Raw genomic sequence first — 92820 nt, 5'->3', positions numbered from 1 at the left:
GGTTATCGCGCCGCCAGCGACGCTCCTACGGATAGTGGGTCAGATCCAATTCGGTTTCCGTTTTTCCAGAAAGGCGCTGAGCCCTTCCTGACCTTCTTCGCCAGTGCGCAACCGGGCAATGAGGGCGGCAGTGTCATTCAGCATGGCGTCGTCGATAGCCCCATCACTGACGCGGGCAATCAAGGCGCGGGTTTCCACCTGTGCCAGCGGGCCGCCACTGAGCAGGGACTGCACCAGCGCATCAACGGCACTGTCGAGAGCGTCTTCGCTGACCACGTCATGGACGATGCCGATCTGCTGGGCGCGGTCAGCAGCAATCACTTCTGCGGTCATAAAATAGCGATTGGCCTGGCGAGGGCCCATGGCTCGCACCACGTAGGGGCTGATCACCGCCGGCACAATGCCCAGCTTCACTTCACTGAGACAGAAGCGTGCATTGTCTGCCGCTACGGCCATGTCTGCTGCGCAGATCAACCCCAGCGCCCCGCCAAAGGCAGCGCCCTGGACGCGCGCGATCACCGGCTTGGCACATTGATCAATGGCCTGCATCAGCGCAGCCAGACGCAGAGCGTCTTGCTGGTTCTGTTGCGCGTCCAGTTTGCCCATGGCACGCATCCAGTTGAGATCGGCACCAGCGGAAAAATGCTTGCCGGCAGCCTGTAACACCACAACGCGCACGCTGTCATCGTCGCCGACTTTTTCAAACGCCTCGGTCAGCGAGGCAATAATGATGTCATCGAAGGCATTGCGCTTATCCGGGTTATCCAGCGTAATTCGGGCAACGTGTCCTTCGATATCTGTCGTAACACTCATGTCTTTTTCTCTTTGGCCGTGTTGCGTGAAGCGTGCAAGCGTCTCTCAATCACATCCTGAACACGCCATAACGTGTCTCTTCAATGGGAGCGTTAAGGCTGGCGGAAATGGCCAGGCCCAGCACGTCACGGGTATCGGCGGGGTCGATGACACCGTCGTCCCAAAGGCGGGCGCTGGCATACCAGGGCTGTGCCATCTCTTCATAGCGTTCGGTCATGTCCGCCTGGAATTGTCCTGCCTCTTCATCGCTCCATGCCTGGCCTTTTTTCTTCAGTGAGGCCTGTTTCACCTGGGTAAGAACGCTGGCTGCCTGTTCGCCGCCCATTACCGAGATGCGGGCGTTGGGCCACATGAACATGAAGCGCGGATCATAGGCGCGGCCACACATCCCGTAGTTACCGGCCCCGAAGCTGCCGCCGGTGATCACGGTGAATTTCGGCACGGTGGCGCAGGCCACGGCGTTGACCATTTTGGCGCCATGCTTGGCGATGCCTTCGGCTTCGTATTTCTGACCGACCATGAAACCGGTGATGTTCTGCAGGAACAGCAGGGGAATCTTGCGCTGGTTGCACAGCTCGATGAAGTGCGCGCCTTTCTGGGCGGATTCCGAGTAGAGCACGCCATCGTTGGCGAGAATGCCCACCGGGTAGCCATGGATGCGGGCAAAGCCGCACACCAGGGTGGTGCCGTAGCGGGATTTGAATTCGTCCAGTTCCGAGCCATCCACTATGCGTGCAATCAACTCGCGGGCGGGCATGGGTTGGCGGGTGGTTGTAGGGATGACGCCGTACAGTTCCTGCGGGTCGTAGGCGGGGGCCTGCACGGGCAGGCGCTTGACCTGATCGGGCTTGTGCCAGTTCAGGTGGGCAATGCATTGGCGAGCCAGCTCAAAGGCATGGGGTTCATCTTCGGCAAGATGGTCAGCCACGCCGGACTGCTCGCAGTGCAGGTTGGCCCCGCCCAGGTCTTCCGCTGTCACCACTTCACCGGTGGCGGCTTTCACCAACGGCGGGCCCGCCAGAAAGATGGTGGCCTGTTCTTTCACCATGATCACTTCGTCGGCCATGGCGGGCACATAAGCACCGCCGGCGGTGCAGGAACCGAGCACTACACTGATCTGCGGAATGCCGCGGGCGGACATGTTGGCCATGTTGAAAAAGATGCGACCGAAGTGTTCGCGGTCCGGGAATACCTCGTCCTGACGGGGCAGGTTGGCGCCGCCGGAATCCACCAGGTAAATACAGGGCAGACGGTTTTCCGCCGCCATGGCCTGGGCGCGCAGGTGTTTTTTCACGGTGAGCGGGTAATAGCTGCCGCCTTTTACCGTGGGGTCGTTGGCGACGATCATGCATTCCACGCCTTGCACCTGACCGATACCGCCAACGCAGCCAGCGGCGGGCACGTCTTCACCGTAAACGCCTTCGGCGGCTAACGCGGAAATTTCCAGAAACGGGGAGCCGGGGTCGAGTAGCAAATTGATACGCTCGCGCACCGGCAACTTGCCGCGCTCACGCAGCCGCTGTTCCGCCGCTTCGCCACCGCCATGGGCAATGTGATCGAGTTTGTCCTGCAGTTGCTGACGCAGCTGCAGGTTATGTTCCCGGTTGGCCTGAAAGTCCGGGCTGTTGGGATTGATCTGGCTATTGATCTTGGGCATAAGATTCCTCGCTTACACGCTGCACGCCTGCGCGCACCATGCTGGAGGGCGCGTGCAGGCGTGGTGCGTGCGGCGTGTTAGCGTGTCTCGTTAAATAACTCGCGACCGATGAGCATGCGGCGGATTTCGCTGGTGCCGGCGCCGATTTCGTAGAGTTTGGCGTCACGCAGCAGGCGGCCGGTGGGGTACTCGTTGATGTAGCCGTTGCCGCCCAGGGTCTGGATCGCTTCCAGTGCCATTTTGGTGGCGTTCTCGGCGCAGTAGAGAATGACGCCGGCGGCGTCTTTACGGTTGGTCTCGCCGCGATCGCAGGCCTTGGCGACGTTGTAGAGGTAACTTCGGCTGGCGTTGAGCATCACGTACATGTCGGCGATCTTGCCTTGCATAAGCTGGAATTCGCCGATGGCCTTGCCGAACTGCTTACGTTCGTGGACATAGGGGACGACCACATCCATGCAGGCCTGCATGATGCCGGTGGCTCCACCGGACAGTACGGTGCGTTCGTAATCCAGTCCGCTCATCAGCACCTTGACGCCTTCACCTACGGTTCCCAACACGTTTTCTTCCGGGACCTGGCAATCTTCGAAGACCAGTTCACAGGTGTTGGAGCCACGCATGCCGAGCTTGTCGAGTTTCTGGGCCTGGGAAAAACCGGCAAAACCCCGTTCTACGATAAAGGCGGTGATGCCGCGGGGGCCGGCGCTGGTATCGGTTTTGGCGTAGATCACATAGGTGTGCGCGTCGGGCCCGTTAGTGATCCACATCTTGTTGCCGTTGAGTACATAGTGGTCACCTTGCTTGTCGGCCCGCAGCCCCATGCTGACCACATCGGAACCGGCACCGGGTTCACTCATGGCGAGGGCGCCGATATGGTCGCCACTGACCAGTTTGGGCAGGTATTTCTCGCGCTGGGCATCGGTACCGTTGAGGTAGATCTGGTTGACGCACAGGTTGGAGTGGGCGCCGTAGGACAGGCCAATGGACGCAGAGGCCCGGGAGATCTCTTCCATTACCAGGGTGTGGGCCAGGTAGCCCATGTTGGCGCCGCCATATTCTTCGCTGACGGTGACCCCGAGAACCCCCAAATCACCGAGCTTCTTCCACATCTCCAGCGGGAACTGGTTGCTCTGGTCCACCTCGGCGGCGATCGGCGCGATTTCTTTTTGGGCAAAGTGGCGCACGCTGTCACGCAGGGCAACCAGGGTTTCGTCCAGGTCGAAGTTAAAGCTGCTGTCAAACATGGTCGGGTTTCTCCAAAGCGGTAAGGGCGTCTTCGCAGCGCTGGTCGGCGTCGTCCAGCTCCTGCTGCAGTGCCTGAATATCTCTGAGTTGCTGGTTCAATTGTTCCCGGCGTTGCTGAATCTTGTCTTGCAGGGCCAGTAGCTGATTGCGGTTATCGCCGCTGGGTTGATACATCTGAATCAGTTCCCGGGACTCGGCCAGGGAAAAGCCCAGCCGTTTACCGCGCAGAATCAGCTTCAGGGTCACCCGGTCCGCAGGGGAGTAGACCCGTGTCTGCCCGCGCCGGGCCGGATTGACCAGATTCTGGTCTTCATAAAAGCGAATCGTACGGGTGGTCACGTCGAATTCCCGGGCCAGCTCGCCGATGCTGTAGGTCTGTTTTTTGCTCATGGCGAAATCCTAGGGGAAGTTTACGTTAACGTAAAGTATGCGTTTTGGCCTTTTTGGTGCGTGACACCATGTTTACCGGTGCCTAGACTCCGGACTCAATGTCAGGGGACGGTGGGAATAACAATGAAAGAGACGTGGAGTCGCTGGGTGGTGGCGCACCCGGTGTGGGTGCTGTTTATCTGTATTGCGCTGTGTGCCGCCATGGCCGCCGGCCTGCAGAATTTCCGCAACAATAATGATCCGCGTATTTTCTTCACTCAGGAAAACCCGGATTTCAAACGGTTCGTGGCGCTGGAAGACAGCTTTACCGCTAATGAGGTGGTGCTGTTCGTGGTGCACCCGAAAAGCGATCAGGTGTTTGAAGCGCAAACTCTGGAAGCGATCGAGTCTCTTACCGACGACGCCTGGACGCTGCCTAACTCCACCCGCGTGGATTCCCTGACCAATTTTCAGCATACCGAGGTCGAAGGCGACGAGCTGTATGTGGCACCGCTGGTGGAAGATGCTGAGCAAATGACTCCGGCCGCCATTGCTTACGCCCGTGATGTCGCCTTGAAAGAGCCGGCACTGGTCGGGCGGCTGGTCTCTGACCGGGGGCATGTGGCCGGTGTTGTCGCCACGGTGACCATGGATGAGGGCAATACCGAAGCCCCGGTGATTACCGCCGCCGCCCGCGATATGGCGCAGGCCTACCGGGAGCGGTATCCGGATATCGAGTTTATGGTCACAGGCACGGTGGTATTTTCCCAGGCCTCCGCTGACGCCACCGAGCAATCCATGGCCACCACCTTGCCGTTGGCCTTTGTGGTGATGCTGCTATGTCTGTGGCTGATTTTGCGCAGCGGCATGTTTGTGGTGGTGACGGTGATGGTGATCGGTTTTTCCATCGCCTCTGCCATGGGGGTGGCCATGTGGCTGGGGATCGAGTTTTCCCCCATCGTGGGCATGGCCCCGGCCATGATTCTGACTCTGGCCGTAGCGGATTCCGTACACATCCTCGCCAGTTATCGACACGAATGCCTGGAAGGCAAAGCACGGGCGGCGGCCATGCTGGAAAGCCTGCGCATCAACATGCAGCCGGTCTGGTTGACCAGTTTTACCACGGCCATTGGCTTCGCCATCCTCAATTTCTCCGAATCTCAACCGTTCCGTGCGCTGGGCAATGTGGTGCTGATCGGGGTGCTGCTGGCGTTTGTGTTCTCGGTGATTTTGTTGCCGGCGCTGGTGATGCTGTTGCCGCACCGTATCGAACCCGGCAAGCAGCGGGATTTTGCGCCCCTGATGGGCGCTCTGGCCGGGCACCTGAGCCGCCACTTCAAGCCTTGGCTGCTGGGCATGTCGGTGGTGGTCGTGGTGCTGACCGCCTGTATCGGGCTTAACCGCATCAATGATGTGTTCAACGAATACTTCGATGAGACGTTTGAAGTGCGGCGGGTTAATGATTTCGCCATGAACAATCTTACCGGCATGCACCGTATTGATTACGCCGTGCATTCCGGCGAGTCCGGCGGAGCCATGGAGCCTGCCTATCTCCAGCACATTGATGATTTGACCGTGTGGCTGGAGCAGCAGGATGAGGTGGTGTACGCCACCGCCTATACGGATGTGATCAAACGACTCAACCGGGACATGCACGGTGGTGACCCGACCTGGTACCGGATTCCTGAATCCCGGGAGCTGATTTCCCAGTACACCTTGCTGTATGAGCTGTCGCTGCCCCAGGGGCTGGGGTTGGAAGACCAGCTGGATATCGACAAGGAGCAGGCCAGGGTGATTGTGATGCTGGAGAATATCGGCTCGCGCCCGGTGCTGGAATTCAATGACCGGGTAGAAACCTGGATGCAGGATAACTGGCCGCAAGCCATGCAAACCAAAGGCACGGGCATGGATATCCTGTTCGGCCGGGTCACCATGCGCAATATCCAGAGCATGCTGAGCGGTGCATTGATTGCGCTGGTCAGTGTGTCGGTGCTGCTGATTATCGCGTTGCGCTCTGTGCGCTATGGCATCTTGTCCCTGTTGCCGAATCTGTTGCCCGCGGCCATGGCATTCGGCCTGTGGGGGCTGGTGAATGGGGAGATCGGCCTGGCGGTATCGGTGGTGGCCTGTATGACGTTGGGGATCGTGGTGGATGACACGGTGCACTTCCTGAGCAAGTACGTGCGGGCCAAACGCGAATTGGGGCTCAAAACCGAACAAGCGGTGGAGTACGCATTCCGTACTGTCGGTGTGGCGCTGGTGGCCACATCGGTGGTGCTGGTGGCGAACTTTGCGGTTATCGGGACCAGCCATTTTTACCCCAATTCCAGCATGGGGCAGTTGTCTGCGATCACCATCGCCATGGCACTGATTGTGGATTTCTTCTTTTTCGTGCCACTACTGGTCGCGCTGGACCGTCGCAAGCGGACTGGAGGCAGCGTGCAATAGGCTCTAGCCAGTCTGATGAGGCGGTGTTAACGTAGCGCGAAACCGGTGAAATCCAGTTTCTGCGGAACAAAATACAGTGCCATACAAGAAAGATCGAAAGGTTCTTAAACGCGTAGATTACGGGGCCGCCAAGAACTCCTTGATGGGAGTCCTGGCGGCCCTTCTGGTTTATGCGCTTGTCTTTGCCTGGGGTCAGGTCTATCAGAGCTTCGAGCTGGAAGCGCTGATAGGCGGTGGCGCCGTCCTGTTGGTTACCGCCTATCGGCTGTGGCTGGTGGCGCGTTTCGATGCCCTCTATGGGGCTGGCCCGGCGCGCTGGCGGCGTCTGTTCGGGGTGGGGTTGGCATTGCATGCCTTGTTATGGGGGCTGCTGCCAGCCTGGTTAATCTGGCGGCTGGGCACCGGCTTCAATTTCTTTGTGGTGATTCTTTATAACGTGGGCGTGACCACGGCCCTGGGCAGCTCCTGGATGGCCGGGCTGCGGGTTCGGCAGGCTTATATCGTGTTGATGTTCCTGCCGACGCTGGCGGTTTTATTGTTTGCTGGTAGCTTGCATGACTGGGTGCTGGCGGCCCTGATTGGCTCGTACGCGTTCTATTTGTTCCGGCTTTATCGAGGGCAATACGAAACGTTCTGGCATGCAATGACGCGCGAGCGTCGAGGACCGCTGGATCGTAAACAGCCGGTGCGCAGCAGTACCGAAGTCCAGCTCAGCCTGGTCTATCGTTTGGCCCATGAACTGCGCACGCCAATGAATTCCCTGATGGGGATGATGTCGTTGCTGGAAGACACCCGCCTTAACGATGAACAGAAAGACTACCTGCAGGTGGCAGGGCAGAGTGGCAAGTTGTTGCTCACCTTGATTGATGACGTGCTGGATTATTCCCGCATCCTTTCCCGACGCATTACCCTCAATTCGGATTATTTCGATTTCCGTGCGGCGATTGAGCAATCGCTGGAAGCTTTTGGCCCCATGGCGCAGTCATCCGGACTGGAGCTGAGCTGCGTGATCGACCGCATGCTGCCCAAGCGCATCCGCGGCGATCGCGAGCGCCTGATGCAGGTGCTCAATAATCTGTTCAGCAACGCTATCAAATTCAGTGAGCGGGGCGAAATTCGCCTGGACGTGGATTTCACCGTGGAAGGGGAAAGTGGTGGCGTGTTACGCGTGCGGGTGAGCGATCAGGGGGCGGGTATGGATCCGGAAACCCTGCGTCATCTGTTCCAGGATCGCTTTATCGAAGATGGTCAGGACGTGTACAGCAGCCACCACACCGGCTTCGGGCTGCTGGTCTGCAAGGGCCTGATTGACGCCATGGGCGGTGCCCTCGGGGCGGAAAGTGTCCCGGGTGAGGGCTCTACCTTCTGGTTCACGGTTCCGGTGCAGATGCAGCCGGACATGCGTGAAGCGCAGAGCCTGATACGGGCACTGGATGGTGCCCAGGCGGTGGTTGTCGGGGCTGCCTCAGGTACCGTTGCCAGCATTCAGGAAGAGCTGGAAGCGCTGGATTGCCAGGCATCGTCGGCCAAGGGCTACGATCACGCCTTGCAGGCACTACGCGCTGGCCATCGCGAGCAAAGTGATTTCGATGTGTTGTTTGTGGATACCTGGTCGCGGCCCGAGTTGGCATTGAATCTGTGTCGCAATGTGCTCGAAGACCCCTCGCTGCGACCGGTGCGCCTGGTGTTGCTGGCGACTATTGAAGAGCGCAGCCATGCGGCGGTGCAGCAGCTTATCGATAAACATGACCTGGTGGTGCTGGTACGCCCGGTTCACCGCACCGTGTTGCGCCAGGGGCTGGCGCGGCTGGTGGGTCTGCAACGGCAAATGCCGGTGGGGGATGCGCCACTGCAGACACCGGAAGAGCGCCAGCGGCGCAAACGTTTCCGGCTGATGCTGGTGGAAGACAACGAAGTGAACCAGCTGGTAACCCGGGGCATGCTAAGCAAGCTGGGATTTCAGGTGAAAACGGTCAGTAACGGGGAAACCGCGCTGGCGTTGCTGGAACAGGAACCGTTCGATCTGGTGTTGATGGATTGCATGATGCCGGAAATGGACGGTTTTGAAGTGACCCGGCGCTTGCGTGAAATTGAGCAGAACAAGGCGAGTCTGCGCACACCGGTTGTGGCAGTGACGGCCAATACGGCGGAAGGGGTTCAGGCCCGTTGTCTGGCTGCGGGCATGGATGATTTTCTTGCCAAGCCGGTGCATCTGGATGCGCTGGAAACGGTGTTACGACGCTGGCTGCCAGAGCAGCCAGCTAGAGACGAGGAAGAACAATGACAAGAAAAGCCTTGCTGCTGGGGGCAACCGGGCTGGTCGGTCGTGATTGCCTGGAAAACCTGTTGGCCAGTGATGATTACGAACGGGTATGCGTTTTGACACGCCGACCGTTATCCGTGGAGCACCCCAAGCTGGATGTGCATGAGGTGGATTTCGATAATATCGAAGCCTGTCAGTCGCAGTTTCAGGTGGACGATGTATTTTGCTGTTTAGGCAGCACCATGAAGAAGGCCGGTTCCCGGCAAGCGTTCCGTCATGTGGACCACGACCTGGTGGTACTGGCGGGTAACATGGCCCGTCGTGGTGGCGTGCAACGATTTCTAGTGGTGTCGGCAGTGAATGCCAAAGCCCGCTCGCCGTTTTTTTATTCGCGAGTAAAAGGGCAAATGGAGCGTGCGCTCATGAAGCTCGAATTGCCTTTGTTGGCCATTTTGCAGCCATCGTTGCTGCGCGGCGCACGTGAAGACAAGCGCCCGGCTGAAGACTTGGGCAACATCGTCAACCGCATTGTAGAGCCCCTGACACGCTGGACCGACGCCCACTGGTTGCCCGTGGATAGCCGCAAGGTAGCGGATGCCATGGTAGGCATGGCATTGGTCGGCCCGGATACAGGGTTGTACCGGTTGCGTTACCGGGATTTTTTGGTCTTCGCCGGTAAATTCCGCGAGAAAGTGACCCGAGCCGACTGAGCTCTGGTCGTAACCTGAAAGAAAACCGAAGGAGTCAGTATGACCTTTGTGACCTGCGATCTTTGTGATGATAATGCGGACAGTGTCTCCGTGGTAACCGGCCTCAACTGGCTCAGTTACGGTGGCCGCTCTGCCTTTGGCGGTGAAATCGTTACGGTGAAATGTTTTGAAGACAATAGCCGTGTCAAAGAACATCTGGGCACCGATGGCAAAGGCAAGGTGCTGGTGGTTGATGGTGGCGGTAGCCTGCGCAATGCGTTGATCGGCGACATGATCGCGGAAAACGCGGTGAAAAACGGCTGGGAAGGGGTCATCATTTACGGTGCCTGCCGCGACGTGGATGCGCTGGCGACACTGGACATCGGCGTTATCACTCAAGGCTGTGTACCGATTAAGTCCGTTCGCCGCGACGAAGGGCAGCTGAATATCGACATCACCTTTGGTGGTGTGACGTTCCGCCCGGGCGAATTTGTTTATGCCGATAACAACGGTATTATCACTGCGCCGAAGGCGTTGGTGTAGCCTCAGCCATTAGCGATTCATGTCACGAATCCTGCTATAAAGAACAGCACACCCCATAGCCGGCATGATGCCGGCTACCACCGCACAGGGAAGAATTATGCTCAAGTCCATGCACGTGGCGGAGTACATGAGCCGCCGTCTGGTCACCTTTTCCCCCGATATGTCCGTGAGTGAAGCCATTCGTGTATTGCTGGAAAATCAGATTTCCGGTGGCCCGGTGGTGGATGATGCGGGCCGTGTGGTGGGGGTCTTTTCCGAATCCGATTGCCTCAAGGGAGCGCTGGAAGCAAGCTACCACGGCACCGAAATCGGTTCGGTAAAAGAGTATATGAGTGTGGATCTGCAGACCGTGGAAGGCTCGGATTCCATTCTCGATGTGGCAGAAATTTTTCTTGCGGATCATCGTCGGCGGTTACCGGTGTTGGACAACGGAAAATTGGTCGGCCAGATCAGTCGCCGTGATTTGCTGCGCGCCATGGATGACTTTGGTCAACACCATACGCCGTAGAGGCGACGTATTAATCTTTGATTGTTTGTTTAATCTTGAACCCCAGGGGGAGTACCTATGAACCAACCGTATCAGGCACCCAATGCAGATGTTGCTGTTGCCGGTAACCAGGAAACCTATCAACCCAAATTCCTGTCGCTGTCAGGACGCATCGGCCGTATGCGTTATTTCGTCTATGCCGCTGGCCTGACCTTATTGTTCTATCTGGTGCTGGGTGTCGCAGCTGCTGTTGTGATCCCGGGCATCATGAGTGCCGGTGACAGCGCCATTGGCGCAGGGGCAATGATCATGGGGCTGATCGCCACCGTGGCTTTCATTGGTGTGATGGTGATGAGCTGGGGCTACATGGTGCGTCGTCTCAATGACATCAACGCCAGTGGCTGGTTGAGCCTGCTCATGTTGGTGCCGATTGCCAACCTGGTGCTGGGTCTGGTGATGTTGTTCAAGCGCGGTAGCGAAGGCAGCAACCAGTACGGCGCCGCTCCGGTCGGTAATTCTGGTGGCGTAAAAGCCGCCTTTGTGATTGTGCTGTTGTTGATGGTGGGCTACTTCGGTGTGCTGTTCCCGATCACCATGGCCAACTATGCACAGTATTCACAACAGGCCCAGATGCAGCAGATGGATTATTCCGAATACTGATCGCGTTTTGGAATTGAGAAAGGTTCATCGCGGTATTGAGACAGAAAGAGTCGGTTAACGTTAGGCACAAAGCCATGGCATAGAACCACTCTTTTCGCGTGTTGCATGCTGCGTAAACCGTGTTGCAGCCGCAGAGCGGCACAAAAAAAGGGGCTCCTGAGAGCCCCTTTTTTATTTCCCGACCTGAGCCTTACGGCAGCAGGTGAGAAACGGCGTCACGTTCTTCCGCCAGTTCCTGCTCGGTGGCTTGCATCTTGCCACGGGAGAAGTCGTTGACTTCCAGGCCCTGAACGATAGTCCAGTCGCCGTCTTTGCAGGTGCAGGGGAAGGAGTAGATCAGGCCTTCCTGAATGCCGTAGGAACCATCGCTGTAGATGCCCATGGAAACCCAGTCACCTTCGTCGGTGCCCAGTGCCCAGGAACGCATGTGGTCCACAGCGGCGTTGGCAGCAGAGGCGGCAGAGGACGCGCCACGGGCCTTGATGATGGCCGCACCACGCTGTTGAACAGTCGGGATGTAATTGCTTTCGTACCAGTCCTGCTCGACCTGGTCGATAGCCACTTTGCCGTCCACTTCACAGTGGTGCAGATCCGGGTATTGGGTGGAAGAGTGGTTGCCCCAGATGAGCATTTTCTTCACGTCATTGACAGTTTTGCCCAGCTTGTTGGCCAGCTGCGCCATGGCACGGTTGTGGTCCAGGCGGGTCATGGCAGTAAACTGACGGGGATCGATGTCCGGCGCGTTGCGCTGGGCAATCAGGGCGTTGGTGTTGGCCGGGTTACCGACAACGAGAACTTTGATGCCTTTGCTGGCATTGTCGTTGATGGCTTTACCCTGGGCGGAGAAGATGGCTGCGTTAGCTTCCAGCAGGTCTTTACGCTCCATGCCCGGACCACGCGGACGAGCACCAACCAGCAGCGCGTAATCGGCGTCTTTGAAGGCCACGTTGGCATCGTCGGTACCGGTGATGCCGGCAACCAGCGGGAATGCGCAATCTTCCAGCTCCATGATGACCCCGTTCAGGGCTTCCAGAGCAGGGGTGATTTCGAGCAGCTGCAGAATAACGGGCTGGTCTTTGCCGAGCATATCGCCGGAAGCGATGCGGAACAGCAGGGAATAGCTGATTTGGCCAGCGGCGCCGGTGACGGCTACGCGTACGGGTGCTTTCATGAACAATCTCCTAGCTTTAATTCGGGAGAACTTATGTGGCTGAAACCGAGGGGACCGCTGAACAAGGTCCGTGGGTCAGGGTCCCGGACGGCGCGCATTATAAAGGACCCGGCGGCTAATCGCACGGAATCGGGGGGAGATATATGACGAACTGGGATGTGTTGATTGTCGGCGCCGGTCAGGCGGGCTGTGCAGCGGCCTGGGATCTGGCAGCGGCTGGATTGCGAGTGGCCGTGATTTCCCGCCCCTTGTCGCGGGGAAAACCCTGTGCAGGCGGGGTTACCGAGAAAGCCGTGGCGCGCTACCGATTCAGTATTGCGCCGGTGGTGCGTGAAGCGGTTACCTCTCTGGCGGTGAGTCATCCGTCCTCTCCGGTACGCCACCTTAGTACCGCCACCCCGTTCTGTGTAATGACGGAGCGGGCGGAGCTGGATGCGTTTTGCTGTGGGCAGGCAGAACAACAGGGTGCTGTATTTCATGAGACGGGTGGCCTGAGAGGTATAGAGCAGCGGGCAGACTACGTGCGCATTGAGACCCGGGAGGGGGCCGTCTTCTCCGCCCCCTGGCTGATCGCAGCGGACGGAGCCAATAGTGCCGTGGCGCGGCTGCTGGGTGAGCGCCACCCGGCCGGTGCCATGGCCATCGAAGGCTGTGTGCCACGGGAAAACGTACGGGACTACCCGCCCATGACACTGGATTTTGGTGTGATCCGCGGTGGCTACGGCTGGCTGTTTCCCAAGGGCGATCATGTGAATGTGGGGCTTTATGTCTGGCGGCACGGGGTGGCGGCCCCGGAACGCTCGACCCTGCAGCGCTACTGCCGGGCACGCCTTGGGGCAGAGGCGGAGCAGGTGGCGGGCTACCCGCTGGGCACCTGGCTACCACACACCCGGCTGGCCAATGGGCGCGTGTTGTTTGTGGGCGATGCGGCGGGTTGCACGGAAGTGTTGCTGGGGGAAGGAATTTACGGGGCCGTGCTTAGTGGTCAGCTCGCTGCACAAGCGATACTGGGCGAAAGGCCGGATGTTTTATATCCCCGTGCATTGGCAGGCTGGCGGGAGGAGCTGCAACAGGTTTCCCGGCTTGGGGCGCTTTTTTACGGGGTGCTACCGGTCTCCTCACGGCTGTTACAGGGCCGGTTGGGCAGCACTCTGGTCAACGGCTTTTCACAGGGGCTGACGCTGGGGCAGTGCAAGCGCCAGTGGCGGGGGGCTCAATCGTTGAAGCTGTGATTGCCCTGGCTGTCACGGTACTGCACCGGGGTAATATCAAACCAGCGTTTAAAGGCGCGATTGAACGCGCTTTGTTCGGAATACCCCAAATCGAGGGCGATCTGGTTAACGGAGCGTTCACTGTGCAGCAGCCAGTCGCAGGCCAGCCGGCGACGCTCGTCTTCCAGCAGGCTGGAAAAGTCGGTGTTTTCGGCGCGTAGCTGGCGACGCAGAGTCCAGGGTTTGACGCCCAGCTGATCGGCAATGGGCTCCAGCTGCGGGATGCCCTGCTGCAGGCGTTTCTGGATTTCCAGGCGCACCTGTTCCAGCAGGTTGTCGCGGGCGTGGTACTGGGTAACCGCCCGCTGCATGCGTGAGCGGGCGACCTTGTGCACTTCCGGGTCGGCATCGCGCAGGGGCAGATCCAGCAGGTGGCCGGGTAACACAATGGCATTTTCCGGCTGGCCGAAGGTAACGTCGCAACGGAAAATGCGCTGGTACTCGGCTTCGTCGCCCTGTGGCGGGTGTTTGAAGAGAATGCGTGCCGGGTTCAGTTCCTGGCCAATTAACCAGCGACCGTAAACGATGGCCGCGGCGAAATTGGCGTCGACCCGGGCCGGGTAGGTGGGCAGGTCTTCCAGATCACTTGCCCAGATGAGCCACAGCGTTTTATCGCCATCCTGCTCGCGCCACTCGAAACGCAATTGGGCGTATTCGGTGGTGACTTTCATAAAGGGAATCATCAACTCGATGGCATCCCCCAGCGTGGCGCTGGACATGCTGGCGTAACCCAGCTCGCCCATGAAGCGCGGACGGATGCCTTCCCCCATGTGCAGTCCAAATAGCGGATCCGCACTGCCGGTAATGGCCTGTTTCAGCAACTGGTTCTCGATGGCCATGGAAATCCGTGACTGGGGATCTTCCAGGTCGTCGTTGCTGATACCGGACTCCACCAGCGCATAACTCAGGTCCACGCCGGCGCGAAGCGCGGCATCCAGCAGGTATTCCAGCCAGAAAGGCGCGACGGTTTTATGCTTTAGAGAGGCTGACAGATTAGCGGACGGCATGAGCTCGCAGTTGTTGTTATCCAGTACAGAATCCCTTAGATAACGAGACGCAGCACGGCAAGTCAACACTTGGTGTGGGGTTAAGCGCGTATTGCTGGTTTATTGACCGCGTTGGCGAGTTTATGGCCCAAATGGGTTGAAGGTTTGAGTGGAAACAGGAAAAGAGGGCGGGGTCAGTATTGTGCCGGGAGCGGCATAGCCGCTCCGGCAGATAGGGGCTTACTTGGACTCTTTGGCCAGTTTATTGACCTTGCGGGTCAGCGAAGCCAACTTCTTGTTCAGTGCTTCAACTTCGTCGCGGGTCGGCAAGCCCAGTGCTGCGGCAACTTTGCTGCGCACTTCGTCCAGCTGGGAAGGCTGGGCTTTAGTGGTTTTTTTCTGGGGTTTGCTCTGGGCTTTCTGGCGTTTTTCGCCAGCTTTGACCAGGTTCTGGAACAGTTCGTTACCGTTGTCTTCCAGGCGGGTGTAGGCACCTCGAACGGCGTTGTTCACTTTTTCCAGAGTGGCTTTGGCTTCGGTGGCCACTTGCTCGTAACGTTCGTTAAAGCGTTGCTCGATGGTTGCGGTCTTGCTCATGGGGGCTTCCCTCCTTAGAAAATGCAATGGATGTACAAAGCCCTCGATGTGCCTCGGTGAGGGCGTGAACAAGTGTAAGTCACTAATAAGACAAGATTGTTAATGTTGTCTAACAATTAAACAGGCGAATTGGCCTACTCGTTAGTATGTATTTTGTTAGGCTGGACGGCTTGTGTTGGTGCTTGGCGGTGCATGGACTGTAGCGTTCATCGTCCATGATGCATGTTAATTTTCAGGCCAGTGATGCTGGCAAACAGGAGGCGGGTAAATGACAGCAGTAACTCGGCAGGGGTGTTATCAGGGGCTTGGCAACAAAGGTGTAACCGAATACCGCGGTGTGCCGTTTGCGCGGGCTCCGCTGGGCGAGTTGCGGTTCAAGGCTCCGCAGCCTCTGCCTGACGGTGACGCAACGCAATTGGCCGATCGTTACCCGATGCCCTCGCTGCAAATGAAAAACCCTGTGATGGGCATCCAGGAATCCAGTGAAGATTGTCTCTACTTGAATATCTGGGTGCCGGATGGGGAGGGGCCTTTCCCGGTGATGGTGTGGTTCCACGGTGGCGGCTACCTGGCGGGATCAGTGTCGCAGGTTCTCTACAACGGAGCGGAACTGGCACGCAGCCAGAATGTGGTGGTGGTGAACGCCGCCTACCGATTGGGCGCCATGGGCTTTGCGGATTTCTCCGCTGTGGCACCGGAGCTGGATGCAGACACCAACCTGGGCATGCGCGACCAACTGGCAGCGCTGCAATGGGTGCAGGAAAACATCGGTGCCTTTGCCGGTGATTGCGGCCAGGTGACCCTTTTCGGTGAGTCTGCCGGGGGCTTCAGTGTGGGGGCTCTGCTGGCCTGCCCCCAGGCGAAAGACCTGTTTCATGGTGCGATTACCCAGTCCGGCGCGGCCGATGTTGTGCTCGCCCCGGATCAGGTGCGCAAGGTGACTGACGCTTTTGTGGATGCATTGCCGGGGGCCGGCAGTGCATCCGAGAAATTGGCCAGTGCCGATAACAAGAGCTGGATCAAGGCCCAGAACGCCGCCGTCAAGGTATTGGTTGATCGAGGGCTGCGCACCACCACGCCACAGTTCGCCATGAATTTTCTGCCCATGGTCGATGGTGACTTGCTGCCGGCACTGCCGATTGAGGCCATCGCCGCAGGTGCCGCTGCGGACAAACGCCTGTTGGCCGGCGTTTGCCGTGATGAGTGGCATTTCTTTCAGTACGCGGGGGTGCTTGCGGGCACCACCACCATGGATGCACTGAAACAGATCGACGACGATGAAATTCTGCGGCGCTTTGAGCGGGCGTTGCCTGGCAATGGCGCTCGGGCGCTGGATTATTACCAAAGCGTAGTGACGCCGGACAGTCGCCGTAGCCGTCTGGATTTTCTGTCTGCCATGGAGTCGGACCGCTTGTTCCGGGTACCTACGGTGCGATTGCTCGATGCCCAAAGTCAGCATAACGCGCAATGCTGGGGTTTCCAGTTCACCTGGCAGAGCGAGCCGTTCGGTATCCCGCTGGGGGCCTGCCATGTGGTGGATGTGCCCTTCGTGTTTGGCGTTACCGATACGCCGGCGGGCATGTATTTCACCGGAGGCACCGACGAAGCGCGGGTGCTGTCTCAGCAGGTGCAGGCTGTCTGGGGCGCGTTTGCCCGTGGAGAGGCGCCGGGTTGGGATGGTTGGCAGAGCGCTCGCCAGGTTCGCCAGCTGGGGCCGGGGGAGTCCATGGCCTCCTTGCTGGATGACGCCGGGGAGCAGCTCTGGAAGGACATTATCCCCTCCGTCTAATGGCTGGCCGGCACCTGTATTTTCTCTGCACCGGCAAACCCCGTAGAATACGCGCCCCGCGAGGGGCGTTTCCGCCCTGGTGAGGCTGGTATAATCAGCCCATTGGCCGTGTTTTTTTTGAACGGCTCCGGCCCGATTTTATCTGTGAGGTGGACCATGAGTGTAGCGACATTGATCGAGCGCAAGGTTTTCGAGGCGGTGCCTGTGGCACATTTCGCGCTGGAAAATGAAAGCCACAAGCACAGTGTGCCGCCGAACTCGGAAACACATTTCAAATTGGTGCTGGTGAGTGATGCCTTTGACGGCATGATGCCGGTACGCCGCCACCAGATGCTGTACAAAATTCTGGCTGACGAGCTGGATGGCCCGGTGCATGCACTGGCCTTGCATACCCATACCCCGGCGGAATGGGAGGCCAAGGGCGGCGAGATACTGTCGTCACCGGATTGCCTGGGTGGCAGTAAGCATGATCCGCAATTCAGCAAAGGAAAGACAACCGTGGGAGAAAAGCAGTGAGTACCCAGCATCGGGTGGAAACCCCGGACAGCATTGTCGTTGCAGCGTTGTACAAGTTCGTTCGGCTACACGGTTTCGAGCAACTGCAGCAACCCTTGCTGGACCTGATGCATGCCAACGATGTGCGTGGCACTTTATTGCTCGCGGATGAGGGCATCAACGGCACCATTTCGGGTCCCCGTGGTGGCGTCGATACCGTGCTTAATTGGCTCAAGGGCGACGAGCGGCTGGCGGCACTGGAGCACAAGGAGTCCTTCCACGACGAACACCCGTTCCTGCGCACGAAGGTGAAGCTGAAGAAAGAGATTGTCACCATGGGTGTGGAAGGTATCGACCCGACCCGCACAGTGGGTACCTACCTGTCGCCGGACGAGTGGAATGCGGTGATTTCTGACCCTGACACCGTGTTGATCGATACCCGCAATGACTATGAAGTGGAAGTGGGCACCTTCAAGGGCGCCATTAACCCGGAAACCCGTACTTTCCGCGAATTCCCGGACTACGTGAAAGAGACCCTGGATCCGGCCAAACACAAGAAAGTGGCCATGTTCTGCACCGGTGGCATCCGCTGCGAGAAGTCCACGGCGTATTTGAAAGAGCAGGGCTTTGAAGAGGTGTATCACCTGAAAGGTGGCATTCTTAAATACCTGGAAGAAATGCCCAAGGAAGACTCCCTGTGGGAAGGGGAGTGTTTTGTGTTTGATGAGCGGGTGACCGTGGACCACGATCTGAACCCCGGTGAATTTGATCAGTGCCACGCCTGCCGCCGGCCGATTAGCGATGAAGACAAACGCAGCGAACAATTCCAGCTTGGGGTGTCCTGCCCGAAGTGTTACGACGAATCTTCCCCGGAACAGAAGCAACGCTTCGCGGAACGGCAGAAACAGATTGAGCTGGCCCGGGCGCGCGGCCGCCAACATCGAGGGCAGAACCCGCGCAAATCCTCCTGACAGTCACTGTCTGCTGACATAGACTGGGCGATTGCCGGTTTTGGTCCCGGTATGGTCTCGGAGTGCTTGATGCGGATTCTGGCTTTTCTTTTTATGGGTGTGCTCAGCGTCCCGGTGCTCGCTGGTGACGCCCAGGTGGCGGTGGCCGCCAACTTCGCTCAAACGCTCAAACAACTGATTACGCTGTACATAAAGAGCCACCCGGATGACCGGATCGGCGTGACCGTGGCCTCGACTGGCACGCTGGCCGCCCAGATTCGCCAGGGTGCCCCTTACGATATCTTCCTCGCGGCGGATCAGCGCCGCCCCGCTGAACTGGCTCAAGAAGGCTTGTTGGTCCCGGCGTCGATCCGAACCTATGCGCAGGGCATTCTTGTACTGTGGACGCCGACCCGCGGTGTGTCGCTTGGCCCGGAGAGTTTGCGCCAGGGAAATGTGAATCCCCTGGCCCTGGCCAATGCGCGTACTGCCCCTTACGGCGTGGCGGCGGCATCGGCACTGGCGCGAGTCAATCTCCCTGCTGCGGTAAAGCGGGTCACCGCAGAGAATGTGGGGCAGAGCTATCACTTTGCCCACAGCGGGGCGGCCGCGGCGGCCTTTGTGGCCCTGAGCCAGGTACAGCAGCAGGGTGGAAGCCTGTGGCGTGTGCCGATGGACTGGTATGCACCGATTGTTCAGCAGGGTGGACTGCTTGGCGCCAATGCCACTGCGCAGCGTTTTTACGACTTCCTCTTCAGTCCCCAGGCACAGACGTTGATCGACCAGGCGGGTTACCGGGTGCCTGACGATGCTTTCTGAGGGGGACTGGCTTGCGCTGGGGGTCAGCATTCAGCTGGCGTTGCTCACCACAGTGATACTCATGGTGCTTTGTACGCCTTTGGCCTGGTGGCTGGCTCGTCGCCGACTACCCGGCCAGGCTCTGCTGGAGGCCATGTTGGCTTTACCGCTGGTGCTGCCTCCCTCGGTGCTGGGCTTTTACCTGTTGATCGGGCTGGGCCCGAACGGGCCGGGGGGCTGGCTGGCAGAGGTATTCGCGCAACGTTCACTGGCGTTTACCTTTACCGGGCTGGTGATCGGCTCTGTGCTGTATTCGCTACCCTTCGTTCTGCAACCGTTGAAAAATGCGTTCTCCGCCATTGATTCACAACAACTGGACATGGCCGCCGTTGCCGGAGCCAGGCCCCGTGACCGGTTTTTCTCTCTGGTGCTGCCCCAGTGCCGGGAGGGTTATGCCAGCGCAGCCATTTTGGGTTTTGCGCATACCCTTGGCGAGTTCGGCGTGGTGTTGATGATCGGCGGCAGCCTGTCCGGGGAAACCCGGGTGGCCTCTGTGGCCCTGTATGAGCATGTGGAAGCCGGCGATTATGTCAGTGCCCATCGGCTCGCGGCAGTGTTGTTGGGCCTGTCGCTGTTGCTGCTGTGGGGACTGTTCCGCTGGCAGCGTCGCCGGCCAAATCTGGGGGCCATGCCATGAGTCTGGAGCTGTCAGTGCAGGGCCAGCGGGGCAGTTTTCGATTGCAGGTGGAGGCGACGCTGCAGCCCCGGGGGGTCACGGTGTTGTTTGGGCCTTCCGGGGCGGGCAAGAGTTCGTTGCTGCGCATGGTGGCCGGACTGGACCATTGCGATGGCGTGATCAGCTTTGCCGATCAGACGTGGCTGTCGGCAGAGATGGAACTGGCGCCGTGGCAGCGGCCTATCGGCATGCTGTTTCAGCAGCCCACCCTGTTTCGTCATCTCACCGTGCAGGGCAATCTGGATTATGTGGCCCGGCGTCGCCAGAGCCCGGTGGGCCAGCAAGCGCAGGTGATCGAACAAACCGGCATTGGTCCGCTGCTGGCCCGGCGGGTGGAGGGCTTGTCTGGCGGGGAAAGCCAGCGTGTGGCTCTGGCGCGGGCCCTGCTGGGGGCGCCGCAACTGCTGCTTCTTGATGAGCCGTTGTCGGCCCTGGATGAGGCGCACAAGCGTGAGTTGCTGGATCTGATTGCCCTGGCCGCGCGCAGCGTGCCGGTGCTGTATGTGACCCACAACATGGATGAGCTGCTGCGCCTGGCGGATCAGGTCTGGTTGATGGAGCGCGGCCGCATTATTGCCCAAGGGCCGGCCAGCCAGGAGCTGTCGCGTCTGGATGGCTCCCTGGCTCAACGCGCAGACGCGACAGCGCTATTGGCTGGCCTGGTGGCGGACTACGCCCGCGAGGATCATTTGCAGGGCATCACCGTGGGGGATGCCACGCTGTGGCTGCCTGTTGAGCAGCAGCTGGTTGCCGGTGAGTCTGTACGGCTGCGCATTGCGGCCCGGGATGTGAGCCTTTGTCTGAGCGCCCCGGATGACAGCAGTATTCTCAATATTCTGCCGGCCCGGGTGGTCGGCTTGCGTGAGGTCGGGCCCGGGCAATGCCTGGTTCAACTTGCCCTGGCCGGGCAGTGCATTCTGGCCCGGATCTCCGGGCGTTCTGCTCGTCAGCTTTCCCTGTTTCCCGGTGCTGACGTCTATGCCCAGATCAAGGCCGTGGCGCTGGTGTAGAACTGCGCAGGGTGGCGCCGAGGGAAGCGGTGCCTGACGGCTGCCCTGTGTCCTTCTTGTCATGCTGGTGATGATCGCCGTCGCAGCCGGCCTGACTGCGCCAGTCGGCGGCCAACCCGAATCGCAGCTCACCGGTGGTGATGGTGCTGGTGCCCGAGAAGAAAAACATGACAACCGTAATCAACTGAAGGCACAGGATGACTCCCGGCGTCCACAGTGCACCTAGCCCTGCGTGGAGTAACGGTTGCAAATCACTATGGCCGGGCAGCGCGATACTGATAGCCACACCGTACAGGGCAGCGAGCAACGCCATCAGCTGATAGACCGAGAACAGCTTGCTGCCTCCACGGTAATCCGCTCGCAACGTTTCCGAATACACCCGCCAAAGTTGGCTGCCCACCAGGCTCAGGGCAAAGGCCAGCGCAAATAACTGGTGGAAGAACAGGGCGCTGCATAACAATGCCAGCGCCGTGTAGAGCACGCAGGTCACCGCCTGAATGGGGATGACCTTGACGGCTTCCATTTCCCCGGCAAAGGCGATTTTCTTGGTTTTCCCGATAAAGACATGGTTGAGCGTGGCAAACATGCGCCGGGCCCAGGTGGGAGCATCGTTGAGAGCCTTGCCGTAGCAGCAGCCGAAACTGATACAGGCCAGTCGACCGATGCCTTCCCCCATCACATAGGCGATGGACATGGCTGCCAGCATGGGCAAGGTGGGTAGTGGTGTGTCCCACCAGTGCTGGCTGGCCTTGTCCGCCAGCCACAGGAACAGCGGCGCAATGATAATGCCCACGAAACTGGCGCCGCCGACTGTAAACCCGTGGCGATTTTTTTCTACCACAGTGGCAATGATTTTGGCTGCCGGAAGGCAAATGGCCAACACTCCCAGCGTCAGGAGCACGGTGGTCATCAGTGAAACACCGACGGCGGCAGTAAGAAGAATGAACGTGGCAACGCCGAACCCACCGGCCAGCCCGGTAAATAAACCGTAGAAGGTCAGATTCAGGCCCTGCCAGGAACCGTCACCGTTTTTCTTCAAGGGCAGGGACGCGACAAATTGCCAACGCTCCTCGGGAAGATGGCGGAACAATTGACGAAATCCAAGCCCGAACAGCAGGGCACAGACGAGCAGAAACAGATCTGCAGCCATGAGCTAGCTCCTTCGACGGTTTCCGCCAAGGGTGTCGTGGCAAGGGTGCGAATGAATGACAGTGCAGTGACGCTTCAGTGACAGCGTGCAAGCGTTACGCGTGAAAAGGACGGATGGGACGAAAGAAATGCGGTGGGGAAATCAGTCGCGGTTACGCAGAAAACTCTCTGCCGCTTGCACGATCAACTCGGTGACAGAGCGGTCTTCCATCAGTGCCTGCATTTTCAGGCGCTTGTGTAAATCGGCGGGAATGTCCGCGGTGAGACGCCGGTAACCTTCACGAACCGCACCTTGCCGCGCTGTTGTCTGCCTGGACGTGCTGGCCACCTTTTTTTGGGCAGCAGCCCGCTTGCGAGGGCGTTTTTTCTCTTCAAGAGTAACGAAATCGATTTGTTCCATGGGTGCTGCTGTGGGCCGGCAAAGATGGTGGTCAGGTTACTGGAAAGCGGTGTAAATGGACAGGATTGGCGCTTAAATTTATAGTGCAAAAAATAGTGTAAGAAGAGAGTTGGACGCTCGGGGAGCCGACAACAAAAAGTAGAAAAACACTGGGGACGACATGGAAAAGGTGGATGTGCTGGTCATCGGCAGTGGCTTCGGGGGCGCTGTGATGGCATGCCGGTTGGCCGAGAAGGGAAGCAAGGTGGTGGTACTGGAGCGGGGCAGGCGCTGGTTGCCCGGTGATTACCCGTCCGTTTCCCAGACAGACTGGCTTTGGGATGAAGATGAGCCGGAAAAACAAAACGGCTGGATTGATTTCCGCAATTTCGGCGACATGAGTATTGCCATGGGTGCAGGGGTTGGCGGGGGCTCGTTGATTTACGCCAATGTCAGCATTGAAGCCAAGCCCGAAGCCTTCGAGCAGGGTTGGCCTGAGGCCATCGATTACGCCACCCTGAAGCCCTATTACGACATCACTGGCGAGATGCTCAATGTGCAGACGTTGCCGACGAGCCAGTGGACGCCACGCACTTACCTGATGAAAGAAGCGGCGGAGGCGGTTGGCGCCGGGGACCGTTTCACCGTGGTACCCCAGGCGATTACGTTTGACCCGGAGTGGCGTGCGGAAAACGACGATTCGTTCGATTACCGCCATAGTAAAAGCTGGGTCAACGCCCAGGGCAAAGAGCAGGGTACATGCACCCATTGCGGCAATTGCGATCTGGGTTGCCCGGTGAAAGCCAAGAATACCCTGGATCTGAATTATCTGGCGGCGGCGGAAAGTGCTGGCGCGCAGATTCGTCCGTTGCATCACGTTCGCACGATTCGTCCGCTGGCCTCGGGGGGCTATGAAGTGCAGGCCATGGATCTCGATGCGCGGGGCTGGCGCGGTTTCCGTGCTGACAAGGTAATCGTGGCTGCTGGCTCCATGGGGTCTACCGAACTGCTACTGCGCTGCCGGGATCAGTTCAAGACGCTGCCAAAACTCAGCCGTAAGCTCGGGCACAACTGGAGCAGTAACGGCGATTTTGCCACGGCGGCTTTCTATGAAGATCGTCAGATCTCACCCACGCGGGGCCCGACCATTACCAGCGCCATCGATTATCTGGATGGCTCGGACAATGGCGCCCGGTATTTTGTGGAAGACGGTGGCTTGCCGGATATTCTTGGCAGCTGGCTGGAGCGTTTGGGCAAGCAATCCCGGTTTGCCGGCACCCGGCTGGGGGCGGCCATGTTGAAATATGGCGACAGCAGTAACCCCTTTGGCAAAATGATGCCCTGGTTTGGCCAGGCCATGGATGATCCCGGTGGCACCTTTTCTCTGGGCCGTCGCTGGTACTGGCCATGGAAGCGTGATCGCCTGAAGCTCAAGTGGGATTATCGCAAGGCCGAAAAGGCCGTGCAGGGGCTGGCCGATCGGCATTTGTCACTGACGGCTGCCACCGGGGGCAACCCGATGACACCCGCTACCTGGACCTGGTTCAAGAATCTGGTCACACCTCACCCACTGGGTGGCTGCAATATGGCGGATTCTGTGGAACAGGGGGTGGTGAACCATGCCGGGGAAGTGTTCAACTATCCTGGTCTCTATGTAGTGGATGGCGCCATGGTGCCTCGGGCTTTGGGCCTGAACCCGTCACGGACTATTGCGGCGCTGGCGGAGTATTGTGCGGCGCAGATGGATTGAATCTGCCTGAAAACTGAATTGCCTGAAGGGAGAAACGCAACAGCATGAGTGATGCTCGTTTCCATATCGTGTTTTCCGGGAAGCTGGTCGGCGGTGCTGACCTGGCGACCGTGAAGAGCAATCTGGGGCGTTTGTTCAAGATGGACAGCGCCCGGGTTGAGAAACTGTTTTCCGGCCAGCCAGTGGTGATCAAGAAAGATGCCGATCAAGCCACGGCCATGAAGTTTCGGGCGCTGATGAAGCAGGCCGGGGCGGAATGTGAAATCCGCCCTGTGTCCGGTGGGGGGCAAGCGCGGGCGCCTGCGCAGCCGGCCGCTGCGCCATCTGCGGTACCGGCACCGGCGACAGAATCTTCCGCCTCAGCTGAATCCACTAGCCTTGGGGAGCAGAACAGCGGGGATCTGGAGACCGTGGGCACCATCCGCACCGGGGGCACTGGCTTCTCCGGTGCGTTCTCCGTGGCAGATGTGGGCGAAGACATGAATAACTCGGAACACGCACCCGCTCCGCCGGCCCCCGATGTGAGCCACTTGAGTATGGCTGCAGCCGGGGAGGACCTGGGCCAGCGCACCCAGGCGCCACCCCCGGCGCAACCGGATATCAGCTACCTTTCGCTGAAAGACGATTAACGTTTTTCTGCCTGCTAAGGCTTAAGGGGCGGCTGCGGCCTGGAGCGCGGCGCTGTCCCGGTTCATTTCATTGAGCTGATCGAGCAGCTTGTGACGCCCCTGAAGGGCAGGGTACACCGGGCTTTCCGGCGGTACGGAGACCATCAGGGCTTGCAGCTTCTGCCGGGCGGCCGGGATGTCGCGCTGACGGATCAGCTGGTTCAGTTCAGCAAATGCCTGGTTGTCCTTGTCCATTTGATCAAGCTCGGCAAGCTGCTGCGCATTGCCGGTCAGAGCCCGCGCCCGCTTGATGGCTGAACGGGCCCCTCGAGTGTCGCCCAGTGTCAGCAGCTCTTCGATGGCCATGAAATTTGCGCTCAGATCCACTGGCGCACTATCGGTTGGCGCGGCTTGCTGCGCACCGTCGGCGTTAGCGGGGCTTTGTGTTTGTGAAGGTGATGGTGGCGGTGGGGCGGTACGGTCGGGCGTGCCCTGCGTGGAAGTGTCAGGCGCTGCCGGGGCGTTGCCGGATTCGGTCAGCGTTACCTGCCAGTGGCCCAATTCGCAACCCGGGGCACCGGTGACCGAAACGCTCCAGGTGTCGCCCGCTTTCATGCCCAGCCCGGTCAGTGTTTTCGACGACCAGGTCCGCCAGAAATCCGAGCCAATCTCCAGGGTGACGTCCACAAAGGGCTCACCATTGAGCGACCAATGGTGGTAGAGCGTTTGATGGCTGCCGTCATGCACTTCGGTATAAAAGAACAGCTCTGCAGTGCTCACAGGCACCTGGCTGACGGTGTTGGTGGGTTCGCGGTTTTCCACCGCAGTGGTGAAGTCGGCCCGGGCCAGTGTCGGGCAGGCAGGCTGGGATTCGGTTTGAGCCATCGCCAGCACTGGCGTCAGCAAACTTGCCAAAAGAATGACGCGCACGCGTTCCCCCCTCGTAATGATGTTCTGGTGGCTACAGGTTTTTGTATCGGTAGCTCACCCTCAAGCCTAGAGGCTTGGCACGGGGACGGCGTGGAACTGGGTCACGTTACGTCTGACGGCAGTGATCAGTGGGGCAAGAGGCGGGGTCAGCGGAAAAGGGGGGCTAGTGTTAACAGGCCCTTAAGACTCGCCGCCTTCATCCGGTCCGTGAAAACATAAAAACAGTTCTTCAATCAGCTCGGGGATGCCCAGCGCCATCTGGCGGACCACCTGGGTGTTCTCCCACAGGGCGTCCAGCTCTTCGTCTTCATCAAGACCGGAAATAAGAATGAAGGGCAGCAGCAGATTGACGACGGTTTCCTCGTCGTGTTCGTACCAGAGGGATTCGTTCACGAAGACGCCGGTCATGAACCCTGCACACCAGCTGGCCAGGTCCTGACCATCTTCTTCCTGATAGGGGTCGAGCAGGCAGGGCAAGTTCACTGTTTCGCCGCTGAGCAGCTGGGTCACCAGACGTTGGTGCAGTTGGTTGAGAGCGGATGCCACCTCGTCCGGGACCGGCATTTCCAGCTCATGGGCGTAGTCGACCGGGGAATCGTCATCGCCCTGCGGGCCTGCGGCCAGGGCGCACAGCATGCCGTGAATTTCCGTCCAGGTTGGCGCGTCTTCCCCTTGGCTGGCGAAATGCTGGCGGACCGTATTTTTCAGACTTGGGTTGGTAATCTCAGACATGCTTTTCTCCCGGTGGCGAGCAAGCATACCGATAGACGGGCCGCGCCTCCACCGTGCTGTTGTACTGGTCTGGTTAGCCCGCTTGCTGGATACGGTTTCTGCCCAGGTGCTTGGCTTCATACAGGGCGTTATCCGCGCGCTTTATAAATTGCTCAGCGCTTTCCCCGGGATGGTAATGCGTTAACCCGGCGGAAAATGCGCTGCTTAATTCTTCGGCAAAGGCATAGCGCTGTTCAGAAAAACTGTGTCGCAACCGTTCCAGTGCGGCCAGGCAGGCCTGGCTGCTGGTGTGAGGGAACAGCACGACGAATTCTTCGCCGCCGTACCGGGCCAGCAGGTCGGACTTGCGTAAACCCATGGCCGCGACCTGGGCAAAGCGATGTAACACTTCGTCACCGGCGTGATGGCCATAGGTGTCGTTGACCCGTTTGAAATGGTCCAGGTCGATAATCGCCAGGTGCAGCGGGCTGCTCTCCCGATTGGCGCGGGACATCTCTTCTTCCAGCCGTTCCAGAAAGTGGCGCCGGTTATACAGGCCGGTCAGGTCGTCGCGCACGGCAATGGCGCTGAGCCGGTCGTGGGCTTCGCGCAGCCGTTCCCGCTGTTCGCGTACCCGTAATTGCAGGTTGTGAATATAGCCGCCCATGTAAATAAACCAGCCCAGGCCGAGCGTGAGAATGATCCAGTGGCCGATCAGGTAGGAAAAAATCGCTTGCTGGGGGGCATTGATCCACTCGTAAATCAGCAACCCGGTGAAGCAGAGCAGGGTGAAGGCCGCCATCAGCAGCATGCGTCGGCGGTCCAGTGCGAACACACCAAAGGTCATGACCATGAAATAGATGCTCAGCATGGCGCCGCGCAGTTCGCGGGAGTAATGCAGAATGGTGGTGGTCAGCAGGATGCCCACGGCCATTTGCAGGATGGTCAGGCTGGGGTCCCCGAAACGTTCGCTGAGGCCGCTGCGAATCAGCAGGTAGAACAGGCCGTTAACGGCAAAGACCACTGCGAAGAAGGTCAGGTGTGGTGTGTTGGGTTCAAACGCGGTGAGTTCCACACCAATGAAGGTGCCGGCCCACAATAAACAATAGGAATAGATCGCCATGATTTGGCGTTTTAGCCGGACCGCGCGCTCCGGGGGCTCTTTCGGTATCAGTGTAAACACGGACAAAAAACGCCTGACTGAAGGGTTGTTGTATTTTTGCTCAACTTTACCGTTTTTATCGTGGCAGGTCACAGACCTGTCATTGTCGGTGGTAGACAGCCAGTGACAAACTGTTGTTCAAACAACCGTTTGCTTGCCGGGATGAGGCCCTTGTATGTCCACACCGCTTTTTGACCTGACATTAACCGAAGAACAGCGCATGACCCGTGAAGGGATGCGCAAGATGGTGCGCGATTCCCTGTTCCCGCAATCCCGCGCCGCCGATGACGCGGCGAAGGCCAGTGCTGAACTGTTGAATAGTATCGCCGGCTTTGGCCTGGCGCTGATGCCCATGCCGGAAGCTCTGGGTGGTGTGGGGATGCCGAGATCGCCGCTCTCCAATGCGCTGGCAGTAGAAGATCTGGCCGAAGGGGACATCTCCCATACCCTGGCAGCCTTGCAGCCCATGGCCGCCGTCAACGCCCTGGTGGATTTCGGTAGCGAAGAGCAGCAGGAGCGCTGGTTGCCGGCCATGGCGACGGAAACTTTCACTGGCGCGGCCGTCGCACTGACAGAGCCTCGCGCCACGTTTGAGCCGTCGGCGCCGACCACTACGGCACAAAGCGCCGACGGGAAAGTGGTGCTCAACGGGGTCAAGAGCCTGGTGCCGATGGCCTCACGATGTGAGTGGTTTGTGGTGGTAGCGGCTGAGAAAGGGGCGGTATCTGCCTTTATTGTTCCGAAAGATGCGGCGGGGCTGACTATTAACGCTGAGCCCTATATGGGGCTGCGCAGTGCCGAGCTGGGCACGCTGACGCTGGAATCCGTCACCGTGCCCGAGGCCGACCGCCTGCCCGGGTTTGATCTGGATCGACTGTTGGGTCTGTCTCGCATCGGCCAGTGCGCGTTGGCGGTGGGCTGTTGCCAGGCGGTGATGGAATACGCTATCCCCTACGTGAATGAACGCAAGGCGTTTGGCGAACCCATTGCCTGGCGCCAGTCCGTGGCCTTTATGGTGGCGAATATGGCCATCGAAATTGAAGGGATGCGGCTGATGATGTTACGTGCCGCCAGCCGGGCGGAACAGGGGCTGGATTTCCACAAGGAAGCCTACCTTGCACAGCTGCAGTGCATGGAAAAGGCCATGGAGATTGGCACTAACGGTATTCAGCTCTTCGGTGGGGCGGGTTTTGTTCGCGATTACCCGCTGGAGATGTGGTACCGGAACTTGCGCAGCATTGCCGTGCTTCACGGCAGCCTGATGGTGTAGGGAGAACAACATGATTAATCTGGAATTACCCGAGAAGCTTACACAGACCCAGAAGATGGCCCAGCAACTGGCCAGCGGGATTTTTCGCCCGATCTCACGCAAATATGACGCCATCGAGCACTGCGATACCCCGGAAGAGCTGAAACCGGTGGCACAGATGATGGCGGCCATGCCTCGCGGTGAAGGAAAGCGTGGCGGAAACAAAGACGGGGCCAGCGACGCAATCAAGAATGGCAGCAACATGATGGGCATTATGGGCGTAGAAGCCATGTGCTGGGGTGATGTGGGCCTGATGTTGTCTATTCCCGGCTCTGGGCTAGGTAATGCGGCAGTGATGGCCGTGGGCACGCCGGAACAGAAAGAGAAGTACGGCAAGCTCTACTGCGCTATGGCAATCACCGAGCCTGGCGCGGGGTCCGATTCTGCTGCGGTTGCTACCACTGCGGTGGCGGATGGCGATGAATGGGTGCTTAACGGTGAGAAAATCTACTGCACCGCCGGTCAACGCTGTGATGCCATCGTGGTGTGGGCCACGTTGGATAAAGCGCTGGGAAAAGCGGCGATCAAGTCTTTTATTGTGCCCCGCGATAATCCCGGCGTACAACTGGTGCGCGTGGAAGACAAAATGGGTTTGCGAGTCTCGGATACGGCGGCACTGGCGTTCAACAACTGCCGAATTCCCAAGGACCATATTCTCGGTTCCGCAGAGGTGGGCGATACCGAAGAGGCACGCAAGAAAGCCTTTGGCGGGGTGATGCAGACATTTGATAACACCCGGCCCCAGGTGGCGGCCATGGCGTTGGGTGTGGCGCGTGCTGCGCTGGAAATCACCAGGGAAATTTTTGAAAAAGAAGGGGTTGGAGCTGATTTCTCGAAACAGCCTTACAATTCGAGCGCCCGCGAACTGGAGCTTTACCGGCTGGAAGCCGACCTGGAAGCGGCGCGGTTGATGACCCTCAAGGCTGCCTGGATGGCTGATAATGGCCAGCCCAATTCCCGCGAAGCGTCCATGTGTAAAGCCAAGGCTGGGCGCATGGGGAACGATGTCACACTCAAATGTGTGGCGCTCTGCGGTGAGCTGGGTTACTCCGAGCGAACCTTGCTGGAGAAGTTGGCCCGGGATTCGAAAATTATCGATATTTTTGAGGGCACCCAGCAAATTCAGCAGCTGATTGTGGCCAGACACCTGCTTGGGCTGTCGTCCAAAGAGCTGAAATAAATAATCAGCTACAAGCTACAAGCTACAAGCGAAGAGCGCGGTTTACCGCGCTTTTTGTTTTTGGGTTGGGGCATTAAGCTTGGCCATTGTCGTTGTTTGAGGGAGGTTCTATGTCTGAGTCGCTGGCTGGCAAGGTTGTCTGGATTACCGGGGCATCCTCCGGGATCGGTGAAGCCCTGGCGAAGGAATATGCTCGCCGCGGCGCCAGGCTGGTGCTGTCCGCTCGCCGACAAGAAGAGTTGGAGCGGGTGCGTGGCGGACTGGTGAACAGCGAAGAGCACGTGGTGCTGCCGCTGGACCTTGGCCAGAGTGAGGCGATGGCGGCAGCCGTGGAGCGTGTCAGGCAGGCCTGCGGACGGCTGGACCAGGTGGTGCACAATGGTGGGGTCTCCCAGCGCTCGCTGGTGGCAGACACCGCCTTGAGTGTCGATCGCCAGATCATGGAGGTGAATTTCTTCGGCACCGTTGCGCTGACCAAGGCCGTGCTTCCCTGGCTGAAACAGCAGGGCGGCGGGCGTTTCGTAGTGATTACCTCCCTGGTGGGGGAGCTGCCGACTCCGCTGCGCAGCGCCTACAGCGCCAGCAAACATGCCTTGCATGGCTTTTTCGAATCCCTGCGGGCGGAAGAGTATGAACATGGCATTCGTGTGACGCTGGTGATGCCCGGGTTTATTCGTACCCAGGTGTCGATCAATGCACTCACCGCCGATGGTAGCCGCCAAGGCACCATGGACGATGCCCAGAAGACCGCCATGCCGCCAGAAGAATGCGCCAAACGGCTGGTCGAAGCCGTGCAGCGTGGCCGCGATCAGGTTATCATCGCCGGCCGCGAAGGGGCGGGTATTTACCTGAAACGCTGGGCTCCTTCGCTGTACCGTAGACTGATCCGCAAAATGAAGGTCACATAAACGCTCTCACGCGGCACGCAACACGCTTCACGCACAATCCGGCTCTCGCGCCATTGATGTTGCATGAAGCGTGATGGCTGTTACACAGATATAGAAAGGGTTCCCATGGACACGCTGGACGCCAAACAACGGACTCGCCTTAACAAGCTGCAGAAGAAGCTGCGACGGGAAACGGGGCGCGCCATTGCTGATTTCAACATGATCAGTGAGGGCGACAAGGTGATGGTGTGTCTGTCTGGCGGCAAGGATTCCTACACCATGCTGGAGATCCTGCGTAATTTGCAGCATTCCGCGCCGGTGAATTTCGAGCTGGTGGCGGTGAATCTGGACCAGAAACAGCCGGGATTCCCGGAGCACATTCTCCCCGAGTATCTGGAAAAGGAAGGTGTGGCGTACCACATTCTGGAAAAAGACACCTATTCCATCGTCAAGGAGAAGGTGCCGGAAGGAAAGACCACCTGCGGCCTGTGCTCACGCCTGCGCCGGGGCAGCCTGTACGGGTTTGCCGAGGAAATCGGTGCCAACAAGATTGCCCTTGGCCACCACCGGGATGACATCGTCGAAACCCTGTTCCTGAACATGTTCTACGGCGGCAAGATGAAGGCCATGCCCCCCAAGCTGCGCAGCGATGACAACCGCAATGTGGTGATTCGCCCGCTGGCCTATTGCCGTGAGAAGGACATCATCGAGTTCTCTGCCCTGAAAGAATACCCGATCATTCCCTGCAACCTCTGCGGTTCCCAGAAGAACCTGCAGCGACAGGTGATCAAGGACATGTTGCAGCAGTGGGACAAGCAGCAGCCGGGGCGTATCGAGAACATTTTTGCTGCGGTGCAGAACATTGCGCCTTCGCAGCTGGCAGACACCCGCCTGTTCGACTTTGAAAACCTGGAGCAGGGTCAACAGCAGGGCGGTGAGCAAGCTCACCGTCTGGATGTGGTTAATTTGTTTGGCTGATCAAAAAACCGACAAGTCAGACTTTGTTTACCGCTAAACATGATTCACGGCGCCGTTTCCGGTAAAATGCCGTCGCCTTATTTCAGGGCGCCCGTCTTTACGCGCCTTGAACCGTTTTCCCGGGCTTTCGCGATAATCCACACGGTGGCGCGCTGACGCCGACCGGTTGCCGGGTTTTCCTCGAACGTCCCGATTAACCAAGATTCTCTCGACCAGAAGGGTAGGAGCACCATGACCGATCGTATTCAGAAGGGTGGCCTGGAAATCGCCGCCGAACTCCATGATCTGGTAGCCAATGAGATTGCGCCGGGTACCGGCGTTGACCCGGAGCACTTCTGGGCCGAGCTGGAAAGCATCCTCAATGACCTGGCCCCCAAGAACAAGGCGCTGCTCGCCAAGCGCGACGACCTGCAAAAGCAGATCGACGCCTGGCACAAGGCCCGTGCGGGGCAGGCCATCGACATGGCTGAGTACAAGCAGTTCCTGACCGAGATCGGTTATCTGCTGCCCGAAGGCGAAGACTTCAGCGTCACCACTGAAAACGTGGATGCCGAAATTGCCACCATCGCCGGTCCGCAGCTGGTAGTGCCGGTGAAGAACGCGCGCTTTGCCCTGAACGCTGCAAACGCCCGCTGGGGCAGCCTGTACGATGCTCTGTACGGCACTGACGTGATCTCCGACGAAGGCGGTGCCGAAAAAGGCGGCGCCTACAATCCGAAGCGTGGCGCCAAGGTGATTGCCTGGGCCCGTGACTTCCTGGACAGCTACTTCCCGCTCGCCAGCGGCTCCCACAAGGACAGCACCGGCTATGCCATCGAAGACGGCAAGCTGGTGGTCTCTCTGGGCGCGGAAAAAACCGGCCTGAAAGATGAATCCCAGCTGCAGGGTTACCTGGGTGATGCCGCAGCCCCCACCGGGGTGCTGGTGAAGCACAATAACCTGCATGCAGAAATCCAGTTCGACGCCAGCCACCCGATTGGTGCTGATGACGCGGCCAACATGAAAGACGTGCTACTGGAATCTGCCATCACCACCATTCAGGATTGCGAAGACTCCGTTGCCGCCGTGGATGCGGAAGACAAGGTCGAGGTGTACCGCAACTGGGCCGGTCTGATGAAAGGCGACCTGGAAGAAAGCTTCCAGAAAGGTGGCAAGACCATGACCCGCTCCATGAATGCGGATCGTGAATACACCGCGCTGGACGGCTCCTCCCTGACTTTGCATGGTCGTTCACTGCTGTTGGTCCGTAACGTGGGCCACCTGATGACCAACCCGGCGATCCTGCACAACGGTGAAGAAACGCCGGAAGGCATCATGGATGGCATGGTGACCGTGCTGGCCGCCATGCATGACCTGAAGAACATCAACAAGGTGAGCAACAGCCGCACCGGTTCTGTTTATATCGTGAAGCCGAAAATGCACGGCCCGGAAGAAGTGGCCTTTGCGGTTGAGCTTTTCGAGCGTGTAGAAAAAGCATTAGGTTTGGCTGCTAACACCTTGAAAATTGGCATTATGGATGAAGAGCGTCGCACCACTGTGAACCTGAAGGAGTGTATCCGTCAGGCCAAGGAGCGTGTCATCTTCATCAACACCGGCTTCCTGGATCGCACTGGTGACGAAATGCACACCTCCATGGAAGCGGGCCCCATGGCGCCCAAGGGTGAAATGAAAGCCCTGCCGTGGATCGGCGCCTACGAAGACTGGAACGTGGATATCGGCCTGGAATGCGGTCTGAAAGGTCACGCCCAGATCGGTAAAGGCATGTGGGCGATGCCCGACGAAATGGCGCAGATGATGGCCAACAAGGCCGGTCACCCGAAAGCCGGTGCCAACTGTGCCTGGGTACCATCTCCGACGGCAGCCACGCTGCACGTGACCCACTACCATGAAATCAACGTGGCAGAGGTTCAGGAAAAGCTGGCCAGCCGCACCCGTGCGTCCCTGGACGACATCCTCACCATTCCGTTACTGACCCGCGAGCTGACCGCCGAGGAAATCCAGCAGGAGCTGGATAACAACGCGCAGGGCATGCTGGGTTACGTGGTTCGCTGGATTGACAGCGGTGTGGGTTGCTCCAAGGTGCCGGACATCAAGGATGTGGGCCTGATGGAAGACCGCGCCACCCTGCGGATTTCCAGCCAGCACGTGGCCAACTGGCTGCACCACGGTATCTGCAGTAAAGAGCAGGTACTGGAAACCATGAAGCGCATGGCGGAAGTGGTGGATCGTCAGAACGCCAACGACCCAGACTACGTACCCATGGCCAAGGACTTCGACGGCTCCGTTGCCTTCCAGGCAGCCTGTGAGCTGGTATTCGAAGGCTGTGCACAGCCAAGCGGTTACACCGAGCCGGTTCTGCACCGTCGTCGCCGTGAGCTAAAAGCCAAGTAAGGCTTTCGAGCACACAGAAAAAGCCCCGCCAGTCGGGGCTTTTTTGTGCGTGGATTTTGACTCGACAGGAAGGGCGATCCCTAATCCCAGGGCTTTCTACGAACCCGCAGTGGTGGCGCGATAGCCAGAGTGTAGAGGTGCGAGAAACGAGTTTCGAAAGGCAAACCCCAAACCATGGGGAGCCCGACGATTTTCGCTGCTCGTCACTCGTTACTCGCAATCAGGTTTATCGCGCCGCCAGCGGCGCTCCTGCGGCAGGAATCGGGAATCGCGGCTGCGTCCCTGTGTGTAGCGTGTTGCGTGGCGCTACTCTTTCTCCACCATCACCTCCAGCGGCAAGGTCATGCTTCGCTGCCCACTTTGGTAGTCGCCAATGCCCTGGCGGCTTCCACTTTCTGTCACGCGAATGCTGCCCATGGGCTGCCAGCGGCCCGGCGTGACCCGTAAGGTGGTGGTGCTGTGTTGGGTACGGGCGGTGGTGTGGCTGGCCGGCTGATCAAAGCGCTGGCTGATCTGCAGTACCACGCTGCCGTCCGGGGTCAGTTGTGGCGTTACCTGAATCCCTTGATCCAGTTGCGCGAAGGTGGTGCCGTAATAGCCACCACTGAGCGCGACCAGGGTGCCCTGGCTCACATTGGCCGGGTAACCACTGAGGGTACGAATCTGGTAGTGGTCCTGGCGCTGTTGTTCCTGGTTCTGCTGGCCGATGCGCACTTCGCCCTGAATCACCGGTGCCCGGCCGGATTCGATTCGGCCCCGAACATTGGTATCGATGCCGCTTTGTTGGCTGCTGCTGCCTTGTTGGCGTCGCAGGTGCACGATCAGGGTTGAGGGTGTGGCTTCCAGGCCGCCGAGGACGCTTTGCAGCTCCTGCATGCTGGCTTCGGTGGTGCGCACAATCAGCTTGCCGCGGTAGGCGCGCACGGAACCGCCAGCCGGCAATAATGGTTCAATGACAGGCACCAGGGCGGGAGCGTCCGGGCGCTCCAGCACATGGATGCTCATATCGTCGGCCGCAGACAGGCCGGGAAGGGCAAGCATGATGACAAGCAGTGTCAGGCACAGGCGCATGGTGTCCTCGTTGAGTTGGCGTTCGGCGCAGGGCGTTCTTGCTTCCTACAGTAGCGCTGCCTGTGCTGGCTAGCCAGTGTCATGGGAACCGCCAATCCAGCCAAATTCCAACAAGGGGTGGCACTGGCGACCGCCATGCCTACAATGTGCCTCCCGTGAGTCGCTTCGCCAGTCAGGAATACCATGTTTGCCAACAGCCGTGCGGTCAGCTCGAACCAGTCGGGCGTTCATAATGATCTGGATAAGGTGGTGCGCAAACATCTGGCTTCGGTGTGGCAAGCTCCCATTGCCGATCATGACCGTGCCGCATTCGAACAGGCACGTGCCTGGCGTGGTGATAGTGGTCACGATCGTGCGCTGATGTTGGACTCCGGCTGTGGCACGGGCCGTTCTTCTGTTCTGTTGGCTCACGCGAATCCGGATGCCCTGGTGATCGGTGTGGATCAGTCGGCCAACCGGCTGGAGCGGGGTGGGCGCCGTTGGCTGCAGCCACTGGACAATCTGCTGTTTCTGCGCGCGGATTGCACCGGGTTATGGCGCCTTATGCAGCAGGCCGAGTGGCAACTTGCCCGGCATCAGATCCTTTATCCGAATCCCTGGCCGAAAAGCGCCCACCTGAAGCGGCGCTGGCAGGGACATCCAGTGTGGCCTTCTGTGCTGACGCTGGGCGGTGAGCTGGAGTTGCGCAGCAACTGGCCGGTGTATCTGGAGGAAGTGCAGGTGGCGCTGGCAATCAGTGGGATTGATGCGGTGCTGGCGCCGTTAGCGGTAGAGGGAGAGGCTGCTACGGATTTCGAGGAAAAGTATCTGGCCAGCGGCCAGGCGATCTGGCAGTTGACCGCAAGCTTGATCGTGGATTGAAAGATTATCGGATTACGCCCTTCGGGCTAATTCGACCTACTTGAAAGGTCAATTTTTGTAGATACCGTCTCTCCCTATGAAGCACAATCCCTCTCAAGTGGGCTGTAGGTCGTGTTTACCCAAGGGCACAGAGAGTTCGAAGGGCGTAATCCGACACCCAAGCTGTTCATTTATCGCAAAGCGCCCGATTTTGTGCCCGCCTTCAAAGCCTCAGCCAAGTAGGTCGAATTAGGCGTAGCCGTAATCCGACATTCAAAGCCTAAGCTCACGCAGCTCCGGTGATCCACCAGCCCGTTCCCAATGTTCCTGAAACTGCCTGCCTAGATGCGGCGCACGCGGTAGCCGGTGTCCGCACAGATCCAGTCGACCTGGGCGCGGCCAGCCGCTGGCTTCAAACAGGCCGGTGCCGTCGGCAATGGCAAAGCATTGCTCGGCATCGTTGTCGTCCTGCTGGGTCTGGCGCAGGGTGATCCGTGAGGGCAGGCGGCGGGACAGGTGAATCAGCCGGTGGCCGTTGCGCACGGCGCTTTCCAGACTGTCGAAAAGAATGCGGATGTCGGCCCGGGCGCTGCTCAGGGCAAGGCGCTTGATGGCGCTGCACACCTCGGCGTTGTCGGTGAGTGCATCCAGCGTGGGCACCCGCAGCCAGAGGCTGCGGCGGCTGGCCAGAATCAGCGTGGCCAGCGCGTGGCCGGCGTCGTTGCGTGCCGGGTGATGTAGCGTGTCGTCGCCGATGTCCAGTTGCACGGCTTAGAGCAAGGGTTTGAACATTTGCCGGTGAGGAATGTTGGCATCCATGAAGATCCCGCCGGATACGGAGAAACCGGCGGCCTCGTAGAAGCTGGTGGCATGGGTCTGTGCGTGAAGGAAAATCTCTTCCATGCCGTTGGCTCGGGCTGCTTCTTCGGCGGCAACCAGCAGGGAGCTGCCAACGCCGTTATTGCGCTGTTCGGAGAGCACACACAGCCGACTGATCTGCCCGCTGGGGAGCAGGCGAATGCAGCCTACCGGTTGCTGATCAGTGTCCAGGGCGAGAAAGTGAATGGCGGCGCTGTCTTCACCGTCCCATTCCAGCTCTTCCGGCACGTGCTGTTCGTTGATAAAAACGTTCTGGCGGAGACCACGCAGTGCGGCTTCGTGTTTATCCCAACGGGTTTCGATAATGCTGATAGCCATAGGGGTCTCGTTATAGTGGGGCGAAGTAGCCCTGTTCAATCCATTCATGAAGCAATTCTCTTGCGGCGGGCGTCATAACTGCGTCCAGCTCGCTTTCTTGGTAGCGTCTTTTGCTGGCCAATAGCTGCACCAGCGGGCGTTGTTGTTCTGTTAGCGTGTGGCTGTCGCCGTTGAGCCAGGCCAGTTTGCCCTGCATGAGCAGGCGCGCGCTGCCATGACGAACCAGAGCCACGTTACTATCGCGTTCGCGGATATGGTGATCATCTATCGCAAATTCAAGGCCATCCAGCCGGGGGGTGGAGAGCCAGCGATAAACCGCCCGTTCGATGGCGTCTGGCTGGAGCAGGTCCAGGGCGCCACGAATGAGCTGTTGACGGTCTGCATCGGCCAGTACGGTGGGGTCGGACGTGACATCCCGGTCCGGATCGGTGAACAGCTGACTGTTGGATTCGGCCAGGCATTCGCCGGCAATTTCGGCCATCAGCATCTGGTAGTCCGGGGCGCGAAAGCCCACCGACCAGGTGATGCAGTCGCTGTCCTCGGCAACGCCGTGGTGGGCCACGCCGGGGGGCAGATAGAGAACATCGCCGGGGCCGGCGACGAATTCTTCGCGCACAGGCATATCGGCCAGCAGTTTCAGCTCATCGGTGGGCTGGCGGGGCGTGTTCTCGTCACACACGTCGCCAATTTGCCAGCGGCGGTGACCGGCGGCCTGAATCAGGAAGACGTCATATCGGTCGAAGTGTGGGCCGACACTGCCACCTTTGGCGGCATAGCTGATCATGATGTCTTCCACCCGCCAGTTGGGCAGGAAGGCGAAGTCGTCCAGCAGCAGTGAGGTTTCCGTGAGGAAGTGGTCCACGGACTGGACCAGTAACGTCCAGTTTTCCTCGCCCAGGGTTTCGAAGACATCGTCGGCCAGGGGGCTTTGCAATACTGACCAGGGGCCGTTGCCGGCGCCGGTGATGATGCGCGCTTCGACGGACTCTTCCAGTGCCAGTCCGGCCAGGGTGTTGGCGTCGGGCTGGTCCAGGCCGCGGGCGGCACCGGGCATGAACAGGGGCTTTTTCTGCCAGTGCTCACGTAAAAACGCTGCCGGGGTAAGCGGCAGCGTAAAGGAGGGTGGTGTCGGTGTGGATGGCATCAGATGCTGCGAGCTTGCTGGGCAGCATTACCCACATAGCTGGCCGGGGTCATGGCCAGCAGGATTTCCTTGGCTTCATCGGGAATCGCCAGATCATTGATGAAGGCGGTCAGGGTTTCCTGATTGATGCCGTCCTTGCCGCGTGTCAGCGCCTTGAGTTTCTCGTAAGGCTTTTCGATGCCATAGCGGCGCATCACGGTCTGGATCGGTTCGGCCAGGACTTCCCAGGCGGCATCCAGGTCTTCGTCCAGGCGTGCCGGGTTCACTTCCAGCTTGCCGATGCCTTTCAGGCTGGCCTCGAAGGCAATGATGCTGTGTGCCAGGCCGACGCCCACGTTGCGCAGTACGGTGGAGTCGGTCAGGTCGCGCTGCCAGCGGGACATGGGCAGCTTGGAGGCCAGGTGGTCCATGATGGCGTTGGCCAACCCCAGGTTGCCTTCGGAGTTCTCGAAGTCGATAGGGTTGACCTTGTGCGGCATGGTTGAGGAGCCCACTTCGCCTTCCACGGTGCGCTGCTTGAAGTAACCCAGGGAAATATAGCCCCAGACGTCACGGTCGAAGTCCAGCAGGATGGTGTTGAAACGCATCAGTGCATGGAAGAACTCAGCGATGCAGTCGTGGGGTTCAATCTGAGTGGTGAAGGGGTTGAAAGTGAGCCCCAGGCCTTCTACAAAACGGCGGGCGAAGGCTTCCCAGTCGACGTCCGGGTAGGCCGACAGGTGGGCGTTGTAGTTGCCCACGGCGCCGTTGATCTTGCCCAGCAGCTCCACGGCGGCGAACTGATCACGCTGACGTTGCAGGCGCGCGACCACGTTGGCCATTTCCTTGCCCACGGTGGTGGGGGAGGCAGATTGACCATGGGTGCGCGAGAGCATGGGTTGATCGGCCTGGGCGTGGGCCTGCTTGCGAATCGCACTGATCACCTGGTCCATTTTCGGCAGCAGGATTTCCCGGGCTTCCTTGAGCATCAGGGAATAGGACAGGTTGTTGATGTCTTCGCTGGTGCAGGCGAAATGCACGAACTCGCTCATGTTGGCCAGTTCGTCGTGTTCTGCCATCTGTTCCTTGATGAAATATTCCACGGCTTTGACGTCGTGGTTGGTGGTGGCTTCGATGGCCTTGATGCGCTCGGCATGCTGGGGTTCGAAGTCACGGGTGATGCCACGGAGGTTCCAGGCCGCCTGGCCGCTCATCAGGGGGACTTCGGGGATGTTCTTGTCGTGGGCCAGCTGTTCCAGCCAGCTGACTTCCACATGGACGCGGAAGCGGATCAGGCCGTATTCACTGGTGGTGTTGCGCAGTGCATCGACTTTGCTGGCGTAACGACCGTCTACCGGTGAAATGGCAGTCAAAGAGGTAAGGCTGGACATGTCAGGCTCCCGAATATCGTCCAAGTAGGTACGTACACGTACATTCCAAAGGCGGCGCAATCATACAGCAAAATTCCGCAAACTGCGCCGCTGCTGGCGACAACTAAAAGTTAAGCTATTTGTAGCTTTAACTGTCGCCTATAAGATTTTGATATCAATGGACTCAATAAGAGAAAGAAGGCGCTTGCGGTGGAACAGGAGGTGCCAGCGCCGCCCGCCCAGTTGGTGCCAAAGGAAGGCGGCACGCACCCCGGCGAGGAACAGGGCGCGGATGCGGGCGGCCTTGTCGTCGTCTTGCAGGTGGGCAGGATCGCCCTTGACCTGAATGCGGAATCGAAAGGTGCCCAGGGTGTCCACATAAATGCCGGCAATGCGATGGCAAAAGGCATCGTCAGAGAATTTGTCAAAGTGCGCTTGCTGGCCGCTCAGTGCCAGCAGGCGATTGCGCAGAATGCTGACGGTGTCCTCATTCTTGCGCAGCTTGCCGGCCAGGTGGAGCAGCGCCAGGCCGTAGTTCAGTGGGCGCAGGTTGGCGCCGCGGGACTCCTTGTTCAGGCTACGATTGAGCAGGCTGACGCCTTCGCGGAGCAGGGCGGGCTGGGCGTAGATGCTGTCGAAATCGTCGGCATCCAGTGCCATGACGCCGGCAATCAGTCCCTCGAAGGCTTTCGGGTCGCAGTCGCCACGCTGGGCCACATCATCGGCCAGCTGAGCTGCTTCAAACACGGCGGCCAGCGCCAGCAGTTGCTGTTGTTCCGGCGAGAAACGTTCGCTCATGCGGTTTCCTCAATGACGGCGCCGCCCAGGCAGACCGGCCCATCGTAGAACACCACGGACTGTCCGGGTGTGACGGCGCGTTGCGGTTGATCAAATATGACATGTCCCCGGCCGTCGCCGGCATCGCTGACGGTGCAGGTCTGGTCGGGCTGGCGGTAGCGGGTCTTGGCGGTGAGCCGGGCCGGCAAGGCCGGAGCTTCCAGTGCGACCCACTGCATGGGCGCGCTGGTCAGTTCCCGGCTGTAGAGCAGTGGGTGGTCGGTGCCCTGCACGGCAAGCAGTACATTGCGGTCCAGATCCTTGCCGGCCACGTACCAGGGGGCTTCACTGGCGCTGGCCAGGCCACCGATACCCAGCCCCTGGCGCTGGCCCAGGGTGTAGTACATGAGGCCGTCGTGTTTGCCGATAACGTTACCGTGGTCATCTTCAATGGTGCCGGGCTGCGCAGGCAGGTACTGCTCCAGGAAATCCTTGAAGCGGCGCTCACCGATAAAGCAGATGCCGGTGGAGTCTTTTTTCTTGTGGTTGTCGAAGCCTTTTTCTTCGGCAATACGGCGCACTTCCGGCTTTTCCAGATCGCCCAGTGGAAACAGGGTGCGATCAAATTTTTGGTAGTCCACCGCATGCAGGAAATAGGTTTGGTCCTTGTTGGTGTCCACCGCGCGCAGCAGCTGTGCCTTGTCGCCATGGCTGACCTGTGAGTAATGGCCGGTGGCAATAAAATCAGCGCCCAGGGTAATGGCGTGATCGAGGAACGCCTGAAACTTGATTTCCTTGTTACAGAGAATGTCCGGGTTGGGGGTCCGACCGGCCTTGTATTCGGCCAAAAAGTGCTCGAAGACCCGGTCCCAGTACTGCTCGGCAAAATTGGCGGTGTGTAACTCGATACCCAGCACGCCGGCCACTTGCATGGCGTCGAGCAGGTCTTCCCGGGCGGTACAGTAATCGGTGCCGTCGTCCTCGTTCCAGTTCTTCATGAACAGGCCTTCGACCTGATAACCGGCGTCGATCAGGCGGGCCGCGGCCACGGAGGAGTCTACGCCGCCGGACATGCCGACGATGACACGGGTGTCTTTGGGGGCCTTACTCATGGCAAATCATCCTCTCTGCAGAGGCCAGGGGTGCTGATAAATGCTGTCCAGGGGAAGTCGGCGGCCGGACAGATAATCCTCCAGGCATTTTTCCACCAGGGCGCTACGGTGTTGGTGCCGCCGGGCGCGGAACTCGTCCGGGGTCAGCCATTCGGCTTCGAGAATGCCGGTGTCCAGTTTCTGTTTCGGATCATGGCTGACCGGCCTGGCCACAAAACAGGTGCGGTAATAGACGCCCGCGCCCTTGTGGGGCTGGAAAATATACCAGCCGAGCAGGTCGGTGATTTCTACCTGCCAGGCGCTCTCTTCCAGGGTTTCGCGGTAGGCTGCCTGCATCAGGTTCTCACCGAATTCCACGTGGCCCGCGGGCTGGTTCAGCACTTCCTCGCCCTTGCTCATTTCACGGACAAACAGGAAGCGGCCGTCTTGTTCGACTACGCAGGCCACAGTAATGTGCGGCTCAAAGCTGTTCATAGCGTATCCTACCGGACAGGAAGCACTGGGGCCGTCATCGGCTGCTGGCGGTGCTTCATTCAATTCTGGAAAGGCGGGAATGGTAGCGCAGCGGCGCCACAGACAACAGAGCGGAGACACCTCTGAGCATGACAGAGCAACGATTTACTCACCTGGACGATAGCGGCCGGGCCCAGATGGTGGACGTCACTGACAAGGGCACCACTCAGCGTACCGCCACGGCGCAGGCGCGAGTGCGTATGCAGCCGGCTACGCTACAAATGATATTGGGCGGCGAGCATCCCAAGGGGGATGTGCTTGCCACGGCCCGGATCGCCGGGATCCAGGCGGCCAAGAAGACCTGGGATCTGATCCCCTTGTGCCACCCGTTGCTGCTGACAGGAGTAACCGTGACCATCGAGCCGGAGGGGGGCGATGTGTTGAGCGTGCAGGCAACCTGCAAGCTCAAGGGCACCACTGGCGTGGAGATGGAGGCCTTGACCGCCGCATCGGTGGCCAGTCTGACCCTCTATGACATGTGCAAGGCGGTGGATCGGGGCATGGTGATTGAAAACGTATGCCTGCTGGAAAAGTCCGGTGGGCGCAGTGGCCAGTTTCGGCGGGAGGGTTGAGGTGATCGAGATACGTTTTTTTGCCGCTTTGCGTGAGCGAGTAGGCAGTGACAGCCTGATGGTCACGCCGCCGGATGGTGTTGAGACGGTGGCGGCTCTGGTCGCATGGCTGGCCGACGATAATGTGTCGGTGGCCCGTGCGCTGGAGGCGACCCCCCGCTATATGGTGGCGGTGAACGAGGTGCTCAGCCAGGAGCAGGCGGCGGTCCGTGATGGCGATGTGGTTGCCCTGTTCCCACCGGTGACTGGCGGATGAAGATTCATGTGGCCGTCACGGACACGGCGCTGGTGCCGGCGCAGCCGTCCGACTGGCTTCGCGACGCAGGCCTCAGTGGCGCCATGGTGCAGTTCAGTGGCCAGGTGCGCGATGAGCAGGGCAGGGTAGAGGCGCTGCATCTGGAGCATTACCCGGGCATGACGGAGGGAGTGTTGCGCACCATCGTCGATCAGGCTGGCGAGAAATGGCACCTCAATGGTGCCTGGGTGGTGCACAGAATCGGCACCATGGTGGTGGCTGATGACATCGTGCAGGTGGCCGTCAGTGCCCCGCATCGCCAGGATGCGTTTGCTGCCTGTGCGTTTATCATGGATCTGCTGAAAACCCGCGCGCCATTCTGGAAGAAAGAGCTTATCGAGGGCCGCTGGATTTGGGTCGAGGCCCGCCAGAGCGATGACGAGGCCGCCGCTGCCTGGCTGCAGGCGGCTTCGGCGCGTGAACCGTCATAGCGCGCCACTCCCCGGGGGCAAGGGCGTCAATGCGCCACTCGCCAATCTGCCAGCGAACCAGCCGCAGGGTAGGGTGGCCGATGGCTGCGGTCATTCGCCGCACCTGCCGGTTTCGACCTTCGTCTATAGTGAGCCTGAGCCAGCTATCCGGTACGGTTTTACGCGAACGCACGGGCGGATTGCGCGGCCACAACGCGGGAGGCTCGATCAGTTCGACCTTGGCCGGGCGCGTGGGGCCATCCTTCAGGGTGATGCCTTGGCGTAATTTTTGCAGTTCCTGCCCCCCGGGCTTGCCTTCCACTTGAACCAGATAGGTTTTGGGAAGCTTGAACCGCGGATCGCTGATGCGTGCCTGCAGGGCACCGTCATCGGTCAGCAACAACAGGCCTTCAGAATCCCAGTCCAGTCGACCGGCAGGGTATACGCCAGGCACTGGCACGCACTCGCGCAAGGTTCGCCGGCCCTGGTCGTCGCTGAACTGGGAGAGGACCTGAAACGGTTTGTTAAGTAAGATCAATTGCGCCATGGGGTGAGTATCGATGACTGTTGTTGGTCTGCGGTTGCTACCGCTTGTCCTAACAAGGCTAAACGGTCAGTGCTATACTCGCCAGCCTATGCAGAATACAGTTTTATTCGGAGGGAGCACTCCTGTTGGGTGCCCGCTGATCTGACGGCCAAAAGCCGACTGATATCAGGCGGAAAGCTCTACCAATACAATTGGGACCTTGTAATTCTATGACCACGCCTAAAATTATTTACACCATGACTGACGAGGCGCCCGCGCTGGCGACTTATTCCTTTTTACCCATCATTGAAAAGTTCACTTCGATCGCTGGCATTGAAGTTGAGAGCAGTGATATTTCCCTCGCTACACGCATTCTCGCCAGCTTTCCTGAATATTTGTCCGACCAGCAGAAGGTCAATGACACCCTTGGCGAGCTTGGGGAGCTGACCCAAAACCCCGAAGCCAACATTATCAAGCTTCCCAATATCAGTGCCTCCATTCACCAGCTCAGAGCGGCCATCGCCGAACTCAACGAACATGGCTACCCGGTGCCGGAATACCCGGATGAGCCGCAAAGCGAGGAAGAAGAGGACATCCTGGCCCGTTACACCAAGATCCTGGGTTCAGCGGTGAATCCGGTGCTTCGTGAAGGTAACTCCGACCGTCGTGCTCCCATTGCGGTTAAAAATTATGCGCGTAAGAACCCGCATAGCATGGGGGAGTGGAGTCAGGCTTCGCGTACCCATGTGGCACACATGCGTGGCGGCGACTTCTTTTCCCATGAGACTTCCTCGACGATAGCGAAGGCCTGCAAGGTGCGTATCGAGTTCGAGGACGAAAACGGCAATGTGACGGTCAAGAAGCCGGAACTTCCGCTTCTTGACGGCGAAGTCATTGATGCCATGTATATGAGCAAGAATGCGCTCAGTGAGTTCTTTGACAAGCAAATTGAAGATGCCAAAAACACCGGCATGCTGTTCTCTCTGCACGTAAAAGCCACCATGATGAAGGTGTCTCACCCGATCGTTTTCGGGCATGCGGTTCGACGCTTTTACAAGGAGCTGTTCGACAAGCATGGCGATGTTCTGGAAGAAATTGGTGCCAACCCGAATAACGGCTTGAGCCACATTTACCAGAAAATCGAAGAATTGCCGATTTCCCAGCGCCTGGAGATCGAAACAACGATCCGTGCCTGTTACCTGCACCGCCCAGAGCTGGCCATGGTTGACTCCGATCGCGGGATTTCCAACTTGCATGTGCCTTCGGACGTAATCGTTGATGCGTCCATGCCTGCGATGATTCGCCAAGGCGGCAAGATGTATGGCGCCGATGGCAAGCTGAAGGATACCAAGGCGGTGATTCCGGAAAGCACCTACGCCACCATCTACCAGGAAGTCATCAACTTCTGTAAAACCCACGGCGCCTTTGACCCTGTGACCTGTGGCTCCGTGCCTAACGTCGGGCTGATGGCGCAAAAGGCAGAGGAGTATGGCTCCCACGACAAGACCTTTGAAGCCAGTGAAAACGGCACCATGCGCATTGTGCGTGAAGACGGTGAGGTGTTGCTGACTCACGATGTGGAGAAAGGCGATATCTGGCGCATGTGCCAGGCAAAAGACTTGCCGATTCGTGACTGGGTGAAATTGGCCGTGGTTCGTGCCCGGCAAAGCAACACCCCGGCTATCTTCTGGCTGGACAAGGAGCGCGCCCACGATCAACAGATGATCCGGAAGGTTCGCAAATATCTCAAGGACCACGATACCGAAGGCCTTGATATCCGCATCATGTCTCCGGTTCAGGCGATCCGCTACACCATGGAGCGCATGATCCGCGGCAAAGACACCATCTCCGTCACGGGGAACGTGCTGCGGGATTACCTGACCGACCTGTTCCCGATTCTGGAACTCGGCACCAGCGCCAAGATGCTGTCCATCGTTCCCTTGATGGCTGGCGGCGGACTCTACGAAACCGGTGCTGGCGGTTCAGCCCCCAAGCACGTGCAGCAATTCCTGGAAGAGAATCACCTCCGCTGGGACTCGCTCGGCGAATTCCTGGCGCTGTCGGTTTCCATTCAGGAGCTGGGTGAGAAGTACGGGAACAACAAGGCCAAGGTGATTGCGGCCGCTCTGGACAGGGCCAATGAGCAGTATCTGGAGCAGAACAAGTCACCGTCACGGAAAGTCGGCCAGCCGGATAACCGGGTTAGCCATTTCTATGTGGCCATGTACTGGGCGCAAGCCCTTGCGGCACAAGACGACGATGCTGAGTTGAAAGATAAATTCACTCACATTGCTGCGGCGTTGACCGAAAACGAAGAGCAGATCGTTAAGGAAATGGTGGCTGTGCAAGGTTCGCCCATTGATATCGGCGGGTACTACAACCCCGACTTCAGCAAGGCCTCGGCCGCCATGCGGCCCAGTGCGACCTTTAATGGCATTCTGGAGAAGCTCTAACGGGCTATTGCCTGATTGATGAAGTGTGCAGCTGTTGAGTTTTGTGGCATCGGGCGTGCTATTCGCCTGGCTACAAAGCACAGCAGATGTGTGCTTCAGGGCTTGCCCTGTAAGGCGTTTCAACAATTCCTCTGATGCCGGCTATTGAGTTCAATCGCCGGATTCCCTCCGTTACGACACGCCCCTTGTCGCAGATCACTTAAGTGCCAAACCGGTGCTCCACCCAACCTTTAGCTCGATGCTATACTCGCGAGCAGAGGCCGAATTCGCTTTTATTCAGAGGGAGAAGTGTAGATGGGATACCAAAAGATCACGGTTCCTGCAGACGGTGACAAAATCACGGTTAATGCGGACCTGTCCCTGAATGTCCCCAATCATCCGATTATTCCTTATATCGAAGGGGATGGCATTGGTGTCGATATTTCACCAGTGATGATCAAAGTCGTTAATGCCGCTGTGGAAAAAGCCTACGGCACCAAGCGTGGCATTACCTGGATGGAAGTGTTTGCCGGGGAAAAAGCCACGGTTGTATACGGACCCGATGAGTGGCTGCCGGAAGAAACCCTGGAAGCCCTGCGAGAGTTCACGGTGGGCATCAAGGGCCCGTTGACCACACCGGTGGGCGGTGGCATCCGCTCTCTGAACGTGTCTCTGCGCCAAGAGCTGGACCTGTACACCTGTATGCGTCCGGTGCGCTATTTTGAAGGTGTTCCCAGCCCCGTTGTACATCCTGAACTTACCGACATGATTATCTTCCGTGAGAACTCCGAAGATATCTATGCGGGTATTGAGTGGGCGGCGGACAGCCCGGAAGCCACCAAACTGATCCGTTTCCTGCGTGAAGAAATGGGCGTAACCCAGATTCGCTTCCCGGAAGGCTGTGGGATCGGCGTCAAGCCGGTGTCCCGCGAAGGGACGCAGCGCCTGGTGCGCAAGGCGATCCAGTACGCCATCGACAATGACAAGGATTCGGTCACCCTGGTGCACAAGGGCAACATCATGAAATACACCGAGGGGGCTTTTAAGGATTGGGGTTACCAGCTTGCCGGGGAACGTTTCGGGGCTGAATTGCTGGATGGCGGGCCCTGGATGACCATGAAAAACCCCAGTACCGGTAAGGAAATCATCATCAAGGATGTGATTGCCGATGCGTTCCTGCAGCAGATCCTGATGCGCCCGGCGGACTACAGCGTGATCGCCACGCTGAACCTGAACGGGGACTACATTTCTGATGCGCTGGCAGCGGAAGTAGGGGGGATTGGGATTGCACCGGGGGCCAACATCGGCGGCTCTGTATCCCTGTTCGAGGCCACCCACGGCACGGCGCCCAAGTACGCCGGCCAGGACAAGGTCAACCCGGGTTCGTTGATTCTGTCTGCGGAAATGATGTTGCGCCACATGGGGTGGAACGATGCGGCGGACCGTATCATCAACGGCGTGGAAGGCGCGATTGCGGCGAAGACGGTGACCTACGACTTCGAGCGGCTGATGCCCGACGCAACGCTGTTAACGTGTTCAGAGTTTGGTAATGCGGTGATTGAGCATATGGGCGCCTGAGGCGCCCGGATGAATCAATGAGACCCGCCAGCAGGCAGGGCGGGTCAGGAAGGCGTCGACTGATCTTCAGTGGCGCCTTCTTCGTTACTGGCTTCTTCGTTGGCACGCAGGTTGATGGCGTGGAAACCCTTGTTGGCCGGTTGCACCTCGTATTCCACGGGCTGCCCGGCTTTCAGGCTTTTGTAGCCGTCCATCTGTATGTAGGAATAATGGACGAACAGGTCTTCGCCCCCTTCGTCCGGGCGTACAAAACCGTAGCCCTTGGCGTTGTTAAACCACTTTACTCGTCCCGTTGCCATGGTCCTTCCCTCTGCCTATCCAATGGCGAATATGTTTATTTTTATCCTCGGGCTGCCTGCTGCGGTAAACTGGCACCTGAGTCTATTGTGCAACTTTTAAACATGCACAGCAGGGTGTCAACCCCGTGAAATCATCCATTGGAATTGATTTGCAGCGGGGGGATTGAAAAAACACCGACCACCCATCATTTCTTCATTGCCTGCTGACGCCAGCAGGGTTACAACGGTTTTGAGGCTTTATGAATTGGCATCAGCAAGATTGGCATCCGGTAATGATTGACGAAACAGGCACGCTACGCGGCGGGCCGGCAGATTCCCCCTCAGACCCGGATCGGCACGGTGACATGGCCGTGGAAGAGGCCAAGCCAAAGCTTAAGCCGCCATCCATGTATAAGGTGTTGATGTTGAACGACGACTACACCCCGATGGATTTTGTGGTAGAGATACTGGAAGACTTCTTCAATCTGGGCCGTGAGCAGGCCACGCGGGTCATGCTCACGGTGCACACTGAAGGAAAGGCGGTGTGCGGGGTGTATCCCCAGGACATCGCCGAAACAAAAGCCACGCAAGTGGTGGAATACGCCCGGGAGAATCAGCATCCGCTGATGTGTCAGGTAGAACAGGCCTGATGCCCTTGCGGGCCCATGCAGTGAGGTAGCCTTATGCTCAGCAAAGAACTTGAAATGACGCTTAACGAGGCGTTTCGCCACGCACGTGGCCACCGTCATGAGTTTATGACCGTGGAGCATTTGCTGCTGGCGCTGCTGGATAACGAGGCGGCCGTCGAGGTCCTGCGTGCTTGCGCCGCAGACCTGGATGAATTGCGTGATGCGTTATCCCAGTTTATCGAGGATTCAACACCGCTGCTGCCGGACACGGATCCGGAGCGCGATACCCAGCCGACACTGGGCTTTCAGCGGGTGCTGCAGCGTGCTGTGTTCAGCGTGCAGTCCTCGGGCAAGAAAGAGGTCAGCGGAGCAAACGTGCTGGTGGCCATCTTTAACGAACAGGAGAGTCAGGCGGTTTATTTCCTTAACTGTCAGGACATTCATCGCCTGGATATCGTCAATTTCATTGCCCATGGCATTTCCCAGATCGAAGACGACGCGCCTTCCATTGAAACTGAGCAGGAAATGGAGGCGGGTGCAGAAGGCGCGCCAGCCAGCGCGCTGGATAATTACGCCACCAACCTGAACGAGATGGCCCGCGAAGATCGCATCGATCCGCTGGTGGGGCGTGCGTTCGAGATTGAGCGGGCAGCGCAGATTCTCTGCCGTCGCCGCAAGAACAACCCTTTGCTGGTTGGCGAGCCGGGTGTCGGCAAAACCGCCATTGCCGAGGGGCTGGCGCGGATGATCGTGGAAAAGCAGGTGCCCGAGCCCTTGCTGGACGCGGTGGTGTATTCACTGGATCTGGGCGCACTGCTGGCCGGTACCAAGTACCGTGGCGACTTCGAAAAACGCTTGAAAACCCTGCTGGCGGAGCTGAAGAAAGAGCCCAACTCGATTCTCTTTATCGATGAAATCCACACGATCATCGGCGCCGGTGCGGCCTCTGGCGGAGTGATGGATGCTTCCAATCTGCTCAAGCCGTTGCTGGCATCCGGTGAGCTTAAATGCATGGGCTCGACCACGTTCCAGGAATACCGGGGCGTGTTCGAGAAGGACCGGGCGCTGTCGCGTCGGTTCCAGAAGATCGATGTGGTTGAGCCGTCCGTGGAAGACACGGTGGGCATTCTCAAAGGCTTGAAAAGCCGTTTTGAGGCCCATCACGACGTGAGCTACACGGATGCGGCGCTGAAAGCGGCGGCCGAGCTGAGTGCCCGTTACATCAACGACCGCTATCTGCCGGACAAGGCCATCGACGTCATTGACGAGGTGGGCGCCTGGCAGCGGCTGCGCCCGGAAGACTTGCGCAAGCACACTATTGAGGAAACCGATGTGGAGGATATGGTGGCCAAGATCGCCCGTATTCCCCCCAAACAGGTGTCTTCTTCCGACAAGGAGCTGCTGCGTAACCTCGAGCGTGACCTGAAGATGACCGTGTTTGGCCAGGATGAGGCCATCGACACCATCTCGGCGGCGATCAAGTTGTCCCGCGCGGGCCTCAAGGGTGAAAATAAGCCCATTGGCAGCTTCATGTTTGCCGGCCCAACCGGGGTGGGTAAAACCGAAGTGAGCCGTCAGTTGGCCCGCGCATTGGGCGTAGAGCTGGTGCGCTTCGATATGTCCGAGTATATGGAGCGCCATACTGTAAGCCGTCTGATTGGCGCGCCTCCCGGCTATGTGGGCTTTGATCAGGGCGGCTTGCTCACCGAAGCGATCACCAAGACGCCGCACTGTGTGCTGTTGCTGGATGAAATCGAGAAGGCGCACCCGGAAGTGTTCAATATCCTGCTGCAGGTTATGGACAATGCCACGCTGACCGACAATAACGGTCGTAAGGCGGACTTCCGTAATGTGATCCTGATCATGACCACCAATGCGGGCGCGGAGGTACTGAACAAGCGTTCTATCGGCTTTACCGAACAGGACAACAGTACCGATGGCATGGAAATGCTCAAGAAGGTGTTCACGCCGGAATTCCGCAACCGTCTGGATGGCACCATCCAGTTCCTGCCGCTCACCAGCAAGGTGATTCTGGGTGTGGTCGACAAGTTCCTGGTGGAACTGCAGGCCCAGCTTGATGAGCGTGGTGTGGTGCTGAACGTGGATGACGCCGCCCGCGCATGGTTGGCTGAGAAGGGCTACGACAAAGACATGGGGGCACGCCCCATGGCGCGTCTGCTCCAGGAAAAAATCAAGAAACCGTTGGCAGAGAAACTGCTGTTCGGCGAGTTGGCCAGTGCCGGAGGGCAGGTCAATATCACCGAAAAAGACGGGGAACTGGTGCTTTCCGTAGAAGCGGCCACAGCGGAACCCGCGTAGACCAAAGACAGCAGGGCACCTTTCCCTTATAGCAAGGTGCTCGTCTGTCTTGTCCTGGCCACGCAGAACCAACAAAAAAACCCGGCAATGCCGGGTTTTTTTGTTGGTGTATCCGGCCGGAGCCGTTCCGGGTTATTTCATCCGGAAAGTGATGCGTCCCTTGGTGAGATCGTAGGGAGACATTTCCACTTTTACACGATCCCCTGTGAGGATGCGGATATAAAACTTACGCATCTTCCCGGAGATATGGGCCGTAATTACATGACCGTTGTCCAGCTTCACACGAAACATCGTGTTGGGCAGGGTATCAACGATGACACCTTCGAGTTCGATTTGCTCTTCTTTCGCCATCCAACAAATACCTTGGGTTACCGGCTATTAGCGACGCGCAATTGTGCCGTAAAAGGGCCTTGGCTGCAAAAGAAGTTGGAAAAAGGGTGCAGAGAAAGCCTTAACCCCCGGAATCACTGGGCTCGGCGTGTTCTTTCCAGCTTCCGCTAGCGAGAATTTCCAGTGGACGGTACTGGCTCTTGTAGCTCATTTTCTGGCATTGGCGAATCCAATAGCCCAGATACAGGTAAGGAAGCTGCAATCGCTGGCACTGTTCGATCTGCCACAGCAGCGCCATGACCCCAAGGCTGCGCTCGGGCAAGGCAGGATCAAAGAAGGTGTACACCGCAGAGAGCCCATCGTCGAGCTGGTCGGTGACGGCCACGGCTAGCAGTTTGCCTTTCTGGCGAAATCCGTAGAAATGGGTGTCGGCCCATTCGCAGGTCAGAAAATTGGTGAACTGTTCTTCCGAGGGCGGGTACATGTCGCCATCGCCATGGCGGTCATTGATGTAGCTGGCATAAAGGTTGTACAGCTCGCGACTGAAGCGGGCCGGCTCCCGGTTCACCGCCAGGTCGGCGTTATTCTTGAGGATGCGACGATGGCGCCGGCGCGGCCGGAAGTCATCCACGCGGACCCGGGCAGGAATGCAGGCATTGCAGCTATCGCAATGCGGGCGATACAGATAATCACCGCTGCGGCGAAACCCCAGCAGGCTCAATTCGCTATAGAGCTCCGGTGATAGCTGGGCCTGCGGGTCCACAAACAGTGTGGAGGCCTGGCGGTCTTCCAGGTAGCTGCAGCTATGGGCGGGTGTGCGGAAAAAGCGCAGCGTGGACAAGTCAGTCATGGTGCAAGTGTAGCTCAGGGCAGGAGGGCTAAAAAGCCTGACATGCGGATTACAGGGCTTGCAGAGTGGCCCAGTCGAACCGGCCATCTGGCCAGGGAACAGGAGCGGGCTGGGCCGGAATCCAGTCCCGAAGGCATCGCTCAAAGGCGTCGCGGGGGATCATCTCGGCCCCCATGGAGATGAGATGAGGGTTCTCGATCTGGGCATCAAGCAGGCGGATATCCAGTGTGCGGGCCAGGTTGCGCAGCACCACCAGTGCTACTTTGGAGCCATTGCGCTGGGGCGAGGCCATGGATTCACCAAAAAATACCTGGCCCAGCTGAATGCCGTACAAGCAGCCCGCCAGGGTGCCGTTTTGCCAGATTTCCACGCTGTGGGCGTAGCCAAGTTGGTGTAATCGGCAGTAGGCCTCTATTACTTCCTCGCTGATCCAGGTACCGGGTTCGCCCTGGCGCGGGGCGGCGCAGGTGCGCATCACTGTTTCAAAGTCGCGATCAACGGTGACGGTGAAATCCGCCTGACGTAGATGCCGGGACAGGCTGCGGCTGACATGCAGCTGCTCCAGCCAGATCACACAGCGGGGCGCCGGACTCCACCACAGAATGGGTTGGGTTTCCGCGTTGTACCAGGGGAAGATGCCGGCGGAATACGCCTGCAGCAGGGTTTGCGGGTGGAGATCCGACCCGGCAGCCAGCAGGCCGTCCGGGTCGGTGAGGGCGAGGCGGGTATCAGGGAAAGGCTCCCCAGCTTCCAGCCATGGCACCATGCGGTGGCCCTCCGGGTCTATTAATCGTTGAGGTTGTCCAGGAAGCGCTCGGCGTCCAGCGCTGCCATGCAGCCAGCACCAGCAGAAGTCACCGCCTGACGGTAGATATGGTCCGCCACGTCGCCGGCCGCAAACACGCCTTCCACGCTGGTGGCGGTGGCGTTGCCTTCGGTGCCGCTGGCGATCTTGATGTAGCCGTCTTTCATGTCCAGCTGGCCGGCAAAGATATCCGTATTTGGCTTGTGACCGATGGCAATGAAGACACCTTGCAGTTCCAGGTCCTTGCTGCCATCCCCCTTGGTGGACTTGATGCGCATGCCGGTAACACCGCTGTCATCGCCCAGTACTTCTTCCAGGGTGTGGTCCCATTCGACAGAGATATTGTCCTTGGCGAGCAGCTTGTCCTGCAGAATTTTCTCCGCGCGCAGGCTGTCACGACGGTGAACCAGGGTCACGTGCTCGGCAATGTGGGACAGATACAGCGCTTCTTCCACGGCGGTGTTGCCGCCGCCGATGACCGCCACTTTCTGGCCCTTGTAGAAAAAGCCGTCACAGGTGGCGCAGGCAGACACGCCCTTGCCCATGAAAGCTTCCTCGGATTCCAGGCCCAGGTACATGGCAGTGGCGCCGGTGGCGATGATCAGGGCGTCGCAGGTGTAGGTACCATTGTCGCCCTTGAGAGTGATCGGCCGGCTGCTCAGGTCCACGTCGTTAATATGGTCGTAAACCATTTCCGTATCGAAACGCTCGGCGTGCTGCTGCATGCGCACCATCAGGTCCGGACCCTGGAGGCCTTCCACATCACCGGGCCAGTTATCCACTTCCGTAGTGGTGGTGAGCTGGCCACCCGGCTGGATACCGGTAATCACAACCGGCTTGAGGTTGGCACGGGCGGCGTAGACGGCCGCAGTGTAACCCGCCGGGCCGGAACCCAGAATAATCAGCCGATGGTGCTGCACGTCGCTCATGTGTTACTCCAGTAAATATATAGGTTGGGCAGGTGGGTGGGCACGTAATGCCGCGTCCGTCCTTACGTGTCCAACTGTGGGGGCAAAGCCTGCACATTCAAGGCAGTGAAAACTACCGTAAAACCGGGTCGTCGTGAAGCCTGATCATGGGCTATTAGTGCGATAGGAAGAGGTGACTGCCCGGGGGGCGAGCCGCAGATTGCCGCTATTTTGTGCGATAATGCCGTGCGCCCGGGAACACCGGGAGGGGCAAAGCTGGCCGCCCTCACTGTGATTGACTACAATCGCAATAATTTCAATCCGTTATCAGCTATTCTTTATCCAATAGTTTGACTTTATTGAGGGGCAAGGCGTGAGTAAAACGGTTGCCGGGCAAGGACAGTCCGGGTTTTCCCGCCATCTCAAACGCGGTTTGGTGGAAGGCATGGTGATTGCTCTGATTGCCTTTTCCCTTTACCTGCTGCTGGCGTTAATCAGTTTCGATAGCCGTGATCCCGGCTGGTCCTATGTGGGCAACGTGGATGCGGTCCGCAATGCCATGGGGCGGGTAGGGGCGTTCAGCGCCGACCTGCTGCTGGGTCTGTTTGGCTATATGGCCTACCTGTTTCCGGTGCTGTTGGGCTTTTGGGCCGGTAAGGTGTTGCGTGAGCGTCATGCCGGGTTGCCGGGGAGCTGGCCGCTGTTCAGCCTGCGTTTGGTGGGCTTTATCCTGACTATGCTGGCGGGCACCGCGCTGTCATACATGCATTTCACCGTGGGCGATACGCTGCCGGAAGGCGCCGGGGGCATTCTCGGTCATGAGGTCGGTGATGCCTCCCTGGCCGGGTTCAACCCGCTGGGCGGTACCTTGATGATGGTAGCGCTGTTTCTCATTGGCGTGACCATCTTTACCGATTTGTCCTGGATCGCTTTGGCTGAAGGGCTGGGCGCGCTGGTGCTCGGTGCTATCGAGAAAGTGCCGGCCTGGTGGCAGGCACGAAAACGCCAGCGCGAAGAGCAGCGACAGAAGAAAGAAGCCCACGAGAAGCGCGCCAAGGTCATTACCGAGGCGAAGAAAAAGGCAGAAACGCGAACCCCGCCGAAAATTGCCAAACCCGCCAAGCCGGTGGAAAAAAGCGCGCGGGTTCAGAAAGAAAAACAGCAGAAATTGTTTACCACGGAAGTGTCCGGTGAGCTGCCTCCTGTAGGCCTGCTGGATGCGGTGGAAGAATCCACGGGCGGTTACTCTGAAGAGGCCCTGGAGGGCATGTCTCGCCTGCTGGAAATCAAGCTCAAGGATTTCAATATCGAGGCGGAAGTGGTGGCGGTGCAGCCTGGCCCGGTGATTACCCGCTTCGAGATTCAGCCGGCAGCAGGCATTAAAGTCTCCAAGATCACCAATTTGGCCAAGGATCTGGCCCGTTCCCTGGCAGTGATCAGCGTGCGTGTGGTGGAAGTCATTCCCGGCAAGACCACCGTGGGGATCGAGATTCCCAACGAACAACGGGAAATGATCCGCTTCACGGAAGTGGTCGGCACACAGATGTTTGACCAGGCACCGTCGCCGTTGACCATGGCGCTGGGCAAGGACATTTCCGGCGGCCCGGTGATGGCCGATCTGGCCAAAATGCCCCATTTGCTGGTGGCCGGTACCACCGGTTCCGGTAAGTCCGTGGGCGTAAACGCCATGCTGCTGTCCATGCTGTTCAAATCCAGCCCGGATGATGTTCGCCTGATTTTGATCGATCCCAAAATGCTGGAACTGGCGGTCTACGATGGCATTCCGCACTTGCTCACCCCGGTGGTCACCGACATGAAGGAAGCGGCCGGTGCGCTGCGTTGGGGTGTGGGCGAAATGGAGCGTCGTTACCGTCTGATGGCCTCCATGGGGGTGCGGAATATCTCCGGTTATAACCGCAAGGTGGACGACGCCAAGAAGAAAGGCGAGCCCCTGAAGGACCCGCTGTGGAAGCCGGATGACCCAATGAATCTGGATGAGGAGGCGCCGCTGGCCGAGCACCTGCCTTATATCGTGATCGTCATAGATGAATTTGCTGACATGATGATGATCGTGGGCAAGAAGGTGGAAGAGCTGATCGCCCGTATCGCCCAGAAAGCACGGGCAGCCGGGATCCATCTGATTCTGGCCACCCAGCGTCCGTCAGTGGATGTGATCACTGGCCTGATCAAGGCCAACGTGCCGTCGCGCATCGGCTTCCAGGTATCGTCCAAAATTGACTCCCGTACCGTGCTGGATCAGGGCGGGGCAGAGCAGCTGCTGGGCCACGGTGACATGCTTTATTTGCCCGGCGGCACCAGTGTTCCGGAACGTGTTCACGGCGCCTTTGTCTCAGATGAAGAGGTGCACCGGGTTTGTGACGATTGGCGCAAGCGCGGCGAGCCCAATTATCTGGAAGAAATTCTCGATGGTGGCAGCGACCTCAATGCACCGATGCCTGGCATGGAAAGCGCCGGCGACGGCAGCGATGACGAGAATGACCCGCTTTACGATGAAGCAGTGGCGATCGTCACCGAGTCTCGCCGTGCGTCCATTTCGTCCGTGCAGCGGAAACTGAAAATTGGCTATAACCGTGCCGCCCGCCTGGTGGAAGCCATGGAAATGGCAGGGGTGGTCACCGAGGCCGGTAACAATGGCCAGCGCGAAGTGATCGCGCCGCCGCCGGTCAAATAAGGAGATTGAATGAAGAAGTTGCTGTTGAGTCTGACGTTGGTGCCTGCTGTCTTGTTTGCGTCTACCGCATGGGCTGACGCCACGGATGATCTGCTGGATCGCCTGCAGGCACTCAAGTCCATGAAAGGGGAGTTTGAGCAGGTGGTGCTGGATCAAGGCGGCACGCACATGCAGGAAGCCACAGGCCGTTTTCAGGTGGCCCGCGGGAACCAGTTTTACTGGCTCACGGAGTCTCCCTTCGAGCAGATGGCGGCCTCTGACGGCAAAACCGTCTGGGTTTACGACAAGGACCTAGAACAGGTAGTGGTGCGTCCCCTGAGCCAGGATCTGGGCCAAACTCCGGCTCTGCTGTTTGGTGGCAAGCCTGCCGATGTGGCCAAGGCATTCAGTATTTCTGAACGTGATAATCAGGGTGGCGAAGTCACGTATCGGCTTACGCCGAAAGGCCAGGACCCGCTGTTCGACCAGCTGGATGTGACCTTCAAGGGCGGCGAGCCGGCATCCATGCGCCTGCAGGATGCACTGGGCCAGCAGACGGTCATCGACTTCAAGAGTCTGACCGTGAACGGTGGCATCGACAGCAACCTGTTCCACTTCGAGCCGCCTGAAGGCACGGATGTCATTCAGCAACAACAGTAATTGAGGCTGTGGCCGGAGTTCCCGGCCGCGGCCCGGTCACCAGTAGGCATTTTCCATGAGCGATCTTTTTGCCGCCGATGCCGCCCAGCAGGCTCAGCCCCTGGCGGCGCGCCTGCGCCCCACCCATCTGGATGACTATGTAGGCCAGCAGCATCTGGTAGGCGAGGGCAAGCCGCTACGCCAGGCCCTGGATCGCGGCCAATTGCACTCCATGATTCTGTGGGGGCCGCCCGGTACCGGCAAAACCACCCTGGCGTTGATCATGGCGCAAACCGTGGATGCTGCGTTTATCACGCTGTCCGCTGTGCTTTCCGGGGTAAAGGATATCCGCGCCGCGGTTGAGCAGGCCCAGATTCGCCTGGGCCAGGGGCGACGCACTGTCCTGTTTGTGGATGAGGTGCACCGCTTCAACAAGGCCCAACAGGATGCATTCCTTCCCCACGTGGAGGAAGGGACCATCACCTTCATTGGCGCGACCACTGAAAACCCGTCTTTTGAGCTGAACAATGCGTTGTTGTCGCGAGCACGGGTATACCGGTTGCGTGCGCTGGCGCCGGAAGATCTGACCGGGTTGCTGGCTCGGGCGCTGCATGACCCAAGCCTTAACGGCATGGAACTGGATGCCGAGGCGCAGGAGTTGCTACTCAATTACGCCGACGGGGATGCCCGGCGGCTACTGAACATGCTCGAAGTCGCTGCGGACCTGGCCGACATGGATACGCCGCAAATTGATGCGGAGCTGATGCGCGAGGTATTGCGTGACGCGGTACGCCGTTTCGACAAGGGTGGCGACCTGTTCTATGACCAGATCAGCGCCATGCACAAGTCTGTGCGTGGTTCGGATCCGGATGCTTCCCTGTACTGGTTCGCGCGCATGCTGGACGGCGGTTGCGACCCGCTCTACATTGCCCGGCGCGTCGTGCGCATGGCCAGTGAAGACATAGGTAACGCAGATCCGAGGGCACTGACTCTCTGCCTGCAGGCCTGGGATGTACAGGAACGTCTGGGGAGCCCGGAAGGGGAGCTGGCGATCGCTCAGGCCATTGCCTATCTGGCGGTAGCGCCGAAAAGTAACGCGGTCTACAACGCCTATAACCAGGCGCGCGCGCTGGTTCGCCAGCAGCCCACCGACGAAGTGCCTCTGCACCTGCGTAATGCGCCCTCCCAGCTTATGAAAGACGAAGGCTTCGGTGCCGAGTATCATTATGCCCATGATTTTCCCGAGGCCTTTGTGGCCGGGGAAAACTACTTTCCGGTGAGCCTGCAAAATACCCGTCTTTACGAGCCGGTAAATCGCGGGCTTGAAATCAAGGTAGGGGAAAAGTTGGCACGCCTGCGTGAGCTGAACGCTAGCAGCGACTGGACCCGTTACGGGAAGGGAAAATAATGTCGGTATCAGCAATTACGGAAGGCGGCATGCTGCCCTGGATTGCGGTGGCCTGCGGCGGCGCTATTGGCGCCTGTCTGCGTTTTGGTACCAGCCTGTGGGTTGGGGTTCCGGCGATGCCGGCCTGGCCCTGGGCTACTTTCGGGGTGAATCTGGCTGGCAGTTTTCTGTTTGGACTACTGGCGGTCATGCTGGCCAGTCTGCCGGTGGGAGACGTGTGGCGACTGGCCTTGATGACCGGCATGCTCGGTGCCCTGACGACTTTTTCCACCTTTTCGTTTGAGTTGGTGCGCATGGTGGAAGCCAGGGCCTTTTCGCTGGCTGCGGGCTATGCAGTGGCGTCGGTGACGGTTTGTCTGATGCTCGGCATAGCGGGATTGGCGCTGGGCCGACTGATTTTTGAATAACGTGGGGAAGTTGGAAGTTTAAACTTCCAACTCTGCCTTTTTTTGATTTTGGAGTAAAAGAAGCATGCTGGATATTCGTGCCCTGCGGCAGGACGGCGAAGCGATCAAGACGGCGCTGAGCAAACGCGGTTACACCCTGGACCTGGACGCGTTTGCGTCGCTGGATGCCAAGCGCAAGCAGGCCGACATCCGTTCCCAGGAGTTGCAGGCTGACCGCAAAAAAGCCTCCAAGCAGGTGGGCGAACTGATCAAGTCCGGTATGGCTGTGGAAGAGGCGAAGGCACAGGTGGCCGACACCCTGCAAACCATTGATGCTGAGCTCGACCGGGAAGTGGCCAGCGCCAAGGCGATTCAGGAAGACATTCGTGAATTTCTGATGGGCATTCCCAATGTGCCGCAAGATGCGGTGCCGGCGGGTAATGACGAAGACGACAACGTTGAAGTGCGCCAGTGGGGCACTCCGAAGGTGCTGCCGTTTGAACCCAAAGATCACGTGGATGTGGGTGAAGCCCTGGACGGCGGGCTGGACTTCGAGCGCGCGGCCAAACTGTCCGGCGCCCGGTTCTCTGTGATGAGTGGCGGGTTGGCTCGCATGCATCGGGCGCTGATCGATTTCATGCTCGACATGCACAGCGATGAACACGGTTATCAGGAAGTGTATGTGCCGTTTCTGGTCGGGCCGGAAGCCCTGCGCGGCACAGGGCAGCTGCCTAAATTCGCGGAAGACCTGTTCAAGATGGAAGGAGAGCGAGAGCTATACCTGATCCCTACCGCGGAAGTGCCGGTGACCAATCTGGCGGCGGACGAGATTCTTGAAGCGGACACCATGCCGCGTCGCTACACCTGCCACACGCCGTGCTTTCGTTCCGAGGCAGGGAGTCACGGCAGGGATACCCGCGGCATGATCCGCCAGCACCAGTTCGAAAAGGTCGAACTGGTGCAGATGGTACGCCCGGAGGAATCCGATGCGGCGTTGGAGGCGCTCACTGGGCATGCGGAAGCCGTACTACAGAAGCTGGATTTGCCGTACCGAGTGGTGATCCTGTGTGGCGGTGATCTGGGCTTTTCCTCGTCCAAAACCTATGACATCGAAGTCTGGCTCCCCAGTCAGCAGTGTTACCGGGAAATTTCGTCCTGCTCCAACTTCCAGGACTACCAGTCACGCCGCATGCAGGCTCGCTGGCGTAACCCGGAAACCGGCAAGCCGGAATTGGTACACACTTTGAATGGGTCTGCCCTGGCAGTAGGGCGTACGCTGGTGGCAATTCTGGAGAACTATCAAAACGAAGATGGTTCCGTGACCGTGCCTGAGGCATTGCGTCCCTACATGAGAGGTCTGGAACGCCTGAAGTAAGGCTGTTCTGGCGCAACGACGGCGGCTGCGACAATGCGTGTCGCCGTATGGCAAACCTGTAACGCCGGGTTTATGCTGTTTGCGTCAGGCGTCATGCATCTAGCGTCCGGCGTTTACCGGGAGCAAGCATGGATTTTTTACCGATCAGTTGGCGTTTGCAGGGCAAAGTGGCTCTGCTGGCTGGCGGCGGCGAAGTGGCGCTGCGTAAAGGGCGCCTTCTGCATCGTTCGGGTGCGGTTGTGAATGTTGCTGCCCCGAATGTGTGCGATGAGCTGCGCGATATTGTGGTGCAAAGTGGCGGCTCCTGTGTGGATCGTGCGTTTGCGAGTGCGGATCTGGACGGAGTAGCACTGGTCATCTGTGCCACGGATGATCGCGACACTAATGCCCAGATTGCCGGCTTGGCGCAGCAACGTGGCCTGCCGGTGAATGTGGTGGATGATCCGTCGCTGGGTGATTTCATCTTCCCTGCCATTGTTGACCGTTCCCCGGTGCTGATCAGTATCAGTTCCTCCGGCGCGTCACCGGTGCTGGCGCGTAAGCTACGTGCCCAGCTGGAATCGTCCTTGCCGGCTCGCTGGGGGCGACTGGCCGACCTGATGGCCCGCTTCCGTCAGCCGCTGAAAGAAAAACTCGACAATATCGGCGCGCGGCGCCTGTTCTGGGAACAGACCCTGGATAGCCCGGTGGTGGAGAAAGTGCTGGCGGGCAAGGACAGCGAAGCGGAAGCCATGCTGGCTGCCGCCATCGAATCCGCTGATGCGGCCACCCTGAGTCGAGGCGAAGTGTACCTGGTGGGCGCCGGGCCGGGGGATCCGGACTTGCTGACCTTCCGGGCACTGCGGTTGCTGCAAAAAGCCGACGTGGTGCTGTACGACCGCCTGGTGGGCAAGGGGATCGTGGATCTGGCCCGCCGGGATGCGGAGCTGGTGTACGTGGGCAAGGCCCGCGATAAACACGCGCTGCCCCAGGACAACATCAATGAATTGCTGGTCCATTACGCTAAACAGGGGAAGAAGGTGTGCCGCCTGAAGGGCGGGGACCCGTTCATCTTCGGCCGGGGTGGTGAAGAAATTGACCTGATTGTGGCTGAGGGCATCGACTTCCAGGTGGTGCCGGGGATTACTGCCGCCAGTGGCTGTGCTTCCTACGCCGGTATTCCACTGACACACCGTGATCATGCCCAGTCTGTGCGCTTTGTGACCGGGCACCGCAAGGATGGCTCGGTGGATCTGGATTGGGAGCATTTGGTCAGCGAAACCGAGACGGTGGTGTTCTACATGGGGCTGGTGGGCTTGCGGCAAATCTGCAGCCAGCTGATCGCCCATGGCCGTGCGGGTGATACGCCGATCGCGCTGGTGTCACGGGGTACCACCAACCTGCAAGAGGTGATTACCGGCACCCTGAATCAGCTTCCGGACGATATAGAAGGCCGGGAAATCCACGCGCCGACATTGATTATCGTGGGCAGCGTGGTCAGCCTGCATCCCAGGTTCGGCTGGTTTAAACCCTGAAAAGATCCATGTCGGTTTACGGTTACGCCTCTCTGCGCCCTTGGGTAAACCCGATCTACAGAGCACGGTTTTGTAGGTCAGATTTACCCAAGGGTACAGAGAGCCTGAAAGGCGTAATCCGACAGCGGTCCTTAAAGCCGTGTCTTATCGCGGTTTTCCCACAGTGCTGCGGCATCTTTGCGCGCACCCTCCAGGGAGTCCGCCTTGTCGAGCCCCCACAGCGCCACGGCCACGGTATGAATAACCGCTTGTTCACCGTACTCATCACGGGTTTCGCCGCGCCATACCTTTAAAACTGTGTCTGCACTGGGGTCGCCCGGTGGTGTTTGTCGAGGCATGGCGCTATCAATCACTGCGCTTTGCAGTGCCTCGCCATGGCGAATGCCTTGAATGGCGGTACGTGCATCCGGGCGGATTTCCAGCTCGCCGCCTTCGCCCTTGAACAGGAGCAGGTCCCGATCACCGGCCAGCGTGGCCGCCCCTTGATGTAGCTCGATGTAAGCCGGGTGGAAAACACTCTGCATGGACAGTGGTGCCTGGGCAGGGTTGAGGCTGCGGGCCAGGGTGTTGATTGGCGAGCGCAGGCCCAGGAAGTAACGCAGCGTGAGCATCCGTGCCAGTGCCGGGCAGAACTGTTCCAGGGGCAGGTACGCCAGCCCGTGTTCTTCAAGGTGTGCGTGCGCTTCAGCGACGGTTTGCGCAACGGGCAGGCCCAGTTGCGGCAGGAGCTGATCGGTATACACGCGATTGGGAGTGTGCGCCGGTCCGCCATGGAGAAAAGTGCGGATGCCGTTGCTGGCCAGTAGCACTGTTGCCAGCAGGTACCAAGGGTGGTGCTTTTTCTTGCCGGCATAGCTGGGCCAGTCCAGTTCCACATGGGGCAGCTCGGCAAGGGCCTGGTAGCAGGCGGGTCGGCAGGCATCAAGAAACCCGGCCAGCTCATCCGGTGTTTCTTCTTTTACCCGCAACAGCATCAGGAAAGCGCCCAGCTGAATATCTTCCACGTTTCCGTCGAGGATGGCCTGCATGGCCTCACGGGCTTCTTCGCGGGTGAGGCTGCGGCGGGCGCGTTTGCCGCGGCCCAGGGTGCGAACGAAAGGCGCAAAAGCATGTTCAGTCATGATTCCATCTCATCGGGTTTAAGGCGTGTTGCGTGAAGCATGGTACGTGGAAGCGTTTCAATACCAGCTGGTGCACGGGCCGTGTTCGGCTATCAGTGTGATCAGACCAGCATGATCTATCACTGGCAGGGCGCTGTCCGGGAGTTGTAAGGAGGCATGCGCCAGCAGGTAGCCATCTCCTTTCAGTTCCAGCCGTGTTGCAAGTAACAGGCCCGCATCGGTGAAGACGCAAATGTCGCCAGGGGTATAAAGCGCCGAGAAGCGCTGGCGCGTGTTGTCATCGTCGGGGGAAAAGCCAAGCAGGTGCAACATTCAGAACACCAGAATCTGATCGCATTGGGTGCGTAATGATAGCAGCTCATCATACCCGAGCGGGTCGGCGCTCACCGGGCAGGGTGTGTTTTCCTCGCGTCCCGGTTTTTCGGTCACGCAGCGCACACCGAAGTCAGTGAGTTGCATCAGGGTGTCGTTAGGGCACAGTTTTAGCGTGGCAAGGGCAGGGGGCGTAAGCCACAAGGTTGTGGCCTGTCCGAATGCTGCACCGGTGAGCAGCATGTCCAGCATCTCCTGGAACTGGCTGGAGAAGGGTTGGCTGCCGGTGGCGATGTAGAGGGTATGGTTAGCCAAACTGGATCACCCGGTCGCTGTTGATGAGTGCCTCTGCCCATTGTCCCAGCCCTGCCAGAGAGAAGCCGTCCGCCAGTGTGTTGTCCGCGTCGGTGGCGACAATACCCCGGCGCTGGGCGGCACCCACACAAACCACGGCATTCACATCATGACGGGCAAGCCATTGCTGCCACTGCTGGGCGGTGCTGGCCTGGGTGCCATCACCGGTCCAGGCATGACGGTTCGCCAGATGCACGGCATCCCGGTAGAAGAACAGGCAGTGGAGTTGATGATCGGGGGTGTCGAGAAGGGCTTGGGCGGTATGCAGGGCGGTCAACGCGGCGGCGGAATCCGCCGCCGCGTTGACCAGTAGCGAGAAACGCATTAATCGTTGCCGCTGAGTGCTGTCAGCAGGTGCAACAAGGACATGAACAGGTTGTAGATGGAAACGAACAGGGTCACGGTTGCCATGATGTAGTTGGTTTCACCGCCATGGATGATGGCGCTGGTCTGCCACATGATCAGCAGGGAAGACAGCAGCACAAAGGCAGCAGATACCGCCAGGCTCAGCGCCGGGATGGCGAAGAAGATGTTGGCGATGCTCGCCCCGAACGCCACCAGAATACCGATCATGATGAAGTTGGTAAGGAAGCTGAAGTCTTTGCGGGTCACAAGGGCAATGGCCGACATGGCTACGAAAATACCGGCAGTGCCAGCCAGAGCGGTGGTTACAATCTCCATGCCGCCGGGGATCTGGGCGTACATGTTAATGATTGGGCCGGTGGTGAAGCCCAGCCAGCCGGTCAGGCCGAAGACAGCCAGAATGCCCCAGGCGCTGTTGCGCAGCGCGTTGGTGGCGAACAGCAGACCAAAATAGACACCAATGGTCAGCCAGACGTTAACGAAGCCGATGTTGCTGGCCATGGCAAACCAGGACGCGCCGGTTGCCACAACGAGTGACAGCCCCAGCAGCATATAGGTGTTTTTCAGTACCTGGGCCGCGCGCTCCCCGGAAACGGCAACGCCGTGCTGGTGGGGGGCGGAGTAGGGGTTGGTCGGGTTATTCATGATATCACTCATCCTTGCCAATTGTTCCTGTGATCATAAGGGCGAGGGGGGCAAAATCAAGCGTTAAACCGGCTTTTCGCCATGAGAAAGTGCCGGGTGAGTCGCCAAGGATCGCCGGTGACGACAGATGTGCACTTTTGTGACCCTTATCTCGGGATGGCATGGCAAGTACGTAATACTATTTTCGTACTTAAAATGCCTGAGTCTGAGCTGAGGGGGCCTTATGAGCGCATTATCGCTGGCTGCCACTGAAAGTGAGCAAATCGAGCTGGCAGCGGTACAGAATCGGCATTCGTTGTACAACGATTTGCTTCAAGTGCCGGACTTGGCATCGCGTCGCCATGAGCTGGTTTTCGAACAGAAAAACCGGCTGTTGGGGCGACACCGCCGGATCATCCTTTTCAATGGTCGCTATCTTGAATGGACGGAGCAGCGTGGCCGGCGCGAGGTAACGCGGATCATCAATCTGGCGTTTCTGGCAGACTCTCCAAGTGCTTATCGTGAAATTGCCTGGCGGTCCCTGAGTGTTGCAGTGCTGGCACTCATCGTTGCCGGGCTCCTGTTGGCTGTGGGGCAGGCCGTTGCCGCGCTGGCTGCGCTGGGGGTGTCCTTGCTGTGTGTGGGGTTTTGCCTGCGGGGCTCGTCCCGGCGCCTGCTGTTCTATACCCGTAACGGGCGGGTGGTGATGTTCGACCTGTTTGATCAGCGCGGAGACAGAAAGCGTTTCGCAAAGGTGGTTGGCGCGCTGCAGCTACGGGGAGAGCGAGCCTGGAGCCTGTTGCCCGACAGGAAAGAACGGCTGGCGGCAGAAGTGGCAGAGCACCGCCGGCTGATGCAGGAAGGGGCTATCAACCAGGCGCAATACGAGCGCGCCAAGCAGCGAATTTTCCGTCGTTATTCCGATTGAGCTGAACGGATCCGCTCAGCGATCAAAACTCAACCAGTCGTGCGCGGTATTGTGGCTTCGACGTTGACTGGCCTCATTGCTCATGTATTATTGCTGCCACCTTGGAGGGGTGGCAGAGTGGCCGAATGCACCGGTCTTGAAAACCGGCGACGGGAGACCGTCCGTGGGTTCAAATCCCACCCCCTCCGCCAAACAGAGAGCCCGCACTCGATGAGTGCGGGCTTTTTTTTGTGCCGCTCTGCGGCCGTGGCTCGGTTCACGCAACACGCTAGTGGCTGAAGCTTAGTGATCCGCGTTGCCGAGCAATCCAGCAAATGCCCGGATTGCCTCCAGTCCCTGAATGTCATCTTCCTGTAGTGCCAAGTCCTTGCGAGGTAGCGCGCCCAAAGCGTGCGCCAGCTCTTCCATGTGCCGTTGCTGGCGTGCATGGCGGGCTGCGAAAAACGCGCTGTCTGCTGTTTCCGGGAGCACCCGGTTAACCACGGCGCCTGCCACTGGAATACCATTGTCTGTCAGAGAGGCGACGGCGCGTTGCGTCTCGAGAATGGGCAGCCGCTCGGGGGTCAGCACAAAAATAAAAGCGGTTTGGGCGGCATCGGACAGTTGCCGGCGAGCGCGGTGGAACAATCGTTGGCGAGTCATCAGCGTATCGGCGACTTCCTGGCTGCGTGGGTCCAGGCCTGCGGTGGCGTGATCGGTGGGGTCCTGCAGGGGGCTGTCGACACTCTTGTCCGGTGTCAGGTGGCCTAACACCTGGCCCAGTTTGCGGGCTTTGTCACTGTGACGCAGCAGGCCCTGGGTCCAGGCGGCCATGACTTCGGGCAAGCTTAGCAGTCGCAATGTGTGGCCGGTGGGAGCGGTGTCGAAGATCAACAGGTCGTAGTCACGGCTGTCGACATCAATTAACCGCGAGATGCGCTCTAGCAACGCGGCTTCCTGCGCGCCGGGCGATTGGCGGCTGAGGCGTAACTGCTTGTCCAGCTCGCGGAATTGGTCAGGAGTGGCAAAGCGACGCATCTGGGCGCTAACCCGCTCCAGGTAGGCCTCGACTTCGTCATCCGGGTCCAGCTCCAGGGCGGTCAGTCCCGGCGCCAGACAGGTGGGTGAATTGCCGATGGGGCGGTTAAAGGCGTCTGCCAGGCTGTGGGCCGGGTCGGTTGAGACCAGCAACACCTTGCGACCCTGGTCGGCAGCGCGGATGGCCAGGGCGGAGGCGGTGGTGGTTTTACCCACGCCTCCCTTGCCGCCCACCATGAGCAGGGTGCGGGAGGCGAGTAGGGCATCCAGATCAAGGACAGGCTGTGCGGCGGTGTCGGTGTCAGCCATCAGCAGCAGCGAAAGTGATCAAGCGGTGAGCGCTCCATGCCCATGCGGGTGTGCCAGTCATGAAAGCGCTCCATCAGCAGTGGCTGCAATTCCAGGGTGCTCCAGGCGGCCGGGTTGGGAACACCCATCATTTCCGAGAACACCAGCAGCATGAACAAGTCCTCTTCATCCCGTTTGGCACGGGCAATGGCGGCTCGATAGGGCGCATTGTAATACTGCGCCCCGAGATCGCTGATGCGTTTGAGCCATTGTGTCGGTGTCGTCATTACAGAGGCTCCGGTGGCGCTTTGAAGGCTCGCTTGAGAGCGGCGGTGCACTCCAGCGTAACCAGCAGCGCTGCCACCAAGACAACCAGATCCAGCCCGAGCAGGAACCAGTCCTGTTTTTCATAGAAGCTTTTCAACTGTATCAACAGGGCAAACAGGGTCATGACCAGCAGGAAGACCAGTGGCGCCAGGGTGTAAATGGCCGGACGACCCCGTTTCACCAACATGATGGTAATGACCAGCAGTGTCAGCCCGGCGAGCAATTGATTGGTGGTACCGAACAAGGGCCAGATAAGCAGGCCACCAGAACCATCGGCACCGCCTGCCCCAAACGCCAGCAGCAGGCAGCTGAGCACTGCCAGGAGTGTGGCGGGCAGGGGGCGGGTCATCCATTTCTGTTGATAGATTTCGCCCCATTCCTGGAAAATATAACGTTGCAGCCGCAGGCCGGTGTCCATGGTGGTGCCAGCAAACAGGGCCGCCATCACGGTGAGCAGGGTAGCGGCAACGCCCACATCCATGCCCATGCCATTGGCAAGAATATTGGCGCCACCATCCACAAAGGCGGTCAGGCTGCCTTGGCCAAAGGCCGTGTATACCGCTTGCCAGTCCGCCAGAGAGGCAAAACCGGCGGTGGCGGCAATGATGGCTGCCAGTGCCAGTGCGCCTTCGCCCACAGCACCGAAATACCCAACGAAGCGGGCGTCGGTTTCCTTGTCCAGCTGCTTGGAGCTGGTGCCGGAGGCGACCAGACCATGGAAGCCGGAGATGGCGCCACAAGCGATGGTGACAAACAGAAGCGGTAACAAGGAAGGCGTGCCGGCAGGAACGTCGCTGTTGATCATCGGCGCGACAACCTGGGGGTTGCCGAGCAGTACAGCACCATAAAGCAGGATCAGGCCGACGAACAATTGCAGGCCGTTGATGTAGTCGCGGGGCTGCAAGAGCATCCAGACGGGAAGCAGTGAGGCCACGGCAGCATACGCAAACAGCATCAGTATCCAGCTGGCGTTTGCCGACAGCCCCATGACCTGATCGGGCAGGGTAACGGGAACCATGGGGCCCACGTAAATCAGGCTATACAGGGCTGCGACACCGAGTATGGAAACCAGGCCAAGGCCAATTATCCTGCGGTAAATGAGTTGCCCGATGACTAACGCCACGGCGATAGCGCCCCACACGGGCACGACCGCGCCAGGGTTATTGATCAACAGCTTGGCGATCACGACGCCAAATACCGCGTTGACCATCAATAACACCAGGAAGATAACAATCATGAAGACGGTGCGTGCACGGCCGCCAACGACCTCGCCGGTGAGTGCGCCGACAGACTTCGCCCGGTTGCGGACACTGGCCCACAGGGCGCCACTGTCGTGCACACCGGCAAAGAAGATGGTGCCGAAGACCACCCAGAGAAAAGCGGGTAGCCAGCCCCAGATAACGGCAATGGCCGGGCCGACAATCGGTGCCGCACCCGCCACGGAGGTGAAATGGTGGCCCCACAACACATAACGGTTGGTGGGTACGAAATCCACGCCGTCTTCATACTCGTGGGCAGGGGTGCGGAAATTTGGGTCCAGCTTGTAGATGCGCGATGCAATAAAACGAGAGTAGACGAAGTAGCCGGCGGCCATGCCACCCAGCCCCAGCAGGAGCAAAATGATTGCGCTCATGGGTTGCCTTTTGTCATTGTTGGCGATGTCGTTAGCAGCGTCGATCAGCGGCCAGCTGAATACTGGCGATGGTGTCTATATGGTTCGCTTTTTTGACTGACCGGTCAACGCGACTAAAGGCTAATGGCGCAAGCGTAATGGGCAGACAGGGGCGTGCACAATATGCCATCGTTTGTTAACGGCGCCCTATGCATGCCTGTGGACAAGCGGTATTCTTGGGCCTACAAATCAACAGAAAAACAGAACATTAACGGGTAAAGGAACTACCCGGGGGACGCAGTAATGATCAAAGTATTGGTAGTGGACGACCATGATCTGGTCCGTACCGGCATTGCTCGCATGTTGGGCGAAGTGGAGGGCCTGCGAGTTGTCGGCGAGGCGAATTCAGGCGAGCTGGCCGTGCAAATGGCCAGGGAGCTGGCGCCGGAAGTGGTGCTGATGGACCTGAAAATGCCAGGCATCGGTGGCCTGGAAGCCACCCGTAAATTGTTACGCGTTGACGAGGGTATCCGCGTTATCGCGGTGACCATGTGTGAAGAAGAACCGTTTCCGTCCCGCCTGATGAAAGCCGGTGCCGCAGGTTACATGACCAAGGGTGCTGATCTGGAGGAAATGGTGCGCGCCATCAAGGTAGTCGCCACCGGGCAGCGCTATATCAGCCCGGAAATCGCCCAGGCCATGGCGCTCAAGCCCTATACCGGCGATGAGGGTTCGCTGCTGGATATGCTTTCCGAGCGTGAACTGCAAATCATGATGATGATCGTGAACTGCCACAAGGTGCAGGATGTGGCAGACAAGCTTTGCCTGTCGCCGAAAACCGTCAACACCTACCGGTACCGTATTTTCGACAAGCTGGGTGTGACCAGCGATGTGGAAATGGCGTTACTGGCCGTGCGTCACGGTATGCTTGATGCGGTAGAAAACACGGCTTCCTGATTGCCGGTTTGCTAGAAGGGGAAATCATCAGGGCAGGACTGATACACTTTCTGTTTAACCTGTTTTGAGATGTTCCCCTTGCCAGATTTCGACGCTAAACACTTCCTTGCTCACTGTGCTCGCAAACCCGGCGTTTATCGCATGCTGGACGGGGATGGAGGTGTTTTGTATGTGGGCAAGGCGCGCAACCTTCAGGCCCGCCTGAACAGTTACTTCCAGAAAAATGTGTCCAGTGCGAAAACCCGGGCACTGGTCGGACGAATTTGTAACATCCAGACAACGGTGACCGGCAGTGAGGCGGAAGCGCTGCTGCTGGAACAGTCGCTGATCAAGGAATTGAAACCGCCTTACAACATTCTTCTGCGCGACGACAAATCCTACCCGTATATCCGTATCACCAGTGCCGACCGTTTTCCCCGCGTCACCTTTCATCGCGGCACACGCCGGGCTGGCAGTCAGTACTTTGGCCCGTACCCCAGTGGTGGTGCGGTGCGCGAAGCCCTGTCCCTGATCGAGAAGGTGTTCCAGGTCCGCAACTGCAGTGACAGCTACTTCCGCAACCGTACCCGCCCGTGTCTCCAGCACCAGATCAATCGTTGTACGGCACCGTGCGTGGGGCTGGTGAGTGAAGCCGATTATGCGCGCCAGGTGAAGATGGCGGCGGACTTTCTTGATGGACGCAGCCGGGAAGTGGTGGAACAGCTGAGCGCCGACATGGAGGCGGCCTCGCTGGCGCTGGAATTCGAAAAAGCGGCGATCTTGCGGGATCAGCTGGCAGCCATTCAATCCGTACAACAAAAGCAATACGCGGAAACCGGGCAGGGGGATCTGGACGTGGTCGCCATTGAAACCCGGCATGGCCTGGCCGTGATCGAAGTGTTGATGATTCGTGATGGGCGTATTCTGGGTCACCGCACCTTTCGGCCGGATACCCGGGGCGAGGAAGACCGCAGCGAAATCCTCGAGGCCTTTCTTTCCCAATATTATCTGGGCGACCGGGAAGATCCGGTCAAACCGCAGGAAATTTTGCTGAGCATGGACATTCCCGGCGCTGATGCGCTGCAGCAGGCACTGGAAAGTCAGTGGGGCAAGAAAGTTCGGTTGGCCTGGCGGGTGCGCAGTGATCGTGCCGCCTGGATCACCATGGCACAAACCAATGCCCAGCAGTCCATGGCGGCCGAGCTTGCTGCCCGCGAGCATATGGAAGCCCGTTTTCTTGCTCTGGAAACGCTGTTGGAAAGTAGCGAACCGGTGCGGCGCATTGAGTGTTTCGACATCAGCCATACGCAAGGCGAGAAAGCCGTGGCCTCCTGCGTGGTGTTTGACCAGCAAGGTGCCCGCAAGCAGGACTACCGGCATTTCAATGTGAACCCGGCGGCGGGCGGTGATGATTATGAAGCGCTGGAAGAAGCCATTCGGCGTCGCTATCAGCGGGTATTGAAAGAGCAGGGCAGGTTACCCGATCTTCTTTTGATTGATGGCGGCAAAGGGCAAATGCAGCGGGGCTGGAAAGTGATTCAGGAGCTGGAACTGCAAGCTGCGGTGCGCGTCATGGGGATTGGTAAAGGCCCGAGCCGCCGGCCGGGCTTCGAAGCTCTTTATCTGCCTTGCGGAAAAGAAATGGTCCCCGGCCCGGCGGACTCCGCGCTCCATCTGTTGCAGCAGGTCCGCGATGAAGCGCACCGGTTTGCCTTGACCGGTCATCGAGCCAGACGAGGCAAGGCGCGCAAGCAGTCCACGCTGGATGAAATTCCCGGTATCGGGCCCAAGCGTCGCAAGGCATTGCTGACCCACTTTGGCGGCCTGAAGCAGATGCGCAATGCCTCCGCCAGCGAGCTGGCCCGGGTGCCGGGAATCAATGCCCAGATGGCGCAGACCCTGTACGACTGGTTTCATCAATAGCGTGTTCAGTTTTTAATCTGAAAATCGGAAATGAGTCATGGCCGGCTTTCCGCTATACTGGTGGCTTATTTTCATGGCCGGTAGTTCCTCCCTATGCAGAAAGTGCACCCCATCCTGAATTTGCCGAATATCCTCACCCTGATTCGGGTGCTGGCAATTCCCGTGCTGGTGCTGGTGTTCTACCTGCCGTTTCAGTGGAGTGATGTCTGCGCGGCCCTGTTATTTCTGGCGGCGGGTCTTACGGACTGGCTGGACGGTTATCTGGCGCGCAAACTCAATCAGACCAGCCCCTTTGGCGCCTTTCTGGACCCGGTGGCAGACAAGCTGATAGTGGGGGTGGCCCTGGTGATGTTGGTGCAGGTTCATGCCACCGCCTGGTTGGCGGTGCCGGCCATGGTGATTGTGTCCCGTGAGATTACCGTCTCGGCACTGCGTGAGTGGATGGCGGAGCTCGGTGAGCGGGCAAAAGTGGCGGTCAGCCAGCTGGGCAAGATCAAGACAGTGACCCAGATGACGGCGATTACCTTGCTGTTGGCGCAGAAACCGGATTTTACTGTGGACGGCGACATCATCATGAACCCGTGGCTGTGGCTCAGCTATGGTTTGCTGTACTTGGCCACCGCATTCACTCTGTGGTCCATGGGCTCGTATCTTCGTGCTGCAGCACCGCAATTGCTCAAAAGTCAGTCAAAGTCCTGAAAAGTCAGAAAAAACAGCCGGTGCCGGGTTGACACCCCGGGGGTGATGGGTAGAATTCTTTCCCGCAACGGAGCAGTGTCTTCGCTGCGGAAAAAGCGGGAATAGCTCAGCTGGTAGAGCACAACCTTGCCAAGGTTGGGGTCGCGAGTTCGAATCTCGTTTCCCGCTCCAAGATTTTGAAAGCCTCGGTTATGCCGAGGTTTTTTCTTGGTAAAACAGTTAAATGGCGCGGTGGCAGAGTGGTCATGCAGCGGACTGCAACTCCGTTAACGCCGGTTCGATTCCGACCCGCGCCTCCAATTACCGACCCACACGGGCGATGAAGTGACAGGCTCAGTTCGATATCGTCATTTCAACAGAAAGATAAATAGAAACAGTCGCTTAACCTATCCCTGTTTTTATTTCACGCTTAACGCGCACGATGATCTTCCTGCGGGTATGGTGAAATTGGTAGACACAACAGACTTAAAATCTGTCGACCATTAGGTCATGCCGGTTCAAGTCCGGCTACCCGCACCAACTTCCTCTTTTTCTCGTCCTTATCGCAGCATGCTGGCATTTTCGCCTGTGAGTCCGTGCGCTCGTCCGTCGCGGATAGCCCTGTTTAAGTAACTGACCGCAATAAGCTTTGTTCTTCCGCTGTTGCATTTTATTGCGCTTGGTTTATCGATTTAGCCTGTTTTATCCCTGAAAAATCAACTTTCTAGCCTGCGCTATTCATGTGATTTATTGCCGCTTTCTGTCAGTTTCTGGTAGCCTCACACTTTAGTCTTAGCCCTGCAAAGGGGCCTGGATAACAACAAGCCGGAAAAGGCATGAGGGCTATCTGAATGAACTGGTTCCAGAACCTGTCCGTGCGGCTGAAGATTTTGTCTGTAGCCGGGCTGGGGATCGTGCTGTTTGTGGTCTACGCGGCCTACAGCTTCTACATCGCCGAAACCAATATTGATCATCTCAAGCGGATTGAAAGTCAGGACTTTCCGGTTCTGGAATTGATCAACGCCAACAATGTGGATTTCATCGCCATCAGCGAGTCTTATATCGCGGCGATTACCCAGGCTGATCCGGATCTGCTTGAAGAGGCGCAGTCCAGAGCCTCGGCGTTTGAGCAACGGCTGGCAGACATCCGCCGGACCGACCCAACGCTTTCCGCTGGCGTGGAAGAATTGCGCCGCAATTTTACCGCCTATATCAACGAGGCCACTGCGCTGGCCCGTAGCCTGATCACCAATAACGGCACCTCGGATGATCTGTACCAGCGCATTGCACACGTACGAGAGTTGCAGGACACCTACGAGGGCAATCAGAAGGCGTTCGAGAAGCAGCGCTACGAAGCGTTTCGCGAAACCCTGAACAAGAGCCGTTCGGATAACCTGGGCACCCAAAAAATCGGGCTATTTCTGGGGCTGGTGGCCTTTACCTTGCTGGCATTGATTGCTTTGCGTGTTACCCGGGCCATTACGCTGCCTCTGGAAGGCGCCGTTGATGCCGCGGATAACATTGCCAATGGCAAATGGGATACCCGTATTGAAAAGGGTGGCCGGGATGAAACCGGTCACTTGCTGCATGCTATTCGTAAAATGCGTGATGCGCTGGTGGCTCGGCATACGGAAGACCGGCGCCAGGAAACGGTGAAGAACCATCTGGCTGAACTGAATAACCGCATGCGCGGGGAGATGGGATTCGAGCAGCTCGGTAACAACATGCTGAGTTTCTTGGTGCCGGTGGTCGAGGCGCAGGTGGGCGCATTTTACAGCTATGACCCTGACACGGAGCTGCTCAGTCTGAGCAGCTCCTATGCCATGCAGCGGCGTAAGCATCTGGCCAATGAATTTCGTCTGGGGGAATCCCTGGTGGGGCAGTGCGCCCTGGAGCGCAAGAGCATTCTGCTGGAGCAAGTGCCGGATGATTACATCAGCATTGCTTCCGGCACCGGTGCCGGCCAGCCACGCAATGTCATGGTGATGCCCATTGTCCATGAAGACGAAGTGAAAGGGGTGCTGGAAATTGGTGCATTCCGTGACTTCAGCAATGACGATCTGGCCTTTATGGAGCAGTGCGTGGCGGTCATTTCTGTGTCGTTGCATAGTGCACAAAGCCGTTTCCGCCTGGCCCTGATGCTGGAGCAAACGCAGTCCCAGGCCGATGCTCTGGAACGGCAAAAAACGGAAATGGCCCAGGCCAATGAAGATCTTGAAGAGCAGGCCATGGAGCTGTCTGCGTCTGAATCTCGCCTGCAACAACAACAGGAAGAACTAAAAGCAATCAACGAAGAGCTGGAGTCACAGACCCAGGCGTTGCGGGCGTCTGAAGAAAGCCTGCAAGCCCAACAGGAAGAGCTGCGCGTTACCAATGAAGAGCTCGAAGCCCAGGCGCGCATGCTCACCGAGCAAAAATCTGAAATGGCCCAGAAGAATGACGAGCTCGAGCTATTACGTCATGAGCTGGAAGACAAGATTCGCGAGCTGGAGATGTCTTCACGCTATAAATCCGAATTCCTGTCCACCATGAGCCACGAGTTGCGCACACCGCTCAACTCGATTCTGATTCTGTCCAATGCCCTGGGGCAGAACAAACGCGGCAACCTGGAAGAAAAGCAGGTCGAGCACGCCCAGGTTATTCATTCTGCAGGGGCTGACCTGCTTAGCCTGATCAATGACATCCTTGATATTTCCAAGATCGAGGAAGGCAAAATGGATGTCATTATCGACGACTTGTCGCCGCCGGAAATTGTCGAACATTTCCGCCGCAATTTTGCCCACGTGGCCGAAAGCCGCAACCTGGACTTCAAGGTCGAGCTTGGCGATACGCTGCCTGAACACTTCTACACGGACCGCCAGCGCCTTGAACAGATCATCAAGAACCTGCTTTCCAACGCACTGAAATTCACCGAGCAGGGCTCGGTGACGTTGAGTATTACACAACCTGACGTTGGCGAAACCCTGCCTTCACGCCATCTTGTTCCGGGGCAGACGCTGAAATTTGCGGTGATTGATACCGGCACCGGGATCGCGGATGAAAAACAGAAGCTGATTTTCGAGGCTTTCCAGCAAGCGGACGGTACCACCAGTCGCAAATACGGCGGTACCGGCCTGGGCCTGACCATTTCCCGCGAACTGGCACGGTTGCTGGGCGGGGAAATTGGCCTGCACAGTGACGGTGAAGGTCAGGGATCCACCTTTATGCTCTATCTGCCCGTGGGCAGTGCTGATGCGCTGGAAATCAACAATGCCGCTGCCAGCCACGCCGATGAAGGTATCGGCAGCAATGCGGAAGCCCACACTGCGTCAATGACCCCGTTGGATACCGGAAACGATGACTTCGTGGTCCGCGAGAAAACCGTACTGATCGTCGAAGATGATGAAGAATTTGCCCGGGTACTGGTGGAACTGGCATCGGATTACGGTCTGGAAGGGCATATCTGCCACGATGGCGAGGATGGCCTGGAATACGCCAGTCATTACCGTCCCAGCGCGATTATTCTGGATATCGGTTTACCGGGTATCGACGGTTGGGAAGTCATGGAAAGGCTCAAGGCTGATCCGCGTACCAAGGACATCCCGGTGCATTTCCTGTCCGGGCGTGATGAGCGCAAGAAGGCGCTGGAACTGGGTGCGCTGGACTTCATGACCAAGCCGGCGAATCAGGACGACATTCTCTCTGCGTTCGCCAAGATTGAAGGGGCGATTGAAACCAATGTGCGCCGCCTTCTGGTGGTGGAAGACAGTGAAATCCAGCACGAAAGCATTCGTGAACTGTTTGACCAGAAAGGTGTGGAAATCACAGCGGCCACCAGTGGTCAACAAGCCCTGGATGCCCTGCAGAATACCGTGTTCGACTGCATGATCCTGGATTTGACGTTGCCGGACATGAGCGGTTTCGAACTGCTGGAAAAACTCCATGCCAGCGACGACTACGACAGTGTTCCTGTGGTGGTCTATACCGGCAAGGACATGACCCGCGAAGAAGAAGCGAAACTGCGCAAGTATGCGGACCGCATCATCCTCAAGACGGAGCGCTCTCACGAGCGGTTGCTCAATGAAGCGTCCCTGTTCCTGCACTGGCTTGAGTCCACCTTGCCGGCCAATCGTCGCCCGACAGCGGAATCCATCGAGCATCGCGACGATATTTTCGAAGGCAAGCAATTGCTTCTGGTGGATGATGACATGCGCAATATCTATGCATTGTCTGCGCAGCTGGAGGAGTTGGGCTTTGCCATCAGCATTGCCAACAATGGCCGCGAGGCGTTGGAGTCGCTGGATGATAATCCGTCCATCGACATTGTGCTGATGGATATCATGATGCCGGAAATGGATGGCTATGAAGCCATGGGCCGGATTCGTGAACAGGCTCGTTTCAGCAAGCTGCCGATGTTGGCGCTGACCGCCAAGGCGATGAAGGACGACCGCGCCAAGTGCATCGAAGCCGGGGCCAATGATTACTGCTCCAAGCCCATCGATATGGCAAAGCTTACCTCGTTGCTACGGGTCTGGCTGCACAAGTAGTGGGCGCAAAACGTGCCCGCAGTCACTTTATAAAGACGAGAACCGTGGCGGAATAGCGTTATGGCTGAAACATACCCGATCGACGATGACGAAGTCAGTGTCGAGGACATCGAAATTCGCCTGTTGCTTGAGGCGATCTACCAGATGTACGGCTACGACTTCCGGTCCTATAGCCGCGCTTCCATGCGGCGTCGAATCATGCATCGCCTGACCATGTCAGGTTTTGCATCGATCATGGAAATGACCGACAAGGTTCTGCGCGACCGGCCCTTCTTCGTGACGCTGCTCAACGACCTGACCGTGAATGTGACGGAAATGTACCGGGACCCGGATTTTTACCGTGCCTTTCGGGAAGACGTTGTACCGGTTCTGAAGACGTTTCCGTTTATCAAGATCTGGCATGCCGGCTGCTCTACCGGCGAAGAAATCTATTCCATGGCTATTTTGCTGGAAGAGGAGGGGCTCTACGATCGGGCCATGATCTATGCCACCGACATCGACAAGAACGTGTTGGCGTCAGCCAAGAAAGGCATTTACTCCATCGAAGCGGTTAAACAGTATGGAGATAACTACCGGCGTGCCGGTGGCAAACACTCTCTGTCTGATTATTTCACTGCACGTTATGACAGCGTGATCATGGAGCAGCGGCTGAAACGCAATATCGTTTTTGCCGATCACGACTTGGCAACGGATCAGGTCTTTGGGGAAATGCACGTTATCCTGTGCCGCAATGTATTGATCTACTTTGATCGGCCTTTGCAGGAAAGAGTGATCAGGCTTTTCAGCGAGAGCCTGGATATGGGCGGCTACCTGTGCCTGGGAACCAAGGAAAGCCTGCGGTTCAGCGGCCAGGAAGACACGTTCGATGTTATCAACAAGTCGTTGCGAATCTTTCGCAAGCGGCAGTTTCCACACCACGCATGACTAGAGACAACCGATGATTGAGCAGAAACTGCTATTGGTGGATGATCAGCCGGCCAACTTGGTGTCGCTTGAGGCCGTCCTCGAAGGGGAGGGGCGAACCCTCCTGAAAGCGCACTCCGGGCAGGAGGCGCTGAAAATTCTGCTTAAGGAAGATATTTCCCTGGTGCTGCTGGACGTGCAGATGCCGGGCATGGACGGTTTCGAAGTGGCCGAGCTGATGCGCCAGCGCAAGGACACCCAGACCATTCCCATTATCTTCGTGACGGCGATTAGCAAGGAAAAGAAATACGTTTTTAAAGGGTATCAGGCCGGGGCGGTGGATTATCTGTTCAAACCCCTGGATCCGTTGATCCTCAAGAGCAAGGTGGATTTTTTCCTGGGGCTGGACAAGCAGCGCCGTGAACTCCAGGCCAAGCTCAAAGAAGCACAGGCGCACCGTGCTGCCTATGAAGCTGGCAAGACCCGAGGCGAGGAGGGCAGCGGCCACTCATCGTGAGCACTCGCAAGGGAGCAGTCAGGGCAATCGTAATGGGCGCGTCGTGGGGCGGGCTGAATGCCTACACGCGCATCCTGTCGGCGCTTCCCGAAAATTTTCCGTTGCCGATCATGCTGGTTCAACACCAGCATGCCAGCGCGGATAATCGCATGCCGTGGCTGTTGGCCCGGTATTGCGCACTGCCGGTGGTGGCCCCGGAAGACAAGGAGCCCATCCTCGGCGGGCATGTTTATGTGGCGCCACCGGGCTACCATATGTTGGTGGAAGAGGACCAGACACTGGCTTTCTCTACAGGAAGGCCTGTACTCTTTTCCCGGCCAGCAATAGATGAACTGTTTTACTCTGCCGGCGCGGTTTATGGCCGCCACTTGTTGGGAGTGATCCTAACGGGGGCCAATGAAGACGGCGCTGCAGGCATGGAATACATACACCGTAGAGGCGGATATACCATCGCCCAGTCACCGGTGAGCTCGGAAGCACCCGCAATGCCCGAAGCGGCAATAACAACAGGTGCGATTTCCAGGGTACTCGATCTTGAGGCAATCGGGCCCTTTTTGGCGGAACAGGTTGCAGGGTAGTAAGCCTATGAAACAAAATATTTTGGTTGTGGACGATCACAGGGAAAACCTGATCGCGTTGGAAGCGATTCTGGATGCTGACGGCCGCAATCTGGTCATGGCCCAGTCAGGTAACGAGGCCTTGTCTCTCGCCCTGAAACACGATTTCGCGCTGGTACTGCTGGATGTGCAGATGCCAGAGATGGATGGGTTCGAAGTGGCCGAACTCATGCGCAAGAACAAGAAAACCCGCCATATTCCGATTATTTTCGTTACGGCGATTTCCAAAGAACAGAAGTATGTCTTCAAGGGCTACGAATGTGGCGCGGTGGACTATCTGTTCAAGCCCATTGATCAGAAAATACTCGAAGCCAAGGTTAGCGTTTTCCTGGAACTTGATCGTCAGCGCCGCAAGCTTCAACAGGCGGTGGTGCAGATGAAGCGGCTCAAGGATGAGAACGAGCGCTTGCTGCATGCCTTGGGCGAAGCCCTGATTGGTGCCAATGCCCAGGGCAGGGTCACCTTTTGCAATGAGGCCGCTTGCGCCCTGTTGCGACAGAGCCGCGACGCCCTGGTGGGCAGGGATATCGCGGACCTGTTGTTCAATGATGATGCCGGCAAGCAGCGCTGGGGCTGGGATGACTCCCCACTGCGGGAGGCCTGTATGCAGAGTGAAAGCTGGAAAAACGAGCACAGCCTGTATACAGCGGACGAAAACGGGCTGCTGGCCTTGTCGGTGCGTGCCAATGCCATTACCGATGACGCCGGCACCGTTACGGGCGTGGTGGTGGTGCTGCGTCCCGCCGATGACGAAAACGGCGTCAAGGACAGCGCCCGCGACCACCGCCGCAACCCCCGCAAGAAACTGTTCCGCGAGATGGTAGTGTTTGATCGCAGCACCGGTGGTAACGTGGGGCGCTTGATGAACCTGAGCGTGGATGGCTTCAAGCTGTTTTCCCGCCGGGAACTGCCCCATGGCGAAGAATTGCAGTTGGGTATGGTATTGCCGGACCAGATCGCCGGGGTCAATACGGTCAGTTTCGATGCCCGGGTGGTCTGGGCTGAAACCCTGGATGCCCCCGGCGAGTACCAGGTGGGCTTTCAGTTCCTGACGCTGAATGCGGTCACTCGCGATGTGGTCGAGAACCTAATGGAAAAATACTGAGCTATGACTGAGCATCTGGAGACGCCGGAAAATATGGAACTTCCTCCGTCGCTGCTGCCTTATGGCTTCGCGCGGCGCTATGGTGTCCTGTTGCGCGAGCGTGATGGTCACAAAGAGCTGTGCCACCGGCAGGATGTTTCCGTGGCCGCCTTGGGTGAAGTGCAGCGCCACATCGGGCGCCTGCCGCGCCTGGTGCCCATGGACGATACCGCCTTCACTGCCGCCATGGCGATCACCTATGAACAGCAGCGCGGCGCGGCGGCAGAAGCGGCGGATGATCTGGAAGGGCTCGACCTGGCCAGCCTGGCGGATTCCCTGCCTGAAACCTCGGATTTGCTGGAGCAGGAGGACGACGCGCCCATCATCCGGTTGATTAATGCCTTGCTGCAGGAAGCCATTCGCGAAGATGCGTCGGATATCCATGTGGAAACCTTCGAGCGCCGCCTGGTAGTGCGCATGCGGGTAGATGGTGTGCTCCGTGAAGTACTGACCCCGAAACGGGAGTTGGCGCCGTTGCTGGTCTCGCGGATCAAGGTGATGGCGCGTATGGACATCGCTGAAAAGCGGATTCCCCAGGATGGCCGGATTTCCCTGCGCATTGGTGGCCGGGACGTGGATGTACGGGTATCCACCATGCCCGCCAGTAACGGTGAGCGGGTGGTGCTGCGGCTGCTGGACAAGCAGGCGGGGCGCCTGCAGGTGTCCCACCTGGGCATGGGCGAGACCTGTGATGCCCACATGCGCGAGCTGATCCATAAGCCCCACGGCATTATTCTGGTCACCGGCCCGACTGGCTCCGGTAAAACCACCACGCTTTATGCTTCGCTGACCGAACTCAACGACAGCTCCCGCAATATCCTGACGGTGGAAGACCCCATTGAGTATCAGCTGGAAGGGATCGGTCAGACCCAGGTCAACACCAAGGTCGATATGACCTTTGCCCGTGGCCTGCGCGCCATTCTTCGCCAGGATCCGGATGTGGTCATGGTGGGTGAGATCCGGGATCTGGAAACCGCTGAAATTGCGGTGCAGGCCTCTCTCACCGGTCACCTTGTTCTGTCTACCCTGCACACCAATACGGCGGTGGGGGCGGTCACTCGTTTGCAGGATATGGGCATTGAGCCGTTTCTGCTCTCCAGCTCCCTGCTGGGCTCGTTGGCCCAGCGGCTGGTGCGAGTCCTCTGTGATGATTGCAAAACCCCGTACCAGGCCAGTGCCAGCGAGTTGGAAATGCTGGGCCTTCCGGCCAATGAAAGTTGTACGCTGTATCACCCTAATGGCTGTGAAGCCTGTAATAATCAGGGATACCGGGGCCGTACCGGGATTTACGAACTGGTGCTGGTGGATGACACCCTGCGCCAGTTGATCCACGACCGCGCCGGCGAGCTGGAACTTAACCGCCATGCCCGGACACTGACCAGTGGCATTCGTGAGGATGGCTGGCGCAAAGTGCTCGGCGGACATACCAGTGTAGAAGAGGTCCTGCGGGTGACCCGCGAGGACTGACGGGACAGCAGCCGCATGCCAGCATTCGAATACCGATCCCTGGATCACAGGGGCAAAATCAACAAAGGCACTCTGGAAGCAGACAGTGCCCGCCAGGTTCGTCAGCAACTCCGTGACAAGGGCTGGGTCCCGCTGGAGGTTAACGAAGCCAGCGATACCAACAGCCAGGGAATGGGCCGTTTTGCCGGCTCCGGCAAGATCAATGGCGCCGAACAGGCGCTGATTACCCGCCAGCTGGCCACGCTGTTGAAATCCGGCCTGCCTGTGGAGCAGGCCCTGTCTGCGGTTTCCAAGCAGGCCGCCAATGACCGCATTGAGCGCATCATGCTCGCCGTGCGTGCCAAAGTGCGTGAAGGCTACAGCCTGGCGCGCAGTTTCGAGTCCTTTCCCCGCGCCTTCCCTGAAATGTACCGTGCCACTGTGGCTGCCGGTGAACAGAGTGGCCACCTGGAACAGGTACTCGAACAGCTCGCGGATTATCTGGAAACCCGCCATGATACCGGGCGATCCGTGGCCCAGGCGATGATTTATCCCGCCTTCATCATGGTGTTTGCTTCCATCGTGATCATGCTGATGATGACCTTCGTGGTACCCAAGTTGGTGGCCGTGTTCGAAGGGCGGGACCAGGCGTTGCCATTGCTCACACGCATTGTCATGGCCATGAGTGATTTTGCCCGTGGCTGGGGCTGGTTGGTGGTGCTGTTGATCGTGGTGGCTGTGGTGGTCTTCATGCGCGCCATGCGTGACCCGCGTTTCCGCTTGCGGGTACATCAGCGGTTAGTGAATATGCCACTGGTGGGCACGATGCTGCGCGCTGGCGACAGTGCCCGGCTGGCCAGCACATTGGGCATCTTGGGACGCTCCGGTGTGCCGCTGGTGGATGCCCTGTTTATCGCCGCCCAGGTGGTAGGCAATCTGGCGGTCCGCAACGCGGTGAAAAATGCCGCCGCCAAGGTTCGCGAGGGCGGCAGCCTCAGCCGCGCCCTGGATGCCAGCGGCTACTTTCCGCCCATGCTGGTGCAGATGATTGCCAGCGGTGAGGCCAGCGGTGAACTGGACAATATGTTGACCCGGGCTGCGGATTATCAGGAACGGGAACTGAGTAGCACGATCAATACCATGGTGGGGCTGCTTGGCCCGATCATGCTGCTGGTGATGGCAGGGGTGGTTGTAATGATCGTCCTGTCGGTCATGCTGCCGATCATGCAAATGAATAACTTACTAGCCGGTTAAGGTGAAGGAATGAAAGCAAAGCGTGCCATGTCGGGGTTTACCCTGCTGGAAATTATGGTGGTGGTGGCCATTATTGGTCTGTTGGCTGCGGTGATTGTGCCCAACGTGATCGGGCAGGGTGAAGCCGCCAAGGTGGATCTGACCAAGGCCAATATGGGCAAGATCGTCCAGCAGCTGGACCTCTACAAGTTCAACAATGGCAGTTACCCCACCAGTGAAGAGGGTCTCAACGGCTTGGTGGAACGTCCCAATTCAGCCCGCAAATGGCCTGATGGCGGCTACCTGCCGAAAGTCCCCCTGGATGCCTGGAACAACGATTACGTTTACATCAGCCCCGGGGTTGAAGGGCCGTTCGATCTGCTGTCCATGGGCGCCGATGGTGTTGAGGGCGGTGAAGGCTCCGACGCGGACATCAATTGGCGCGACGTTCAGTAAGATGCGCTTGCCCCGCACGCTGCAGTCCGGCTTCACCCTGCTGGAAATCATGGTGGTGGTGGGGCTGATTGCACTGCTCAGCGCCGTGGTGATTAGCCAGGGGAACTGGACTTCTGACGACCGGCAGCTGGAACAAGAATCCGCCCGTCTGAAGGATACCTTGGCCCTGCTCAACGAGCGCAGCCTGTTCTCGGGGCAACTGCTGGCGCTGCGTCTGCGTCATGATGGCTGGGAGCCCCTGGCCTACGACATCGCCGCTGCCGATTTTCTGCCTATCGAGGATACCGCTCTCAAGCCTCGCCAGATCCCGCCATCCCTGGAGTTGGTGTGGCAGCTGGACGAACTCGCTGATGAAGAACAGGCGAGTCTCAGTCAGGTTGCCGAGACCTTGGTCAAGAAAGATACTTCGCTGGATTTGGGTGAAGGCACAGTGGGCGAGGGTGACGAGCAAGAGGCGCGCCAGCAGGACGGCACCAGCGTGTCCGAGGGAGGGGAAGAGGGAGAGGACGAAAAGGCGTTTCCACAGATTTTCTTTTTCCCCAGCGGTGAAGTGTCTCCTGTGACCCTCGCCATGCAGAGCATGAACGATCTGGAGCAGGTGCAGCGCTGGCAAATTTCGGCTCTCGGGCAGATTGCCGATCCGGACCGCGAGCAGGACAATGACGACCAGCAGGCCAAGCAGGATTGGCTGGAGCGGCGTTCAAGAATGATAGAGGACGTGCAGGAATGAAGCGGCAGCAGGGTTTTACTCTGGTGGAAGTGCTGATTGCTGTTTCGATTCTGGCCCTGGTTATGGTGGTGCTTGGTCAGACCATGGGCTCCACCGCGCGCGCCTATACCAATATCAATGAAACCCATCTGGGCTTTCTTGTGGCCTCCGACAAGCTGGTAGAAATGCAGGTGTATCAACAGTGGCCCTCCACTGGCGAATCGGATTCCACGGTGACCCGCAACGGACGTGAATGGTGGATCAATACCCGTGTCAGCGAGGGCCCTTACCCGGATACCCGGCGTGTGGATATCGAGGTGGGCATGATGCAGGACGATGACGAGGGACAAATGGCGTATCACCTGGCGAGCCTGATCGGCAAACCGGCGTCCGGATGATGGAAGCTCTCCATTCGTTTTCTTCCAGGCGCCTGGCACAGCGGGGCTTTACCCTGCTGGAGATGGTTATCACCATCGCTATCTTTGCGTTTATCTATGTGTGGGTGGCCAGTTTTCTCGGTAGCGCCTTGCAGGGGCGTGAACAGCTAAAAGACAGTGCCGATGAAATGGAGCGCACCCAGCGCGCTGTCACCTTCCTCACCCTGGATTTCGAGCAACTGATCAATCGCCCGGTTCGTGATCCCTACGGCGACCCGCAGCCGGCCATTCTGGGCCGTGATAATTATGTGGAATTCACCCGCCTTGGCTGGTCCAACCCCTTTGGGCTGCGTAAACGCAGTGAAATGCAGCGGGTGGTCTATACCCTGGAAGATGGCACTTTATTCCGTCGTTACTGGCCGGTGCTCGACACCAACGTGGCCACGGAATATCAGCAAGATGTGCTGATCGATCACGTGGAGCGTTTTACCGTCCGTTATCTGGATTTGACGCCCCAGGGGGAATGGCAGTGGCTGGAGTTATGGCCGGATGTGGCCATGGCCGCCGTTCCCGTGTGGCAGCAGCGCCTGCCAAAGAGTATTGAGCTGGAGATTGAACTGGAAAACGGTGACATCGTGCACCGCTTCTACCGGACCGTGGTGAACCCATGGAGCTGATTTCATTAAAGCATCATCCTGGTAAGCCCAGCCAGCGAGGCATGGCGCTGGTGATTGTGTTGCTGCTGCTGGCCCTGTTGACCACCATTACCGTGGAGGTGCTGTTTCGCCAGGACCGCTTTCTCACCCGTGCGGACAACCTGCTGCAATGGGACAAGCGTTACCAATATGCCATGGCGGCAGAAGTGGTTGCGCAGCAGGGATTGGTGGATGACCTGCAGGATGACCAGAACAATAACGCGCTGGTTGATGACTGCGTGGAAGAGCAGTGGGCAGTGCAATTACCGCCCACTCCCTATGAAGATGCCATGCTCAGCGCCAGCGTTCAGGATCTGCAGGGCCGATTTAACCTGAATTGGTTGATTACCGCTCAAGGCGATACCTTTGTTCGCGATCCGGAGGCCATTGACCGGCTTACCCGATTGATCGAACTGACCTTTCCCCAGGAAACAGATGCCTCACGGCTGGCCAACGAAATGGCGGACTGGCTGGATTCCAATAATATCGTGGACGGCGTCGAGGGGGCCGAAGACGCGGATTACCGTAACCGCCGGACACCCAACATGCCGGCCGCCCATGAATCGGAAATGCGTGCCTTGCTCAGCTTCCAGGTGGCCAATCAGCCCGAGGACAGCATGGTCTGGGGGCTGTTTACCGCTCTACCGCTGGGTACTACATTGAATGTGAATACGGCGCCGCCCCAGGTGCTGGATGCGGTACTGGGCGGGGTAGCAGGTACCGGCGTGGCAGAGGCGATTGTCAAAGCCCGAGAAGAAGAACCGATTACAAACGTGAGTGACCTGATGCAGCTCGCCCCTTTGAGCACTCTGGGTGCCGATGAAAAGCAGGCAGTTAGCGACCTTCTGGGGGTAAGCAGTGAATATTTCCAGGTGATGGTGGACGTGGAAGTAGACGGCCAATTAAGCCGATTGGTGAGTCGTTTGCGCCGGCGTACCGGTAATGATGCGTCTACCGATGTCTTCAGCCGGCAGGTAAGCCCGCTGCTGACCCCGCTCGAACCGGCCTGCAATCCCTTCTACAATACCCAGTAAGATGCTCAGCAGGCGCCATGGGCGGTAACGACACTGTGGAATGATGCTCGCCTTGGTACACTGGCTGGCGCACATGCAGAGATAACAACGCAGAAAACAACGAAAGGACACAGCAGCGTGGCAGATGCTCCACTGATTTATTTAAGCGGTGCAGGGGGAACAGACCCGGATCTTGAGATCCCGGTGCTGTTGCAGCGCAGTGCAACTGAGGATGTGCAAGCCGTTAGCCTGGGCGATGCGCTGGAACAGTGTGCCGGGCAGACCCTCCATGTCATTATCAGCGTGGCCTTTGCCCGGTTGACCCATGTCTCCCTGACCCGCAAGCAGGCTCGCCATTTGCAGCGTGTTCTGCCTTATCTGCTGGAAGAGCAGATGCTGGACAGCCCCGAGTCGCTCTGGTTCGTCTCCCGCAAAGGCGCAGGGGATGACTATGAAGTGACCGCCATCGCCCGTGAATTGATTGTGCAGCTTAAGCAATGGGCGGCGGAACAGGGGGCTGTGCTCGGCTCGCTTCAGGTGGATGCCGAGCGGCTTCAGGGCCAGGCGCCACTGATTGCCGAACTGGATGGCGGTCAGGCGCTATTGATGGCCGATCGTGACCGCTGCCTGGTGGTGGATGCGGACCAGCGTGACGGCATGCAGGCGTTATTTGGTGACAGCCTTGCCGGCGCGACCGTTCTGTCCGGCACGGCGGCGTTTCTGGATGCGCTGCGCGGCGGTGCTGGGCAAGAGTTGCTTGCTGGCCCGTATGCACCGAAACAAAAGAAAGGAAAGAACACGGCATTTGCGCCCTGGAAGCCGGTCAGTATTCTGGCTGCGTCCGTGTTTGTGCTGGCGCTGGTGGCAATCTGGGTGCAGCAATGGCGCTATGACCTGGCGTCGGAAGCAGCCTTTGCCGATGCTAAAAACCTTTACGAACAGCTATTCCCTGGTGATAAGGCCACCACGGCTCTGAGCCGTCAGTTCCAGGGGCGTCTTGCCCGCCTTGGTGGCGGCAGCGAGGGCGGGCAGGCTCATTTCTTCCCGCTTCTGGGGCCGGTGGCGAAAGTGTTGAAAGAAATCAAGGTTGAACCCAAACGACTGCAGTATGACCAGCGTGACAATGCGTTGCTGCTGGACGTGGGGGCCAAGGACTACGCCCAGCTGGAACAGCTTCAAAATGCGTTGAAACAGCAAGGAGCAAAAGCCTCGATCGCCAACTATCGCAATGGGGCTCAGGGTGTCAGCGCCCGTATCAAGGTGGAGCAGCCAGGATGAGTAATACGGCAGAATTGAAAAAGCTGGCAGCACACCGGCGCGATCAGGCGGTTAACTGGTACCAAAGCCGCGAGCCCCGTGAGCAACGTGTTCTTCAGGTATTGGCGGCGGTGGCGTTTCTGGTCGTGCTGTACTGGTTGATTTGGGCGCCTTCGGTGGCCGCGCGGGATCAGGCGAAGAAACGCTTTGTCTCCAACCAACAAACGCTGCAGTGGATCCAGGATAACCGCAGCGCCGTTATTGCCGCCCGGCGTGGCGATACCGCCGCCGCACGGCCAACGGGTAACTGGACCGGTAATGTGAGCCGCAGCGCGGACCAGTTTGGCCTGACCTTGAAAGGGTTTTCCCCCGATGGCAATCGCGCGGTGCGAATCCAGCTGGAAAATCAGGTGGCCTCGCAAACGGTGCTCTGGCTGCAATCTCTCCAGCAAGAGGGCGTGCAATTGACCAATCTGGAAATGACGCCGGGTGAGAAACCGGGTACTGCCACGGTGCGGGCGACGCTGCAAAAATAGCCGCCGCCACACAAGAATAAACAATCAGGTAGCAGCCATTACTATGACCCTACGCCTGCTTTTGGCGCTTGGCCTTTTTATTCCGGCACTGACCGTTCATGGGCAATGCCGATTTGATCCTCTGGATCGCGGCCGCGTGGTTAAACTCTCCGGGCAGGATTTTCCCGTTGTTGAAGGCAAGGCGCTGGATACACTCTCCGTCATGCGGGTTGAACAGGGGCGCTTTGTGCCTGTGGCTTACCAGTTCGATGAGCTGGATGAGCATGGCATGGTGTGGTTTGAAGGGAGTGAATTCGCCATGGCCGGCGATGCTGGGCAGCTGGATAAGGCGGACCAGTTGTTGATGATGCTCACCGATGCAGGCCCGCAGGCGCCTGCCACGCTCCGCCCAGCCCAGGGAGCCATCGTTGCCGATATCGCGGTGGCAAGAAATTGCCATTTCTATCTGGTGGAAGGCAACCGCCAGCGTAGCCAGAATTATTACGTTGCTCACGATATCGATAACGGCATGACACGCACGGCGCTGTATGAGTTGAACGTGGAGCCGGAAAACGAATTGAACTGGTTGTATCTCGGGTATCAGGGCTATCAGGGGGATGGCTCGATCATCGACACCCTGAAAATGCGCATGAGCGCAGGGGTGCTTTCGCGTTTTACCCGCATGTCACTGGACAACCATAACCTGCGTCCTAAGCAAGTGGGGCATTTGTTGGGGCCTATCCGTTCGGTCATGCATTTGCGTACCAAGGTGGTGCTGGCTGGTATCCCGGTGATGACAATCCAGGTACAAGCGATGCGCTATGCAGCCCATTACGAGGCGCACACCTTTGCCCGCATCCCGGATCTGTACCGCGCCACCCTCAAGGATCCGGAAGTGGCGGTGACCGTGGATGGCAATGCGCAGATCGGCGCACGGGTTTATACCGCGCGTTTTGCGGACAAGCCGGTGACCGTGGATGGCCAAATAGACGATGCTGACGAGCGCTTTGCCAATCAATCGCTGAGCATGCATGAAAACTGGATTCTGTTTGACAGCCGCAAGCAATTCTCCCTGTTGACCGCCATGACTGTGCCGGATGAACTACTGGAGACACCGGTAAAATTGATCTATGAAGATGACCGGGCCCTGCAGGTAGAGCCTGAACAGTTCACCGGCCAGCTGCCTAACCTGGGGTATTCACTGCAAGGCTGGCCGGAGCCACAGGAATTGCGGTTTACCGTCAGCCTGTATTTCGACGAAGGACTGCATGGCATGGAGGCGGGGGCGTTTGCACAGCAGCGAAGTGCCGCCGTGCCTTACGCAGTCAGTGAGCCGTTATCGGAATGATCGATCCGGCTTTAGCGAGAGAACCTCTTCACGAGTGAGCGGCAGCCAGACATCCCCTTTTACGCTGGCGTTACGCGCGAGAAACGCAGAGTTAAGCGGGAATTGCGTGGTAAACCCGTAGATCACCAGTCCGACGCGATCCCCGGCTTTCAGTGGCTGGCTAACCGCTGGTAACTCCAACTCATAAATGCCTTTCTCCGGCAGAGGCGTGAGCTGTTCGCTGGCCACATGGACCCGACGGCGGTTGGCGTGCTGAATGCCGAGTCCCACAAAAACGGGCATGCTGTCCCCACCGGAAGTGCCACCTAGGTTCAGATCAATACGCGGCTTGCCGAGCAGGACTTCGTCATCCCCGCGGGCAATATACATGGGCACGAATTTTGGCCGCCCAAAGCCACCGTTGGGTTTCATGTCACGCAGATCGGCCCCCGGCCACATGGCACGGAACAAGTCTGTGCCGGTATCCACGCCCACCATCAACCACTCGAACGCACCGGCCAGCGGCACGGTGACTTTGGTGCGGGGCAATACATATTGCGTGTTGTTAATCGGTAGCCCTTCTTCCAGGGCGACGCCTCTGTCTTCGGTGACATTGATGCAGTACTGCGGCACCTGGCGTTCGCCACCCTGCAGTTTCTCGTCCCACCAGTTGATAATGGTATCCACCGTGGTTTCGCTGTAATCCCCACAGTGCACCATGTCGTCGGTTTGGTAGAAGGGCAGCCAACCGCGCCATTGCTGCATGGGCCAGGGCATCACGTGGCCTGCCTGCATGCCGATAAGACGTGCATCTCGCCCCTGTTCCTGCCAGCAATCGTAATTACGTTCGGCCTGCTGGAACGGAAACATGGTGTCAGTGAATCCCTGAATGAACAGGGCATCGGCGTGGGGCGTTTTGCCCTGATCACAAAAAGCGGCAGGGCTGCGTTGGTACATCAGGTCTTTGAGGTCCTGATTGACGGTGCCATCGAAGGCACTGCGCCACGGGTCCGAGAACATCACGCCCACATCAAAGCCGCTGTTAATGCCACCTACGCCCAGCAACACCGCTCCCCAGGCGCTGCGAAATTCGCCATTTGGCGCGATGCTGTTCATATCGTGCCAACCGGTAAGGGGTACCAGAGCCTGCAGGCGAGGCTCGGTGAATGCGGCCAGTGTCTGCAAGCCGGCACCGTAGGATTCACCAATCATGCCGATGGCCGGCTGGCCTTCGGGCATGCGTTTGACGCCAGGAAGGTGGCCCAGTGACCAGTCGATCACGTTGCTCAGATCCGCGACCTCATAGTCCGGATCCATCATGTGTACGTGGCCATCGGATTGCCCCCAGCCTCGCTGATCGTAGAAGACCACCCAGTAACCGGCCTTCCATGCGGCGATGGCCGCTTCACCGGTAAGGATGGACTTGCCGTAAATCGACATGGGACGCTTGGCACGGAAGCCACCAAAGCCGTGAGTGGCAATAATCAGTGGGGCATTTTCTCCGGCCTGGAGTTCAGGCTGGTAGACAGTGGCGGCCAGTTTTTTGCCATCCCGGGTCGGGATGCGCACCTGGTAATAATCCTGTTTCTGCGCCTGGCTCGTGCGGGAAGCATTGGTTTGCGGCAGGGTGGTGGTACAACCCGATAACACAAAAAAGCTCGCCAACAGGGCGATGGACATGAAGAGCGGTCGCATGTGGCTACGTCCTCTGTTTATTATTCTGTTATTACTGTGAGGGTGTTATGAAAAATACGGCTCAACCAAGCCAGGTCGCTGCCACTTTAGTGTGGTTCTTTTATGCTGTCATTGTGGTGTCGTTGGCAGTGACATTGAGTTGGGCGTTGTACAGCCAATCGAACTATGGCTACCGCTTCTGGTATCAACAGCTGGATATTGCCCAACATATACAAACTTACGGATCTCAGAATCGCTTTAAATCCGGATTTGAACAATTGCCCCCCGAGCAGCATTGGCAGGCGTTTGAGCAAATCCGTGATGCGGTGCATAACAGCGGCACAGGATTGGCGGATATTGAATACCAGCCGCCGGGGAAAAACGCCCGCCCGTTACTGCGCAACGCGGAGGTTCTGCACCTTCAGGATGTGGCCGATTTCATCGATGCGGGGCATGTGCTTTTCTGGGTGCTGTTGATACTTTGGCTGCCGCTCGCCTTGCTTTGCGTCTGGCTCAAACCACCACCCATGCGGTGGCGGGTTGGCATTACTGTTTTCACTGTGGGGGCTGTGTTAGCGTGGTTGCTGATTGCCGGCCCGACCCAGGTTTTCTATCAGTTTCATCTATGGATTTTCCCCGCTGACCACCAATGGTTTTTCTATTGGCAGGACTCGCTGATGAGTACGCTAATGAAAGCACCGGTGTTGTTTGGCGGAATCGCGGCGGTAATCGTTCTGGGGGCATTTCTGCTCACGCCAGCCATTTACTGGCTGGGCCTGTGGGGTGTGCGACGGTTTGCGCCGGGTTTGCGGCTGTAACATTTTCGGATGAATACCGTGCGCATACATAACAGACCATTTCGACCAATAAGAAACGGCTCATGAGCATTGAAGTACTGACTGCCGATGTTGAGGGTGGCGAGAATCTGCAACGTTGGGCTGCCATGGGGTTGCCAATCCCGCCCAGCTGGCGCATTGACCGCAGCGTGGTGGCAGACAGCTCTGCCGCATCGTTGACGCAACAGTTGCGCGCCTTGCCGCGCATGTTTACCGATAACCGCTATTGGGTCCTCCAGCAGGGGCCTATGAACCCGGATTCACGCCGGGAAAGTCTGTTGAATCTGGATTCTGACGAATCCCTGGCTGCGGCACTGCAAAGCATTTTTGATCGTGAGCCCGGCCCGGATCATGTGGTGATTCAGGCACTGCCGCGGCAACAGGCAGCGGGTGTTCTGTTCACTCGCCATCCGTTACGCCAGGACCTGCCACACATGGTGGTAGAGGGCGTGGTGGATGGCAGCAATGAGCGTCAGCGGCTGATTTTTGATGATAGCGGCCGACTGGTGCATGCGTCTCAGGCCGCGGTGCCCCTGAGCCAGCAGGTTGATGAAGCCCTTCTGCGCCAGCTGCACAGCAAACTCAAACAGAATTTTGACCGGCCCCAGGCCGGAGAATGGGTATTTGATGGCGAGCAGCTGTGGTTGCTTCAGACGTTGCCGGTGGGCTCGCTCCCGGAGCCCAAGGAGGCCTGGACACGGCGTGCAGGGGTGGGGCTATTCAATCAGGTGGAAACGCCGTTGTGGTACACCCTGG

General features: G+C 58.5%; 89 protein-coding genes, 4 tRNA genes and 1 pseudogene. 59 read left to right on the top strand and 35 right to left on the bottom strand.

What is annotated here, in order from left to right; genetic code table 11:
• Window positions 1-39: 39 nt before the first annotated feature.
• The 4 genes from CL546_RS11220 to CL546_RS11205 form a co-directional block, all read right to left on the bottom strand.
• Complete coding sequence (locus CL546_RS11220; RefSeq protein ID WP_290494994.1) at window positions 40-813, bottom strand: enoyl-CoA hydratase/isomerase family protein; 774 nt, start codon at window positions 811-813, stop codon at window positions 40-42.
• Between the two features lie 49 nt (window positions 814-862).
• On the bottom strand, window positions 863-2470 hold the full coding sequence (locus CL546_RS11215; protein ID WP_290494992.1) for a carboxyl transferase domain-containing protein: 1608 nt from the start codon (window positions 2468-2470) through the stop codon (window positions 863-865).
• 77 nt (window positions 2471-2547) lie between these two features.
• Window positions 2548-3711 (bottom strand): isovaleryl-CoA dehydrogenase, encoded by a 1164-nt coding sequence (locus CL546_RS11210; protein ID WP_290494990.1) that lies wholly within the window; start codon window positions 3709-3711, stop codon window positions 2548-2550.
• A complete protein-coding gene (locus CL546_RS11205; RefSeq protein ID WP_290494988.1) occupies window positions 3704-4102 on the bottom strand; it encodes a MerR family transcriptional regulator in 399 nt (132 codons plus the stop codon). Before CL546_RS11205 ends, CL546_RS11210 begins: the two co-directional genes overlap by 8 nt.
• Window positions 4103-4225: 123 nt before the next feature.
• Here CL546_RS11205 and CL546_RS11200 point away from each other — a divergent pair, with 123 nt between their 5' ends.
• The 6 genes from CL546_RS11200 (at window position 4226) to CL546_RS11175 (ending at window position 11171) form a co-directional block, all read left to right on the top strand.
• A complete protein-coding gene (locus CL546_RS11200) occupies window positions 4226-6529 on the top strand; it encodes an efflux RND transporter permease subunit (RefSeq protein ID WP_290494986.1) in 2304 nt (767 codons plus the stop codon).
• 142 nt (window positions 6530-6671) lie between these two features.
• The gene (locus CL546_RS11195; protein ID WP_290494984.1) at window positions 6672-8813 is read left to right on the top strand and encodes a response regulator; all 2142 of its coding nucleotides are present in this window, start codon (window positions 6672-6674) and stop codon (window positions 8811-8813) included.
• A complete protein-coding gene (locus CL546_RS11190; protein WP_290494983.1) occupies window positions 8810-9502 on the top strand; it encodes an NAD(P)H-binding protein in 693 nt (230 codons plus the stop codon). The genes CL546_RS11195 and CL546_RS11190 overlap by 4 nt, the downstream gene beginning before the upstream one ends.
• Window positions 9503-9541: 39 nt before the next feature.
• Window positions 9542-10024 (top strand): ribonuclease E activity regulator RraA, encoded by a 483-nt coding sequence (gene rraA / locus CL546_RS11185; RefSeq protein ID WP_290494981.1) that lies wholly within the window; start codon window positions 9542-9544, stop codon window positions 10022-10024.
• A 97-nt stretch (window positions 10025-10121) separates the two neighbouring features.
• Window positions 10122-10532 carry a CBS domain-containing protein gene (locus CL546_RS11180; RefSeq protein WP_290494980.1) on the top strand — a complete coding sequence of 137 codons (411 nt, stop codon included), beginning with the start codon at window positions 10122-10124 and terminating at the stop codon, window positions 10530-10532.
• A 57-nt stretch (window positions 10533-10589) separates the two neighbouring features.
• Window positions 10590-11171 (top strand): DUF805 domain-containing protein, encoded by a 582-nt coding sequence (locus tag CL546_RS11175; RefSeq protein WP_290494978.1) that lies wholly within the window; start codon window positions 10590-10592, stop codon window positions 11169-11171.
• Window positions 11172-11361: 190 nt separating this feature from the next.
• Here CL546_RS11175 and CL546_RS11170 read toward each other — a convergent pair whose 3' ends face one another.
• A complete protein-coding gene (locus tag CL546_RS11170) occupies window positions 11362-12342 on the bottom strand; it encodes a malate dehydrogenase (RefSeq protein WP_290494976.1) in 981 nt (326 codons plus the stop codon).
• A gap of 143 nt (window positions 12343-12485) precedes the next feature.
• Between CL546_RS11170 and CL546_RS11165 the strand changes: the two genes are divergently transcribed.
• Window positions 12486-13574, top strand: a complete 1089-nt coding sequence (locus CL546_RS11165) for an NAD(P)/FAD-dependent oxidoreductase (RefSeq protein ID WP_290494974.1) — start codon at window positions 12486-12488, stop codon at window positions 13572-13574.
• Here the strand turns inward: CL546_RS11165 and CL546_RS11160 are convergent.
• Both CL546_RS11160 and CL546_RS11155 read right to left on the bottom strand, forming a co-directional pair.
• Window positions 13556-14620, bottom strand: a complete 1065-nt coding sequence (locus tag CL546_RS11160) for an AraC family transcriptional regulator (RefSeq protein WP_290494972.1) — start codon at window positions 14618-14620, stop codon at window positions 13556-13558. The genes CL546_RS11165 and CL546_RS11160 overlap by 19 nt on opposite strands.
• 219 nt (window positions 14621-14839) lie before the next feature.
• On the bottom strand, window positions 14840-15196 hold the full coding sequence (locus tag CL546_RS11155; protein ID WP_007148939.1) for a hypothetical protein: 357 nt from the start codon (window positions 15194-15196) through the stop codon (window positions 14840-14842).
• A 268-nt stretch (window positions 15197-15464) separates the two neighbouring features.
• Between CL546_RS11155 and CL546_RS11150 the strand changes: the two genes are divergently transcribed.
• The 6 genes from CL546_RS11150 (at window position 15465) to modC (ending at window position 20974) form a co-directional block, all read left to right on the top strand.
• Window positions 15465-16985, top strand: a complete 1521-nt coding sequence (locus tag CL546_RS11150; RefSeq protein WP_290494970.1) for a carboxylesterase/lipase family protein — start codon at window positions 15465-15467, stop codon at window positions 16983-16985.
• Window positions 16986-17141: 156 nt separating this feature from the next.
• On the top strand, window positions 17142-17501 hold the full coding sequence (locus tag CL546_RS11145; protein ID WP_290494969.1) for a BolA family protein: 360 nt from the start codon (window positions 17142-17144) through the stop codon (window positions 17499-17501).
• Window positions 17498-18451 (top strand): oxygen-dependent tRNA uridine(34) hydroxylase TrhO, encoded by a 954-nt coding sequence (trhO, locus tag CL546_RS11140; RefSeq protein ID WP_290494967.1) that lies wholly within the window; start codon window positions 17498-17500, stop codon window positions 18449-18451. The genes CL546_RS11145 and trhO overlap by 4 nt, the downstream gene beginning before the upstream one ends.
• Window positions 18452-18520: 69 nt before the next feature.
• Complete coding sequence (gene modA, locus CL546_RS11135) at window positions 18521-19249, top strand: molybdate ABC transporter substrate-binding protein (protein ID WP_290494965.1); 729 nt, start codon at window positions 18521-18523, stop codon at window positions 19247-19249.
• Window positions 19239-19925, top strand: coding sequence for a molybdate ABC transporter permease subunit (gene modB, locus CL546_RS11130; RefSeq protein WP_290494963.1), 687 nt, complete (start codon window positions 19239-19241; stop codon window positions 19923-19925). The genes modA and modB overlap by 11 nt, the downstream gene beginning before the upstream one ends.
• The gene (gene modC / locus CL546_RS11125; RefSeq protein WP_290494961.1) at window positions 19922-20974 is read left to right on the top strand and encodes a molybdenum ABC transporter ATP-binding protein; all 1053 of its coding nucleotides are present in this window, start codon (window positions 19922-19924) and stop codon (window positions 20972-20974) included. Before modB ends, modC begins: the two co-directional genes overlap by 4 nt.
• On the opposite strand, the gene CL546_RS11120 is transcribed toward modC, so the two are convergent.
• Window positions 20952-22124, bottom strand: a complete 1173-nt coding sequence (locus CL546_RS11120) for a prolipoprotein diacylglyceryl transferase family protein (protein ID WP_290494959.1) — start codon at window positions 22122-22124, stop codon at window positions 20952-20954. The genes modC and CL546_RS11120 overlap by 23 nt on opposite strands.
• Window positions 22125-22265: 141 nt before the next feature.
• Window positions 22266-22523 carry a hypothetical protein gene (locus tag CL546_RS11115; protein WP_290494957.1) on the bottom strand — a complete coding sequence of 86 codons (258 nt, stop codon included), beginning with the start codon at window positions 22521-22523 and terminating at the stop codon, window positions 22266-22268.
• Window positions 22524-22683: 160 nt separating this feature from the next.
• On the opposite strand from CL546_RS11115, the gene CL546_RS11110 reads away from it, so the two are divergent.
• Together CL546_RS11110 and CL546_RS11105 are read left to right on the top strand one after the other, a co-directional pair.
• On the top strand, window positions 22684-24252 hold the full coding sequence (locus tag CL546_RS11110) for a GMC oxidoreductase (protein ID WP_290494955.1): 1569 nt from the start codon (window positions 22684-22686) through the stop codon (window positions 24250-24252).
• A gap of 44 nt (window positions 24253-24296) precedes the next feature.
• Window positions 24297-24881: a hypothetical protein gene (locus tag CL546_RS11105; protein WP_290494953.1), complete on the top strand. Its 585-nt coding sequence runs from the start codon at window positions 24297-24299 to the stop codon at window positions 24879-24881.
• A gap of 21 nt (window positions 24882-24902) precedes the next feature.
• Here the strand turns inward: CL546_RS11105 and CL546_RS11100 are convergent, their stop codons facing one another.
• The 3 genes from CL546_RS11100 to CL546_RS11090 all read right to left on the bottom strand — a co-directional run bounded on the left by CL546_RS11100 (window position 24903) and on the right by CL546_RS11090 (window position 27624).
• Window positions 24903-25790 (bottom strand): DUF2914 domain-containing protein, encoded by an 888-nt coding sequence (locus tag CL546_RS11100; protein ID WP_290494952.1) that lies wholly within the window; start codon window positions 25788-25790, stop codon window positions 24903-24905.
• Window positions 25791-25970: 180 nt separating this feature from the next.
• Window positions 25971-26522: a YecA/YgfB family protein gene (locus CL546_RS11095; protein ID WP_290494950.1), complete on the bottom strand. Its 552-nt coding sequence runs from the start codon at window positions 26520-26522 to the stop codon at window positions 25971-25973.
• Between the two features lie 73 nt (window positions 26523-26595).
• On the bottom strand, window positions 26596-27624 hold the full coding sequence (locus tag CL546_RS11090; RefSeq protein ID WP_290494948.1) for a GGDEF domain-containing protein: 1029 nt from the start codon (window positions 27622-27624) through the stop codon (window positions 26596-26598).
• A gap of 214 nt (window positions 27625-27838) precedes the next feature.
• Between CL546_RS11090 and CL546_RS11085 the strand changes: the two genes are divergently transcribed.
• The 5 genes from CL546_RS11085 to CL546_RS11065 all read left to right on the top strand — a co-directional run bounded on the left by CL546_RS11085 (window position 27839) and on the right by CL546_RS11065 (window position 34408).
• Window positions 27839-28933, top strand: coding sequence for an acyl-CoA dehydrogenase family protein (locus CL546_RS11085; RefSeq protein WP_290494947.1), 1095 nt, complete (start codon window positions 27839-27841; stop codon window positions 28931-28933).
• A gap of 10 nt (window positions 28934-28943) precedes the next feature.
• Window positions 28944-30152 carry an acyl-CoA dehydrogenase family protein gene (locus CL546_RS11080; protein ID WP_290494945.1) on the top strand — a complete coding sequence of 403 codons (1209 nt, stop codon included), beginning with the start codon at window positions 28944-28946 and terminating at the stop codon, window positions 30150-30152.
• A 110-nt stretch (window positions 30153-30262) separates the two neighbouring features.
• Complete coding sequence (locus CL546_RS11075; RefSeq protein ID WP_290494943.1) at window positions 30263-31060, top strand: SDR family oxidoreductase; 798 nt, start codon at window positions 30263-30265, stop codon at window positions 31058-31060.
• A 105-nt stretch (window positions 31061-31165) separates the two neighbouring features.
• Window positions 31166-32017, top strand: a complete 852-nt coding sequence (ttcA, locus tag CL546_RS11070) for a tRNA 2-thiocytidine(32) synthetase TtcA (protein WP_290494941.1) — start codon at window positions 31166-31168, stop codon at window positions 32015-32017.
• 231 nt (window positions 32018-32248) lie between these two features.
• Window positions 32249-34408 carry a malate synthase G gene (locus tag CL546_RS11065; protein ID WP_290494939.1) on the top strand — a complete coding sequence of 720 codons (2160 nt, stop codon included), beginning with the start codon at window positions 32249-32251 and terminating at the stop codon, window positions 34406-34408.
• 306 nt (window positions 34409-34714) lie between these two features.
• On the opposite strand, the gene CL546_RS11060 is transcribed toward CL546_RS11065, so the two are convergent.
• Complete coding sequence (locus tag CL546_RS11060) at window positions 34715-35479, bottom strand: hypothetical protein (RefSeq protein ID WP_290494937.1); 765 nt, start codon at window positions 35477-35479, stop codon at window positions 34715-34717.
• A 183-nt stretch (window positions 35480-35662) separates the two neighbouring features.
• Between CL546_RS11060 and trmB the strand changes: the two genes are divergently transcribed.
• Window positions 35663-36340 (top strand): tRNA (guanine(46)-N(7))-methyltransferase TrmB, encoded by a 678-nt coding sequence (gene trmB / locus CL546_RS11055; protein WP_290494935.1) that lies wholly within the window; start codon window positions 35663-35665, stop codon window positions 36338-36340.
• Window positions 36341-36592: 252 nt separating this feature from the next.
• On the opposite strand, the gene CL546_RS11050 is transcribed toward trmB, so the two are convergent.
• The 7 genes from CL546_RS11050 to CL546_RS11020 form a co-directional block, all read right to left on the bottom strand.
• Complete coding sequence (locus tag CL546_RS11050; RefSeq protein ID WP_290494933.1) at window positions 36593-37087, bottom strand: DUF7931 domain-containing protein; 495 nt, start codon at window positions 37085-37087, stop codon at window positions 36593-36595.
• A gap of 3 nt (window positions 37088-37090) precedes the next feature.
• On the bottom strand, window positions 37091-37516 hold the full coding sequence (locus CL546_RS11045; protein WP_290494931.1) for a GNAT family N-acetyltransferase: 426 nt from the start codon (window positions 37514-37516) through the stop codon (window positions 37091-37093).
• Between the two features lie 10 nt (window positions 37517-37526).
• Entirely contained in the window at window positions 37527-38660 is a 1134-nt protein-coding gene (locus tag CL546_RS11040) for a JmjC domain-containing protein (protein ID WP_290494929.1), read from the bottom strand.
• The gene (gene purB, locus CL546_RS11035; protein WP_290494927.1) at window positions 38660-40030 is read right to left on the bottom strand and encodes an adenylosuccinate lyase; all 1371 of its coding nucleotides are present in this window, start codon (window positions 40028-40030) and stop codon (window positions 38660-38662) included. The genes CL546_RS11040 and purB overlap by 1 nt, the downstream gene beginning before the upstream one ends.
• Before the next feature lie 138 nt (window positions 40031-40168).
• Complete coding sequence (gene hflD, locus CL546_RS11030; RefSeq protein ID WP_290494925.1) at window positions 40169-40807, bottom strand: high frequency lysogenization protein HflD; 639 nt, start codon at window positions 40805-40807, stop codon at window positions 40169-40171.
• Complete coding sequence (mnmA, locus tag CL546_RS11025) at window positions 40804-41898, bottom strand: tRNA 2-thiouridine(34) synthase MnmA (protein ID WP_290494923.1); 1095 nt, start codon at window positions 41896-41898, stop codon at window positions 40804-40806. The genes hflD and mnmA overlap by 4 nt, the downstream gene beginning before the upstream one ends.
• 6 nt (window positions 41899-41904) lie before the next feature.
• Entirely contained in the window at window positions 41905-42372 is a 468-nt protein-coding gene (locus CL546_RS11020; protein ID WP_290494921.1) for an NUDIX hydrolase, read from the bottom strand.
• A 128-nt stretch (window positions 42373-42500) separates the two neighbouring features.
• Here CL546_RS11020 and moaC point away from each other — a divergent pair, with 128 nt between their 5' ends.
• The 3 genes from moaC to CL546_RS11005 are packed head-to-tail and all read left to right on the top strand — an operon-like array spanning window position 42501 to window position 43709.
• Window positions 42501-42983, top strand: coding sequence for a cyclic pyranopterin monophosphate synthase MoaC (gene moaC, locus CL546_RS11015; protein WP_290494919.1), 483 nt, complete (start codon window positions 42501-42503; stop codon window positions 42981-42983).
• A 1-nt stretch (window position 42984) separates the two neighbouring features.
• Complete coding sequence (gene moaD / locus CL546_RS11010) at window positions 42985-43239, top strand: molybdopterin converting factor subunit 1 (RefSeq protein WP_290494917.1); 255 nt, start codon at window positions 42985-42987, stop codon at window positions 43237-43239.
• Window positions 43236-43709, top strand: a complete 474-nt coding sequence (locus tag CL546_RS11005; RefSeq protein WP_290494915.1) for a molybdenum cofactor biosynthesis protein MoaE — start codon at window positions 43236-43238, stop codon at window positions 43707-43709. The genes moaD and CL546_RS11005 overlap by 4 nt, the downstream gene beginning before the upstream one ends.
• Here the strand turns inward: CL546_RS11005 and CL546_RS11000 are convergent.
• Window positions 43612-44235, bottom strand: a complete 624-nt coding sequence (locus CL546_RS11000) for a pseudouridine synthase (protein WP_290494913.1) — start codon at window positions 44233-44235, stop codon at window positions 43612-43614. The two genes, CL546_RS11005 and CL546_RS11000, sit on opposite strands and share 98 nt — an antisense overlap.
• Before the next feature lie 209 nt (window positions 44236-44444).
• Between CL546_RS11000 and CL546_RS10995 the strand changes: the two genes are divergently transcribed.
• Together CL546_RS10995 and icd are read left to right on the top strand one after the other, a co-directional pair.
• Entirely contained in the window at window positions 44445-46667 is a 2223-nt protein-coding gene (locus CL546_RS10995) for an NADP-dependent isocitrate dehydrogenase (RefSeq protein WP_290494911.1), read from the top strand.
• Window positions 46668-46961: 294 nt separating this feature from the next.
• A complete protein-coding gene (icd, locus tag CL546_RS10990; RefSeq protein ID WP_290494909.1) occupies window positions 46962-48224 on the top strand; it encodes an NADP-dependent isocitrate dehydrogenase in 1263 nt (420 codons plus the stop codon).
• Window positions 48225-48268: 44 nt separating this feature from the next.
• On the opposite strand, the gene CL546_RS10985 is transcribed toward icd, so the two are convergent.
• A complete protein-coding gene (locus CL546_RS10985; protein ID WP_290494907.1) occupies window positions 48269-48523 on the bottom strand; it encodes a cold-shock protein in 255 nt (84 codons plus the stop codon).
• 272 nt (window positions 48524-48795) lie between these two features.
• Here CL546_RS10985 and clpS point away from each other — a divergent pair, with 272 nt between their 5' ends.
• The gene (gene clpS, locus CL546_RS10980; protein WP_050760192.1) at window positions 48796-49152 is read left to right on the top strand and encodes an ATP-dependent Clp protease adapter ClpS; all 357 of its coding nucleotides are present in this window, start codon (window positions 48796-48798) and stop codon (window positions 49150-49152) included.
• 33 nt (window positions 49153-49185) lie between these two features.
• Window positions 49186-51450: an ATP-dependent Clp protease ATP-binding subunit ClpA gene (gene clpA / locus CL546_RS10975; RefSeq protein ID WP_290494906.1), complete on the top strand. Its 2265-nt coding sequence runs from the start codon at window positions 49186-49188 to the stop codon at window positions 51448-51450.
• A 132-nt stretch (window positions 51451-51582) separates the two neighbouring features.
• On the opposite strand, the gene infA is transcribed toward clpA, so the two are convergent.
• The 4 genes from infA to trxB form a co-directional block, all read right to left on the bottom strand.
• On the bottom strand, window positions 51583-51801 hold the full coding sequence (gene infA, locus CL546_RS10970; RefSeq protein WP_007149029.1) for a translation initiation factor IF-1: 219 nt from the start codon (window positions 51799-51801) through the stop codon (window positions 51583-51585).
• A 100-nt stretch (window positions 51802-51901) separates the two neighbouring features.
• Window positions 51902-52630 (bottom strand): arginyltransferase, encoded by a 729-nt coding sequence (locus tag CL546_RS10965; RefSeq protein ID WP_290494902.1) that lies wholly within the window; start codon window positions 52628-52630, stop codon window positions 51902-51904.
• A gap of 49 nt (window positions 52631-52679) precedes the next feature.
• The gene (gene aat, locus CL546_RS10960) at window positions 52680-53396 is read right to left on the bottom strand and encodes a leucyl/phenylalanyl-tRNA--protein transferase (protein WP_290494900.1); all 717 of its coding nucleotides are present in this window, start codon (window positions 53394-53396) and stop codon (window positions 52680-52682) included.
• A 20-nt stretch (window positions 53397-53416) separates the two neighbouring features.
• Window positions 53417-54364 carry a thioredoxin-disulfide reductase gene (trxB, locus tag CL546_RS10955; protein WP_290494898.1) on the bottom strand — a complete coding sequence of 316 codons (948 nt, stop codon included), beginning with the start codon at window positions 54362-54364 and terminating at the stop codon, window positions 53417-53419.
• Between the two features lie 352 nt (window positions 54365-54716).
• Between trxB and CL546_RS10950 the strand changes: the two genes are divergently transcribed.
• The 6 genes from CL546_RS10950 (at window position 54717) to cysG (ending at window position 62336) form a co-directional block, all read left to right on the top strand.
• A complete protein-coding gene (locus tag CL546_RS10950) occupies window positions 54717-57035 on the top strand; it encodes a DNA translocase FtsK (protein ID WP_290494896.1) in 2319 nt (772 codons plus the stop codon).
• A gap of 9 nt (window positions 57036-57044) precedes the next feature.
• Window positions 57045-57674 (top strand): outer membrane lipoprotein periplasmic chaperone LolA, encoded by a 630-nt coding sequence (gene lolA, locus CL546_RS10945; protein ID WP_290494894.1) that lies wholly within the window; start codon window positions 57045-57047, stop codon window positions 57672-57674.
• Window positions 57675-57729: 55 nt separating this feature from the next.
• Window positions 57730-59061, top strand: a complete 1332-nt coding sequence (locus CL546_RS10940) for a replication-associated recombination protein A (RefSeq protein ID WP_290494892.1) — start codon at window positions 57730-57732, stop codon at window positions 59059-59061.
• Entirely contained in the window at window positions 59061-59468 is a 408-nt protein-coding gene (locus CL546_RS10935; RefSeq protein WP_290494891.1) for a fluoride efflux transporter FluC, read from the top strand. Before CL546_RS10940 ends, CL546_RS10935 begins: the two co-directional genes overlap by 1 nt.
• Before the next feature lie 64 nt (window positions 59469-59532).
• Window positions 59533-60822: a serine--tRNA ligase gene (gene serS, locus CL546_RS10930; RefSeq protein ID WP_290494890.1), complete on the top strand. Its 1290-nt coding sequence runs from the start codon at window positions 59533-59535 to the stop codon at window positions 60820-60822.
• Between the two features lie 128 nt (window positions 60823-60950).
• A complete protein-coding gene (gene cysG, locus CL546_RS10925; protein ID WP_290494889.1) occupies window positions 60951-62336 on the top strand; it encodes a siroheme synthase CysG in 1386 nt (461 codons plus the stop codon).
• A gap of 131 nt (window positions 62337-62467) precedes the next feature.
• On the opposite strand, the gene CL546_RS10920 is transcribed toward cysG, so the two are convergent.
• The 5 genes from CL546_RS10920 to CL546_RS10900 are packed head-to-tail and all read right to left on the bottom strand — an operon-like array spanning window position 62468 to window position 65131.
• Window positions 62468-63457, bottom strand: coding sequence for a glycosyl transferase family protein (locus tag CL546_RS10920; RefSeq protein ID WP_290494887.1), 990 nt, complete (start codon window positions 63455-63457; stop codon window positions 62468-62470).
• Between the two features lie 57 nt (window positions 63458-63514).
• The gene (locus tag CL546_RS10915) at window positions 63515-63769 is read right to left on the bottom strand and encodes a hypothetical protein (RefSeq protein ID WP_290494886.1); all 255 of its coding nucleotides are present in this window, start codon (window positions 63767-63769) and stop codon (window positions 63515-63517) included.
• Entirely contained in the window at window positions 63770-64084 is a 315-nt protein-coding gene (locus CL546_RS10910; RefSeq protein ID WP_290494884.1) for a hypothetical protein, read from the bottom strand.
• Window positions 64077-64448, bottom strand: coding sequence for a sulfurtransferase complex subunit TusD (gene tusD / locus CL546_RS10905; RefSeq protein ID WP_290494882.1), 372 nt, complete (start codon window positions 64446-64448; stop codon window positions 64077-64079). The genes CL546_RS10910 and tusD overlap by 8 nt, the downstream gene beginning before the upstream one ends.
• Window positions 64448-65131: a Bax inhibitor-1/YccA family protein gene (locus CL546_RS10900; protein WP_063518968.1), complete on the bottom strand. Its 684-nt coding sequence runs from the start codon at window positions 65129-65131 to the stop codon at window positions 64448-64450. Before CL546_RS10900 ends, tusD begins: the two co-directional genes overlap by 1 nt.
• Window positions 65132-65354: 223 nt before the next feature.
• Here CL546_RS10900 and CL546_RS10895 point away from each other — a divergent pair, with 223 nt between their 5' ends.
• Both CL546_RS10895 and CL546_RS10890 read left to right on the top strand, forming a co-directional pair.
• Window positions 65355-66038 (top strand): hypothetical protein, encoded by a 684-nt coding sequence (locus CL546_RS10895; protein WP_290494880.1) that lies wholly within the window; start codon window positions 65355-65357, stop codon window positions 66036-66038.
• 103 nt (window positions 66039-66141) lie between these two features.
• A tRNA-Ser gene (locus CL546_RS10890) sits at window positions 66142-66229 on the top strand.
• 91 nt (window positions 66230-66320) lie between these two features.
• On the opposite strand, the gene CL546_RS10885 is transcribed toward CL546_RS10890, so the two are convergent.
• The 3 genes from CL546_RS10885 to CL546_RS10875 are packed head-to-tail and all read right to left on the bottom strand — an operon-like array spanning window position 66321 to window position 69303.
• A complete protein-coding gene (locus CL546_RS10885; protein WP_290494878.1) occupies window positions 66321-67364 on the bottom strand; it encodes an ArsA family ATPase in 1044 nt (347 codons plus the stop codon).
• The gene (locus tag CL546_RS10880; RefSeq protein WP_290494876.1) at window positions 67364-67630 is read right to left on the bottom strand and encodes a cory-CC-star protein; all 267 of its coding nucleotides are present in this window, start codon (window positions 67628-67630) and stop codon (window positions 67364-67366) included. Before CL546_RS10880 ends, CL546_RS10885 begins: the two co-directional genes overlap by 1 nt.
• Window positions 67630-69303 carry a carbon starvation CstA family protein gene (locus CL546_RS10875; protein WP_290494874.1) on the bottom strand — a complete coding sequence of 558 codons (1674 nt, stop codon included), beginning with the start codon at window positions 69301-69303 and terminating at the stop codon, window positions 67630-67632. Before CL546_RS10875 ends, CL546_RS10880 begins: the two co-directional genes overlap by 1 nt.
• Window positions 69304-69585: 282 nt before the next feature.
• Between CL546_RS10875 and uvrY the strand changes: the two genes are divergently transcribed.
• The 21 genes from uvrY to CL546_RS10770 all read left to right on the top strand — a co-directional run bounded on the left by uvrY (window position 69586) and on the right by CL546_RS10770 (window position 89575).
• Window positions 69586-70239, top strand: coding sequence for a UvrY/SirA/GacA family response regulator transcription factor (gene uvrY, locus CL546_RS10870; protein WP_290494872.1), 654 nt, complete (start codon window positions 69586-69588; stop codon window positions 70237-70239).
• Between the two features lie 69 nt (window positions 70240-70308).
• Entirely contained in the window at window positions 70309-72141 is a 1833-nt protein-coding gene (gene uvrC, locus CL546_RS10865; protein ID WP_290494871.1) for an excinuclease ABC subunit UvrC, read from the top strand.
• Between the two features lie 93 nt (window positions 72142-72234).
• Complete coding sequence (gene pgsA, locus CL546_RS10860; RefSeq protein WP_290494870.1) at window positions 72235-72840, top strand: CDP-diacylglycerol--glycerol-3-phosphate 3-phosphatidyltransferase; 606 nt, start codon at window positions 72235-72237, stop codon at window positions 72838-72840.
• A gap of 95 nt (window positions 72841-72935) precedes the next feature.
• Window positions 72936-73011 (top strand) — tRNA-Gly (locus CL546_RS10855).
• 54 nt (window positions 73012-73065) lie between these two features.
• Window positions 73066-73139: transfer RNA gene (locus CL546_RS10850), tRNA-Cys, on the top strand.
• A gap of 133 nt (window positions 73140-73272) precedes the next feature.
• Window positions 73273-73359 (top strand) — tRNA-Leu (locus tag CL546_RS10845).
• Window positions 73360-73670: 311 nt separating this feature from the next.
• Window positions 73671-77345: a response regulator gene (locus CL546_RS10840; protein WP_290494868.1), complete on the top strand. Its 3675-nt coding sequence runs from the start codon at window positions 73671-73673 to the stop codon at window positions 77343-77345.
• A 60-nt stretch (window positions 77346-77405) separates the two neighbouring features.
• Window positions 77406-78269, top strand: coding sequence for a CheR family methyltransferase (locus CL546_RS10835; protein ID WP_007151311.1), 864 nt, complete (start codon window positions 77406-77408; stop codon window positions 78267-78269).
• Between the two features lie 13 nt (window positions 78270-78282).
• On the top strand, window positions 78283-78765 hold the full coding sequence (locus CL546_RS10830; protein WP_063520038.1) for a response regulator: 483 nt from the start codon (window positions 78283-78285) through the stop codon (window positions 78763-78765).
• Between the two features lie 32 nt (window positions 78766-78797).
• The gene (locus tag CL546_RS10825) at window positions 78798-79343 is read left to right on the top strand and encodes a chemotaxis protein CheB (RefSeq protein ID WP_007149002.1); all 546 of its coding nucleotides are present in this window, start codon (window positions 78798-78800) and stop codon (window positions 79341-79343) included.
• A gap of 7 nt (window positions 79344-79350) precedes the next feature.
• The gene (locus CL546_RS10820) at window positions 79351-80487 is read left to right on the top strand and encodes a response regulator (protein ID WP_290494864.1); all 1137 of its coding nucleotides are present in this window, start codon (window positions 79351-79353) and stop codon (window positions 80485-80487) included.
• A gap of 3 nt (window positions 80488-80490) precedes the next feature.
• Window positions 80491-81993, top strand: coding sequence for a type II secretion system ATPase GspE (gspE, locus tag CL546_RS10815; protein ID WP_155135517.1), 1503 nt, complete (start codon window positions 80491-80493; stop codon window positions 81991-81993).
• Window positions 81994-82008: 15 nt separating this feature from the next.
• A complete protein-coding gene (gspF, locus tag CL546_RS10810) occupies window positions 82009-83226 on the top strand; it encodes a type II secretion system inner membrane protein GspF (RefSeq protein WP_290494860.1) in 1218 nt (405 codons plus the stop codon).
• Between the two features lie 9 nt (window positions 83227-83235).
• Window positions 83236-83661, top strand: a complete 426-nt coding sequence (gene gspG, locus CL546_RS10805) for a type II secretion system major pseudopilin GspG (protein WP_007149656.1) — start codon at window positions 83236-83238, stop codon at window positions 83659-83661.
• 1 nt (window position 83662) lies between these two features.
• Window positions 83663-84391, top strand: a complete 729-nt coding sequence (gene gspH, locus CL546_RS10800) for a type II secretion system minor pseudopilin GspH (RefSeq protein WP_290494858.1) — start codon at window positions 83663-83665, stop codon at window positions 84389-84391.
• Complete coding sequence (gene gspI / locus CL546_RS10795; protein ID WP_290494856.1) at window positions 84388-84768, top strand: type II secretion system minor pseudopilin GspI; 381 nt, start codon at window positions 84388-84390, stop codon at window positions 84766-84768. Before gspH ends, gspI begins: the two co-directional genes overlap by 4 nt.
• Window positions 84765-85424 carry a type II secretion system minor pseudopilin GspJ gene (gspJ, locus tag CL546_RS10790; protein ID WP_290494854.1) on the top strand — a complete coding sequence of 220 codons (660 nt, stop codon included), beginning with the start codon at window positions 84765-84767 and terminating at the stop codon, window positions 85422-85424. The genes gspI and gspJ overlap by 4 nt, the downstream gene beginning before the upstream one ends.
• On the top strand, window positions 85415-86476 hold the full coding sequence (gene gspK, locus CL546_RS10785; protein WP_290494852.1) for a type II secretion system minor pseudopilin GspK: 1062 nt from the start codon (window positions 85415-85417) through the stop codon (window positions 86474-86476). The genes gspJ and gspK overlap by 10 nt, the downstream gene beginning before the upstream one ends.
• Before the next feature lie 117 nt (window positions 86477-86593).
• Window positions 86594-87733: a type II secretion system protein GspL gene (gspL, locus tag CL546_RS10780; RefSeq protein WP_290494850.1), complete on the top strand. Its 1140-nt coding sequence runs from the start codon at window positions 86594-86596 to the stop codon at window positions 87731-87733.
• Window positions 87730-88248: a type II secretion system protein M gene (locus CL546_RS10775; RefSeq protein WP_290494848.1), complete on the top strand. Its 519-nt coding sequence runs from the start codon at window positions 87730-87732 to the stop codon at window positions 88246-88248. Before gspL ends, CL546_RS10775 begins: the two co-directional genes overlap by 4 nt.
• Window positions 88249-88291: 43 nt before the next feature.
• Entirely contained in the window at window positions 88292-89575 is a 1284-nt protein-coding gene (locus tag CL546_RS10770; RefSeq protein WP_290494846.1) for a hypothetical protein, read from the top strand.
• Here CL546_RS10770 and CL546_RS10765 read toward each other — a convergent pair.
• Complete coding sequence (locus tag CL546_RS10765) at window positions 89564-91249, bottom strand: CocE/NonD family hydrolase (RefSeq protein ID WP_290494844.1); 1686 nt, start codon at window positions 91247-91249, stop codon at window positions 89564-89566. The genes CL546_RS10770 and CL546_RS10765 overlap by 12 nt on opposite strands.
• Window positions 91250-91296: 47 nt before the next feature.
• On the opposite strand from CL546_RS10765, the gene CL546_RS10760 reads away from it, so the two are divergent.
• Together CL546_RS10760 and CL546_RS10755 are read left to right on the top strand one after the other, a co-directional pair.
• A complete protein-coding gene (locus tag CL546_RS10760; protein ID WP_290494842.1) occupies window positions 91297-92046 on the top strand; it encodes a lipoprotein intramolecular transacylase Lit in 750 nt (249 codons plus the stop codon).
• Between the two features lie 62 nt (window positions 92047-92108).
• Window positions 92109-92820 (top strand): annotated as a pseudogene (locus tag CL546_RS10755) (PEP-utilizing enzyme); the annotation flags it as partial.

The organism is Alcanivorax sp., assembly GCF_002726155.1.
Classification (GTDB): Bacteria; Pseudomonadota; Gammaproteobacteria; order Pseudomonadales; family Alcanivoracaceae; genus Alcanivorax.
This window is presented reverse-complemented; position numbering and strand designations above follow the sequence as displayed.

What these genes read in the sequence shown, in the direction of transcription:
- CL546_RS11220 (WP_290494994.1), bottom strand. Translation starts at nt 813, where the DNA reads ATGAGTGTTACGACAGATATCGAAGGACACGTTGCCCGAATTACGCTG.
- CL546_RS11215 (WP_290494992.1), bottom strand. Translation starts at nt 2,470, where the DNA reads ATGCCCAAGATCAATAGCCAGATCAATCCCAACAGCCCGGACTTTCAG.
- CL546_RS11210 (WP_290494990.1), bottom strand. Translation starts at nt 3,711, where the DNA reads ATGTTTGACAGCAGCTTTAACTTCGACCTGGACGAAACCCTGGTTGCC.
- CL546_RS11205 (WP_290494988.1), bottom strand. Translation starts at nt 4,102, where the DNA reads ATGAGCAAAAAACAGACCTACAGCATCGGCGAGCTGGCCCGGGAATTC.
- CL546_RS11200 (WP_290494986.1), top strand. Translation starts at nt 4,226, where the DNA reads ATGAAAGAGACGTGGAGTCGCTGGGTGGTGGCGCACCCGGTGTGGGTG.
- CL546_RS11195 (WP_290494984.1), top strand. Translation starts at nt 6,672, where the DNA reads ATGGGAGTCCTGGCGGCCCTTCTGGTTTATGCGCTTGTCTTTGCCTGG.
- CL546_RS11190 (WP_290494983.1), top strand. Translation starts at nt 8,810, where the DNA reads ATGACAAGAAAAGCCTTGCTGCTGGGGGCAACCGGGCTGGTCGGTCGT.
- rraA (WP_290494981.1), top strand. Translation starts at nt 9,542, where the DNA reads ATGACCTTTGTGACCTGCGATCTTTGTGATGATAATGCGGACAGTGTC.
- CL546_RS11180 (WP_290494980.1), top strand. Translation starts at nt 10,122, where the DNA reads ATGCTCAAGTCCATGCACGTGGCGGAGTACATGAGCCGCCGTCTGGTC.
- CL546_RS11175 (WP_290494978.1), top strand. Translation starts at nt 10,590, where the DNA reads ATGAACCAACCGTATCAGGCACCCAATGCAGATGTTGCTGTTGCCGGT.
- CL546_RS11170 (WP_290494976.1), bottom strand. Translation starts at nt 12,342, where the DNA reads ATGAAAGCACCCGTACGCGTAGCCGTCACCGGCGCCGCTGGCCAAATC.
- CL546_RS11165 (WP_290494974.1), top strand. Translation starts at nt 12,486, where the DNA reads ATGACGAACTGGGATGTGTTGATTGTCGGCGCCGGTCAGGCGGGCTGT.
- CL546_RS11160 (WP_290494972.1), bottom strand. Translation starts at nt 14,620, where the DNA reads ATGCCGTCCGCTAATCTGTCAGCCTCTCTAAAGCATAAAACCGTCGCG.
- CL546_RS11155 (WP_007148939.1), bottom strand. Translation starts at nt 15,196, where the DNA reads ATGAGCAAGACCGCAACCATCGAGCAACGCTTTAACGAACGTTACGAG.
- CL546_RS11150 (WP_290494970.1), top strand. Translation starts at nt 15,465, where the DNA reads ATGACAGCAGTAACTCGGCAGGGGTGTTATCAGGGGCTTGGCAACAAA.
- CL546_RS11145 (WP_290494969.1), top strand. Translation starts at nt 17,142, where the DNA reads ATGAGTGTAGCGACATTGATCGAGCGCAAGGTTTTCGAGGCGGTGCCT.
- modA (WP_290494965.1), top strand. Translation starts at nt 18,521, where the DNA reads ATGCGGATTCTGGCTTTTCTTTTTATGGGTGTGCTCAGCGTCCCGGTG.
- modB (WP_290494963.1), top strand. Translation starts at nt 19,239, where the DNA reads ATGCTTTCTGAGGGGGACTGGCTTGCGCTGGGGGTCAGCATTCAGCTG.
- modC (WP_290494961.1), top strand. Translation starts at nt 19,922, where the DNA reads ATGAGTCTGGAGCTGTCAGTGCAGGGCCAGCGGGGCAGTTTTCGATTG.
- CL546_RS11120 (WP_290494959.1), bottom strand. Translation starts at nt 22,124, where the DNA reads ATGGCTGCAGATCTGTTTCTGCTCGTCTGTGCCCTGCTGTTCGGGCTT.
- CL546_RS11115 (WP_290494957.1), bottom strand. Translation starts at nt 22,523, where the DNA reads ATGGAACAAATCGATTTCGTTACTCTTGAAGAGAAAAAACGCCCTCGC.
- CL546_RS11110 (WP_290494955.1), top strand. Translation starts at nt 22,684, where the DNA reads ATGGAAAAGGTGGATGTGCTGGTCATCGGCAGTGGCTTCGGGGGCGCT.
- CL546_RS11105 (WP_290494953.1), top strand. Translation starts at nt 24,297, where the DNA reads ATGAGTGATGCTCGTTTCCATATCGTGTTTTCCGGGAAGCTGGTCGGC.
- CL546_RS11095 (WP_290494950.1), bottom strand. Translation starts at nt 26,522, where the DNA reads ATGTCTGAGATTACCAACCCAAGTCTGAAAAATACGGTCCGCCAGCAT.
- CL546_RS11090 (WP_290494948.1), bottom strand. Translation starts at nt 27,624, where the DNA reads ATGGCGATCTATTCCTATTGTTTATTGTGGGCCGGCACCTTCATTGGT.
- CL546_RS11085 (WP_290494947.1), top strand. Translation starts at nt 27,839, where the DNA reads ATGTCCACACCGCTTTTTGACCTGACATTAACCGAAGAACAGCGCATG.
- CL546_RS11080 (WP_290494945.1), top strand. Translation starts at nt 28,944, where the DNA reads ATGATTAATCTGGAATTACCCGAGAAGCTTACACAGACCCAGAAGATG.
- CL546_RS11075 (WP_290494943.1), top strand. Translation starts at nt 30,263, where the DNA reads ATGTCTGAGTCGCTGGCTGGCAAGGTTGTCTGGATTACCGGGGCATCC.
- ttcA (WP_290494941.1), top strand. Translation starts at nt 31,166, where the DNA reads ATGGACACGCTGGACGCCAAACAACGGACTCGCCTTAACAAGCTGCAG.
- CL546_RS11065 (WP_290494939.1), top strand. Translation starts at nt 32,249, where the DNA reads ATGACCGATCGTATTCAGAAGGGTGGCCTGGAAATCGCCGCCGAACTC.
- CL546_RS11060 (WP_290494937.1), bottom strand. Translation starts at nt 35,479, where the DNA reads ATGCGCCTGTGCCTGACACTGCTTGTCATCATGCTTGCCCTTCCCGGC.
- trmB (WP_290494935.1), top strand. Translation starts at nt 35,663, where the DNA reads ATGTTTGCCAACAGCCGTGCGGTCAGCTCGAACCAGTCGGGCGTTCAT.
- CL546_RS11045 (WP_290494931.1), bottom strand. Translation starts at nt 37,516, where the DNA reads ATGGCTATCAGCATTATCGAAACCCGTTGGGATAAACACGAAGCCGCA.
- CL546_RS11040 (WP_290494929.1), bottom strand. Translation starts at nt 38,660, where the DNA reads ATGCCATCCACACCGACACCACCCTCCTTTACGCTGCCGCTTACCCCG.
- purB (WP_290494927.1), bottom strand. Translation starts at nt 40,030, where the DNA reads ATGTCCAGCCTTACCTCTTTGACTGCCATTTCACCGGTAGACGGTCGT.
- hflD (WP_290494925.1), bottom strand. Translation starts at nt 40,807, where the DNA reads ATGAGCGAACGTTTCTCGCCGGAACAACAGCAACTGCTGGCGCTGGCC.
- mnmA (WP_290494923.1), bottom strand. Translation starts at nt 41,898, where the DNA reads ATGAGTAAGGCCCCCAAAGACACCCGTGTCATCGTCGGCATGTCCGGC.
- CL546_RS11020 (WP_290494921.1), bottom strand. Translation starts at nt 42,372, where the DNA reads ATGAACAGCTTTGAGCCGCACATTACTGTGGCCTGCGTAGTCGAACAA.
- moaC (WP_290494919.1), top strand. Translation starts at nt 42,501, where the DNA reads ATGACAGAGCAACGATTTACTCACCTGGACGATAGCGGCCGGGCCCAG.
- CL546_RS11005 (WP_290494915.1), top strand. Translation starts at nt 43,236, where the DNA reads ATGAAGATTCATGTGGCCGTCACGGACACGGCGCTGGTGCCGGCGCAG.
- CL546_RS11000 (WP_290494913.1), bottom strand. Translation starts at nt 44,235, where the DNA reads ATGGCGCAATTGATCTTACTTAACAAACCGTTTCAGGTCCTCTCCCAG.
- CL546_RS10995 (WP_290494911.1), top strand. Translation starts at nt 44,445, where the DNA reads ATGACCACGCCTAAAATTATTTACACCATGACTGACGAGGCGCCCGCG.
- icd (WP_290494909.1), top strand. Translation starts at nt 46,962, where the DNA reads ATGGGATACCAAAAGATCACGGTTCCTGCAGACGGTGACAAAATCACG.
- CL546_RS10985 (WP_290494907.1), bottom strand. Translation starts at nt 48,523, where the DNA reads ATGGCAACGGGACGAGTAAAGTGGTTTAACAACGCCAAGGGCTACGGT.
- clpS (WP_050760192.1), top strand. Translation starts at nt 48,796, where the DNA reads ATGATTGACGAAACAGGCACGCTACGCGGCGGGCCGGCAGATTCCCCC.
- clpA (WP_290494906.1), top strand. Translation starts at nt 49,186, where the DNA reads ATGCTCAGCAAAGAACTTGAAATGACGCTTAACGAGGCGTTTCGCCAC.
- infA (WP_007149029.1), bottom strand. Translation starts at nt 51,801, where the DNA reads ATGGCGAAAGAAGAGCAAATCGAACTCGAAGGTGTCATCGTTGATACC.
- CL546_RS10965 (WP_290494902.1), bottom strand. Translation starts at nt 52,630, where the DNA reads ATGACTGACTTGTCCACGCTGCGCTTTTTCCGCACACCCGCCCATAGC.
- aat (WP_290494900.1), bottom strand. Translation starts at nt 53,396, where the DNA reads ATGGTGCCATGGCTGGAAGCTGGGGAGCCTTTCCCTGATACCCGCCTC.
- trxB (WP_290494898.1), bottom strand. Translation starts at nt 54,364, where the DNA reads ATGAGCGACGTGCAGCACCATCGGCTGATTATTCTGGGTTCCGGCCCG.
- lolA (WP_290494894.1), top strand. Translation starts at nt 57,045, where the DNA reads ATGAAGAAGTTGCTGTTGAGTCTGACGTTGGTGCCTGCTGTCTTGTTT.
- CL546_RS10940 (WP_290494892.1), top strand. Translation starts at nt 57,730, where the DNA reads ATGAGCGATCTTTTTGCCGCCGATGCCGCCCAGCAGGCTCAGCCCCTG.
- CL546_RS10935 (WP_290494891.1), top strand. Translation starts at nt 59,061, where the DNA reads ATGTCGGTATCAGCAATTACGGAAGGCGGCATGCTGCCCTGGATTGCG.
- serS (WP_290494890.1), top strand. Translation starts at nt 59,533, where the DNA reads ATGCTGGATATTCGTGCCCTGCGGCAGGACGGCGAAGCGATCAAGACG.
- cysG (WP_290494889.1), top strand. Translation starts at nt 60,951, where the DNA reads ATGGATTTTTTACCGATCAGTTGGCGTTTGCAGGGCAAAGTGGCTCTG.
- CL546_RS10920 (WP_290494887.1), bottom strand. Translation starts at nt 63,457, where the DNA reads ATGACTGAACATGCTTTTGCGCCTTTCGTTCGCACCCTGGGCCGCGGC.
- CL546_RS10915 (WP_290494886.1), bottom strand. Translation starts at nt 63,769, where the DNA reads ATGTTGCACCTGCTTGGCTTTTCCCCCGACGATGACAACACGCGCCAG.
- tusD (WP_290494882.1), bottom strand. Translation starts at nt 64,448, where the DNA reads ATGCGTTTCTCGCTACTGGTCAACGCGGCGGCGGATTCCGCCGCCGCG.
- CL546_RS10900 (WP_063518968.1), bottom strand. Translation starts at nt 65,131, where the DNA reads ATGAATAACCCGACCAACCCCTACTCCGCCCCCCACCAGCACGGCGTT.
- CL546_RS10895 (WP_290494880.1), top strand. Translation starts at nt 65,355, where the DNA reads ATGAGCGCATTATCGCTGGCTGCCACTGAAAGTGAGCAAATCGAGCTG.
- CL546_RS10885 (WP_290494878.1), bottom strand. Translation starts at nt 67,364, where the DNA reads ATGGCTGACACCGACACCGCCGCACAGCCTGTCCTTGATCTGGATGCC.
- CL546_RS10880 (WP_290494876.1), bottom strand. Translation starts at nt 67,630, where the DNA reads ATGACGACACCGACACAATGGCTCAAACGCATCAGCGATCTCGGGGCG.
- CL546_RS10875 (WP_290494874.1), bottom strand. Translation starts at nt 69,303, where the DNA reads ATGAGCGCAATCATTTTGCTCCTGCTGGGGCTGGGTGGCATGGCCGCC.
- uvrY (WP_290494872.1), top strand. Translation starts at nt 69,586, where the DNA reads ATGATCAAAGTATTGGTAGTGGACGACCATGATCTGGTCCGTACCGGC.
- uvrC (WP_290494871.1), top strand. Translation starts at nt 70,309, where the DNA reads ATGTTCCCCTTGCCAGATTTCGACGCTAAACACTTCCTTGCTCACTGT.
- pgsA (WP_290494870.1), top strand. Translation starts at nt 72,235, where the DNA reads ATGCAGAAAGTGCACCCCATCCTGAATTTGCCGAATATCCTCACCCTG.
- CL546_RS10840 (WP_290494868.1), top strand. Translation starts at nt 73,671, where the DNA reads ATGAACTGGTTCCAGAACCTGTCCGTGCGGCTGAAGATTTTGTCTGTA.
- CL546_RS10835 (WP_007151311.1), top strand. Translation starts at nt 77,406, where the DNA reads ATGGCTGAAACATACCCGATCGACGATGACGAAGTCAGTGTCGAGGAC.
- CL546_RS10830 (WP_063520038.1), top strand. Translation starts at nt 78,283, where the DNA reads ATGATTGAGCAGAAACTGCTATTGGTGGATGATCAGCCGGCCAACTTG.
- CL546_RS10825 (WP_007149002.1), top strand. Translation starts at nt 78,798, where the DNA reads ATGGGCGCGTCGTGGGGCGGGCTGAATGCCTACACGCGCATCCTGTCG.
- CL546_RS10820 (WP_290494864.1), top strand. Translation starts at nt 79,351, where the DNA reads ATGAAACAAAATATTTTGGTTGTGGACGATCACAGGGAAAACCTGATC.
- gspE (WP_155135517.1), top strand. Translation starts at nt 80,491, where the DNA reads ATGACTGAGCATCTGGAGACGCCGGAAAATATGGAACTTCCTCCGTCG.
- gspF (WP_290494860.1), top strand. Translation starts at nt 82,009, where the DNA reads ATGCCAGCATTCGAATACCGATCCCTGGATCACAGGGGCAAAATCAAC.
- gspG (WP_007149656.1), top strand. Translation starts at nt 83,236, where the DNA reads ATGAAAGCAAAGCGTGCCATGTCGGGGTTTACCCTGCTGGAAATTATG.
- gspH (WP_290494858.1), top strand. Translation starts at nt 83,663, where the DNA reads ATGCGCTTGCCCCGCACGCTGCAGTCCGGCTTCACCCTGCTGGAAATC.
- gspI (WP_290494856.1), top strand. Translation starts at nt 84,388, where the DNA reads ATGAAGCGGCAGCAGGGTTTTACTCTGGTGGAAGTGCTGATTGCTGTT.
- gspJ (WP_290494854.1), top strand. Translation starts at nt 84,765, where the DNA reads ATGATGGAAGCTCTCCATTCGTTTTCTTCCAGGCGCCTGGCACAGCGG.
- gspK (WP_290494852.1), top strand. Translation starts at nt 85,415, where the DNA reads ATGGAGCTGATTTCATTAAAGCATCATCCTGGTAAGCCCAGCCAGCGA.
- CL546_RS10775 (WP_290494848.1), top strand. Translation starts at nt 87,730, where the DNA reads ATGAGTAATACGGCAGAATTGAAAAAGCTGGCAGCACACCGGCGCGAT.
- CL546_RS10770 (WP_290494846.1), top strand. Translation starts at nt 88,292, where the DNA reads ATGACCCTACGCCTGCTTTTGGCGCTTGGCCTTTTTATTCCGGCACTG.
- CL546_RS10765 (WP_290494844.1), bottom strand. Translation starts at nt 91,249, where the DNA reads ATGCGACCGCTCTTCATGTCCATCGCCCTGTTGGCGAGCTTTTTTGTG.
- CL546_RS10760 (WP_290494842.1), top strand. Translation starts at nt 91,297, where the DNA reads ATGAAAAATACGGCTCAACCAAGCCAGGTCGCTGCCACTTTAGTGTGG.